The sequence below is a fragment of the Mesorhizobium sp. M8A.F.Ca.ET.207.01.1.1 genome (genome assembly GCF_004794715.1).
Taxonomy (GTDB): domain Bacteria; phylum Pseudomonadota; class Alphaproteobacteria; order Rhizobiales; family Rhizobiaceae; genus Mesorhizobium.
Genome location: NZ_SRUS01000011.1, coordinates 110,366 through 217,853, shown reverse-complemented (window position 1 = coordinate 217,853; position 107,488 = coordinate 110,366). Strand labels below are relative to the sequence as shown.

The following is a 107,488-nucleotide window of genomic DNA, read 5'->3' as shown; positions in this document are numbered from 1 at the left end:
ATTGACGGTTGTAGCCGGAGGGGCAGCGGGCGACTTCGCCAAGCCTCGGGCCGGATGGCCATCCGGCCCGAGGCTCAGTCGCTTCCATCGCACAAAAATCATCTCGTGCAGATACAAGGGGCGGCGCCGGCGTTTCGGAGATGCTCACATCCCCGTCAAATCGCTCATCAGTCCCGACGCGACCGACAGCCGCGACACGGTGATGTCGCCGCCTTCGGTCAGCGCCTGCAGCCGCTCGCGGATGCGCGCCACCCGCTCGCCGCCCGCTTCCAGCCAGGCCGCCACCGGATCCGCGGCCTTGGCATGGCCGGTGAGCGCGGCCACCGCGATGCCGCGCCGCGCCGCGCCGATCGTGTCGGTGGCGCGGGACAGAGCGAGTTGATCATAATAGTCCGATGGCGTGATCGAGCGCGCCGCATCCTCGACGCGTGGGATGCGGAAGGCATCGCTGACGGCGAAGAACGCCTTGGCGGCCGCGACGATATCGGCACCGGCGGTGCGCGCCGTCAGCGCGATGTCGGGAATGAGCTCCGCCGCCTCGCTCATCGCCAGCTGCTCGGCGAGCTTTTCCGGAGCGCCCGCCTTGAACAGCCCGTGCCGCTTCTCCTCGATCCGCTCGCGCGAAAAAGCCGGCAGCAGCGATACCAGTTTGGGCTCCAGCGCCTTGCGTGCATCCTGCAGTTCGGCGATGCGTTGGCCAAGCGATGCCGTGCCGGCATCGTTCTTCAGATACCAGCCGCTGCTCATATAGATAAGCCGGCTCACCATCTGGTAGAGATCGAGCTGCACCTGGCCGTCGATCTGGTTATCCAGCGCGTCGATCTCGCGATAGAGCGCCGGCAGCGCAAAGCCGTCGCGCACCAAGGCGAAGGTGCGCACCACGTCGGCGGCGGTGCGCCCCGTCGCTTCCTGCAGCCGGTTGACGAAGGATGGGCCGCCGCGATTGACCAGATCGTTGGCGAGTACTCGGGCGATGATCTCGCGGCGCAGCCGGTGGCCATGAATCTCGGAAGCGTATTTCTTCGCCATCCGGTCCGGGAAATAGCCCATCAGGTCGCGGTCGAAATGGGCATCATCCGGCACGTCGCTGGCGACGATGTCGGAAAACAGCACGATCTTGGCATAGGCGAGCAGCACGCCGAGTTCGGCCCGGGTCAGCGGCTCGCCGCGCGCCTCGCGCTCGGCAAGGGCCGCCGGCGACGGCAGCGTCTCGACCACGCGATCGAGCAGGCCACGCGCCTCGAGCGCGGTCATGAAGCGGCTTTGATGCGCGATGTCGGCGAGGCCGCGCTTGCGGGCGATCGAAAGCGCCAGCGTCTGCTGGTAGTTGTTGGACAGCACCAGGCCGCCGACCTCGTCGGTCATCTCGGCCAGCAGCTTGTTGCGCGCCGGGCGCGTCAGCGATCCCTTGCGCATGGCCGACGCCAGCGCGATCTTGATGTTGACCTCGACGTCGGAGCAGTTGACGCCGCCCGAATTGTCGATGGCGTCGGAATTGCAGCGGCCGCCATTCATGCCGAACTCGATGCGTGCCCGCTGGGTGACGCCGAGATTGGCACCCTCGCCGATCACCTTGGCGCGGACGTCGAGCGCCGTGATGCGGATGGCATCGTTGGCGCGGTCGCCGACCTCGGCATTGGTTTCGGTCGATGCCCTGAGATAGGTGCCGATGCCGCCGAACCACAAGAGATCGACGGGCGCCTTGAGGATGGCGGTCATGATCTCGACCGGCGTGGCGGTCGTCTTGGCGAGGCCGATCGCGGCCGCCGCGGCAGCCGGCAAGGTGATCGACTTCTGGCTGCGCGAGACGATGACGCCGCCTTCCGACAGCTTGGTCTTGTCATAGTCCTGCCAGCTCGAACGCGGCAACGCGAACATCCGCTCGCGCTCGGCCATCGAGGCAGCCATGTCAGGATCGGGATCGATGAAGATGTCGCGATGGTCGAAGGCTGCGATCAGCCCCGTCTTCGGCGACAACAGCATGCCGTTGCCGAACACGTCGCCCGACATGTCGCCGACACCGACGACGGTGAAGGGCGAGGTCTGGATGTCGCGGTTCATCTCGCGGAAATGCCGCTTGACCGCTTCCCAGGCGCCCTTGGCGGTGATGCCCATCTTCTTGTGGTCGTAGCCGGCCGAACCGCCGCTGGCGAAGGCATCATCGAGCCAGAAGCCATGCTTTTCCGAGATGGCGTTGGCGGTGTCGGAGAAGGTTGCCGTGCCCTTGTCGGCGGCGACGACGAAATAGGGATCGTCCTGGTCGCGGCGCACGACACCGGCCGGCGGAATGACACCGTCCAGCCCGATATTGTCGGTGATCGACAAAAGGCTGGAGACGAAGTTCTTGTAGGCGGAGGTGCCGGCCTCGAAGATGGCGTCGCGTCCGGCGCTCATCGGCAGTTTCTTGGGATAGAAGCCGCCCTTGGCACCGACCGGCACGATGACGGCGTTCTTGACCTGCTGCGCCTTGACCAGGCCGAGCACTTCGGTGCGGTAGTCCTGGGCGCGGTCCGACCAGCGCAGGCCGCCGCGTGCGACCGGGCCGAAGCGCAGATGCAGGCCTTCGACCTCGGAACCGTAGACGAAGATTTCCCGCCATGGCCGCGGCGCCGGCAATCCCTCGACCGCTTGCGACTCGAGCTTGATCGCCAGCGACTGGCCTTTCTCTTTCGTATCGGCAACGAAATGATTGGTGCGCAGCGAGGCTTCGATCAGGTTCAGGTAGCGCCGTATGATCGTGTCGTCGTCGATGTTGGGGACATCTTCGAGCGCATCCTTGATCTTGGCCTTGAGGTGCTTGGCCGCCACCACGCCTTCCGTTTCCGCCGTCGGGCCGAGGCGGGCGATGAACAGGTCATGCAGGCCGCGCGCGATTTCGGGATAGCGGTTGAGGGCGGCGGCGATGAAATCCTGGCTCTGCGGAATGCCGACCTGCTGCAAATAGCGGCCATAGGCCCGCAGGATGGTAATCTCGCCCGACCACAGGCCGGCGGTTTGCGCAAGGCCGTTATAGCCGTCATTGTCGACGTCGCCGCGCCACACCGACAGGAACGCGTCCTCGAACAGCGCGCCGCCGTCGGCGAGGTCTATTCGCGCGCCGTAGCTGTTCTCCAGCTCCATGTCGTGGATGAAGACCATCCCGGAGGCTTGGTCGCCGACTGCGAAAGTCCGCTCGCTGATGACGCGGAAGCCGATGTTCTCCAGCACCGGAACGCGCCGCGACAACGCCACCGGACTGCCATGGTGATAGATTTTCAGCGCCGCCTGCTGCGGTTTCTGCCCGGTATGGCGGTAATAGTCGATGGCGATCGGATTGCTGGCGCTGATCTTGGCGATGCGCCCGGCATCGGCCAGCGCCACCGCCGCGCTGAACGAATCCCGGTAGCTTTCCGGCAGCCGCGCGGCGATGGCTTTCAACGCCGGGTCGCTGCCGTCGGCTTCGGCCGCATCGGCAAGCGCATCTTCCCAGGTGCGCACGATGTCGCGGATCGCCGCCTCGATCGTAGCCTGCTCGACCTTCGGCGTCTTGCCGCCGGACCGGCCGATGATGAAGTGCACACGCGCCAGCCCGCCTTCGGGGAAGGCCGGATAATAGGCCGACAGCCGGCCCTCGAATACGGTTTTCAGATAGGCGCCGATCTTCTCGCGCACGACGCTGTCGTAGCGGTCGCGCGGCACGAAGACGAGGATCGACACGAAACGATCGAACTGGTCGGCACGCACCAGCGCCCGCACGCGCGGCCGCTCGATCAGCCCGAGAATGGCAGCGGCATGCTTGCGCAGGATCGGCACCGGCACCTGGAACAGCTCGTCACGCGGATAGCTTTCCAGCACGTTGATCAGCGCCTTGCCGGAGTGATCGTGGCGGTCGAAACCCGACTTGGCGATGATGGTTTCGGCCTTGGACCTGAGATACGGGATCTTCATCACCGAGCGCGTGTAGGCGGTCGAGGTGAACAGGCCGACGATGCGCAGTTCGCCCGCCAACGTGCCCTTGGCGGTGTAGGTTTTGACGCCGATATAGTCGAGATAGATGCGCCGGTGCACCAAGGACTTGGCATTGGCCTTGGTGACGATCAGCGGCTCCGGTCCGTGCAGGAAAGCGCGGATTTCCGGTGTCGTCGTCACTGCCTCGGTGCCGCGCCTCAGCACCAGCACGTCCGGGTCGGTCAGGATGCCGAGGCCGGGTTTTTCGGAGCGCTCCAGATTGCCGCTTTCCTCGCCGCCGATGTACTTGAATTCACGCATGCCGAGGAAGGTGAAATTGTCGTCGCGCAGCCACTCCAGGAAGGCGATGGCCTCGGCGACGCTCTTCTTGTCGAGCGGCACCGCAGAATAGCGGAATTCGGAGATGGCCTGATCGAGCCGGGCGAGCATCGGCCGCCAGTCGTTGACCGCGGCGTGGACCTGGCCAAGCATCTTGCGCAACCGCTCGGCCAAGCCATTTGCCTGTGCTGACGTCAACCGGGGAATGTGCACATGGATCACGCTCAGCCGGTCGTGGCTGCCGTCGTCCTTGGCGAAATTGCCGTCGCCGAGGATTTCGTCGACTCCCGTTTTGCCATGGCGAACCGTGATCACCGGATGGGTGACCAGGGTCGGTCCCCCTGATGTCTCCGTGACTTCGCCGAGGATGGAATCGAACAGGAACGGCATGTTGTCGTTGACGACCGTGATGACCGTCACCGGGCGGCCTTCGCGAACGACGCCCGAATCGGCTTCGACGGCGACGACGCACTCACCCTTTTTGTGGCCGGCGACCGCCTTGCCGGCGAGATCGGCGGCGCGTTCGAGGTCGGCCACGTCGTAGGCGGCGATATCCTCAGCCGGCGCGCGGGCGAGCAGATAGTCGGCAAGCCTGGCCGGTCTGTCCTCCGTCTTCGCCGCCATTGCGTTCTTCTTCGACTTAGCTGCGGACTTCACGCTGGCCATGACGCTTCTTCCCTCCCGTCGCATGCTTTTGCGACTATGGTAGCAGATGACCGCTGTTTGGCGACAAAGGTTTGACGGCTTGCCAAGAATTATCGGAATTCGGCGGCAGGCCATCGCGTGACGAGGAGAAATGATCCATGACCGGCAAAATCACCGCGCTTGACCTGGCCCCGGCAGAGCCGAGCGAACCGACAAAAGCCTATTTCGCCAAATGCGAGGAGAAGCTCGGCCTCGTCCCCAACGTCCTCAGGGCCTATGCCTTCGACGACAAGAAGCTGCGCGCCTTCACCGATATGTACAATGATTTGATGCTGGGCGAATCCGGCCTGTCGAAGCTGGAACGCGAGATGATCGCGGTCGCCGTCTCCTCCATCAACCACTGCTACTATTGCCTGACCGCGCATGGCGCGGCGGTGCGCCAGCTCTCGGGCGACCCCTTGCTTGGCGAGATGATGGTGATGAATTTCCGCGCCGCCGACCTTTCGCCGAAGCAAACGGCGATGCTCGAATTCGCCGTCAAGCTGACCGAAGAACCGGCCAGGATCGTCGAGGGCGACCGTGCGGCGCTGCGCCAGGTCGGATTCAGCGACCGCGACATCTGGGACATCGCCTCGACCGCGGCCTTCTTCAACATGTCGAACCGCGTCGCGGCGGCAATCGACATGCGGCCCAACGACGAATACCACGCTATGGCGCGATAGGGCCACGCGCGCTGCACCGTCAGTCCTGCTCTCATCAAGCGTTGACAGGCGAATGCAGCCAGTTAGTTTTCCGGGAAACAAAATTTCCGAGGGGTGAAACTTCGTGCCCGAGGCTAACGCTTCGAGAATAGGAGCCCTTATGCTTGAGCGAATTGCCCAACCCCGGATTTTTCTCTGCGCCCTGACCATGACACTGGCGCTCGCCACCCCACCCGCTCATGCCTTCGAGGCAGCGACCACCTATCAGCCCATTTTCGAGACCGCGGCAGCCAAGACAGTAACGTTGACCGGGCATGACCTGACTATCGATCAGGTCATCGACATCGCCCGCAACGGCGCCAAGGTCGAGCTTAGCCCGGAAGCGCTGCAGCGCTCGGCGGATGCCTATGGCCTGCTGCTCGAGGGTGCGGCCGAAGGTATCACGATCTACTGGTTCAACCGTGGCGCCGGCGATCAGCGCGAAACGGTGATCTTCTCCGGCGATCCGACGACGCCGGAAAACAGCAAGCTCCTCAAGGAGCAGCAGCTCGCCCGCTTCAAGGGCGGGGTCAACAGAGGCTACGGGCCGGAACTGCAGGAAGAAGCGCTGGTGCGCGCGATCATGGCGATCCGCGCCAACACCATGTCCTACGAAGCCGCCAGCCCGCAGCTGACGCATATGCTTGTCGACATGCTGAACAAGCGGGTGACGCCGGTGGTGCAATCGCGCGGCACGCTCGGCGAAGGCGACCTCGCGACACTCGGCAATATCGGCGCGACGATGGTCGGCGAGGGCGAGGCCTATTTCAACGGCACACGCATGCCCGCCTCCCAGGCCCTCTCCCAGGCCGGCCTGAAGCCGCTCGAACCCTTCGCCGCCGACCAGGCCGCGCTGATCAGCACCAATGCCTATGCCCAGGCGCAAGCCGTGCTCTTGCTCGAGGACGCGCGAAAACTGCTGGAATGGACCGACCTCAGCTACGCCATGGGGCTCAACGGCATGAACTCCAGCGTGACGCCGATATCGGTGCCGGTGCAATCCATGCGGCCTTACCCGTGGCTGACATGGGACGCGGCGAGATCATGGACATGATCAAGGGCAGCTATCTCTTCGACGAGGATCCGGCCCGCATCATCCAGGACCCGGAAAGCATGCGCGCCTCCAGCCAGCGCCAGGGCTCGGCCTGGCATGCCTGGGCGGATCTGCGCCAATCCGTGCTGCTTTCGATCAATTCGTCGGATCACAATCCGGCCATCCTGCCGGGCCTGACGCCGCAGAGCTCGCCGGAGCTGAGCACGCCGCAATTCATGAAATATTACATCAAGGGCGGGCCGCTGAGTAACGGCAAGTCCGGCTATATCTTCTCCAACGCCAACTGGGATCCCTATCCCATGGCCAATCAGGTCGAGGCTTTTACCATCTCGCTGACCAATCTTGGCGTCGCGGTGGCGCAGCGCGTCGAGCGCTTCCGCAACCCCTTCTTCACCGTGGTCAAGCCGGCCGATGTGCTGAAGCCCGAAGAGCGCAAGGACATCCCGACCTTCGACGGCTATCTGCCGACCGATCTCTGGCAGGAGCTGGCCGACCTCGGCACCCCGGTGACGCCGAATGGCCAAGCGATCGTCGCCACCGTCGAGGACCTGGAAGCGCAAACCCGCATCAAGACGCAACGCGCGCGTGAGGCGGTCGACGTGTCGTTCCACCTGCTGGCGCAGGACCTGTTGACGGCAAGCTATTGGATGGAAATCCGCAAGGCGCAGAACCCGCAGCGGAAATTCGGCGCGGCGCCAACCGCGGCACTCGAGGCGCTGCGCCAGGTAATCCCCTGGCATCAGGCGGCATCGGAACGGCAAAAGCGGCCGCTCGGCATGGTCGCCTACGATTTCATGCAGGAGAACCCGGCTTCGAAATTCTATTCCGGCGGGCCGCTGGCCCCGAAGAGTGCTTCACTTCCGACGGCCGGCGTTCTGCCCAACTGATGAAGCTTGCCGCAAGGCGGTATTCCAGGAGCCGGCGCGCCACCCTTCAGAATGGCAGGAGGGCGCAAGGCGATCACCTCGCGGCAGCACGAATATCAGCGATTGGGTATTTTCGTTGCCCACTCGTCATTTTGGTCCGATGATCGGCATGCGGCATGACCGCGTGCCGGTTCGATGCCGCTCATCAAGGGAGGAGAACATGGCGAAGTTTCTCTACGTCTATCACGGCTCCGGCAAGATGCCGACGAGCGACTCCGAGCGAAAGGCGATGACCGACGCCTGGACAGACTGGTTCGGAAAACTCGGCTCGGCCGTGGTCGAGCGCGGCAATCCTGTCGGCATGTCGAAGACGGTGCTGCCCGGCGGCAAGGTCGAAAACAATGGCGGCAGCAACCCGACCGGCGGCTACTCGATCATCGAGGCCAGGGATATCGACGAAGCCGCCGAGAAGGCCAAGGGCTGCCCGATGCTGGCCATGCCAAACTGCAACGTCGAGATCGCCCCCATCATCAACATGATGGGCTGACGGGTCGCCTCAAGAGCGCGCCGCGATGGCCGCCGCGGCACCGGCCATCGTCGTGGCGCTGACGCGGTTGGCGATCTTCATGGCGCGCTTGCTCCTGAGCAGTTTGCGCGCCTGCGAGGCGGCGAGCACCCAGGCGAGATCGATGGCGATCAGCACCACCGCCATGGTCGCCGTCAGTTCGACCCAGCCGACGAGACTGACCGAAGCGAGGTCGATGATGGTCGGCAACAGCGCCAGGTAGAACATCATGATCTTGGGATTGCCGAGCGTGACAGCCATGCCGGCGAAGAAAAGCTTCGCCGGCGAGTCTTCACGCGGCATCTCGCCCTCCTTGGCATCGACGGGCGCCGTCCACATCTTCCAGGCGAGGTAGGCGAGATAGGCGACGCCAGCCCATTTCACCGCGACGAAAGCGAGATGGAAGGTCTGCGCCACCACGGCAAGCCCGAACACCGCCAGCGAAAGCCAGATGCCTTCGCCGATCCACATGGCAAGCAGGAACGGGAACACGTCGCGAAAGCCCTTCGAAATGACGCGTGCGACGAGCGCCGCGATCGATGGACCGGGCGAACCGGCGGCCACGAACAAGGCGGCGGCGAAGATCAGGAGCGAGGTGAGGTGCATGGCGAGGGTCTCTGTCTGGCAACCTTTGAAGCCTGACACTAGCGCAAGCGATCGAGCTGCGGTAGCGCCGACAAAATGACGCTTGTCCGCGCGGCGTCACGCCGCTAGAAGGGCCGCCGCGAAACAATTTCGAGCTTCACTTTGCCTCAGTAACCGCCGGTCTCGTCAACTCCCCCGACACACCTGCATGGCGCCGCATCAGCAGTGCCTGTTTATTTTTCATGTGTTCCTCTGGGCGGCGGTTCGAGACCGGTTTGGCACTGCTGAACCGCTGTCGCGCGCTTTTCGCCCAGCGACACCTGACTTCACGATCTCCGCAGCCACCCGCCACGCCGCGCCCGCACGGGCATCTCGACATCGCCGACCGGATGAACTTCCCGACGGGAAGGACTTACCGGCATGTCTTCTATCCTGCGCATCCACTGGACGATCGCGCCTGAAATCGCACCGCGCCCATTGATCAACTGCAATCGCTGCGGCGGCGTGAAAGCCTATCGCTGCAGCGGGAAATTCCGCGTCAACGCCAATGGCAAGCGCATCGACGTCTGGCTGATCTATCGTTGCGCCGACTGCGACAATTCCTGGAATTTCGGCATTTTCGAACGCTGCAACCGCCGTGACATCGAGCCGGCGCTGCTCGCGGCGCTCGAGAGCAACGATCCGGAGCTGGCACGTCGCCATGCCTTCGACATCGTCGCCCTGCGCGACCAGGTTGGGCGCGTCGAGGAATTCCCTGATGCCGCCGTGCGCAAACAGGTGATCGGCGGGATGAAGCAGGGCGCGACGGCGCTGGAACTCCGGCTGGGTTTGGAAGTGCCGATATCGCTGAGGCTCGACCGCTTGCTGGCCAGCGAATTCGGCATCTCGCGATCGCGGCTCCAGGCGCTGGAGGAGCGACGGCTGCTGGTCGTTGATCCCGAGGGGAGCAAAGCCCTTCGCAAGCCAGCCCGCGAGGGGACGACGATCCGCGTCAATCTTGCCAGCGAACCAGATCGGCAGGCCATCATCCTGGCCGCTGGGGGATGAAAAAGGGGTGAGGCACCGATGTGCCTCACCCCTTCCGTCAGTTCCGTAAAATGGAAAATTACGCCGCGCCGACCGCCTTCGACGACTTCTCGAAGCGCTTGCGCTCGTTCGGGTCGAGATAGAGCTTGCGCAGGCGAATAGTCTTCGGCGTCACCTCGACCAGCTCGTCGTCCTGGATCCAGGCCAGCGCGCGCTCCAGCGTCATGCGGATCGGCGGGGTGAGCTTGACCGCTTCATCCTTGCCGGCGGCGCGGATGTTGGTCAGCTTCTTGCCCTTCAGCACGTTCACTTCGAGGTCGTTGTCCCTACTGTGGATGCCGATGATCATGCCCTGATAGACCTTGACGCCCGGATCGATGACCATCGGGCCACGGTCTTCCAGGTTCCACATGGCGTAGGCGACCGACTCGCCCTGCTCGTTGGAGATCAGCACGCCGTTGGTGCGGCCGGGCAATTCGCCCTTGTAGGGCTCGTAGGCATGGAACAGCCGGTTCATCACGGCGGTGCCGCGCGTGTCGGTCAACAATTCCGACTGGTAACCGATCAGGCCGCGCGTCGGCGCGTGGAAGACGATGCGCTGGCGGTTGCCGCCCGAGGGCCGCAGCTCGACCATTTCGGCCTTGCGCTCCGACATCTTCTGCACGACGACGCCGGCATGCTCCTCGTCGACGTCGATGACGACTTCCTCGACCGGCTCCAGCAATTCGCCGTTCTCGCCCTTCTGCATGACGACGCGTGGACGCGAGACGGCGATTTCGAAGCCTTCGCGGCGCATGGTCTCGATCAGCACGGCGAGCTGCAATTCGCCACGTCCGGAGACGAAGAACGAATCCTTGTCGGGCGATTCCTCGATCTTCAGCGCGACATTGCCTTCGGCCTCGCGCAGCAGCCGGTCGCGGATGACGCGGCTGGTCACCTTGTCGCCTTCGGTACCGGCGAGCGGGCTGTCGTTGACGAGGAAGGACATGGTCACGGTCGGCGGGTCGATCGGCTGCGCATGCAGCGCCTCGGTCACCGCCAGGTCGCAGAACGTGTCGGCGACGGTCCCCTTGGACAGGCCGGCAATGGCAACGATGTCACCTGCCTGCGCCTCTTCGATCGGCTGGCGCTCGAGGCCCCGGAAAGCAAGGATCTTCGAAATGCGGCCGGTTTCGATCTGGGTGCCATCATTGTGCAGCACCTTGACCGCCTGGTTCGACTTCAGCGTGCCGCTCTCGATGCGGCCGGTGATGATGCGGCCGAGGTACGGGTTGGCTTCCAGGATGGTGCCGATCATGCGGAACGGGCCGGGATGAACGGTCGGCGCCGGGACATGCTTGATGACGAGGTCGAACAGCGGCGCAAGCTGCTGGTCCTTCGGGCCTTCGGGATTTTCCGACACCCAGCCGTCGCGGCCCGAACCATAGAGGATCGGGAAGTCGAGCTGCTCGTCGGTGGCATCGAGCGCGGCGAACAGGTCGAACACCTCGTTGACCACCTCGACATGGCGGGCGTCGGGACGGTCGATCTTGTTGATGACGACGATCGGCTTCAAACCGACCTTCAGCGCCTTGCCGACGACGAACTTGGTCTGCGGCATCGGCCCTTCGGCGGCGTCGACCAGCACGATGGCCGAATCCACCATCGAGAGGATGCGCTCGACCTCACCGCCGAAATCGGCGTGGCCGGGGGTGTCGACGATGTTGATGCGGGTGTCCTTCCAGTCGACCGAGGTCGCCTTGGCCAGGATGGTGATGCCGCGTTCCTTTTCGAGGTCGTTGGAATCCATGGCGCGCTCGGCGACGCGCTGGTTGTCTCGGAAAGACCCGGATTGCTTCAAAAGCTGGTCGACCAGGGTGGTCTTTCCATGGTCGACGTGCGCGATGATCGCGATATTACGGAGGTTCATGATTCTGGTCTCGGAAGCGTTGCAGGCAGCAGGCCAAAGGCGCTGCCTCTTTCGGTTGCGCGGCTCATACAGGGTTTTTCGCAGTTGCGAAAGGGGAAGCGCGACACCAAATACTCATCAAATCTTAAGCATCTGCGTGTGAAATGATTTTGTTAACCAAGGCGGGAACCTTTGAGGGCCCGGACAGTTCGAACGTCATGACCGATAAACTCAACCGATTTTGGCCGCTGATCGCGTCCGTCGCCTTTGCCGTCCTGCTGGCGGCCAATGCCGCGCAATCAGCCGCGACGCTGAAGGAAGCGCGTGCCGTCCTGCCGGCTGACGCGCCTTCCGCGCAACAGGCCTTTGCCGACGCACCCGATGGCGTCGACCCGGTGGTGACCGGCCCGGTCAGCGCCGCCTTCAAGCAGAGACAGGCCAGCGCCAATTGTGATGCGGCGGTTTGGCCCAACATTCCGATGGTCTGCTATCCCGACTGAAAGTTCGCGCCGTTCCGCGAAGCTGCCGATCTCCCCCTCGTGGGAAGATCGGCCATTCTGCCTGCCGCCTCAAGCCGGCTGCGGTTCCGGATCGAAAGCCGGCCGGCTGGTGTTGATCAGGAGCGAAATACAGGCGGCGGCGATCGCCGTCATGCCGGCAATCAGGAACGCCAGTTCGTAATTGCCCTGCAGTTCGCGCATCGTACCGCCGAAGGCGGCGGCGGTGGCGGCACCCACCTGGTGACCGGCGACGATCCAGCCGAACACGATCGGCCCGCTACGGTCGCCGAAGGCTTCGTTGGCGAGCCGCAGTGTCGGCGGCACGGTGGCGATCCAGTCGAGACCATAGAGCACCGCGAAGATGATCAGGCTGGTCGCCGAGAAGCCGGAATAGGGCAGGTAGATGAGCGAGAGACCACGCACCGCGTAGTAGACGCCAAGCAGCTTGCGCGGGTCGTAACGGTCGGTGAGCCATCCTGACAGCGTCGTGCCGATCAGGTCGAAAATGCCCATCATCGACAACAGGCCGGCCGCTTGCACCTCGCCGATGCCCATGTCGCCGCAGAACGGGATCAGATGTGTGCCGACGAGACCGTTGGTGGTGAAGCCACAGACGAAGAAGGTGGCGAACAGGTACCAGAACACCCGCGTGCCGGCGGCCCGGCGCAACGTGTTGAGCGTATGCGCCAGGAAGTTGCCTTGTGACGCGGGCGAAGTCGGCGGCACATCATCCGGCTCTGCGCCATAACGCACCATGCCGATCGAGGCCGGGCGCTCCGGCACCAGCAGCCAGACCAGAGGGATCAACGCCGCGGTCGCGATCGCGACGGCGATGACGACAGGCTGCCAGCCGCCTGCCTGCGCAAGCGAGGCGATCAGCGGCAGGAAAATCAGCATGCCGGTGGCACTGGAGGCCGACATCAGCCCCATGACAAGGCCGCGATTGGTCTTGAACCAGCGGTTGACGATGGTGGCACCCAGCACGCTGGCGACGGCGCCGGATCCGATGCCGGAAAAAACGCCCCAGGTGATGAACAGATGCCAGGGCTTGGTCATCAGCAGGCTGAGCCCGGTCGAAGCCGACATCACCACCAGCGACGCAAGCAGCGTGCGGCGCAGCCCGATGCGTTCCATAAGCGCTGCGGCGAACGGACCGGTCAGCCCATAGAGCAGGATGCCTACGCCTGCGGCCAATGAAATGACGTCGCGCCGCCAGCCGAAGCTGTTTTCCAGCGGCAGCATCATGACGGACGGCGCGGAGCGCAGGCCGGCCGCGATCAGCAGGCAGAGGAAGATGACGCCAACCACGACAAAAGCGTAGCGCTGGCCAAAGGGACGGGATTGAGCTATCATGTTACTGACCGGTACGTTGCAAGGTGGGAGTATGTATACGTACCGATCGGTAACATTGTCAATCGAGTCCCATGATGCCAAGCGACAAAAATATTGAACTGACCATCAGCGACGGTCATGCGTCGGCGCCACCCAAGGCCGCCAAGAAGATCCTCGACGTGGCCTATGACCTGTTCTACCGGCGAGGTATCAGGGCGATCGGTGTCGACGAGATCGTCAAGCGCGCCGGCGTCACCAAGCCGAGCCTCTATCGCAGCTTTCCCTCCAAGGACGAACTGGCCGCCTCCTACCTCAGGCAATACGATCTTGAATACTGGGAGCGTTTCGATGAGGCGGTTGCCGCCAATCCCGGGGACCCTCGTGCGCAGATCAAGGCTTTCCTGACCCGCATCGGCAAGCGAACGCAGGTGGCGGACTATCGCGGCTGCGGCATGACCAATGCGGCGGTCGAATATCCCGACCACAGCCATCCGGCCCGCGTCGTCAGCGAGGCCAACAAGCAGGAATTGCGCCGCCGCCTGCGCGCCATGGCGGCTGCGATGGGCGCGCATGATCCTGACACGCTGGGCGACGGGCTGCTGCTGCTCATCGAAGGCGCCTATATCAGCGGCCAGCTGTTCGGCCTCGGCGGACCGGCACAGTCGGTCGCCCGCAACGCCGACCTGCTGATCGAGGCGAGCTTGAAGAAATAGCGATTGGCGATACGCTGGGACGACCGCCAACGGAGATCCCCGCGATGCGCAGCCTGTTGATCCCGCTCATCCTCGCCGGCCTCTGCCAGGCGGCACAAGCCGGCGAGATATCCAGCGCCTACACCGACCTCGACTGGAAGAAGGACTGCGTGACCTATGCGCAGGCCGAGCAGGGCGACGGCGATTGGGCCGACCTCGCCTGCTCCGGCTATCGAGGCTATTCCGTGCTGATCGGATATGACGACGCCCGCGAATCGCTGTTCTACGGTTTTCCGCCCGGCGGCGACATGACGTCCGCCTGGGAAAGTTTTTCGGCCTTCAATTCGTCCGGGGCCAAGGTCGAGTGGCGCATCGAAACCAATGGCGACAAGGCGGTGCCATTCGCGGTCATCCACCGCCGCTCGATCAGCAATCCCGAGGACGAGACCAGGAAGACCGAGGTGCTGCTCGTCGCCAAGGTCGCCCAGATGGACGCCCGTGACGGCTGCACCGTCGGCCTGGTGCTGGCCACCGGCAACCCTACCGCCAACGACCAGGCGCGCAAGATCGCCGACGAGAAGGCGAAAGGCTTCGCCTGCGGCAAGGACAAGCGCGTGGTGATCGGCGACGTGCCGGCTTTCGGCCGGGTTGATAACTGACCGCTCGAGCTAGTTGCTCGCCTTTGCCCGTGCAACCGCGTCGATGATCATCCTCTTGGCGTATTTGGAATCGTGCCAGCCTTCGATCTTGACCCATTTGCCGGGCTCGAGATCCTTGTAGTGCTCGAAGAAGTGTTGCACCTGCTGGCGCGTGATGTCGGGCAGCTGCGTGTATTCGGTGATGTTCTCGTAGCGCAGTGTGAGCTTCGGTGACGGCACCGCGATGATCTTCTCGTCCTGGCCGGCATTGTCTTCCATGATCAGCACGCCGATCGGCCGCACATTGATGACGCAGCCCGGCACCAGCGCACGCGTGTTGCAAACCAGCACGTCGATCGGGTCGCCGTCGCCCGACAGCGTGTGCGGCACGAAGCCGTAATTGCCGGGGTAGCGCATCGAGGTGTGCAGGAAGCGGTCGACGAACAGCGTGCCGGCCTCCTTGTCCATCTCGTACTTGATCGGCTCGCCGCCGATCGGCACCTCGATGATGACGTTGACGTCCTCAGGCGGATTCTTTCCAGTGGCTATGGCTTCGATGCGCATGGCTTTTGTCCCTCTCTCGATTGGCAGGAGATAGCGGGCGGCGCAAAATGGTGCAATGCGGCGAATGGTGCTTACATGCATCCGGCGGGACGCGATGGCGTTCGGCGCGTTCAATCATCGGCACAAGATGTTTCAGCGTCGTGATTTACGTGAGCCCGGGACTTCGCCTTCCGCGATCGTGCCCGGCAGTCACTCCCAGACGAAGGCGACCTTCTTCAGCGCCTTCTGCTCGAAAATCTCGACCCCTTCGGCGATGTCGCGTCCGCCGGCACCTGCGTAGAAGGCGAGTGCGTTCTGGTTGTCTTCCAGCGCCCACACCACCATGCCCTTCAGCCCATGGTCGGCAAGCCGCGCCCTGGCCGCTGAAAACAGCCGCCTGCCCAGCCCGATGCCCTGATATTCCGGGCGCAGGTACAATTCGTAGATCTCGCCTTGCTGCTTGAGCTCCTTGGCGCGGTTCTTGCCGATCGTCGCATAGCCGGCAATCGTGCCGCCGATCTCGACGACCAGCACGGTCGCCGCGCGGCGTATGGCATTCGCCCACCAGTCGGTTCCCCGGCGGTTGATCATCGACGTCAGCGTGCGGTGCGGGATGATGCCGCTATAGGCGCCGCGCCAGGCTTCCAGGTGCACCTCGGCAATGGCGCCGGCATCGCGCGGGTCTGCCTTCCGAATATCGATCGTCAGCGTATTCATGATTTGTTAACCATAAACCCGCATCGGCCGATTGCAAGAGTCCGGGGCGGCCCGCCAACCGCTTTCTACATCCGATCCTGACATTGCCGAAATTGGATAAGCCCCGTCCCGAAATGGGCCGGATCGGCAGGGTGGGCGTCTGCCGGCAGACTCAGATTTCGACCAGATGGTCGTCCAGTTCGTTGGTATCGCCCGGCGTAACAGGGAAATGCTCGGCCAGCACCGCCCCCACCTGCTCGATCGCCTTGACGAAGCCGTCGGCGAGCCGGTCGTCCCCGGCATGGGCGGTCAGGTCACGCACCACTCCGTCCCAGACTTGTTGGCCGACCTTGGCGTCGACGCCTGAATCGGCCACCACCTCGGCGTAGCGCTCGGCGATCGAGACGAAGATCAGCACGCCGGTGCGCGCCGTGGTGCGGTGAACGTTGCGGGCGAGAAACTGTTTGACCGCATTGGCGTGCGCTGCCTGATAGCGCAGCCGGCGTGGCACCATGTGGATGCGCAGGCCGGGCAGCGTCCACAGCAGGGCCAGCACGCAGGCCAGCGCCAGCAACTCGGCAATGACGAAATGCGGCAGGCGGATGGTGAGCCACCAGGCTTCCAGCCCATAGGCGACGGCAAGGCTGACGATCAGCATCCCGAGGGTCGCCATCAGCGCGGCGGGGGCGAAATAACCGTCGCTGGCATGCGCCACGACGCAATAGATCTCGCCATCGGTTTGCGCTTCGGCGGCACGGATCGCAGCGGCGATGCGCTCATGATCCTGCGGGCTGATCGGTCGTGTTGCCATGATCTTGTCTCACCAGCTTCCTGAAGAACCGCCACCGCCGGACGAGCCGCCGCCGCCCGAAAACCCGCCGCCGCCGCTGCTTGACCCCGAGGACCACCCGCCGCCGGAACTGCCCGAGGACCAGCCGCCGCCCGACGACCCCGTCGTCCAGCCGCTGCTGCCCGTGGATCCGCCCGCTCCCTGGCCATAGCGAAACGTCATCCCCAGCCATCTATACACGCCCGGCGACAGCTTCGTGCCGAACATCGGCGGCAGGAATGCCATTGCCAGGCCACCGAAGAACATCGTCGCCCACAGGATCAGGAACACGGCGACGATCGGGTCCATGGAAGTGCTGCTGTCGGCGGGATTGCGGCGGCCGCGCGCCTCCAGTTCCTCGGGATTGCCTTCCAGCACCATGACCATGTCGTCGACGGCCTTGGAGATGCCGCCGGAGAAATCGCCGGCACGGAACGCCGGCACCATGTCGTTCTCGATGATCAGCTTGGTATGCAGATCGGTCAGCGTGCCTTCCAGCCCATAGCCGACCTCGATGCGCATCTTGCGGTCGTTTGGCGCGACCAGGAGCAGGACGCCGTTGTTCTCCTTGGCCTGGCCGAGCTTCCAGAAGCGGAACAGCCGGTTGGCGTAGGGTTCGATCTCCTCGCCGTCGAGACTGGGGATGGTGGCGACGACGATCTGATCCGAGCCCTTGGTTTCGAAGTCCGCCAGCTTCTGCGTCAGCGCGGCCTTGGTCGCGGCATCGATAATGCCGGCATTGTCGACCACACGGCCGGTGAGAGCCGGAAGATCGGCGGCCACGGCGGCGATCGAGGCAAGCAGCAGGGACGCCAGTGTGATTAAGGCCAGGCGCAATCCCGTGGCGCATCGGCCGGGCATCGATGGGACGGCGGCTCTTACCATGGCCTACCAGCTTCCCGAGGAGCCGCCGCCGCCGGACGAACCGCCGCCGCCCGAAAAGCCGCCACCCCCGCCACCCGAAGACCAGCCGCCGCCGGAGCTTCCGGACGACCAGCCGCCCCCGGATGAGGACCGCCGGTGCGGCTCGAAGGTCATGCCCAGCCAGCGATAGCGTCCGGGCCCGAGCTTCTGGCCGAAGATCGGCGGCAGGACCGAGGCCGCGATGCTGCCGAAGAAAATGATCGCCCAGATGCTGATGAAGACGGCGAAGAACAGGTCGTCGGCATTGAACGGCGCCTGCTCGTTGCGCTTGCCACGCGCCTCCAACTCCTCCGGATTGCCCTCCAGCACCATGATCATGTCATCGACGGCCTTGGAGATACCGCCCGGGAAATCGCCAGCACGGAACGCCGGCACCATGTCGTTTTCGATGATCAGCTTGGTGTGCAGGTCGGTCAGCGTGCCTTCGAGCCCATAGCCGACCTCGATGCGCATCTTGCGATCGTTCGGCGCGACCAGGAGCAGGACGCCGTTGTTCTCCTTGGCCTGGCCGAGCTTCCAGAAGCGGAACAGCCGGTTGGCGTAGGGCTCGATCTCCTCGCCGTCGAGGCTGGGGATGGTGGCGACGACGATCTGGTCCGAGCCCTTGGTTTCGAAGTCGGCGAGTTTTTGGGTCAGCGCCGCACGTGTGCCGGCATCGATGATGCCGGCATTGTCGACGACGCGACCCGTGAGGGCTGGCAGATCGGCGGCGAAGGCGCTTAGGGGGAGGAGAAGGAAACCGAGAAGAAACCCAAGAAGAGTGAGGTACGCGCGAGGCGCCCCTCTCTGTCCTGCCGGACATCTCCCCCACGAGGGGGGTGATTGGCGGCTTGACCGCCGGCTCTCCCTTTTAGGCGTTGGAGATTGGCGAAAGCCAACGCGACATGTGATCTCCCCACTCGTGGGGGAGATGTCCGGCAGGACAGAGGGGGGCGCCACGGAACGCAATGCTTTCAGGCCCCGCGAAACAATGGCCCGTTCACCCGCCCTGCTTCGTGCCGAAATCGACCTTCGGCGGCTGCATCTTGTCTTCGTCGACGGTGAAGTTGGCGAAGGGCTCGTTGCCGCGGAACCAGAAGGTCGCCCACAGCACCGACGGGAAGGTCTTCAGCGTCAGATTGTAGTCCCTGACGGCCTGGATGTAGTCGCGCCGCGCCACCGCGATGCGGTTCTCGGTGCCTTCGAGCTGTGCCTGCAGCGCCAGGAAATTCTGGTTGGCCTTGAGGTCGGGATAGGCCTCCGACACCGCGATCAGCCGCGACAGCGCGCTGGTCAGCCCTGCCTGGGCATCCTGGAACTTCTTGAGCGCTTCCGGATCCTTCAGCGTTTCCGGCGTCACCGTGATCTGCGTCGCCTTGGCGCGCGCCTCGACCACCGCGTCAAGCGTGTCCTTTTCATGCGAAGCATAGCCTTTGACCGTCTCGACCAGATTGGGGATGAGATCGGCGCGGCGTTGATACTGATTCAACACCTCGCTCCATGCCGCCCTGGCGTTTTCTTCCGCCGTCGGGATGGTGTTGTAGCCACAGCCGGCAAGCAGCGGCAGCACGATCGCCATCATCAGGAAGGCGGGCAGCGTGCGGAATGTCGATGGTCGAGCAAGGCGCTGGGCAAGCATGATGGGGTCCCTCGATAGAAGTTGCAGGCGAAGCATTACCACAATCGGCGCGCAAGAAAACGGCCTCGACCTCTGGAGCAGGCTCTGCGTGAATCGGGCCCGCGCAAGGCCCTGTGATTGGGTCCGCGAACGCGATAAGGTCCGATCAGAACGGGACATCATCATGGCGCAACGCCAGAACAGCGACAGCGAATCGCGCCGTATCCTCCAGCGCGTCGCGCAGGAGACCGATCCGGCCGGCAACTCTTTCGTGGCACGGACGACAAAAGGCATGCGCGACCACGTCTCCGCGGCCGATGCCGATCGCTCGGATCCGATCGAAGTCTGGGGCACGCGCGTTGGCCGGATACTCGGACTGCTTCTGGCGCTGGGCCTGATGGTCTGGCTCGTGCTTTTCCTCACCCGGGGCAGCTAGGAATCAAGAAACAATGAGCGCCGAAAAAGCCGACGCGCCGCGCGCGGTCATCGTCATTTCCAGCCATGTCGCCCGTGGCTCCGTCGGCAACCGCGCCGCCGTCTTCGCGCTGGAGACCTTGGGCTTTCCGGTGTGGGCGGTGCCGACAATCATCCTGCCCTGGCATCCTGGACATGGCCGCGCCACCCGCATCGTGCCGCCGCTCGACCAGTTCAAGGCGCTGATGGCCGATCTGGAGCGCGCGCCGTGGCTCGGTGAAGTCGGTGCCGTGCTCTCCGGTTACCTCGGCGAGGCCGGCCAAGCCGAGGCGGTCGCCTCGCTGGTCGCCGCGGTCAAGGCCAGGACGCCTGACGCCGTCTATATCTGCGATCCGGTGATGGGTGATTCCGGCGGCCTCTATGTGCCCGAGCCCACTGCCGCCGCCATGCGCGACCGCCTGATGCCGATCGCCGACATCGCCACCCCCAACCGCTATGAGCTGGAATGGATGGCCGGCGCGCCGCTGCCCGACCTGAAATCGGTGATCTCGGCGGCGCTCCATGCCGGACCGTCGACCATGCTGGTCACCTCGGCACCGTCGATGATTTCAGGCGGCACCGGCAATTTGCTGCTCGACGGCACCCAGGCGCTGCTCGCCGAACACCGCCTGATCGACAAGCCGCCGAACGGCCTGGGCGATCTGACGGCGGCGGTCTACCTGGCGCGCATCCTTTCCGGCCAGCCGGCGATCAAGGCGCTGCAATCGACCACGGCGGCGGTCTACGAGATCCTGGCGCGCACGGCCAAGCGCGGCGGCGACGAATTGCAGCTCGAAACCGATGCGCAGAGCCTGTCGCACCCGATGGCCATGGTCCAGCTTCGCCACCTGACGCATCCGGGGCGGGACCGCCGGGCGTGACCCCCGCCGAAATCGTGCTCGTCGGCGCCGATGGCTGCAAGGCCGGCTGGATCGCCGTGCTGCACGAACCCGGTTCGACACCTCGTGACGCCAGCCCCGCGCCTTCGGTCGATGTCTTCCCCACATTCGCTGCCCTGCTGGCGGCGATCCCCGATGACGCGATCGTCGCCGTCGACATGCCGATCGGCTTGCCGGAATTTTCGCAAGAGGGCGGGCGCGGACCGGAAGCGCTGGTGCGGCCGCTGCTCGGCGCGCGCCAGTCCAGCGTCTTTTCGATCCCGTCCCGCGCCGCGCTCTATGCCGACACCTGCGGCTTCACCACGATCGAAGCCTGGTACGCCGCGCATCGCAGCGCAAGCGAGGTGGCCAGGACCACATCCGATCCACCGCGCGGCGTTTCCATCCAGGCCTTCGGCATCTTCTCCAAGATCCGTGAAATAGACGCGTTGCTGATCGCGCAGCCCGAACTGCGCGGCCGCGTCTTCGAATCGCATCCGGAAGTCGCCTTCTGCCGCCTGAATGGCGACCAGGCCATGCTGTTGCCGAAGAAGATCAAGGGCAGTGTCAACCCGGCCGGCATGGCGGAGCGCAAGGCACTGCTTTGCCGGCATGGCTATGAAATGGATTTCCTCGACCAGCCGCCGCCACGTGGTGCGGCCGCCGACGATTTCGTCGATGCGGCGGCGATGGCGCTGATCGCCGGCCGCATCGCCAGCGGCAAAGCAAAACCGTTTCCCGACCCGCCGCTCGCTGACGGTTTTGGCATACCGGTCGCCATCTGGGCATGACAATGTCGGCGGGCGTCACGCTTTTGGCGCATGGCATTTATGGCCAGCCCCTACAATTCTGCATTGCTCGCAGCGGGCTTTTGCCGTTAGAGCCTTTCCTCGACCGCAGCGTATCGGCCCGAAAGCCGGAATCGGCTTTCGGAAAGCACGATGCGTAAACAAAATAGCAGAGCTGCCGCCTCCAACCCGGAAAGGCCTTAGCCGCCCATGCCTCATCTTCCCGAACACCTCCTCGCCGGCTACCGCAATTTCATGAACGGCCGCTACCTCACCGAGAGCGGCCGCTATCGCGAGCTCGCCCGCGAAGGCCAGGCGCCCGAGACCATGATCGTCGCCTGTTGCGACTCGAGATCCGCGCCCGAGGCGATCTTCGACGCCGGGCCCGGCGAACTCTTCGTGCTGCGCAATGTCGGCAATCTGGTGCCGCCTTACGAGCCGGACGGGGAATTCCATTCGACCTCGGCCGCGCTCGAATTCGCCGTGCAGAGCCTCAAGGTCAAGAACATCGTCGTCATGGGCCACGGTCGCTGCGGCGGCATCCGCGCCGCGCTCGACACCAATTCCGCGCCGCTGTCTCCCGGCGACTTCATCGGCAAGTGGATGAGCCTGATCGCGCCGGCCGCGGAAACCGTGGCCGCAAGCACGATGATGACGGCGACCGAGCGCCAGACGGCGCTCGAACGCATCTCGATCCGCTATTCCATCGCCAACCTCAGGACTTTCCCGTGCGTCTCGATCCTCGAGGGCAAGGGGCGGCTGTCACTGCACGGGGCCTGGTTCGACATTTCGACCGGCGAGCTCTGGGCGATGAACAAGGAGACCGGCGATTTCGAGCGGCCGGTGCTGGAATGAACGGGGCCCGCGCCAGGCGATGAGCGTCCGGCCGGTCGTTTTCGCGGCGGTCGCGCTGCTGACAGCGATGGTTGCCGCTCGCGCCGATGACCGCGCCCTCATCAGCCGCTGGTATTCGGCGCTGCTGGTCGCCGATCGCACTGAGCTGGCGGACCTGCTCGACGACGACGTCCGCATCAAGCTCGACGACCTCGGCGTCGTCCAGAGCAAGCAGGAATTCATCGCTTCGCTCGTCGAATGGAAAGGCGCGGTTGCCGGTGCTGCTATCCGGCACCGCATCGAGAAGAGCGAGGGCGGGGTCACCACCGTGATCGCCTGCTACGATTTCCCCGACAATGACATGCTGATGCAGGAAACCTTCGCGGTGAACAACAACCGCATCACCGCCAGCTCGCAAGCCGCGATCGCCGAAAACTGCGAGGGCTACTGAGGCGGATCGGCCAACTGGCATATTGCGGGCCCGCGGGCCACGCCCTACATCGGTGACACCCTCCTTCTGATGCCAGCGAAAGACCCTCCATGCCCTCTCCGAAAGCCGTCGATCTCGCCGCCCATCCGTTGACCGCGTGGCGAGGACCGCTCGGCCTGCCCGATTTTGCCCATATTGGCGACGGTGATTTCTCCCCCGTCTTCGACGCCGCGCTGAAGGCGCATGAGGCCGAGATAGACGCGATCGCCACCAGCAAGGATGCGCCGACCATCGACAACACGCTTGCCGCGCTGGAACTGGGCGGCGAGGCGCTCGATCACGTCTCGTCGATCTTCTGGTGCCGCGCCGGCGCCTTCACCAACGAGACGATCCAGGCGCTGGAGCGCGACATTTCGCCGAAAATGTCGAGGCACTTCTCGGCGATCTCGATGAACGAAAAACTGTTTGCCCGCATCGACGACCTCTATCAGCGCCGCGAGAGCCTGAAGCTCGATCCCGAGACGCTGCGTGTCCTGGAGAAGACCTGGAAAGGCTTCGTCCGTTCCGGCGCCAAGCTCGACGCCGACGGCAAGAAGCGGTTGGCGACAATCAGCGAGGAGCTGTCGTCGCTCGGCACGACTTTCGGTCAGAACGTGCTGGCCGACGAGCGCGACTGGGCGCTCTTCCTCGACGAGGCCGACCTCGCCGGCCTGCCGGATTTCGTGAAAAGCTCGATGGCCGAGGCCGCCGAGATACGTGGCCAGAAGGGCCGCTACGCCGTCACCCTGTCGCGCTCGATCTACGAGCCGTTCACCACCTTCTCCGAGCGCCGCGACCTGCGCGAGATCGCCTTTCGCGCCTTCACCATGCGCGGCCAGAACGGTGGTGCGTCCGACAACACGACCGTGGTGCGCGACATGCTGAAACTGCGGGCCGAGAAGGCGAAGCTGCTCGGCTATGCCTCCTTCGCCGCGCTCAAGCTCGACGACACCATGGCCAAGACACCGAAGGCGGTGCATGCGCTGCTCGACCCGGTCTGGGAAAAGGCGCTGGAAAAAGCCGCCGCCGACCAGAAGGAACTGGAGCGGCTGGCGGCCGAAGCCGGCAGCAACGAAAAATTCGCCGCCTGGGACTGGCGCTTCTACCAGGAGAAGCTGCGCGCGGAAAAGTTCGCCTTCGATGAGGCCGAACTCAAACCCTACCTGCAGCTCGACCGCGTCATCGACGCCTGCTTCGACGTGGCGACGCGGCTGTTCGGCATCACTTTCGAGGAGAAGAAGGGTATTGCCGCCTGGCACCCGGACGCGCGTGTCTTCGTGGTGAAAAACGCCGACGGGAGCGAGTGCGGCCTGTTCCTGGCCGACTATTTCGCGCGGCCCTCGAAACGCTCCGGCGCCTGGATGAGCGCGCTGAAGTCCGGATATAAGCTCGGTCACGGCGCGAAGCCGGTGATCTACAACGTCATGAACTTCGCCAAGCCGCCCGCGGGCGAGCCGGCCCTGCTGTCGGTCGACGAGGCGAAGACCTTGTTCCACGAATTCGGCCATGCGCTGCATGGCATGCTGACCGACGTCACCTGGCCATCGGTTTCCGGAACTTCGGTCAGCCGCGACTTCGTCGAACTGCCCTCGCAGCTCTACGAGCACTGGTTGACGGTGCCGGCGGTGCTGGAAAAGCACGCGCTTCATGTCAAGACCGGCAAGCCGATGCCCAAGGCGCTGCTCGACAAGATGCTGGCCGCGCGCACTTTCGGCGCCGGCTTCGCCACTGTCGAGTTCACCGCCTCCGCCTTGATTGACATGGCCTACCATGCACGGCCCGACGCGCCGGAACAGCCGCTTCGTTTCGAGGGCGAAACATTGGAAAAGCTCGACATGCCCGACACGATCGCGATGCGCCATCGCACCCCGCATTTCGGCCATGTCTTCTCGGGCGACGGTTACTCGGCCGGCTATTATTCCTACATGTGGTCGGAGGTGCTCGACGCCGATGCCTTCGCCGCCTTCGAGGAGACGGGCGACCCCTTCAACCCGGTACTGGCCGAGCGGCTGAGGAAGAACATCTACGCCGCCGGCGGCTCGAAGGATCCGGAAGAGCTGTACACGGCGTTTCGCGGCAAGATGCCATCGGCAGACGCGATGATGGTGAAGCGGGGCTTGGCGTAGCGCCAGCAAATCTCCCCCCTCGAGGGGGAGATGGCCGCGAAGCGGCCAGAGGGGGTCGGTCCGACCGGACTCGACTTCCTGCGGCGGATCAAGGTTGGCGCTTCAAGTGAGGCGACCCCCTCTGTCGCCTTCGGCGACATCTCCCCCTCAAGGGGGGAGATCGGCAGCGTCACGCCTTCCACGGATCCTTCACCCTTGGCCACATCGGCCGCGTCAGCTTCGTGTAGTTCGTCGCCGCCGGGTTGCTGGGATACGAACTCGGCGCCGCGACATAGATGATCTCGGCGCCGATCGGTTCGAAGCCGGCATAAAAGTGGTTGGTCGACTTGATCAGCAGCATGTCCTTGGCCAGCGGATCGACGCCGATGTTGGAGAAGACATCCGGCTCGAAGGTCTGTGTGCGATTGGTGTTCAGGATCACGTCGACCTCGGTGCCTTCGATGCGCACCACCGCTGACGGTCCCAATGTCACGCGGCTCGGCCCGAAACTCTGCCAGCTTTCGCTGACAGCCTTCAGCACCTTGACGCGCGCGTCGATCGGCTCACCCGCTTGAGGCCCGGCCTTGCCGCCGAAACGCAGGTCTATGACAGCGCCCTCGCCGGCCGCCAGGCAGAAGGTCACCGCTATCGGATCCCAGATCGTCGCCACGCCAAGCTTGTCCAGGCCGCGCGCCAGCATCTGGCGCAGCACGAAGGTGCCGTCGCCGGGAACGCCGCCGCCGGGATTGTCCCAGACGTCGGCGATGACCACGGGCTTGCCGGGATTCCCGGCACGTACGGCCAGCGCCCGGTCGATGCCGTCGGCGGCATCAAGCATCGTCATCGCTGTCTTTTCGCGCATGGAATAGAGCTCGCGTCCGAGTTGTTCCGCCAGCGCGTCGCCCCTGGCCTTGTCATTGTCGGTGACGACGAGGATGCGCGTGCCCATTTCCGGCACGTCGGCGGCCATGAAGCCGTGGATGACCGACACCGACAGCACGCCGTCCTTGCCGTGCAGCGCCTTGATACGGTCGACGAAGGAGCGCATCGGCTCGCGGCTGGTCGGCAGCACCTGAATCATGCGGCAGTCGAAGGTCGAGATGACAGGCTTGATCTCGCCACGCGCCGCGGCAAGCCCGAGTTCGACGACGTGTTCGCCGCGCTCGTAGAAATCGGTGTGCGGGAATTCGAGGAAATAGGCCATGATGTCGGACGCCGCCACGCGCTTGGGCGTCAGATGGCTGTGCGGATCGAACTCGCAGGCGATCACCACGCCAGGCCCGACGATGCCGCGCACGCGCTCCAGCAGATCGCCCTCGCAGTCGTCATAGCCTTGCGCCACCATGGCGCCATGCAGGCCCAGCATGACGGCATCGACCGGCAAGGCGGCCTTGAGCTGGCCAAGTATTTCGTCGCGCAGCGCCTCATAGGTCTGCCGCTGCACGAGACCGCCGGGCTCGGCCCAGGTCGCGGTGCCTTCGATCACGGTGAGACCTTCCGCGGCCGCGCGGCGGCGCAGCGCCACGATCGGCGAAGAGCACAGCGTCGGCGTTTCCGGATGCTTGCCCGGACCGGCATAGAAAGCCATCTCGAACGAGGCCCGGTCTGTCGGCACCGGTGAGAAGGTGTTGGTTTCCGTCGCCAGCGAGGCGGTGAAGATACGCATGAAAGCTCCGTGGACTTCTTGTTTTTTCGCAATTCCGCGCGGAAAACCGCTGGGAACTTTTCCTGAATTGCTGGAATGCTATTTGACCGCCCCGAGCGCCAGCCCCCGGACGAGATAACGCTGCAGCCAGATGAACAGGACCGCCACCGGCAAGGTGGCCAGCAACGTCGCCGCCATGACGTGATGCCATTCGATCGTGTAGCGGCCCGCGACCAGCGAGAACACCTGGATCGGCAGCGTGTAGCTCTCCTGGCTGCGCAGCATGGTCAGCGCCACGACGAACTCGTTCCAGGCGTTGATGAAGGTGAAGATCGCCGTCACCGCGATCGCCGGCAGGCAAAGCGGCAGGAACACTTTTCGCAAGGTCAGCCAGCGCCCGGCGCCTTCCATCCAGGCCGCCTCCTCGAGATCACGCGGAATGGTGTCGAAATAGCTCTGCAGCATCCAAACGGTGAAGGCGACGTTGAAGGCCATGTAGATGAAGCCGAGCGCCGTGGTGCTCTCGACCAGCCCCCAGGCGGCCATCAGCCGGAACAGGCCGAGCACCAGCACGATCGGTGAGATCATCTGCGAGATCAGCAGGAACTGGCGGAAGGCGCCGTAGCCGGCGAAGCGGAAGCGCGACATCGCGTAAGCCGCGGGCACCGAGATCAAGATGGCGCCGACGGTAGCGATCACCGAGACGTAGAGCGAATTGGCCAGCGCCTGGCCGAAGCCGGTCGCCACCCACATGTCGGAAAAATTCGACCAGCGGAACTCGCTCGGCCACCAGGTGGGTGTCAGCACTTCGGTCCGAGGCTTCACCGCTGTCAGGAACATCACCGCGAAGGGAAAGATCGTCACCACGATCAAAGGCGCCAGCAACAGCCACGCGATGGCGGTACGCTTCAGTTTGCTGCTCATGCGCGCTGCTCCCGCATGGCGAGGCGCACATAGATCATGGTGAAGAGCAGCAATATGGCGAACATCACCAGCGACACCGCCGACGCCTCGCCCAGCTTGCCGATGCGGAAGGCGAGCTTGTAGAGGTGGGTCACCAGGATGTCGGTCGAATTGGCCGGCCCACCCTGCGTCATCACCCAGATGATTGGGAACGAATTGAAGACGTAGATCGTGTTGAGCACGATGGCGATGTTGATGAACGGTTTCAGCAGCGGAAAGGTGATTTCGCGGAACTGCTGCAGCGGCGTTGCCCCCTCCAAGGCGGCCGCCTCGTAGAGATCGTCCGGGATCGACGACAGGCCGCCGAGGAAGATCGTCGTGGTGAACGGCACCGTCACCAATATGCCGATCAGCACCTGCATCGGAAAGGCGGTTCCGGCCTGTGCCAGCCATTGGATGTTGTGGTCGATCAGGCCGAGCCCGATCAGCGCCGAATTCAGCATGCCACTTTCGCCGCTCAGCGCCCAGCGCCAGACCACCGCCGTCATGGTCAACGACACCGCCCAAGGCAGCATGATGATGACGCGCGCAAGGCCACGGCCATAGAAATCGGTGTTGAGGATCATCGCCACCGGGATCGAGACCAGCAGCGCGCCGCCGACCACCAGCACCGTCCACAGCCCGGTACGCCAGAGGGCCGCGATGAAATCGGGATCGGCGGTGAGCGCGGCGAAATTGGTCAGGCCGCTGAACTCCCGCAACTGGCCAAACCGATTGACGTCGTGCGTCGCGATCTGGATCAGGTCCCAGACCGGCCAGAAAATGACCACCGCAGCCAGGAACAGGCTGGGCAGGGTCAGGAGATAGGGCAGGAAGCGATTTTGCATCGGCTGGTTTGTACCGCTTTGCGAGGCATCAGTAGCGCTGGTTGGCCAACAGACCTGTTCTTCCCAGGCGCCCGGTTTCGAACTCTTTCCCGCCGTCGGCGCCGCCCCTCACCTGCCTGCCGGCATCCCCTCCCCGTATAGTGACGGGGAGAGGGGGTGCTTTCGTCACCGCTTTCGCCAGTCACCAGCGTCCAAGAAGGGCGCCGAGATTGCGACCAGCCCTTTCTCCCCGTCACTATGCGGGGAGAAATGCCCGGCAGGGCAATGAGGGGCGGCGCTGACATTGGAGAGCAGCCGAACACTTCTAGAAGTGTGGCGCGCCCCGCCTGAGTCGGGGGCGCGCCACGGGCGCAGGGAGATACGCCCTATTTCTTGAACACGGCCCTATTTCTTCAGCACCGCATTGGCCTTGACTGCCGCCTCCTTCAAGCCTGCCTCGGGGTCGCCGCCGAGATAGATCTTCTGCATGGCGTCCGAGGTGATCTGGGCGACTTCTTCCCAGCCCGGGATGATCGGCGCGAAACGGGCATCCGGCAGCAGCGCGGTAAAGGCGGCGAGATCGGCGTTGTTGACGTAATAGTCCATCTTGGCCTCTTCCTTGTTCACCGGGAGGAAGCCTTCGCCTTGCGTGAACTTGGCGCGCTGCTCCGTGGTGAACAGGAAGTCCATCAGCTTCCAGGCCTCATCCTTGTTCTTGGAGTTCTTGAACATGATCATGGAATCGGTGACGCCATAGGTGCCGCGCGCGCCGGTCGGCCCGGCCGGAATGGCGGCCACGCCGTATTTGAGGCTCGGCGCCTCATCCTTGATCTGGTTGGACAGGAAGGGCGCGGTGATCATCATGCCGACCTTGCCCTGCTTGAACAGGTTCTGCACGTCCTCACGGTTGTTGGAGGTGACGCCGGGCTCCGTCAGCCCCTCGTCGATCATCGACTTGTAGAGCTTGGCGGCTTCGAGCGCGCCCGGCGTGCCGAGGCCCGACGTGCCGTCCTTGTTGAGGATCTCGGTGCCCTGCGACCACATGGCGTAGTAGTAGTAGACGTCGGTCTCGATCTCCTTGCCCTGCAGGCCGAAACCGAAGGCACCCTGCGCCTTGATCTTGCGGGCATCCTCCTGCAGTTCGGTCCAGGTTGCCGGCGGCTTGGCGATGCCGGCCTTCTCGAACAGCTCCTTGTTGTAATACATGGCGCGCGCCGAAGCGGCGATCGGCAACCCATAGGTCTTGCCGCCCATGATCGAGGGCGACAGGAAGGTGTCGATGAAGCGGCCCTTGAATTCGGGCGTGATATAGCTGTCGAGCGGCTCGGCGACATCCTGCTGGACGAAGTCGATCAGCCAGCGCGTGCCGATGATGGAGAGATCAGCATTGGTGCCGGCGGTGATGTCGGTGGTCAGCTTCTGCAGGAGCACATCCCACGGCACCACCTCGAACTTGACGGTGATCCCGGGATTCTTCGCCTCGAACTCTTTCTTGACCTCTTCGAAGTAGGGGCCGGTCTTGGCGCTGTATTCGGCGACGGTAACCCGCACTTCGCCAGCTTCTGCCTGCGCCGCGAAGGCCAGAATGCCCATTCCGGCCATCAGGCCGGCAGTCCATTTCGCAAGGTTCATCTGATCTCTCCCATTTGGTCCACGCTTTTGCGCTCCCTGTGCCGGTGCTGACACAAGATTTATGTGACTTTCCTACATTATCGATGAATTTGCCGCATGCAAGCGGATTATGATGTTGCTTAATTACATTCCATTCTTTAGCCTGCCGGCATCTGCCTGACCTGCCGGAGGAGCAAGCGCCGTGGTTTCGAGAGCCGAATTCGAAGGCAGGACGGTCGTCATCACCGGCGCCGGTGGCGGCCTTGGCTCCGCGATCGCCGCACTGCTGGCCGGCAGGGGCGCACGGGTGGTCGGCTGCGACCAGTCCGAGGAGGCGCTGGCGAGCCCGCACCTTGCCTCGCGTCATGTCTTCGATCTTCTCGACCGGGCCTCGGTCGAAGCCGCGGTCGCCGCAGTGCTCGAAAAGGACGGCGTCCCCGACATTGTGATCAACAATGCCGGCTGGACGCGCGCCGAGACGCTCGATGCGCTGACGGCGGACAGGATCGAGCATGAACTCGACCTCAACCTGACCGGCGTGATGATTTTCGCCGATCCCATTGCCAAGGCGATGGCCGCGCGCGGTTCGGGCAGCGTCGTCTTCATTTCGTCCGTCAACGCCATCGCGCATTTCGGCAACCCCGCCTATGCCGCTGCCAAGGCCGGCATCAACGCCTATGCCAAATCGATCGCCGTCGAGCTCGGCCGCAGCGGCGTGCGCGCCAATGTGGTCTGCCCCGGATCGATCCGCACCGCCGCCTGGGACCATCGCCTCGCCAAGAACCCCGACATAATCGGCAAGCTGCAGCGGCTCTATCCGCTCGGCCGCATCGTCAACGCCTCGGAAGTGGCCGAAGCGGTGGCTTTCCTTGCCTCCGACCGGGCCTCGGGCGTAACAGGCGTGGTGATGCCCGTGGACGCGGGATTGACCGCCGGCTGCCTGCCGTTCATCGACGACATATTGGGAGCGTGACCATGACCGACGTCGAGTTTCGCAACCTGTCGAAATCCTTCGGCCAGCACAAGATACTCGAGAACATCAGCCTCGACATCACGAGCGGCGAATTCGTGGTGCTGGTCGGCCCGTCCGGCTGCGGCAAGTCGACCTTGCTGCGCATGCTGGCGGGCCTGGAGACCATCAGTTCCGGCGATCTCCTGATCGGCGGCACACGCGCCAACGACCTGCCGCCACAGCAGCGCAACATCGCCATGGTGTTCCAGTCCTATGCGCTGTTTCCTCACCTCAAGGCCTCGGACAATATCGGCTTCGGTCCGAAGATCCGGGGCGAGGACCGCACCGCCATCGACCAGAAGGTCAAGAAGGCGTCCGGCGTCCTCAACCTGTTCTCCTACCTCGACCGTTATCCCCGCCAGCTCTCCGGCGGCCAACGCCAGCGCGTCGCCATGGGCCGCGCCATCGTGCGCGAACCCTCCGTCTTCCTGTTCGATGAGCCGCTCAGCAATCTCGACGCGCAGCTGCGCGTGCAGATGCGCACCGAGATCAAGGCACTGCACCAGCGGCTGAAATCGACCATCGTCTACGTCACCCACGACCAGATCGAGGCCATGACCATGGCCGACCGCATCGTGGTGATGGATCGCGGCAGGATCCAGCAGGTCGGAGCGCCGCTGGAGCTCTATGACAGGCCGGCCAACAAATTCGTCGCCGGCTTCCTCGGCTCGCCGTCGATGAGCTTTGTTTCCGGGGCGCTCAAGACGACGCCCGAGAGAACCTGGTTCGAGTCGACCGGCGGCGGACGGCTTGCGCTCGCCGGCAAACCGGTGCCGGCAGGCAGTGCCGTGGAGGCCGGCATCCGGCCCGAACATTTCATCGTCGGCGAGGCCACTGATGCCATGGCGCTCAAGGTTGATGTCGTCGAGCCGACCGGTTCCGAAACCCATGTCTACGGCACCATTGGCGCCGACACTGTGCGCGCCGTGTTCCGCGACCGGGTGCCGGTCCGGCCTGGCGACCTGCTGCCGGTCTCGGTCGCCCCCGGCAACATCCATCTGTTCGACACGGCGACGGGCCTGCCGCTGAGATGACGACGGAAACTCGAATATGAAGACGCCGGCCGACATCATCACGCGGCTGCAACTGATGTCGCAGGACGGCACCAAGTCGGATCGCCGGCTGGCAAGCCTCGTTCTGTCCGATCTCGACTTCGCCTCCAAGGCAGCAATCTCGGAAATTGCCGCGCGCGTCGGCGTCAGTGAGCCGACAGTCACCCGTTTCTGCCGCAACCTCGGCTGCGAGGGCCTGCGCGACTTCAAGTTCTATCTGGCGCAGGCCATTGCCATCGGCGGCCAGTATCTGTCGCCGGAGCCGCTGAGCCGCGATGCCCGCGAACAGCGCATCGCATCGGCCATCACCGAAGCCGCGATCGCCTCCATCCAGCGCGTCAGCGAAAACCTCGACATGACGACACTGGTCGACGTCGCCGCGCGCCTCGCGGCGTCAGGCAATGTTCTGTGCATCGGTTCGGGTGGCATTTCCTCGATGATGGCGACCGAGATGCAGAACCGGCTGTTCAGGCTGGGCCTGCCGGTCCTGGCGCAGATCGACGGCCAGTTGCAGCGCATGTACGCCGCCGTTGCCACGCCGGACACCACCGTCGTCGCCTTCTCGGTCTCCGGCTATGCGCGCTCGGTCATCGAGGCGGTGCAGGTCGCCCAGCAATATGGCGCCGCCACGGTGGCCGTCACTGCGCCCGACTCCGCGCTGGCCAAGGTCGCCGACACGGTCATCCACCTGCAGCCGCTCGAGGACGGCAACATCTACAAGCCGACATCGTCGCGCTACGCGCTGCTGGCGATCGTCGACATGATCGTCACATCGGTCGCCGAGACCCGCGGCCCGAAGGTGCTGGAGAACCTGCGCCGCATCAAGCAGAGCGTGAACACGCTGAAGGTCGACGATCCGCGTTTGCCGCTGGGGGATTGAACTTCAGGTAGAGGATAGACGGCAGAGCGCATCGACACTTCTTGCCAGCGCCGCCGGTTCGCCTGAAATGCGCAGCGTCTTGAGACGGGCCGTGCCGCCGGCAACGACCGAAACCGAAGATGCCGGCACGCCCAGCGCCTTGGCGACCAGCCTCTCCAGCGCTTGATTGGCGGCGCCATTTTCCGGCACGGCGCGGACCCGCGCCTTCAAATGGCTTCGTCCGTCCGCCGATGTTTCGACGCCTTCCAGCCGGTCCACGGAAGACTTCGGCGTCAGCCGGACGAACAGATCAACGCCGTTCTCGCGAATGCGGTACGGCGCGCTCATGCGATCGTCAGGCCAGCAACAGCGGCGCCACCGTGGTGAGAATGAACTGCCTGAGGAAGAACAGGATCAAAAGCAGGATGATCGGCGAGATGTCGATGCCGCCAAGGTCGGGCATGAAGCGGCGGATCGGCCGCAGCGCCGGCTCGGTCAACCTGTAGAGCATGTTGCCGATGCTGCCGACGAACTGATTGCGCGAGTTGACGACGTTGAAGGCATAGAGCCAGGAAAAGATCGCCGAAGCGATGATGACCCACCAATAGAGGTCGAGCGCCATGACGATGGTTTGAATGAGGGCGAGCATGCCGGTCTCCAATTGTTGCCGACATGTAGCCACTACGCGCCGAACCGGCAAGGGCAGGGTTCAGCCACGCGACCGGCGGGCGGGTTTTTGGTGAAGCGCCGCCTTGACAGGAAACCGCGTCGCCCGATAAATGCGCCATCCGCTGGACGGGGCTGTAGCTCAGCTGGGAGAGCGCGTCGTTCGCAATGACGAGGTCAGGAGTTCGATCCTCCTCAGCTCCACCAGCGGAATAATCGATTGTCCGCCTTTCCCGCGCGGTAACGCCCAAGCATCATCCGATACATCGCGATGCATCACCCGGCGAGAATGCCCCCAAAAATGGCCAGAAGCGACTTCGCCTTTCCAAGGCGAAATGGTTGTCAATTGGACTTATGGCGATGGCCGCAGTCCGGTCGGCGCTATTTTTTTTGGAAGCCGCCCCATTAGACTGGCGTTCTCAAATCAGTTTTTCTGTGTGTTGTGACAAGGCGTTTCGGCGGGGGCGACCGAAGGCGCTATACGGATTCCGAGTCGAAATGAAGAAGCCGCCCGCGGAAGCAAAAAAGTGTCCATTCGCGACAATCTCGCTGCAAATCTCAGGCGGCTCTGCAAGGACCATGCTTCCGTCAGCGCGGTGTGCCGCGAACTGGGCATCAACCGCACGCAGTTCGAGCGTTACCTGCAGGGGCAGACCGTCCCCAACAAGGCCACCGCCAAGCTGATCTGCGACTACTTCCGAATCGACGAGGCCGAACTGTACCGGGACCCCGGCACCCCCGAGCCCACGGCTCCCGGCCTGCCGCCGATCTCCGAAAGCCTGTTCACCCAGATGATCCGCCCGCCCGCCCCGTCGATCGCGGGCGGCACCTATTTCACCTATTTTTCGATCCCGACCCGCGCCGACCTCCTGATGCGGTCGGTGACCTTCGTGCGTCGCGAGGCCGAACTGGTCACATTCCGCTGGGTCACCGGATGGTCGGAGCGCCGCGGCTCGACATGGGCGCGGGCGCGCGGCAACCATTATGGCGTGGCGATCTCGCGCCTCAACTGGATCTATTTCAGCGGCGTCAACCGCCGCCAGACAGGCGAGCCATCGCTGATCTCGGTGCAATGGGCGCCTATCTCCGAACCGGTGCTGAGAGGCAAGGCCATGCTTCTGACCGAAACCGGGCCGGCATTCGTGTCGGTCATCATGCGGCAGGACATGACCAATATCCCGCCCAGGCATGCGATCCGCATGGCGCATGTCGTCAGGCTCGATGATCCCGGCGTCGATCAGCTCGTCGTCAGCCTTGCCCGGGACGGGCTGGATTAGCAACTTGCTTACGCTAAATAAGAACAAGAATATCCCGAAAAAGCGTATGCTAGCGATTGCCTACTCCATATCTGAGTAAAATCGATTTTTTTAGACTTTACAGCCAGCAAAGATATTTTAGATCATATCTGATTTACTACAATTTTAACAAATCATTAACTCTCCGGACCTTACCTTTCTACTCGCGGGTACGAACTTGGCCCGCATTCGGCGGGCTCGACCATCAATTGGCCGACTCGACATGTCCAGTGTAGCCCATACGCATTCCTAGAGTTCCATCCGATGACAGGAGCAGCAGGTGTCAAATCAGTCACTACGTCAGTCAGAGCTCGATAGTCTGCAATATATCGCGACGATGACCAACGAACTGGTGCAGATGGCCGAAGCAAGCCGTTTTCCCATGATCTCCTATCTGCTCGGCATGGCCTATGCCGAGGCCTTCGATGTCTTGCGCGGCGCACGCCCGGCCAGACATGCGCAGCTCAGCGGCAACCCGATGCATCCCAAGGCACACGCGAAAGACAACCACGCTCAACCAAGAACAGCGTAGCGCGACGGGGCGGCGCTAGTCCTGTAGGCTGAACACGAATGGCGCCGTACGGATGACGCGCGAGCCGAGTTCCGGCGGCGGCGCCGGCACGGTGGCGCCCTGCAGCACCGCGAGCGCTGCGCGGTCGAGCTCGGCATCGCCGGACGAACGCACGACCCGCGCCGACAGCACCCGGCCGGACGGGTCCATGGTGAAAGTCACATTCACATTGCCTTGCGCCCGACGGGATTTCGCGGCGCTCGGATAGCGCTTGTGGCGATTGATCCATGCCGTCAGCCGCGATTCCCATTTGGCGGTGCTGACACCCGAAAACCCGGCCGCCGATCTCGGCGCCGCTGCCTTGGCGGCGGGCTTGGCTTCGGTACTCGCGGCACTTGCCGTCTTCGGTGGTTCGGCCTTTTCCTTCTTCGGCCTTGGCTTGGGCTTGTCGGCAGGCTTTTTGACCTTGGCTTCGGCAGGTTTCTTGTCCTTGTGTCTTTCGGCCGGCTTTGACCGCGGCAGCGGAACGACGACCTCCGGCGCGATAGTCTCGACAATATCGGGGACGACATCCTCCAAGGGCGGCTGGACGACCGGTTCGACCTCCGTCATCTCCGTGGGTTCGTCCGGCGGCACCGTCTCCAGCTCGGCAGCAGGTTCGGCTTGCTCGACTACCTTGTCGGGCTCGGCGGTCTTCTCCGTCTCCTCGACCGGCTCGGTCTGGTCGGGAATCGCTACATCGAGCATCGCCGCCTGTTCGGGTGCCGCCGGCGTCATCATCATCGGCGCCATTTCGATCACCGGCGCCGGCGGCGGCCCGCTATCCGACGGTTCGACTGGACTGAAATTCTGCACAGCATAAGCGACGGCGACATGCGCCCCAAGCATCAGCACGGCCGCACATGCCCATAGGGCAAGGTCGCGCCAGCCGAAGCGCGACAGCCCCATCGTGGGCGAGGCGGCCGATCGTGTCATGGGGAAGCCGTTCCGCCTGGCACCGGTGCGGCGGCATCACCGGCGGGCGCCGCCTCCAGGCCGACCAGGGCGACCTTCAGATAGCCGGCGGCACGCAGCAGGTTCATCGTCTCCATCAGGTCGCCATAGGCCACCGCCTTGTCGGCGCGCAGGAAGATCCGCGTCTGCTTGTCGCCCTTGGCGCGGCTGTCGAGCGTGGCGGCAAAAGCCGGGCGCGGCACGGTGTCGTTGCCGATCGCGAGCGTGAGATCATCCTTCAATGTCAGGAAAATCGGCGTTTCTGGCCGCGGCGCCGGCATCGCGGTCGAGCCGGGCAGGTCGACATTGACATCCACCGTCGCCAGCGGCGCTGCGACCATGAAGATGATCAACAGCACCAGGATGACATCGATGAACGGCGTGACATTGATCTCGTGGCTCTCCTCGAGATCGTCGTCCATGGTCTGTCGAAGCCTGCTTCCCACGGCACCGCCCCCTCTACTCTGCCGCCAGCACCGCCGCGGGTGCTATCGCGCGGAAATCGAGGTCGCGGCTGACCAGCCGTTCGACGCCCGCCGAGGCGTCGGCCAGTGTCTGCCGGTAGCCGGCTATCGAGCGGGCAAAGACGTTGTAAATCACCACCGCCGGAATTGCCGCGACCAGCCCCATCGCGGTGGCCAGCAACGCCTCGGCGATGCCCGGCGCCACCACGGCGAGATTGGTGGTCTGCGCCTGCGAAATGCCGATGAAGGCGTTCATGATGCCCCAGACTGTGCCGAACAGGCCGACGAAAGGCGCCGTGGACCCGATCGTCGCCAGCAGGCCGGCGCCGCGCGACATGCGCCGCGACGCTGCCGCCTCGATGCGCGACAGGCGCGAGGCGACCCGTTCCTTCAGTCCCTCCCCGCCGACATGGTCGAGCGCGCCGGCCGAAAGCGCGGTCTCTTCCTCGGCGGCCCGCACCAGGAGCGCGCCGGGGCCGCCACTGCGGTCGAGCGCCCGGCTCGCCTGCTTCAACGTCGCGGCATCGCCGATCGCGCGGACGGCATGGCGGACACGCAGCTTGCCGGCGAAAATTTCCAGCGACTTGGCCAGCCATATCGTCCAGGTGACGAGCGACGCGAACGCCAATCCGATCATCACCGCCTTCACGATGATGTCGGCGGCCATGAACATGCCCCATGGCGACAGGTCGTGCGGCAGGTTCAGCTCCATCGTCCCCGCAAGGCCCGTCCCCGCCGGCTGCGGCTGCGCAGGCATCGCTGGTACTTCAGCCGCCGGTGGGGCGGGTGCCGGTACAGCTGGAGCAGCTTGTGCCGCTTCTGCCGGCGCGGCAGGGGCCCCGACTACTGCTGCAGCGACGGCCGGTTGCTCCTGGGCCACCGCGCCGGTCGCCGCCAGGATCACCGATGCGACCAACGCCGCCAACAAACCATGTCTCGACACGAGCTTCTTCCTTGCTCTCACGGCGGCCAGAATGCGGTCTGGGTATCGGCTTCGGCCCCGGCCATGGCATTTCTCCAGCGCGGCCGCCGTTTTCCAATCCTGGTTACGGCAGGCAGGTGCCCGGGTTGACTATAAAACATGAACTTACTAGTCAACATTGAAGATGACAACGGCACTCAACAACTCTTGGGAATGTGCCGGTCAAAACCCTGAAGCGCCGTGACGGCTTGTTACCGATTATGGGCGATCCGCGCCGGCGATATCCACCGCACGATACCGGACTTCCGGTGTCGCGGCATCGATGCGAAGTCGCTAGAATGATCCGGCGGCAAGGAGCTCCGGATGATCAAGGCAATACCCTTCGACTACCCTTATGATGGCAGGCTGGTGGCCCAAAACACTGCGTTGATCGTCATCGACCTGCAACAGGATTTCCTGTCGACAACGGGCTATTTCGCCAGGAAGGGATATGACCCCTCGCCGCTGCGGGCGATCCTGCCCACGGTGAACCGCCTGATCGCGGCCGCGCGCAGGGCCGGGCTCACCATCGTCCACACCAGGCAGGGTTACCGCGCCGACATGGCCGACATGACGCCCTATGAGAAATGGCGCCGCAAGCGCGCCGGTCTCGACGGCACCGACGTCCTGCTGCGCTCGGGCGCGGGGTTCCAGATCGTTCCGGAGATCGATGTCGCACCGCACGACATCATCGTAGACAAGACCTGCAACAGCGCCTTCACCTATACGGATTTCGAGCTCGTGCTGCGCTCGCGAGGCATCACGCATCTGATGTTTTCCGGATGCACGACGGATGTCTGCGTTCACACCACGCTGCGCGAGGCCTGTGACCGCAATTTCCAGTGCCTGACCATTTCGGACGCCTGCGCCAGCGGTGATCAAAAGGCGCATGAAGCGGCGTTGCACATGGTGACGGTCGAGGACGGCGTCTTCGGCGTGCTGGCCGATTCGGACGCCGTCATCGATGGCCTGTCGCGGCTTGCCGGCAGACATCATGCAACAGAAGATTGACGGGCCTCAGCCCACTGCTCGCGTCTCCAGCCCAGCGCCAGGCGCATAAGCTCCGTGGTGGAATTCGTTAGCCTCCCGGCGCGCCAGGGAGTTGCGCAGCAACGCAATGGTTTCCCGGCCAGCCGTCGCGATCTCGTGTGGCGTGTCGACGCCGATGACCATGAACTCATCGATGCCGAGAGCCGCATAGGCAAGCAGCGACAGCGCGACCTGGGCCGGAGGCCCGGAGAGGTCGACCGTCTTTTGGCCGGCGACGGAAACACCTTGGTGGATCCTGACCGGAAGCGCGAAGCGCAGTTTGCCGGCGCGGCCATGTTCGGCCGCGGCGCGACGCGCCCGCTCCATCAATTGCCTGATATCGTCGATCGGACCCGGCGCCAGTTCGAAGACATCGGCATGCCGGCCTGCCACCTTCAGCGCAGTTCCGGATTGCCCGCCCATACGGATCACGAGGTCGGCGCCATGCGGACCCTTGCGCTCGATATAACCACCCTTGATGCTGTAGAATGCACCTTCGTGGTCGAAGGGCCGGTCGTTCGACCACAGCCGCTTCAACAGCACCAGATATTCGTCGATCCGCTGCCAGACGACGCCATGTCCGACCGGCCGTGTCTCGGCATCGTCGTCGTTCAACGGCTCGCTGATCATCCTGAGGGCCAGCCGTCCGCCGCTCCCCCTGTCGATGGACGCCAACTGGCGGGCAGCCACCGTCGGTTCGATCACGCCGGCCCAATGGGTGAGCACCACTTCCAGCGAAGCAGTGCGGTTGAGCACCTGGGCGGCAAGATCCATGTTGGTCAGCAGCCCGGCCGAATCGTCGACGACGATCTTCTGGAAACCGCCGTCCTCGATCAGCCCGAGTTTGGTCGCGGTCTCTGCGAAGTCATAGAAAAAGGGAACCGTCGCGTCGGCGGTCTTGCCGGGAACATGCGTGAATTCGATCGGCATTGTCATCTCCTCCATCACTGGAATCACTGATGCTGTGAAATGCGAATCCACAGGCGCGAAAGCGCTCCGGGATCCGGTTCATTCAACTCCGATTGCCTGACAACTGTGGGCAGCTACCCCTGCCGATCTGGTGCCTTAGGGAATAAGGCCCAGCACGACTGCCCCGGTGAACACGAACGCAAGGGCAAAGACGAGATAGGCGAAAGCGCCGGCATAGGCCGGGCGAAAGCCCTGGGCATTGGCCAGCCTCTGGCCGCTGCTGTCGGTCTGGGCGTTCTGGATATAGGACATATCGACCTCCGTCTCGCCGGTTAATCTATAAAACTTGTAGACTTTGTCGATTGCTATTTTCCGGTCATTGGCAGAATTATTTTCTCAGTGATCGCCAAAAATTGGTGTGAAATTGCTGTGGGGATCGATCTGAGCGATCGACTGACGCAGCATGGCGGCATCCCTAGCGATGCAGGAAGGTTCTTGCCTACCGCTCCTCTCGTCGAAACGGCTTCAGCAGCGCCGAGGGTGCCACCGCGTTGCGCGACATCACCGCCATGGCGACAATCGTAAAGATGAAGGGCAGCATCAGGAACGCCTCGTAAGGGATGTGCCCGAGCCCGCTCGCTTGCATGCGCAGCTGGAGCGCGTCGACGAAGGCAAACAGCAGCGCCGCACCCGCCGAGCGCCACGGATCCCAGCGGCCGAACACGACCAGCGCGATTGCCACCCAGCCGCGTCCGGACACCACGCCGAAGGTGAAGGCGTTGAACTGCGCCATCGACAGGAAGGCGCCGGCGAGCCCCATCAGTGCACCGCCAAGGATGACGGCCTGGAAGCGCGTGGCAATGACGCTGACGCCGGCGGAATCGGCGGCACGCGGGTTCTCGCCGACCATGCGCACCGACAGGCCCCATGGCGTGCGGTAGAGCACGAAGGCAGCGAGCGGGATGGCCAGGATCGCCATGTAGACCAGCGCGAACTGGTTGAACACCGCCGGCCCGAGAACCGGAATGTCCGACAGAACCGGTATCGGCAGCGTCTGAAAACCCTTGATGCTCGGCGGCACCGATTGCTGGCCGAAGATCAGCCGGTAGAGGAAATAGGCAAGCCCCGAGGAGAACAGTGTCACGCCGATGCCGCAGACATGCTGGCTGAGGCCCAGCACCACCGTGAACAGCGCGTGCAGCGCCCCCATCAGCATGCCGGTCAGCACCGCCACCAGCACGCCCAGCCACAGGCTGCCGCTGAGGCTGGCGGCGGTGAAGCCGGTCATGGCGCAGAGCAGCATGATGCCTTCGATGCCGAGATTGAGCACGCCGGCGCGCTCGGAGAACATTTCGCCGAGCGTCGCGAAGGCCAGCGGCGTGGCGATGCGGATGATGGCGGCCAGAAAGCCGACCCGGAAAATCTGCTCGAACACCGCGCTCATGAGGACGCTCCGACGCGGCGGATGCGATAGGCGGTGAACAGCAGCGCCACCAGCATGGCAAGCAGCGCCGTGCCCTGGATGACATCGCTGAGGAAGGCCGGGACGCCGGTCGCCCGCGACATCGCCTCGGCCCCGGTCATCACCGCGGCCAGGAAGATCGCCGCCGGCACCACGCCGAGCGGATTGAGCCGCGCCAGCATGGCGACGACGATGCCGGAGTAGCCATAGCCCGGCGAGATGTCGCTCATCACCTGGAAATGCACGCCGCCGACCTCGCCGACGCCGGCGAGTCCCGCCAGCGCGCCGGAAAGCAGCGCCGTCGAGAGCAGCACGCGCTGCACGTTGATGCCGCCATATCGGGCCGCTTCCGGATTCTCGCCGGTGACCCTGATGCGGAAGCCGAGCGTGGTGCGCACGATGAGGAACCAGATCAAGGGCGCCGCGATCAGCGCCACGATGACGCCGAGATGCAGCCGCGTGCCTTCGATCAGCACCGGGAAATTGGCCGAATCCTCGATCGGCGGCGAGATGGGATAGCCGCTGAACGAATCCTTCCACGGCCCCTCGATCAGCGCCATCAGCGCGTAATAGATGACCGAATTGAGCAGCAGCGAACTGACGACGTCATCGACCTTGAATTTGACCCGCAGCGTCGCCGGGACAAGGGCTACGGCAGCACCTGCCGCGGCGCCGGCGATCGCCATCAAGAACATGGCGAGCGGCCCCGGCATCGGTATGGCGCCGACGAAGCAGCTGGCCACCGCGCCGGCCAGCAACTGCCCTTCGGCGCCGATGTTCCAGAATTTGGCGCGGAAGGCGACGGCCACCGCCAGCCCGGTGAAGATCATCGGGCTCGCGCGCACCAGGGTCTCGGTGATGGCATAGCTGTCGCCGAGCGAGGCCGTGAACATGACGCCGTAGGATTCCAGCACGCCGGCGCCGGCGAGCGCGATCAGTCCGCTGCACAGGATGAGCGTGGCCGCGATGGCGAGCATCGGCAAAGCGAGGTTGAACCAGGCGGGTGTCGAGGTGCGGACTTCGAGGCGGAACATTAGTGGCCCCCCGCTCTTGAGCTGACCGCCGAAAGTCGGCGCCGCCCCTCATCCGCCTGCCGGCACCTTCTCCCCGTATAGTGACGGGGAGAAGAAGGCTTGCCGCAACGTCGGCGACTGTTTTTGCGACGTTGGTGATTGGCGAAACCGTCGACGAGAGCGCTCCTCTCCCCGTCACTATACGGGGAGAGGATGCCGGCAGGCAGGTGAGGGGCGGCGCCGAACTCCCAGGCGAAACGTCGAAGCAAACCCATGCTACGCCTTTCCCTCCGCGCCGGTCATCAGCAGGCCAAGCCGCGCGATAGTCGCATCGGCGCTGTCGAGCGTGCCGGCGATGCGGCCCTCATACATCACCGCGACGCGGTCGCAGAGCACCAGCAGCTCTTCCAGATCCTCGCCGATGACGATGATGCCACAGCCCTTGGCGCGCATGGCGAGGAACTTTTCGTGGATGAAGCGGGCCGCGCCGATGTCGAGGCCGCGTGTCGGCTGCGAGACGATCAGGACCTTGGGATCGAAGGCCAGCTCGCGTGCCAGCAGCGCCTTCTGCAGATTGCCGCCGGACAGCGCCCCGGCGCGAGTCATCGGCCCGGGGCATCTGATATCATAGGCCTTGATCTGTTCCTCCGCGAAGGCGCGGATCGCATCGGGCTTGAGCAGCCCCCTGGCGGAGAAGGCTGATGTGCCGATGCGCGGCAGCACCATCGAATCGGCGAGTGGCAGATTGGTGACCAGCCCCGTCGTCATGCGATCTTCCGGGATGCGGCCAAGGCCCAGCGCCTGCACCTCGCGCGGCGAGAAGTGCACGACCTGTTTGCCGGCTATCGTCATTTGGCCGTTGTCGGGCGCGCGCACGCCCGAGATCACCTCCGCCAGCGCTCGCTGGCCATTGCCCGAGACTCCGGCAATGCCGAGAATCTCGCCAGCACGCACCACAAGCGACACATCGCGCAACGCGGTGCCCGAATGCCGTGAGGTCGAAATGCGGTCGAGGATCAGCACATCGGCGCCCGGTGTCGATGGCCCACGCGCCGGCGGCACGATTTCATGGCCGCACATCAATTGCGCCATTGCAGCCGACGTCGTGTTTGCCGGATCATCGACACGGCCGGCGACGCGGCCATGCCGCAGCACGGTGCAGCGATGCGTCAGCGCCCGCACCTCGTTGAGCTTGTGCGAGATGAAGATGATGCCGAGCCCCTGCGCCGCCATCGACCGCAACGCCGAAAACAGCCCGCCGACCTCGATCGGCGCCAGCACCGCGGTCGGCTCGTCGAGGATCAGGAGCCTGGCGCCGCGAAACAGCGCCTTGACGGTTTCGAGCCGCTGCTGCTCGCCCACCGACAGCGCGGAGACCGGCAGGTTGGGGTCGAGTGTCAGCCCATGCTGGCTGCTGATTTCGGCGAGCCGCACCAGCCCGCCGGCGCGATCGATCCGCCCCGCCTTACCCGGAATGCCGATGAGCAGGTTTTCCAGCACGGTCAACCGTGGCGCCAGATGAAAATGTTGATGCACCATGCCGATGCCGGCGGCCAGCGCATCCGCCGAACTGGTGATCCGCGCCGGCCGGCCCTGGATCAGGATCTCGCCGGCATCCGGCGCATAAGCACCGAACAGCACGTTCATCAATGTGGTCTTGCCGGCGCCGTTCTCGCCGAGCAAACCGAGGATTTCTCCTGGCGCCACGCTGAGATCGACAGCCTCGTTCGCCTTGACGGCGCCGAAGCTCTTGGTGATGCCGCGCATTTCGATGAGTGGGGCGGGCAAGGGTGCTCCTGACTTGCGATCCGGTGACTAACCGCAGAGGGCAACGCTGCACCCCCTCTGGCCTGCCGGCCATCTCCCCCTCAAGGGGGAGATCAGATGTCATCGGCGCTTTCGCCAATCTTCCACGTGGGAGGAAAGGCGCAAAGACCGAAGCTGCCAATCTCCCCCCTTGAGGGGGAGATGTCCGGCAGGACAGAGGGGCGCCTAGCACCAACCCCTAAAGATCTGAACTCAATCCGAAACCGGCGTATTCTCGTCGACATCCACCCGGAAATTGCCTTCCAGGATCTCGGCCTTCTTCTTCTCGACCAGATCCTTGACCTCGGCGGGCAAGGTCTTGTCGAACTTGTGGAAGGGCGCGAGATAGGAGCCGCCCTTGGCCATGCGCGAGAAATCGCCGTAGTCCTGCGCCGTGTAGACGCCGGCCTTGACCAGCTTGATCGCTTGCTCGACCGTCGGGTACATGTCCCAGACCGGGCCGGTGATGACCGTATCGGGGCCGAGGCTCGACTGGTCGGACATGTTGGAGATGGCGAGGATCTTCTTCTCGACCGCCGCCTCGATGACGCCGAAGCGTTCCGCATAGATGACGTCGACGCCGGCGTCGATCTGCGCCACCGCCGCTTCCTTGGCCTTGGGCGGATCGAAGAAGGAACCGATGAAGGCGACCTTCTTCTTGACGTTCGGATTAACCTCCTTGGCGCCAGCGAAGAAGGCATTGACCAGCCGGTTCACTTCCGGAATGCCCATCGCCGCCACCGCGCCGACCGTACCCGACTTCGACATCTTGCCGGCGATCATGCCGGAGAGATAAGCAGGCTCGTGGATCCAGTTGTCGAAGACGCCGAAATTGGGTTCGGCCGGCCCCGCGCCTGAGCCGAACAGAAATGCGGTCTTGGGGAACTGCTTGGCCGTGCGGCGCGATTCACGCTCGGCGGCGAAGGCGTCGCCCAGCACCAGCTGGTACCCGCCCTGCGCATATTCGCGCATGACGCGGCTGAAGTCGGCGGTCTGCACCTTCTCGGACCATTTGTATTCGATGCCGAGTTCCTTTTCGGCCTTCTGCAGTGCGACGTGGATCTGGTTGTCCCAGGGTTCCTCGATCGGCGTGGCGAAGATAGCGGCCACCTTCAGTTTCTTGCCCGCCGCGAAGGCCGCGCCAGGCAGCATCGCCGCGGCCAGGCCAAGCGCGCCCAGCTCCAGCACGTTGCGTCGCGACAGCCCTTCGCGCATCAAATGAGATTTGTTCTTCCGGTTTTCCATTGAAGTGCCCCTCTGTTCGACAGCCGTGTCGAGCCGGCTGTTCCCTAAGAATGTCAGACGAGGAACTATGGAACGGGTCTAGACTTTTGTCCACATGGTCAAATTTGAGAGCGGCCAATCGCTTCAGGTTGGCGCCGCCCCTCACCTGCTGCCGGCATCCTCTCCCCGTATAGTGACGGGGAGAGGGGCCTGTCATTGCCGGTTTCGCCAATCACCGGCGTTCAAAGGAGGGCGCCGGCATTGCCGCCAGCTTCCTTCTCCCCGTCACTATACGGGGAGAAGTGCCCGGCAGGGCGATGAGGGGCGGCGCCAACCCTGGCAATTTGCAGTCTCCGATCAGGCCCGTTCGAGCGCGATGGCGATGCCCTGGCCGACGCCGATGCACATGGTGGCCAGCGCGTAGCGGCCGCCGCGTTCGCGAAGCTCCAGCGCCGCCGTGCCGGAGATGCGCGCGCCCGACATGCCCAGGGGATGGCCGAGCGCGATGGCGCCGCCATTCGGATTGACGTGTTCGGCATCTTCCGCGATGCCGAGCTGGCGCAGCACGGCGATGCCTTGCGAGGCAAAGGCTTCGTTGAGTTCGATGACATCGAATTGTTTTGGCGTCAGGCCAAGCCGCGCGCAAAGCTTCTGCGTCGCCGGCGCCGGACCGATGCCCATGATGCGCGGCGCGACCCCGGCGGCGGCGCCGCCAAGGATGCGCGCGATCGGCGTCAGCCCGTATTTCGTCACCGCTGCCTCGGAAGCAACGACCAGCGCCGCCGCGCCGTCATTGACGCCGGAGGCATTGCCGGCCGTCACCGTGCCGCCTTGGCGGAACGGCGTCGGCAGCTTGGCCAGCGCCTCGACCGTGGTGCCCGCGCGGGGATGCTCGTCCTTCGACACGACGACCGCATCGCCCTTGCGCTGCGGGATCGCCACCGGAGTGATCTCCTTCGCCAGCCGGCCATTGGCTTGTGCCGCGACCGCCTTGTCCTGGCTGCGTGCCGCGAAAGCGTCCTGGTCGGTGCGTGACACGGCGAAATCCTCGGCGACGTTCTCGCCGGTCTCCGGCATGGAATCGACGCCATACTGCTTCTTCATCAGCGGGTTGACGAAGCGCCAGCCGATGGTGGTGTCGTAGATCTCGGCATTGCGCGAAAAAGCAGCGTCGGCTTTCGGCATGACGAAGGGCGCCCGGCTCATCGATTCCACGCCGCCTGCAATCAGCAGTTCCGCCTCGCCGGCCTTGATGGCGCGCGCGGCGATGGTCAGCGCGTCCATGCCCGAGCCGCACAGCCGGTTGACGGTGGAGCCCGGAATCTCCTGCGGCAGGCCGGCCAGCAGCAGCGCCATGCGCGCCACGTTGCGGTTGTCCTCGCCGGCCTGGTTGGCGCAGCCATAGACGACGTCGTCCACCGCCTGCCAGTCGATCCCGGGATTGCGCTCAAGCAAAGCCTTCACCGGGATGGCGCCAAGGTCATCGGTACGTACCGAGGACAGCGAACCGCCGAAGCGGCCGATCGGCGTGCGGATATAGTCGCAAATATAGGCCTCGGCCATGTCAGGCAGCTTTCCCTTTTCCGGTCCCCTCATGCGCCGCCTTGGTGCGGGCCTGCAGGTCGCGCAATGTCTTGAGTTCGAGTTCGCTTGGCGCCGGCGTTTCGTCAAGCGCCTCGGCGAACTTAACCACCCAGCCACAGCTCTCCTGCACCTGCAGGCGGGTAACGCCGGGATGTAGGGACACGACCGTGAATTCCTTGCTCACCGGGTCCGGCTTCCAGATGGCCAGGTCGGTGATCAGCAAGGTCGGGCCAGCGGTATCGATGCCCAGCCGCCTGCGATGATCGCCGCCCTCGCCATGGCCGAACGAGGTGAAGAAGTCGATCTTTTCAACCATGCCGCGCTTGGTCTGCGCCATGGTGATGTAGATTTCCTTCGACGACGTCGCGATCTCCGGCGCGCCGCCGCCACCCGGCAGCCTAGTCTTGGGATGAAAATAGTCGCCGATGACCGTGGTGTTGATGTTGCCGAACTTGTCGAGTTGCGCCGCGCCGAGAAAGCCGATCGAAATGCGGCCGCCCTGCAGCCAGTAGCGGAACATCTCCGGCACCGCGACGGTGGTGACTGCTGTCTCGCACAATTCGCCGTCGCCGATCGACAGCGGCAGCACGTCGGGCGCCGTACCGATCGTGCCGCTCTCATAGATCAGCGTGATGTCGGGTGCATGCGTCAGCCGCGCCACATTGCAGGCAGCCGACGGCGCGCCGATGCCGACGAAGCAGACGTCGTCGTTCCCCAGGGCCCGGCTGGCCGCGATCGTCATCATCTCGTTTGATGTAAAGCCCAAGGGGTTCTGGTTGTCGCTCATCCCGCTTTCCTCAGATGTTCGACGCGGCCCGCGAAATCGTCGGCGGCTCTTTCGATAACGTTGGCCTGCATCCACTTTTGGAATTTCTCACGGTCGGCGGCAATCTCGTCCCATTCGAGATAGGCGGCATTGTCGCGCGCATAATAGCCGTGCGCATAGGACGGATGCGAACCGCCGGGCACGATCGAAATCGCCGCGATCGTCCAGCGCGGCAGGACGGTCAGGTTCGGATGCAAATCGTCGAAATTGTCGACCACCTCCTCGACCGTCACCACGGCGCGCCTGGCCGCCAGCACCGCCTCCTTCTGGATGCCGATAATGCCTTCGACCAGCACATTGCCCTTCTTGTCGGCCTTCTGCGCATGGATGAAAGTGACATCGGGCCGGATCGACGGCACCGCCGCCAGCACCTCGCCGGTAAACGGACAGGTGACCGATTTGATGTTCGGATTGACCGCGGCAAGGCCGGCGCCGCGATAGCCGCGGAACACCGCGCAAGGCAGGCCGGCCGCGCCCGCCTCATAGGCGTTGGCCATGCCGGCATGGCTGTGCTCCTCGACCTCGATCGATCGGGGAAAACCGTTCTCGATCGCATCGCGGGCGCGCCGCAGCAGGCCGACACCGGGATTGCCGACATAGGAGAAGACGATTTTCTTCGCCATGCCCATGCCGATCATCTGGTCGTAGATCAGATCGGGTGTCATGCGGATCAGGGTCAGGTCGCGAAACCCCTGGCGGATCGCCTCATGCGCGGCAGCTGTCGGGATCAGATGGGTGAAGCCTTCGAAGGCGACCGTGTCCCCATTTTTCAGGTTTTCCGCGACGGCCTGTTTAAGCGGCAGGAACTTCACCATCGCGGCGCCCTCACAATTAGAAAAGTTCGCACTGCGAACAAAAGTATTATATGGGATACTTTCTAGCGCCTGCTCCGAGGCGGAGTCAATGCTGGCTAAATCGCTTTTGTCAGAGGATGAGATGGACAAAGAGGCCGTTTCCCGTGATCAAGTCGGCTCGCTCGGGCGCGGTCTTGCCGTGATGGAAATCCTGGCCCGGCATCCTGCGGGCATGACCCTGACCGAAATGGCCGAGGAAGCCGGCCTGACCCGCGCCGGCGCCCGTCGCTTCCTGCTGACCTTGGTCGCCACCGGCTACGCGACTCAATCCGGCCGTGTGTTCTCCCTGTCGCCGCGCCTGCTGACCGTCGCTCGCACCTGGCTCGGAGGCGCCTCGCTGTGGAGCTTCGCCGCGCCGATCATGCGTGCGGTGGCGGCGCAGTTGAACGAAGCTTGCTCGGCGGCGATCTTGTCGGGCGAGGATGTCGTCTATGTCGCCCGTATTCCTGGCCGCCGTATCCTGAGCGTCTCGCTCGATGTCGGCACCAGGCTGCCCGCCTATTGCACCTCGATGGGCCGGATGCTGCTCGCCGGGCTGACGCCAGAGGAACTCGACGCATTTCTTAGCCACGCAACCATCGAACGCCGGACGCCGAAGACGATTGTTGAAAGGCCGTTGCTGGCGAAGGCCATCGGCAAGGCTGGAACGGATGGCTTCGCCATCGTCGACGAGGAGCTGGAACTCGGCCTGCGCTCCATCGCCGTGCCGATCCGCGACAGGTCCGGACGCACGGTCTCGGCGATCAATGTCTCTACACAGTCGGCACGGTTTTCGGTCGCGGAGATGGAACGGGAGATCCTGCCGGCGCTGCTGGATGCCAGGCAGCGTATCGAGGATTTTTTTGTGGTGTAAGAGGCCTTGCTAGCCTTCCGACGTCGGCGGGCCAGCGCCCCCCTCTGCCCTGCCGGGCATCTCCCCCACTTGGGGGGAGATCGGATGCTACGCCGGCTTTCGCCAAATTTAACATTTGCAAGGAAAAGGCGGGGCGCCAAAGCTGCCAATCTCCCCCCTCGTGGGGGAGATGTCCGGCAGGACAGAGGGGGGCGCGGTCCCGCCAGCCTCTGATCGTTAGCCCCTCAATGCTTCATCCGATCCCGCATCGCGTACCACAACATCCCCAGCACATAGAGTGGCCCGCGCAGCGCCGTGCCGCCCGGGAACGGCATCGGGGTCAGCGTCGAGAACAGGTCGAGCCGCGACGCATCGCCGGTGATCGCTTCGGCGAGCAGCTTGCCCGACAGTGTCGACAGGATGACGCCCTTGCCGGAATAGCCATGCGCGAAATAGACCTCGCCATAGTGCCCGACATGCGGCAGCCGCGACGTCGTCACCGACACCAGCCCGCCCCAGGCATGATCGATGCGGCATCCCTTGAGCTGCGGGAAGGTGCCTTCCATGTGCGGCCGCACGAAGCCGGCTATATCGGCCGGCGGTGACGGCGTGTAGCGCTCGCCGCCGCCGAACAACAGCCGCCCGTCCGCGGACATCCTGTAATAGTTGACGACGAAGCGCGTGTCGGACACCGCGACATTGGCGGGGATGACGTTGCGTTTGCCCTCCAGCGGCTCGGTGGCGACGATGTAGTTGCCGACCGGCATGATGCGGCTGTTGACGCGTGGCTCCAGCCCGTTGAGCAGCGCGTCTCCCGCCAGCACGACGTGTCTGGCCCGCACCGATCCCTTTGCCGTCGAAACCCGGATCGACGGCTTCCGCTCCAGTTTCACCGCCACCGAATTCTCGTGGATGGTGACGCCGGCCGCGACAGCCGCGCGGGCAAGCCCGAGCGTATAGTTGAGTGGATGCATGTGGCCGCCGAGCGGCTCATACATCGCGCCCTGATAAGGCGTGTCGACCTTGGCCCGCGCGTCCGCCGCCGACAGGATCTCGACGTCGCGGAATTTCATCACGCTCTTGAGGCATTTGGCCTCTTCCTCGAGATCCCTGAGGTCGGAGCCGTTGACCGCGCCGACCAGATGGCCGGTCAGCCTGAGGTCGCAGTCGATGGCATGGCGCTCGATGATGCCGAGCACCAGGCCGCGTGCCTCGAAGGCGAGGTCGAACAGCACCTTCGCCCGCTCGGGTCCGTAGAGCTTGACCAGACCCTTGGCGCCCTTGCGCAGGCCGGGGATCATCTGGCCGCCATTGCGGCCCGACGCGCCCCAGCCGATCCTGCCGCCTTCGAGCAGCACCACTTTGAGGCCGCGCTCGGCCGCGTGAAGGGCGGCCGACAGGCCGGTGCAGCCGCCGCCGACGACGACCAGATCCGCCTCGACATCGCCCGCAAGGGCCGCGTGTTCCGGCGCCGGATTGGCGGTCGCGACATAATAGGATTTGCCGATATCGAGACCGGAATTGAAACCCGTCGAAGATGCCATGATCACACCTTCAGCAAGAGGTGGTCGCGTTCCCAACTCGTCACCACGCTCTGGAACAGGTCGAGCTCGACGCTCTTGACGCGCAGATAGGTCTGGAAGAAGTCCTCGCCCAGCAATGCCCGCACCGGGTCGCACGCGGTGAAGCGGTCGAGCGCCTCCTCCATGGTCTTCGGCAGCGTGCTCTTGATCTTGTAGGCATTGCCCGACGCCTCGGCCGAGCGCGCCTGCTTCTGCTCGACACCGAGATAGCCGGCAAGCAGCGAACCGGCGATCGCCAGATAGGGATTGGAATCGGCACCCGGCAGCCGGTTCTCCACCCGCCGCGCCATGCGCCCGCCGGCCGGCACGCGCAGGCCGCAGGAGCGGTTGTCATGCGACCACTCGATGTTGGCCGGCGCGCTGTGGTTCGGCCTGATGCGGCGGAACGAGTTCACGTTCGGCGCGAACAGCGGCATGATTTCGGGAATGTACTTCTGCAGGCCGCCGATGAAATGGCCGAACATCCCGGTGTCGGCATCGTCGCTGCCGGCGAAAAGCGCGTTGCCGGCCTCGTCGACAACGGACATGTGCAGATGCATCGAGCTGCCCGCCTGGGCCGCGATCGGCTTGGCCATGAAGGTCGCATGCATGCCGCATTGCTGCGCGGCCTGCCGCGTAAACCGCTTGAACAAAAGCACCTGGTCGGCGAGCGGCAGGGCGTCGCCATGCAGCAGATTGATTTCGAGCTGCGCCGTGCCCGATTCATGGATCAGCGTGTCGAGGGGCAGTCCGGCTGCCGCTGAATAGTCATAGATACGCCGGATCACCGGCTCGAATTCTTCCAGCGCCGCCATGTCATAGGGATGCTGCACGCCCTCGGCGCGGCCATTGGCACCGACCGGCGCGGTCAGCGGCTTGTCCGGATCGGGATTGGGCGCGGTAAGGTAGAATTCGAGCTCGGGTGCGACCACCGCGCGCCAGCCGCGCTGGCGATAGAGATCGAGCACGGCGCGCAGCACATGACGCGGCGAAGCCATCCACGGCCTGCCATCCATATGAAAGGCATCGGCGAAAACATAGGCCTTCCCCGCCCCGGCGCCCGGCGCCAGGCACAGCGTCGAGACATCGGGCACCATGCGCATGTCGGGGTCCGAATAGGCAAAACCCTCGTCGATCGAGCCGGAATAACGGCCGTCGATGCTGACCAGGAAGGCGCTGCTCGGCAGGTAGAGCGCGCGGTCTTCCAGCGCCTTGAGGAATTTGGCGGACGGCAGCGCCTTGCCGCGCAGCACGCCGTTCATGTCGGGCACCAGGCACTCGATCTCGGTGATGCCATGCTGCGTAAGCCAGGCCTTGGGGTCGTTGCCATTGAAGAGGTTTGCGGTATTCGTATTCTTATCGAGCATTTCGTTCATGTCCGTATCAGGGAGAGAATGGCTTGCGCGGCCACGTCCGTTCCGGGTTTCAGCGCCATCTCGGCTGCATTGTCCCTGAGGCGGGCGCGCATGGCGTCATCGGCCAGCAGGCCGAGAATGGCTCTCTCCAATCCCCCTTCGGTCCAGCCGTCACGGCCGATATGGTCGCCGACGCCGGTTTCGCCGGCGCGTTGCGCATTGTCGTGCCCGTCCCAGCAATAGGGCATGATCAGCGAAGGCACGCCGAAGCGCAGCGCTTCGCAAAAGCTGTTGTTGCCGCCGTGGTGGATGAACAAGTCCGACTTCGCCACCACGGAGGGCTGCGGAAACCAGGCGTCGAGGTAGACATTGTCGGGCACCGCGCGGTAGGCATCGCGCAGGCCACCGACATTGACGATGAAGCGGGCCGGCAGCCGGTCGAATACGGCAAGCATGCGCTCGATCAGGCCGACATCCATTGCGCCGAGACTGCCGAAGCTGACATAGACCAGCGGCCCGCCATTGCGCGGGAAAACCGGCACCTCGAATGGCCCTTCCGACCGCACGCAGCCTTCGAGATAGACGAAGCGCTCGGGGTCGAGCGGCTCGGCGCGTTCGCGGCGCACGATCGCCGGCGTCAAGAGCAGATTGAGATCGGGTGAGGTTTCAAGAAACAGGCCCTTCGGCAGCGGCGCTAGGCCGCAATCGGCGCGAAAGCGGTTGAAGCGGTCATGCGCCGGCGCCGAGGCTGCGAGATATCGCGCCTCGAACGCCGCGCGTTGCGGATCGCCAGCGCCGAGGCCCGACAGATAGGGCGGCACGGCGTTGTCCGGAAGTTCCGTCTCGGCGCAGGAAACGACGCGCACCCACGGGCAGCCGGCTGCCGCTATCGCCGGGAACATGATGACATTGTCGAGCACCACCGCGTCGGGCTTCAGCCGCGCCAGCAATTGGCGCAGCGGCGCCTCGGCATTGACCGCCGTGTCGACGATCGCCTGCCAGGTCGGCGCGACATAGGTTTCGAGCTGGTCGATCGGGCTCAGCCTGAAATGCGGCAGATGCCGGCGCACGAACGCCTGCCAGTAGCTCTGGCGCTCGCTGTCGCTCAGCGGCTCCTCGGTCGGCAGCTGGTATTCCTGGAAACCATAGTCGGCAAAGACGCCGGAGAAGCCGGCATGGCAGATGAACACCGGCCGCGCGCCCTTCGCGCGCAGCGCCTGCGCGATGCCGACGCAATTCAACGCCGCCCCGAAACTGGCCTCGGGAAACAGCGCGATGGTCGGGCTCGCTCTACGCGTCAATTAAATCCTCTTCATTCCGGCCGGCTGATCATGCCGAACAGCGCGGGAGCGCCGCGACTGGCCGCCTGCGGCCGCTGGCTGCGCGACAGCCGCAGGTGGATGCGCAGCAGATCGGCAGCAACCTCATACTGCCGGCTCTCAAGATGGTCGAGTATGTTCAGGTGTTCGCGCAACGATTGCTTCAGCCGGAAGACGTTGACGCCGGCATAGATGCCCGGAAGCCGCCGCAGCCTGAGGTGATCGGCCAGCGCGTCGGCGACGAAGCGGTTGGCGCTGCCTTCGGCGATCATGCCGTGGAAATCGATGTCGAGCCGCTGGAACTCGCGTGTATCGAACGCGGCGTCGGGCAGCGCCGATAGCGCCTCCATGCCCTGGCGCAACATCGCGGCGCGCGCGCCGTCGAGCCGGAAGCCGGGCGTCAGGATGGCGGCGGGCTCCAAAAGCAGCCGGAACTCGTAGCTCTCGCCTTGCGCCTCCGGGTCATCAGGGGCGCGCCGGAACAACCAGGACTGACCTGGTGCGCGATCGAGAAGATTCTCCTCCGTCAGTCTGTTCAGAGATTTTAGTACCGTTTTCCGTTCGGCACTGTACCGCCGCATCAGCCCTGCGACGGTCACTGTCTGGTCGAGGCGCCGCGCCGAACGGTCGCGCAGGATGGCCTCGGCAAGCTCGTCTTCCTCGGCGGCGGGCAATTCGGCTGATATCGCCGGCTGCGCGGCGAGGTCGATCGCCAAGTGATATCCGGTGTCCGCCTCCCAGCGCACGACACCCTGCTCCGCGAGCAGGCTGAGCGCCGCCCGGACCGGAGTGCGCGAGACATTGCACAGCGAGGCGATCTGTTGCTCGGGCAGGCGTGCGCCGGGCGCGAAGCCACGCTGCCGCGCCACATCCAGGATGCGCTGGGCCAGATCGAGATGGTTGGTGCGAGGTCGTCGGGTTGCGGCTTGCATGACATTCTCGTGGAACGGACGTGACCTCGTTGATTTGACCCATCACCGGCGTGGACGCAATCGGCCAGATTCCGAGGCCGGTTGTCAAATTATGGATTGACGTACTTTTTTCTGCAATAGTACTGTCAGTGCAATCGGCGACAAAAGACCGCGGGAACAGGATCGATGCAGCGGCGCATGTCGCGCGGGTCCAGCACGAATTCGACGAACCAACCGGAATGGGAGCCTGCCATGACTGCTACCAGCCTGCGGCGCCGTGCGCTGAGAATGCCTTCGATCGCCCTCGGGCTTGTCGTGGCGCTGTCCGCGCCGGCGATGGCCGCCGACCTCGTCATTTCCAATTGGGACGGCTACATGGCGCCCGATGCCATGGCGTCTTTCAAGACCGCGACGGGCGTTTCCGGCGAAGTCGTGGTGCACGCCACCAATGAAGAGATCATGGGCAAGCTGATTGCCGCCGGCGGCAAGGGCTATGACGTGGTTTTCGTCTCCTCGCCCTTCGCCGAGGTTCTGAACAAGCTCGGCCTGACCGAGCCGATGGACCACGCCAAGATCCCCAATCTCGCCAACCTCTATCCCGAAGCGACCAAGCTGCCGCACGATGTCGGCAACACTTTCTCCGTGCCCTACACCTGGGGCACGACCGGCCTCTGCTACCGCTCGGACCTGGTCAAGACGGCGCCCACGAGCTGGAGCGACCTGCTGGCGCCGTCGGATGAGCTGAAGGGCAAGACCACCATGCTGGCGACTGATCGCTGGCTGCTCGCCGCCGGGCAGCTCGACAAGGGTTTCTCCGTCAACGAGACAGATCCGGCCAAGATGGCCGAGGTCAAGAACCTCTTGATCTCGGCCAAGAAAACCCTGCTCGCCTATGACGACACCACCTTCTATTCGAAACTGGTCTCCGGAGAAGCGCTGATGGTCCAGGCCTGGGACGGCTGGTGCAATTACGGCATCGCCGACAAGCCGGAGATCAAATACATCATTCCCAAGGAAGGTTCGGATCTCTGGGTCGACACGATGGTGGTGATGAAGGCCTCCGAGCACAAGGATGCCGCGTTCCAGTTCATCAACTTCATGCTCGATGCCAAGAACCACGCCTGGGCGGCCCAGAATATCGACTACAAGGTTCCGAACAAGCCGGCGATGGAAAGCCTGCCGGCCGATTTCCTGGCAAAATTTCCCAACATGGCGATGCCGGTGGCCGACCTCGTCAAGTTCGAGCAGTTGCGTGACGTCGGCGAAGCCCAGCGCGACTATTCCAAGATCGTCAGCGAGATCAAGGCCGCGCAGTAAGATCGATTGCTGGAATCACGCTTGCGTTCCTTCACGCCCCCCTTTGACCTGCCGGCCATCTCCCCCTCAAGCGGGGAGATCGGCTGGCTCGCGGGCCTTCGCCAATCTCCAGCGCAGCGCCCCCTCATCCGGCCGCTTCGCGGCCACCTTCTCCCCGGCGGGGAGAAGAGGCTGGAGCCAGCTCTGGCGCGCTCCTCTCCCCTCGGGGAGAGGTCGGATTGTCCCGAATTGCCCTTCGCAATTCGGTTGGCAATCCGGGTGAGGGGGAACTCGCCTGCTGCCAGCGAGGGCGCGGCGTGATGCGATCATCCCGCTCCTCCTTGCTGATGGCCCCGGCGCTGGTCTGGTTGACCGCGCTGATGGTGGTGCCATGCGCGCTGGTGCTGGCGCTCGCCTTCTTCCGGCGCGGCATCTATGGCGGCATCGACTACACCTTCACGCTGGAGAATTTCGGGCAGGTCTTCGACCCGCTCTATGCCGGCATTTTCCTGAACTCGGCGCGCATTGCCGGCATCGCCACGCTGATCGCGGTGGTGATCGGCTACGCCGCCGCCTATGCCATCGCGGCCGCCCCGCGCCGCTGGCAGCCGGTGTTCCTGTTCTTCGCCGTGCTGCCGTTCTGGTCCAACTACCTGATCCGCACCTATGCCTGGATCGTGCTGCTCAACCGCGAAGGGCTTATCACCCAGCTCCTGCGCTGGGTGGGCTACACCGGTGAACCGCCCTCGATGCTCTACACCGAAGGCGCGGTCATCGCCGGCCTGGTCTACAACTATCTGCCCTTCGTCATCCTCGCCTGCTACGCGCCTTTGTCGCGGCTCAACCCGGAACTGGCCGAAGCCTCGCGCGATCTCGGCGCTTCGGCGATGACGACGTTTCGCCGTGTCATCCTGCCGCTGACCGTGCCCGGCATCGTCGCCGGCGCCGTCTTCGTCTTCGTGCTGTCGATCGGCAATTTCGTCACCCCGGCGCTGCTCGGCGGCGGCCGCTTCCAGATGATCGGCAACCTTGTCTACGACCAGTTCCTGACCGCCAATGACTGGCCGTTCGGCGCGGCCCTGGCAATGGCGCTGATCGCCATCATGCTGCTGGTGCTGATGGCGCAAGCGATCGCCGCCAATCGCGCCTCCGGACGGGCGGCTGAAGTGAAAGCCGATGGCTGAGCGCAGCGCGACCCTTCCCTTCTCCCCGTTTACGGGGAGAAGGTGCCCCGAAGGGGCGGATGAGGGGCGGCGCCAACGCCTGCAAGGTTGGGCGCTGCCCCTCATCTGCCTGCCGGCATCTTCTCCCCGTGAACGGGGAGAAGGACGCTGTTTTGGGGGCCGGCGATGAACCACTCCCTGACCCGCGCTTTCAGCATGCGGACGATTCTCGTGCTCGTCTATGCCTTCCTCTATATCCCGATCGCCGTGCTGGTCGCGCTCTCCTTCAACGAAGGCGGGCTGCCTACGGCATGGTCGGGCTTTTCGCTGAAATGGTACGTCTCGCTGGCCGGCAATTCCGCGATCCTCTCCGCCGCCCTCAACACGCTGATCGTGGCGCTGGTCTCGACAGCGATCGCCACCTTGCTCGGCACGCTGCTGGCGATCGGCGTCGAGATGCGCCGGCAATATGGCAAGGGGCTCGAGGCGCTGATCTTCGCGCCGATGATCATTCCCGACATCGTGCTGGCAATCGCGCTCCTGTCGTTCTTTTCGATGCTCAACCTCACCATGGGCCTGCACACCATCATCCTCGCCCATGTCGTATTCAACCTCGCCTTCGTCTGCTCGGTGGTGCGTGCCCGGCTGAAGAGTTTCGACTGGTCGATCGTCGAGGCTTCCACCGATCTCGGCGCCTCCGCCATCGCCACCTTCCGGCGGATCACCTTGCCGGTCATCGCGCCGGCCGTGATTGCCGGCGCACTGCTCGCCTTCACGCTCTCGGTCGACGAGTTCATCATCGCCTTCTTCACCGCAGGCGCGGGCCGCGCCTCGACCACGCTGCCGATGCAGATCTACGCCATGATCCGCTTCGGCATCACACCCGAGATCAACGCCCTGGCCACCATCGTCATGGCGGTCTCGGTCACCGCGCTGACCCTGTCGCAGCGGCTCAACCGGGGAATGATCGGCCAATGAGCGAACCGCGCACGCTGCTGGCCATCGATCGTGTGTCGAAGAATTTCGGCCGCGTCACCGCCGTCGACGGCATCTCGCTGGATATCAGGGAGAACGAGTTCTTCGCGCTCCTCGGTCCATCGGGCTGCGGCAAGACCACGCTCTTGCGCATGCTGGCCGGCTTCGAGACGCCGAGCGATGGGCGCATCCTGCTCGACGGCAAGGACATCGCCAGGATGCCGCCCAACAAGCGGCCGGTCAATCTGATGTTTCAGTCCTACGCGCTGTTCCCGCATATGAGCGTGCGGGCCAATGTCTCCTATGGGCTGGAGATGGAGCGCTTGCCGGCTAAAGAAATCCGCGCGCGCGTCGACGCCATCCTGGCGACCACCGAACTCGTGCCCTTCGCCGACCGCAAGCCGGAGCAACTATCGGGCGGTCAGAAGCAGCGCGTGGCGCTCGCCCGCGCCCTGGTCAAGCGCCCGCGCTTGCTGCTGCTCGACGAGCCGTTCGGCGCGCTCGACAAGAAGCTGCGCGGCGCCATGCAGCTGGAATTGAAGCGCCTGCAGCACGAGGTCGGCATCACCTTTGTCATCGTCACCCATGATCAGGAGGAATCGCTGGTCATGGCCGACCGCATGGCGGTGCTGAAAGACGGCAAGCTGCTGCAATGCGACACGCCGCATGCGGTCTATGAGCATCCGGCTGAGCGTTTCGTCGCCGACTTCATCGGCGTGATGAATTTTATCCCGGGCAAGGTGTCAGCCGATGGCGTCGTGGCCGCGAATGGCGCGCGCATCGCCGGCAAGGTCCCCGCAGCGCTTTCGTCCGGGGCGGCTGCCGTCGCGTCGGTGCGGCCCGAACGCGTCCGGCTGTTCCCGTCAGCGGATACCGCGAACCGGACGACCGGAACGGTCGAGGTGCTGGCCTATCAGGGGCTCGACCTGCAGCTGCATGTCCGCACGCCGCTGTCGCCGAAGCCGTTCCTCGTGCGTGTAACCGCCGACGCAGCCGACCGGCGGCCGGTCGCATTGGGCGACCAGGTCGAACTCGGCTGGGATGCCGCCGACGTCAGAATTTTCGCAGAGTGAAGGAGAAGCCTGATGGCGCAGAAGACGATCGCGTTTTTTCCCGAAGCCGCCTACGGCCCGGCGCTCAATTCCGTCGGCATCGCTCAAGCCGTGGAGGCGCGCGGACACAAAGCGGTGTTCCTGTCCGATCCGGGATTCGTCGATGTCTACAAGGGCTATGGCTTCGAGGCGCATCCGGTGAACCTTTCCGAACCGATGCCGCCCGAGCAGATGGCCAAGTTCTGGGAGGACTTCATCAACGGCCATATCCCCAACTTCCGCAAGTCGCCCTACGACCAGGTCGACAATTACGTCAAGGATTGCTGGACGGCGATCGTCGACAGCGCCAAGTGGGCGCAGAAGGACCTGCCGCGCGTGCTTTCCGCCATCAAGCCTGATGTGATCTGCGTCGACAACGTCATCCTGTTCCCGGCGATCAAGCAGTTCGGCAAGCCGTGGGTGCGCGTCATCTCCTGTTCCGAAAACGAGATCGAGGACGAGGGCATCCCACCGCATCTCTCCGGCTGCGGCGAAAACGACCATGCCGGACACCAGCGCTACCGCGATCACTTCAATGCCGTGATCAAGCCGATCCATGATGACTTCAACGCGTTCCTCGGCGCCAATGATGAGGCGCCCTATCCGATCGGCCAGTTCTTCGAGGCTTCGCCCTATTTGAACCTGCTGCTTTATCCCGAAGCCGCGAAATTCAAGCGCCGCCATCCGCTCGATCCGGCAAAATTCCAGTATTTGGAAGGCTGCGTGCGGCAGGAAAAGCCCTATCCCGTCCCGGCCTTCGCCAAAAACAACGACGGGCCGCTGCTCTACGTCTCCTTCGGCAGCCTGGGGGCCGGCGATGTCGACTTGCTGAAGCGGATCATCGCGACGCTGGGCAAGACCCGCTACCGCGCGCTGGTCAATGTCGGCGGCTACAGGGATCAGTACACCGACGTGCCCGGCAACGTCATCGTCGACAGCTGGTTCCCGCAGCCTTCGGTGATCCCGCAGGTCGATGCCGTGATCCACCATGGCGGCAACAACTCCTTCACCGAGTGCCTCTATTTCGGCAAGCCCGCGATCATCATGCCCTATGTCTGGGACGGCCACGACAACGCCACCCGGGTCCAGGAAACCGGCCATGGCTTCGGCATGCCGCGCTACGATTGGACGGACGCGGAGTTGATCGCGAAGATCGAAGCCTGCCTGACCGATCCGAAAATGAAGGCGAAGCTGGCGCAGACATCGGCACAGATGCACGTGCAGAATGGACCTGAGAAGGCTGCGGGTTTGCTGGAGGCGTTGCTGTGATTGCGATGTTTGACACGCCGAGCCAAGGCGCCCCCCTCTGGCCTGCCGGACATCTCCCCCACGAGGGGGGAGATTGGATGTCGCGACTGCCTTCGCCAATTTTCGACGTCGATGACGAAACGCCGAGGCCGAAGTTGCCGATCTCCCCCCTCGTGGGGGAGATGTCCGGCAGGACAGAGGGGGGCGCCGTAGAGCACGAGCTTCTCAGGCGGCGCGCAGGAGCATCAGCATGACTTCCTCCGCCCCGCACCTCCACCAGGCCTCGACCCGCACCGACCTCGTCGACTGGGGCGTCCAGCCCGACGCCCTGTCGGGCGTCTCCCACTCCACCGGCAAGCTCGTGCACAAAGGGCCGAACAACCAGCCGGAATCCGGAATATGGGTCTGCACACCGGGCCGCTGGCGGCTCTCGATTCCGCGCGACGAACTGTGCCACTTCGTCGCCGGCCGCGCGACCTACCGGTCGGATGTCGGCGAGGTGATAGAAATCTCCAGGGGAAGCGTGGTCATGTTTCCCGCCGGCTGGACGGGCGAATGCACCGTGCATGAGACCATGCGCAACGTCTACATGCTGGCCTGAGCAAGAATAAGCCGCAGAGGAGCAAGACATGCCGACACCGCATTGGCCTGAGGCCTCGACCGTGGAGCTGGAAGATTGGGGCGCGGGCGCCAACACGCTCGCCGGCGCGCCGCGGGCCTCAGGCAAGATCCTCTCCAGGAATCCGGACGGGTCGAACGAATGCGGCCTGTGGTCGTGCACGCCGGGCACCCGCAAGGTCAGCTTCGCCGCCGACGAGTTCTGCCATTTCCTGTCGGGGCGCGGCAGCTATGTCAGGGACGATGGCGAGGACATCCCGGTCGGAGCCGGCACGCTCGTCTTCTTTCCCGCCGGCTGGACCGGCATCTCCATCATCACGCAAACGCTGACCAAGGCCTTCATGTGCCGGTGAGCACTTACCAGGAAAATCCTATGACCACGCCGATCATGCAATCGCCGCTTGCCATCACGGACCTCGTCGACTGGGGCGTCATCCCGACAATGATCGAGGGGCAATCCCATACGTCGGGCAAGCTGCTCCACAAGGGGCCGGAAGGCCGTTCGGAATGCGGCCTCTGGGTCTGCACGCCAGGCAAGTGGCACTGCCACGTCACCCGCGACGAGTTCTGCCACTTCCTGGAGGGGCGCTGCACCTACGTGCATGAGTCCGGCGAGGTCATCGAGATCGAGCCGGACACGGCGGCCTTCTTCCCGCAGGACTGGAAAGGCGTCTGCACCGTCCATGAGACGATCAAGAAGGTCTACATGATCCGTTGAGCGGATCCGAGAGGATGTCCATGCATTTCTCCCCCGGCCGGCCGATTTTCTTCGTCAATCCGGACTACCGGCCAATGACCGGCGCGAACAGGCCGGTAATCGATCCGGCGACGCTGGAAACCGTCGGCACGATCGCGGCGGCCAGCGACGGCGAGGTCGACACCGTGCTCACCGCCGCGACCAAGGCGCAGCTTGCCTGGAAAAAGCTCGACGCCAAGAGCCGGGCAAAGCATCTGCACGCCGTCGCCAACGCCATCGAGGCGGCGGACTTCACGCGCTGCGCCGAACTGATGGTGCGCGAGATGGGCAAGCCCTATCCCGAAGCCATCGGCGAGATCGCCAATTGCGCGCCGATCTTCCGCTACTATGCCGAGATGGCGCGCGACGATGCCGGCAAGATCGCAGGCACGACGCAGGCCGGCTCGTTCCAGTATGCGCGCTACGAGCCCTATGGTGTCTCCGTCCACATCATGCCCTACAACTTTCCGATCCTGCTGATGTGCTGGACCGTCGCGGCCTCGCTCGCCGCCGGCAACGCCTGCGTCATCAAGCCGGCGGAAGCGACGACGCTCTCGACGCTGGACTACATGACCGTATTCCGGTCGCTGCCCGAGGGCCTCGTCTCCTGCTTGCCTGGTGGCGCGGCCACCGCGCAGGCACTGATCACTGCCGATCGCACCCATGCGGTCGCTTTCACCGGCTCGGTCGCGGCCGGCAAGGCGGTGGCCGTGGCCTGCGCGGAACGCATGAAGCCTTGCGTCATCGAGGCCGGCGGCAGCGATCCGCTGATCATCAGCCAGCACGCGCCGCTCGACGTGGCGGCGGCTGGCTCCGTCACAGCCGCCTTCCACCTCACAGGCCAGGTCTGCACGTCGGCCGAGCGATTCTTCGTCGTCGATTCGGTCCACGATCGCTTTGTCGAACTGTTTGCCGAGAAGACACGGGCGCTGCGCATCGGCAACGGCATGGACAGAACCGAGATCGGCCCGCTGGTCAGCGAGGCAGCACGGGCCAAGGTCATGCGGCTGGTCGACGATGCCATCTGCAACGGCGCCACGGCCATTACCGGCGGCCGCATCCCGCCGGAGCACAACACCGGCTGGTTCTACGAGCCGACCATCCTGACTGGCGTCACCCCAGACATGGCGATCGTGCGCGAGGAGTGTTTCGGCCCAGTCGCCGCCATCTGCCGGGTTAGGGATTTCGACGAGGCGATCCGGCTCGCAAACGACAGCCCGTTCGGGCTCGGCGCTTCGGTCTTCACGACGGATCTGGCGGAAGCGCATGAGGCGGCCGAACGGCTCGAGGCCGGCATGGTCTGGGTCAACAATCCGCTGATCGACAATGACGCCCTGCCCTTCGGCGGCTGGAAGGCTTCCGGCCTCGGCCGCGAACTCGGGCGCCAGGGGCTCGACGCCTTCCGCCGCTCCAAGATGGTGATCATCGACCACAGGCCGGCCATCCAGGACTGGTGGTACCCCTATCCCGACAGCTGGTTTCGCGAGACCGGTGGCCGCAAACACGTATGAAGAATGGCGCGCGGCAACACCGCGCACCCATATTCCTAAGCCTCGATCGCTACGACCAGGACGTGCGAGCAGGAAAAGCAATGTCGCCGGGCAAAGCCCAGCGGCATCTTCTTCGACTGGCTACCGCCTTTTTCAGGGACGATCCGCTACGGCGTCGTACCCGCCTGAAGCTTGGCCGCCATCTGATCGATCTTGTCGGCAAGGACGCCTTGGGCCCAGGCCGTGACATCGGCGTCGACGGGCTTGTTGGCCATATCCGCCAGTGCCGCGTCGAGCGCCGCCGGATCCGTGCCGACCGCTGCCGCGGCAGCGTCGGCCTCGGCCTGGTCGGCCGCCGCATTGTCGGCGGCCACCACGGCCTCCTGTGCGGTGACATCTGCCTGCAGGGCCGCTATCTGGCCAGGCAAGGCCGCCTGTTCTTCGGGCGTCATGGCGGCGATCTGATCCGGCGTCAGCGACGTCAGCGCGCTCAGCTGCGAATTCAGGTCATCTAGCTGGGCTTGGGCGGCGGCGGCCGTGGCGGCGGCGGCAGCGGCCGCTGCTTGCGCATTCTTGGCCGTCGCCGATTGCGTCACGAAGGCCTGAATGCCGGCGAACTTCTTGCTCTTGGAATTCATGTAGGCGTTGATGTTGCGCTGCAGCGAGTTCAGCCGGCCGAGTTTGGCGTGAATGTTCTTGTCCTTCGGTACGGACGAGACTGTTGTGGTCGTATCGACCGTGGTGTCGGTGGTTGTGTCGGTTTCCGTCTTGGCTGCATGTCCCGGTGCCGACGACGACTTGCCATGCGAAGCACCGCTGTTGCCGTTGCTATTACCGTGGGTGCCGCCGTTGCCATTGCCACCGCCATTCCCGTTGCCGCCGCCGTTACCTCCGCCATTGCCATTGCCGCCATTGCCACCATTGCCGGCGAGCGCCGGAGACGCCAGAAGCGCCAATGCGGCCAGCGCCGCGAACAGAGTTTTCCGGTTTGTCATGTTAATCTCCTTGGGAATCGCCTACTCGCCCACCGCTGAACCATCTGGGTATGAGAAATCGCTAATTATACCCGGTAAACTTTAGACAAACTCGGTCGCAATCCGAGAGCGGACGCCGTTACCAAGCTGTAACGAGTTGAAAAGTCACAGAAATTGCCGCTCTGGTCCTGCCATGGCACTGAAGTCCCATGACAACCAGACCATAGTCCTGTGCCGTCCGACGCCACGCAAACCGCAGCAAAAAGGGGGCTGAAATGGGAAGGTCGATAGATGAAAGCGTCGGTGTCAGCCGATACTTTCGCCGCCATCGATCACCAGCGCCTGCCCGGTCATGAAGGACGAGCGGTCCGAGACGAGGAACAGGATCGCCTCGGCGATCTCTTCGGCCACGGCCCAGCGCCCCATCGGGATCTTGGTGCGGACATAGGTTTCGATCGCCTCGCGTCCGCCCATCTGGGCGATGAACGGTTCGTTGAAGGGCGTGTCGACCCAGCCCGGGCAGAGCGCGTTGACACGCACATTGTGCCGGGCATAGTCGAGCGACATCTGCCTGGTCATCGCCACCACGGCATGTTTCGATGTCGCGTAGGCGATCATCTCGCGGTCATAGAAGACACCCGAATTCGAAGCCGTGTTGAGGATGACGCCGCCGCCTTGCGCAATCATCGACGGCATGACGATCCTTGCCGCGAGAAACTGCGCCCGCACATTGACCCGCCACGAGGCGTCCATGCCGGCGGTCTCGACCTCGGTCAGCGTGCCGCCGACCTGGATGCCGGCATGATTGTGCAGGATGTCGATGCGCCCATGCTTCTCGAGCGTGCCGGTTATCAGCTGCTCGACAGCCACGTCCTCCCCGACATCGGTGGCGATGGCCTCGGCCCGGCCGCCCACTGCGCGGATGCCTGAGGCTGTTGCCTCGCCGGCGGCCGCATCCCGGTCGGCGATGACGACCACCGCACCTTCCCTGCCCATGATCATGGCGCCGGCACGCCCGATGCCGGATCCGGCGCCTGTCACCACGGCGATGCGGTCTTTGAGGATCATGGAGCAGCAGCTTTCAGTTGGATGGCTTGCGCTGGCGCAGCTGCCATTGGGCAAGCACCACGAGCAGGACGGAAGCGACGAGCACGATCGTCGCGATGGCGTTGATCTCCGGCGTCACCCCGCGCCGGATCGACGCGAACACATAGATCGGCAGCGTCGTCTGCGCGCCGGCGACGAAGAACGCGACGATGAAATCGTCGAAGGAGAAGGTGAAGGCCAGCAGGAAGCCGGCGACCACCGCCGGCATGATCTGCGGCAGGACGATCGAGCGGAACGTCGTCAGCGGCGTCGCGTAGAGATCGCTTGAAGCCTCGACCAGATTGCGGTCGAGGCTGCCCAGACGCGTGCCGACGATCATCGTCACCAGCGCCATCGAGAACAGGCCATGCGCGGCGATGATCGAGCCGTAGCCGAGCGACAGGCGCGGTGGCTGGTCACCGGGCCAGACCGAGGCGAGGAACGGGTTGACGACGGCGAACAGCTGGACGAGCGCGACCAGCGTCGAGATGCCGATGACGACGCCGGGAACGACGATCGCCGCGCCAAGCAGCCCATCGAAGACGGCGCGGGTTCTGACGCCGACACGCGCCAGGCCAAGGGCTGCCGCGGTGCCGAACACCGCCGCCAGCAGGGCGCTGGTGGTGGCAATGAACAGGCTGTTCTTCAGCGCCTCGACCAGGAACGGGTTGGACAGCGCCTTGCCGTACCATTGCACCGAGAAGCCGGTGAACTCGCTGGCATGGTGGCCGGCGTTGAAGGAAAACAGCACGACCAGCACGATAGGCAGATAGAGGAACGCGAAGACGGCAATGACGAAGGCGCGCATCAGATGAGGTCCACCCGGCGGGCGCCCGCAACCCGGTTCGAAATGCGGTTGGCGACAATCAGCACCACCACCGAGACCAGCACCAGCGTGATTGCGATGGCCGATCCGAACGGCCAGTTGCGCGACTGCAGGAACAGGTCGACCAGCGCGTTGCCGATGAAGAACACCTTGCCGCCGCCGAGCAGCGTCGGGATCAGGTACTCGCCAAGCAGCAGGATCATGACCAGCGAAAAGCCGGTCATCACGCCCGGCAGCGACAGCTTCAGGGTCACACCAAGGAAGGTGGAGAGCGGGGTCGCGCCGAGATCGGCCGAAGCTTCCAGCAGCCTTCGGTCGAGCCGCTCGAGGCTGACATAGATCGGCAGGATCATCAGCGGCAGATAGCCGTAGACGATGCCGAGCAGGACGGCACCCGGCGTGTTGATCAGCCTGACATCCTCGATGCCTACGAAGGCGAGCAGCGCGGGGATGCCGCGTCCGCCCAGAATGTACATCCAGGCATAGGTGCGCATCAGCAGGCTCGTCCAGAACGGAATGACGACCAGCGCAAGCAGGATCAGCCGCCAGCGCTGCGGCGCCTGCAAGGCAAGATAATAGGCGACCGGATAGGCAACGAGCAGGCAGGCAAGCGCGCCCACCGGCGCCAGCACCATGGTGTTCCAGAACGCGGTCGCCCGCGCCGGAAGATTGGCGTATTGCGCCAGCGTGAAGGCCGCCTGGTATCCGCCCTCGGGGGCCCGCTCGCCGACGCTGAACACGGCTATGGCGATGAACGGCAGCACCAGGAACACCACCAGCCATACTGTCGCCGGCGCGAGCAGCAAGGCGGTCAGGAAATTATGCCGAAATCTGTTGCCGTGCATCGAAACCGTCCCGGTACCGGCGGACATGGGCCCGCCGGTCGTTTGTCTTTGTCCAGGCCAGTCTCAAGCCGATTTGAAGCGCGCCATCAGTTCGGCACGGCCCGGATCGGTCAGCGTTGCCGCCGCGCCGAATTCGAGCGGCGTCAGCAAGTCCGCCGCCGGATAGAGGATCGGATTGTCGAGCACTTCCTTGGGCAGCAGCTTGTTAACGCGCGCATCGGTGGAAGGAGCGCCGTTGGCGAGGTGCTCCTTCACCGCGACCTGCGGGTTCATCAGATAGTTGAGCAGCGCGTAGCCGGCGGGCTTGTTCGGCGCGTCCTTCGGGATGGCATAAAAATCGGTCCAGATCTCGCCGCCTTCCTTGCCAAGCACATAGGCGATCTCGGGAATGTCGCGATGCAGCTGCGCGCCGTCATTGGTCCAGCACATCGTCATCCACGCGTCGCCCGCGCGCATGCCCGGCTGGTAGTCGGACGAGACGGCGAACAGATGCGGCTTGACCTTGAGCAGCAGTTCCTCCGCCTTGGCGAGCTCGTCCTGCTTCAGCGAATTGAACGAATAGCCGTAATATTTCAGCGCGTTGCCGATGGTGGTGAGCTGGTAGTCATGCACCATGGTGCGGCCATCGCCCTCGGCCATGGCGGTGTCCCAGAACTCCTTCCAGCTCGTCATCGGCTTGGCGAGCTTCTTGGTGTTGACGGCAAAACCCGTCGTGCCCCAGTTCTTCGGCACGGCGTAAATAGTGCCATCGATGGTACCCTCGGAGGTGAAACGCGCATCTTCCTGCGTGCCATCGAAGTTCGGCAGCTTCGCCATCTCCAGCGGCTCGATGATGCCGAGCTTCTTGTAGGTCGAGATCGTATAATTGGTCGGCACGAACAGGCTCCAGCCCGAGGCGCCGGCCTGCAGCTTGGCCAGCATCTCCTCATTCGAGCCGAACACGTTGACCTCGACGGCGACGCCCGTGTCCTTCTTGAAGTTCTCGAAGGTCTGCGGGTCATGATAGTTCGGCCAGGTGGCGATCGACATGCGGTCGCCAAGGCTTTCGGCGGCGAAGGCCGGCGTCGGCATGATGCCGATCTCGCGCGCCATCACCGCCGTTGCGATGCCGAGGCCGGTGAGGCCAAGGAAGTCGCGGCGGCCGATCGAGCCGCGCTTCAAGCGCATCAGCTGGTCGACGAAATTCTCGGGGCTTATCGGCAGTCCGTCACGATATGATTTCGACATGTTTGTTTACCCTCTGGTTGGTCCCGTTGTTCTTGGTCTCCGGAAACGCGAGCGGCGTCCCGGTGGCAAAGCCGATGGCGACGGGTTCACCCGGCTTGAAGAGATTGCCTTGGCCGATCAAATGGTCGGCCTTGGCGAGTAATGTTCCGATGCCCTGGACCTCGATCGCGTATTCCGCCGTCGATCCCAGGAAAATCCGGTTGCGGACGACACCCTTGAGCGGGCCGCTTGCCGGAGCGCCGAGGCTGAGTGATTCAGGACGCAGGCTGACCGAGACGGTCTCGCCCTGTTGCAAGGCGGTGCGTTTGCGCGCCGCGATGATGGTGCCGTCCGCCAGCGCAACGTCCACCAGTTCGCCCGTATGCCCCGCGACCTTGCCGGCAAGCAGATTGGTCTTGCCGACGAAATCGGCCACGAACAGATCGGCCGGCTCGTCGTAGATCTCATTGGGCTGTCCAAGCTGGACGATGCGGCCGCCATTCATGACGCAGACGAAATCGCTCATCGACAGCGCTTCCTCCTGGTCGTGCGTCACCAGCACGAAGGTGATGCCGATCTCGCGCTGCAGGTTCTGCAGCTCGATCTGCATGTCGGTGCGCAGCTTCTTGTCGAGCGCCGCCAGTGGCTCGTCGAGCAACAGCACCGCCGGCTTGTTGACCAGCGCGCGCGCCAGCGCGACACGCTGCTGCTGGCCGCCGGACAGTTCGTGGATCTTGCGGCCGCCATAGCCGGCGAGCCGCACCATTTCGAGCGCTTCGCCGGCCCGCTGGCCGATCTCGCGCGACGACAGCCGTGGCCTTGCCTGGCGCAGGCCATAGGAAACATTGGCTTCGACGTCGAGATGCGGGAACAGCGCGTATTGCTGGAACACCATGTTGACCGGCCGCCGGTAGGGTGGCGTGCCGGCCATGTCCTGGCCGCGGATGAACACCTGGCCTTCGCTCGGCTGTTCGAAGCCGCCGATCATGCGCAGGCAGGTCGTCTTGCCGCAGCCAGACGGTCCAAGCAGCGCAACGAAGGCGGAGGGCGGCACGGCAAGGTCGATACCGCTGACCGCAGTCACCGCGCCATAGCGCTTGGCCACGCCGCGAAATTCGATGTCGGGCACTGCGGTCAAGGCTGCGGGCTCCAGGACGATGCGATTTCAAGACGCTACCAGAGCCAATGGCAGCTAGTATATACCTCGCGGGTGGTATATCTGATCTATTTTCTCGTTTAAGGGGGTATTGATTGAGCACTTCCCGCAGCGACGAATACAGCCGGCTCGCCGCCCTTGTCGCGGCGACGCGGGAGACGAGCGGCGACCTGTTCGGCCACGCGATGGTCGATTGGCTGCGCCAGCATGTCGGCTTCGACCACTGCGTGATCTTCGGCTATCGTGGCGCCTCACGACCGCCATTGCTGTTCGAGACGTTCACACCGGCCGAAAGCCACGTCTTCGTCGCGCTCTACCAGGAGGGGCCTTACCTGCTCGACCCGTTCCATCACGCGGCGGTCGAGCGCAAGGAAGGGTTCTGGCGCATGCGGGAACTCGCGCCCGATCGTTTCTACGCCAGCGAATATTTTCGCTCCTACTACAGCCAGACCCGGTTGGCCGAGGAAGTCGGCTTCTTCGTGCCGCTGCCGGGCAAGGACGCGCTGGTGCTGTCGTTGATGCGGCTCAGTGCTTCCGGCCCGTTCGGCACCGCCGATGCCAGGCTGCTGCGCGACATGGCGCCCGCGGTGATCAGCTTCATCAGATCGCGCTGGCCTGCCCTCCCCGCCGACGAACCGGCCGTGACGAAGCAGGACGAGGAAATAGCCGCGGTCAACGAATTCGACCGCGCCCATATCTGGAAAAGCCTGTCACTGACGCCGCGCGAAAAGCACGTCGTCGACCTGGTGCTGCAGGGGCATTCGACGGAATCGATCGCCAGGGCCATGCGCATCGTGCCGGGAACCGTGAAGGTCCATCGCCGCAACATCTACCGCAAGCTCAAGATCAAGTCGCAGGCCGGCCTTTTCGCCCGCTTCGTCGAGATCATCGACGCGCGGATCCGATGATTCCGCTACCCGGATCAGGCTGTTGAGCCGGCTTCCCAAGAGCCGCTCTCAGCCATCCGCTTGAGCAAGGACGCCGGCTTGAAAACATCCTTGCCGGTCAGCTCCAGCCAATATTCGAGCCGCTCGATGATCTTGCCCGCGCCTACGAGACCGGCCCAGAACATCGGGCCGCCCTTGCCGATGGGAAAGCCGTAGCCATTGACCCAGACGACATCGATGTCGGAGGCGCGGGCTGCAATCCCTTCCTCCAGAATTTTCGCCCCCTCGTTGATCAGGGGATAGAGCGTGCGTTCGATGATCTCGTCGGCGGCTATCGTGCGTGGCGCGATGCCCTTCTCGGCGGCCTTGTCGCGGATCAGCGCCTCGACCTCGGGATCGGGTACCGGCGTGCGCGAACCGTTCTCGTAGAGATAGAAGCCACGGCCGGTCTTCTGGCCGAAACGGCCCTGCTCGCACAGCGTGTCGGCGATGACGGCCGTCAGCCCACGCGCCTTGCGGTTGCGCCAGCCGATGTCGAGGCCGGCCAGGTCGCCCATCTGGAACGGCCCCATCGGCCAGCCGAAATCGGTGAACGCCTTGTCGATCTGGCCGGGTGTCGCGCCCTCCAGCAGCAGCGCTTCCGATTCCGAGCCACGCGCGGCCAGCATGCGGTTGCCGACGAAGCCGTGGCAGACGCCGACGACGACGGCCACCTTGCCGATCCTGCGTGCCAGGTCGACCACGGTCGCCAGCGCATCCGACGCCGTCTTTTCGGCGCGCACGATCTCCAGCAGCTTCATGACGTTGGCCGGCGAGAAGAAATGCAGGCCGAGCACGTCCTGTGGTCGCGAGATCGAGGCGGCGATCTCGTCGATGTCGAGATAGGACGTGTTGGTGGCAAGGATGGCGCCTGGTTTCGCCACCGCGTCGAGCTTGCCGAAGATTTCCTTCTTGACCGCCATGTCCTCGAACGCCGCCTCGATGATCAGATCGCAATCGCCGAGATCGGCATGGTCGATCGAGCCTTTGAATTGACCGAGCCGCTGCTGCCTGGCGTCTTCGCTCAAGGACCCCCGCGAAACGGAGACGGCATAATTCTTCTCGATCGTCGCCAGCCCTCGCTGCAGCGCTTCCTGACTGGTTTCCAGCAAGGTGACGGGATAGCCGCCATTGGCGAAAGCCATGGCGATGCCGCCGCCCATCGTGCCGGCGCCGATGACGCCGACGCGGCTGATCCTGCGCTTGGGCGTATCCTTTCCGGGAAGCTTGGTCGCCTCGCGCTCGGCGAAGAACAGATGCCGTTGCGCGCGCGACTGGTCGCTGGCGACGAGTTTCACGAACAGCGCCCGCTCGGCCGCCAGCGCCTCGTCGAAGGGCAGCGTGACGGCATTGCGCACCGCCTGCGCACAGGCAACAGGCGCTTCGAGTCCCCGCGCTTTGCGGGCAAGATCCGCGGCCTCGGCATCGAAGGCGGCAAGGTCGGTTTCCCCCAGCCTCTCATCGCGTTCGCGCACCGGCGTGAACGGACCGCCCTTGCGGGCGATCTCGCGGGCGAAATTCACGGCATGCGTGGTCAGATCACCCTCGAAAACGGCATCGACCAGTCCGGCGCCATGCGCCTCTTGCGCGCCAATCGGGGTGCCGGAAACGATCATCCTCATCGCCTTTAAAGCGCCCACGAGACGAGGTAGCCGCACCGTGCCGCCGCCGCCGGGCAACAAGCCGAGCTTCACCTCGGGAAGGCCGAGCTTCGCGCCTTGATCGGCAACACGGAAATGGCAGCCGAGCGCCAGTTCCAGCCCGCCGCCGAGCGCGGTGCCGTGGATGGCGGCGACCGTCGGCTTGGCGATGGCTTCAAGCGTCGCCACGATGGCACGCAGGTCCGGCTGCTGCACCGGCTTGCCGAACTCGGTGATGTCGGCGCCGGCGACGAAGGTCCGACCGGCGCAGGCGATGACGATTGCCGAGACCGATGCGTCATCGCGCAGGGCGACCAGCGCCTGCAGCAGCGGCTCGCGGACGTGAAAACTCAGTGCGTTGACCGGCGGATTGTCGATGGTGACGATGGCGACCCCACCCTCGTTCGCGACACTGACAGAATTGGACAAGCGGAGGCCTCCCGAGACCGACTGAGATCGCGGACCGGTTTACTAGGCCGCGCCGCGAATGGGAACCGGATGTTGAACTGGTCCAATGGATGGCCCCACAGGCTGCGGTCGCGCCGTCGACGTTGCCGTCAGCGCACCGCCTTCTCGCCGCCCGCCGCCGTGATCACCCCTACGATGATCAGCCCGGTAAGCAGAAGCCGCACGCCGGCGCTGACGCCGAATGTGTTGAGCATGGTGAGCAGCAGCACCAGGAACAGCGCCGCGCCCCAGACGCCGGGCACATTGGCTTTGCCGCCGGCCACCGACGTGCCGCCGATGACGACGACCGCGATCGAAGCCAGCAGATATTCATTGCCGATATCGACATTGGCGCCGCGGAAATAGCCGGCGAGCAGCGCGCCGTCGATGCCGCCGAGCGCCCCCGACAGCGTGTAGGTGAGGAAGCGGATGCGGCCGACATTGACGCCGGCGAGCCAGGCGGCGCGGATGTTCTGGCCGATCGCCAGCACCGAGCGGCCATAGATCATGCGCTGCAAGGCGATGGCCGCGCCGATGGTGAACAGCACGGTGAGCATCGCCAGCACCGGAATGCCCAGCACCTGCCAGTTGGTGAAATCGGCGAAGCCCGGCGGCGGCTTGATCTGCAGCCCGCGCCCATAGCTGATGTCGACCGACTGGATGATGAAGCTCGCCGACAACGTGGCGATGATCGGCGGAATGCGCAGCGCCCAGATCAGCAGGTAGTTGATGGCGCCGATGGCGGCACCACAGGCGAGCGCCGCCAGCAATCCAACCACGATCATGGCATCGCTGCCGCCCATCACCTTCATGGCAACCGCGCTTGCCAGGCCGATATTGGCCGGCAGCGACAGGTCGACATTGCCGGGCCCGAGCGTGATGACGAACATCTGGCCGACGCCGACGATGACCGTGAACACGGCAAGCGAGAGCGCCGCCGTGACCATGCCGCCGGCGCCATAGCCACCGGTGAAGGCGATCGTCGCCAGCCACACCAGCAGCGCACCGGCAAACGACCAGATCCAGGGTTTTGTGAGCAGCGTTTTCAGCGAAGCCATCGCTCACCTTTCCCTGCGGCTGATCAGCACCCGCGCCGCCAGCACGATGATCAGGATGGCGCCGTTGGCGGCCACCTGCCAGTCGGGCGGAATGTGCATGAAGGTGAGCAACGGCGAGGCGGCCAGCGCCAGCGTCAGCGCGCCGATGACGGCGCCGATCGGCGAGACCCGGCCGCCGACGAACTCGCCGCCGCCGAGGATGACGCCGGCGATGGCCAGCAGCGTGTAGCCATTGCCGATATTGGCATCCGCCGAGGTGGTGATGCCGATCAGCGCCATGCCCGACAGCACGCCGAACAGGCCGGCCAGCGCAAACAGCACGATCTTGGTCTTGAGCAGCGACCAGCCGGCGCGCCGCAGTGCTGCCGGATTGCCGCCGGAGCCGCGCAGGATCACGCCGTAGGAAGTGCGCATCAGGCCGAAATGCACCACCGCCGCGATCAGCAGCGCGGCGATGATCGGGAACGGAATGAAGAGCGGCTTGAACGACATGATCGCCAGCAGCCAGTCCGGCGCCTTACCGCCGGGCTTTGGCAGGACGAGGATGGCCAGGCCCTGCCAGACGAAACTCATGCCCAGCGTCACCACGATGGAAGGCAGGTTGCGCAGATGGATCAGCGCGCCGAGCAGCGCATAGATGCCGATCGACCCGGCGAGGATGAGGACGCCGATGAGCGGCGCGTCCTTCAGCCATGTCGCCGTGACGCAGCCGACAAAACCGACAAAGGTGCCGATCGAGAGATCAAGCTCGTTGCCGGCTATCACGAACATCTGCGCGATCGTCGCCAGCGCGATCGGGATAGCCAGGTTCAGCATCAGGCTGAAGCCGAAATAGCTGATGGCGCGCGGGTTGAGCCAAGCGATCGCAAGCAACACCAACGCCAGCGACAGCGCCGGCAGCAGGCCGCGCAACAGCCGCGCCCGCGCCGCCGCGTTGCGCGCCGCCGATCCCTTGAAGCCATTGTCGATTGGCGTCGCCGTCATCTCAGGCCGCGTCGCCGAAGGAGGACTGGATGATCTTCTCTTCGGTCAGCTCGTCGCGCGTCAAATTGGCGACGATGCGGCCGTTCTTGAAGACATAGATGTGATCGCAATTGTCGAGCTCTTCGGTTTCGGTCGTGTACCAGAGGAAGGTGCGTCCGCGGCCAGCCTCCTCGCGCACGAGGTCGTAGACCTCCAGCTTGGTGCCGATGTCGACGCCGCGCATCGGATCGTCCATCAGCACGATTTCGGCATCGGAGCCCAGTGCGCGGGCAAACAGGGCCTTCTGCTGGTTGCCGCCCGACAGTGAAAAGATGTTGTTGTCCATGTCGGGCGTGCGGATGCCGATCTTCTTCTTCCAGGCATCGGCGAGTTCCGCCTCGCGTCGCGGCGAGATCAGCAAGCCGTTGCGCAGACGCGCCAGCGAGCGGATGCCGATATTCTGCGCAATCGACCATTGCGGGAAAATGCCGTCCGACTGGCGGTCGCCCGCCACCAGCGCCACCGGCGCCGTGACCTCGATGCCGGCTTTGGCGCGTGCGGTGGCACCAAAGATCCGCAGCAGCAAGTCGGTCTGTCCGTGACCGGCCAGCCCGGCAAGGCCGATGATCTCGCCGGCACGGGCGACAAGCTCCTTGCCGTCAGTCTGCCCGGCGGGCCGCGCCCGGACGCGCAGCGGGCTGGCGCCTGGCTTTGCGGCAGCGGCCTGCGCGGCGGTCTTCTGGCGCGCCTCAGCCCCGCCCATCACCGTCACCAGCCGGTCGCGGTCGAAGGCGCCAGCCGCGTCCGACGCCACCATCTTGCCGTCGCGCATCACCACGATCCGGTCGGCGTTGCGCAACACCTCGCCCAGCACGTGCGAGATCAGGATGCAGCTTTTCCCGCCGGCGACGAAGCGGCGCACGAAAGCCAGCAGCTGGCCTGCAGTGTGCGCGTCGAGCGAGGAGGTCGGCTCGTCGAGGATGACCAGGTCCAGCCGGTCCTGCGTCACCGTGAAGGCGCGCGCCACCTCGACCATCTGCCGCCGGCCGATCGACAGATCGCCGACAATGTCCCAGGCCGAGATGCCATGGTCCGGGAATATCTCATCTAGCTTGGCGGCGATCAGCTCGGCCGCCTTGCGCCGCCAGCCGAAGCCGGACAGCGAGGCATGGTTGATGCGGGTGTTTTCGGCGACGCTGAGATTGGGACACAGCGACAGCTCCTGGAACACGCAGCGTATGCCGAGCTGCTGCGCCCGCGAAACCGAGTAGTTCTCCTCGATGCCGCCATGCACGCCGATGGTGCCGCTGTCGGGCGTCAAGGTGCCGGCCACCATGTGCATCAGCGTCGATTTGCCGGCGCCATTATGGCCGACGAGGCCGACGCATTCGCCGGGTCCGACATGGAAATCCACCCCGCCCAGCGCTCTGACGGCGCCGAAATGCTTTTCGGCACCGTCAAGTCTGACGACGTCAACAGTGGCGGCGCCGAACTGTTTTTCGGCGCCGCCCAGCCTGATGATGCCCGTGTTGCCTGCAGCCATGCTCAACGATATCCGTTCAGTGATGCGCTAGGCAACGCGGATGCGGCTTTCACTTGATGTTGGCTTTGATGGCCGCGATGGCATCTTCCTGGGTGTATTCGTGAGTGGCGACGCCACCCTCCTTGATCTTCGGCAGGGCCGCCTCGAAATCGTCCTGGGTGAAGGCGAGATACGGCACCAGCAAATCGTGCGGAATGTCCTTGCGGCCATCGAGCACCTGCTGCGCCACCCAGAAGGCGAGCGTCGACACGCCGGGCGCGATCGACGCCGACCAGGTCTTGTAGCCGTCCTTCTCCTTCTGTTCCTTCCACCACTTCAGCTCGTCCTGCCGGTTGCCCATGATGATGGTCGGGCGCGGCTTGTTGGCGGCGGCGAAGGCTTGCGCGGCGCCATAACCGTCGCCGCCCTGGTCGACGATGCCGACGATGTCGGGCAGCGACGGCAGGATGGTCGCGACCGCCTTCTGCGCCGTGGTCTGGTCCCAGTCGCCGGTCACCGAACCGACGATCTTGAATTCGGGATGGGCAGCGACCCCTTCCAGGATACCGGCATGGATGGCGTCGTCGATCGAGGTGCCGGCCAGCCCGCGGATTTCAAGCAGATTGCCGCCCTTGGGCTGGAACTTCGCCATCTGCTCGACTTCCTGCTTGCCCATGTCCTTGAAGTCGACGACGACGCGGTAGGCACATGGCTCGGTCACCGTGCCGTCGAAGGAAACGACGGTGATGCCGGCGTCGCAGGCCTGCTTGATGGCGCCGTTGAGCGCGTCCGGCGAAGCGGCGTTGATGACGATGGCGTCATAGCCCTGCAGGATCAGGTTCTGCACCTGGGCGGCCTGCGTCGGCACCTCCTTGTCGGCGGTGGTGAAGACATCGGCCGCGCCGACGATCTTGTCGTCGACCGCCTTCTTGGTGACGATGCCATAGCTGTCGAGCATGGCCTGGCGCCACGAATTGCCGGCGTAATTGTTGGAGAACGCGATCTTCTTGCCGCTGGTGTCGGCGAAAGCCGTACCGGCTGCGAGCACCGCCGCAAGCGTGCCGAGAACCAATAATTTCTTCATAGGATACTCCTCCCGAGAGTTGTTGATCAGTTGGCTGTCGATGAATTTTCGCGATTGCGATCCTGTTTTTTATCTATTGTCAGACAAAAGTGCAGAAGGCCGCCGAGCTGTCAACTGCAATCCGATGCGCGCCGGCGATCAACTTGCAGTGCGCTGATTGAAATGGTTTCGGTTGATGGCTAGGCAGGCGGGCCAGGAGACCGAACAAGCATGGCAGTGACGCCGATTGTGCCGACGGGCGCACCGGGAATTCCCGCGCGCTGGACCTCTAGCGCCAAGAGCGGCGTCGGCTCGGCGCTTTCGCCGTCCAGTCGCGTCTGGTTCACCATCAGCCACGGCATCCTGAACGAAGTGTATTATCCGCGCGTCGACAGCGCCTGCACGCGCGACCTCGGCCTGATCGTCACCGGCAAGGATGGATATTTCTCCGAGGAGAAGCGCGATGCCGCGCACGGCATCGAGCCGTTCGGAGATGGCGTGCCCGCCTACAGGCTGGTCAACACGGCTGATGACGGCACCTACCGGATCGAGAAGCGCATCGTGGCCGATCCGGCTCGTCCGACGTTGCTGCAGGAGATCACCTTCAGCCCGCTCAAGGGCTCCGCGGCCGACTACCGCGTCTACGCGCTTCTGGCGCCGCATCTGGTCAATGCCGGCATGGGCAACACCGCCTGGGTCGGAGAGCACCGGGGAAAGCCTGTCCTGTTTGCCTCGGGGCGCGGCACCTGCCTGGCGCTGGCCTCGTCGCTGCCCTGGCGGGACTGTTCGACCGGCTATGTCGGCTTCTCCGACGGCTGGCAGCAATTGAACCACACCGGCAAGCTTGATCCGGCTTGCCGGGGCGCCGAGGACGGCAATGTCGCGCTGACCGGCGAGATCGGCTTCACCGCCACGAAGACAAAAGCCGTGCTGGCGCTGGGTTTTGGCGCGACACCGGACGAGGCCGCCGAAAACGCCTTCGCCAGCCTGAAGCGTGGTTTTGAGCCGGCAGCGAGATCCTATGTCGAAAGATGGCACGAATGGCAGGCGGGGCTGCTGCCGCTGGACCGGACGCCCGGAGTGCCCGGGGTGAACAGCTACCGCGTCTCCACCGCGGTGCTGGCAACCCACCGGTCATTGGCCAAGCCGGGCGCGGCGGTGGCCAGCCTATCGATCCCGTGGGGATTCAACAAAGGCGATGATGATCTCGGCGGCTACCATCTGGTCTGGCCGCGCGACCTGGTCGAAACGGCGGGCGGCTTCCTCGCCGCCGGCGATGCCGCCTCGGCCCTTCGGATCCTGGAATACCTCCGCTCCATCCAGCAGCCTGACGGCCATTGGCCGCAGAATGCCTGGCTCGACGGATCGGCCTATTGGCCGGGCATCCAGATGGACGAATGCGCCTTTCCCTTGCTGCTGGCAGACGCCCTGCATCGCGCCGGCCATTTGCCGCAGGCGCGACTGAAGGCCTTCCTGCCCATGATCGAGCGCGCCGCTTCCTATGTCGTGCGCAACGGCCCTGTCACCGGCGAGGACCGCTGGGAAGAAGACGCCGGCTATAGCCCGTTCACCCTGGCCGTCGAGATCGCTGCACTGCTCGCCGGCGCGGACCTGCTCGACGCCTGCGGCCGGACGGCGGAGGCGGCCTATCTGCGCGAGACCGCGGACTGCTGGAACGATCAGGTCGAGCGCTGGACCTATGTCACCGGTACCGCCACCTGCAAGGTGGCCGGCGTCGCCGGCTACTACGTCCGCATCGCGCCGCCCGACAGCGCCGATGCCGGCTCGCCGAAGGACGGCTATGTGCCCATCAAGAACCGCCCGCCCGGCGACACGGAACGACCGGCCGAAGAAATCGTCAGCCCCGACGCCCTGGCGCTGGTGCGCTTTGGCCTGAGAGCCGCCGACGATCCGCGCATCGTCGATACAGTGAAGGTGATCGATGCGCAGTTGCGCTGCGAGCTGCCGCAAGGGCCGCTCTGGTACCGCTATAACAGTGACGGCTATGGCGAACACGAGGATGGCGCGCCCTTCGACGGCACCGGCCAGGGCCGGCCGTGGCCGTTGCTCGCCGGCGAACGGGCGCATTATGAGCTGGCGGCCGGCCGCAAGGAAGAGGCGGCCAGCCTGCTCGATGCGCTGGAACGGTCGGCCGGACCCGGCGGCCTGCTGCCGGAACAGGTCTGGGATGGCGCCGATATTCCGGAGCGCGAGCTGCTGCATGGCAAACCATCGGGCAGCGCCATGCCGCTGGTCTGGGCGCACTCCGAGCATATCAAGCTGCTGCGTTCGCTGCGCGACGGCGCTGTCTTCGACATGCCTCCGCAAGGCGTGAAGCGCTACATCGAGAACAAGACCATATCGCCGTTCAGGCCATGGCGCTTCAACAACAAGATCCGCACGCTGCCGGCCGGCAAGGCGCTGCGTATTGAATTGATGGCAGCAGCCACTGTCCACTGGAGCACCGACGATTGGGCAACCGCGCATGACAGCCAGACGGTGGAAAACGCGTTCGGCATCCACCTTGTCGATCTGCCCACGGCCGGCCTCCCCGAGGGAAACACGCTCGTCTTCACTTTTTTCTGGCCCGGCACCGGCGATTGGGAGAATGTCGACTTCTCTGTCATATCTGGCGGGCAGGATAGCCAGTAGACCCTTCTCCAGGGATACCCGAGACTCTTCAGCAAACAGGGACGAAACCATGCAGATCGGAATGATGGGACTGGGCCGGATGGGCGCCAACATGGTGCGGCGTCTGATGCGCGACGACCACGAATGCGTCGTCTACGACATCAACCCGGCCAGCGTCGCGGCGCTGGTGAGCGACGGCGCGTCTGGAGCGGCCTCGATGGCGGAATTCGTCGGCAAGCTCGCCAAGCCGCGCTGCGTGTGGCTGATGCTGCCGGCGGCGATCACCGGCAAGATCATCGACCAGGTCTCGGCGCTGATGGAGCCTGGCGACATCGTCATCGACGGCGGCAATTCCTATTATCACGACGCCGTCGACCAGGCCGCGAAACTCGCCACCAAGGGCATCCACCTTGTCGATGTCGGCACCAGCGGCGGTGTCTGGGGGCTGGAGCGTGGCTACTGCCTGATGATCGGCGGCCCCGACGTGGCGGTGCAGCATCTCGATTCGGTCTTTGCCACGCTGGCGCCTGGCGCCGATGCCGGCGCACCCACCCCGGACAAGACCGTCGGCACCGCACCCTTCGGTTACTTGCATTGCGGACCGAGTGGCGCCGGCCACTTCGTCAAGATGGTGCACAACGGCATCGAATATGGCGTCATGGCCGCCTATGCCGAAGGCATGAACATCCTGAAGTCGGCCAATGCGGGCAAGCGGCAACGAACGGCGGACGCCGAGACCAGCCCGTTGGAAAACCCGCAATACTACCAGTTCGACATCGATCTTCCGCAGGTGGCCGAGGTGTGGCGGCATGGCAGCGTCATCGGCTCCTGGCTGCTCGATCTCACCGCCGGCGCGTTGAAGAGCGATCCGGGCCTGGCGCAATTCGGCGGCCGGGTTTCGGATTCCGGCGAGGGCCGCTGGACGCTGAAGGCGGCGATCGACACCGGCGTGCCGGCGCCGGTCCTGTCCTCGGCCCTGTTCGACCGCTTCTCCTCGCAAGGCGAATCCGAATTCGCCGACAAGCTGTTGTCCGCCATGCGCTACGCCTTCGGCGGCCACATCGAAAAGCCGAAGGGCGGCAAGTGACGGCGACAGGGGAGACGCAGGCATGAGCCAGGAACGGTCCGACACGCTGGTGCTCTTCGGAGCGACCGGCGACCTCGCCCACAAGAAGATATTTCCAGCCCTCTACCAGATGGTCGCCAAGGGCACGCTCACCGAACCGGTGATCGGCGTCGCCTTCGACGCCTGGGATTTGAAGCAATTGCAGGACCGTGCCCGCGACGGCATCGTCAACGCGCTCGGCACGATCGACGAGAAGGTGTTCGCCAAGCTGGCGTCGCTGCTGCGCTATGTCAGCGGCGACTACCGCGATCCGGCCACTTTCGAGAAGCTGAAGACCGCACTCGGCAGCGCCCAGCGGCCGCTGCACTACATGGCGGTGCCGCCGACCATGTTCGAGACTGTCGTGCAAGGCCTGGAGCAATCCGGCACCGCGCACGGCGCCCGGCTGATGGTCGAAAAGCCCTTCGGCCACGATCTGCAGTCGGCCCGCTGGCTGAACCGTGTGCTGCATTTGGTGTTCGACGAACAGTCGATCTTCCGCATCGACCACTATCTCGGCAAGGAAGCGATCCAGAACCTGCTCTATTTCCGCTTCGCCAACGCTTTGCTCGAGCCGATCTGGAACCGCAATTACGTCGAGAGCGTCCAGATCACCATGGCCGAGGATTTCGGCGTCGAAGGGCGGGGGCGGTTCTACGACGATGTCGGCGCTATCCGCGACGTCATCGAGAACCATCTGCTCAACATCCTGCTGCTCTTGGCCATGGAGCCGCCGGTCGGCCGCTCGGCAGACGATTTGATCGACGAGAAGGTGCAGGTGCTGCGCGCCATCCGCACCCTGACCAAGAGCGATGTCGTGCGCGGCCAGTTCACCGGCTATCTCGCCGAGCCCGGCGTGGCGCCGAACTCGCCGGTCGAGACCTTCGCGGCAGTGCGTTTTTTCGTCGACACCTGGCGCTGGCAGGACGTGCCGTTCTTCATCCGCGCCGGCAAGAACATGCCCGTGCATGTCACCGAGGTGGTGGTGCGGCTGAAGCGGCCGCCGCTCGACGTCTTCGACCCGATCAAGCCCGCCGACCAGAATTATGTCCGTTTCCGCATCGACCCGCAGGTGATGATCGCCATCGGCGCCCAGCGCAAGGCGCCCGGCGACGACATGATCGGCGAGCAGGTGGAACTGACCGCGCTCGACGACTCGAAGGGCGACATGCCGCCCTATGAACGGCTGATCGGCGACGCCATGAACGGCAATGGCCAGCTCTTCACCCGTCAGGACGCGGCGGAACTGGCCTGGCGCATCGTCGGCCCGGTGCTCGGCGACACCACGCCGCCACATCTTTACGAGCCGAAGACATGGGGACCGGCGGACGCCATGGCCGGCTTCGGGCCGCCCAATGGCTGGATCGATCCGGTGGCATGAACGGAGGGGACAAGATGGCCAAGGCGGTGAAGCAGGCTGCGTCGGACACCGGGCAGGTTGTCCTTTCGGTCGACATTGGCGGCTCGCGCGTCAAGATCCTGACCAGCGACGGCGGCACCGAGCGCCGGACGGATTCCGGACCGGACCTGACGCCGCGGCAAATGATCGACAAGGTGAAAAAGCTCGCCGAGGGCCTGTCCTATGACGTTATCTCCATGGGCTATCCAGGCCCGGTGCGCCACAACAAGCCGGTGCTTGACCCCATGAATCTCGGCAAGGGCTGGGCCGGCTTCGATTTCGCCGCGGAGTTCGGCAAGCCGGTCAAGGTGGTCAATGATGCGCTGATGCAGGCCATCGGCAGCTATGAGGGCGGGCGCATGCTGTTCCTCGGTCTCGGAACCGGCCTCGGCGCGGCGATGGTCTTCGACAATGTCGGTCAGCCGATGGAACTCGCCCATCTTCCCTACCGAAAAGGCCGGAGTTTCGAGGATTATGTCGGCGAACGCGGCCTGGAAAAGCGCGGCAAGAAGAAGTGGCGCGGCTATGTCTTCGACGTCGTCAACCGGCTACGAGCCGCCCTGCAGCCAGACTATGTCGTCATCGGCGGCGGCAATGTCGACAAGCTCGACGAATTGCCCGCCCACTCCAGACGCGGTGACAACACACGCGCCTTCGAAGGCGGATTTCGTCTATGGCGCGACAAGGCGCTGATCGTCTGATATTATTACAGTTTAGTATAGTCGTTCAAAATGACGTGTGATGCCGCGCCGATAGATTGCATTGCGCAGATTTGCCGACTAGGAGTTCGGCCCCACTACATCGCGTCGCGCGGGACGCACAAAGACGACTCACTTTAATTTTGCGCATCATCCTTTTTGAAAACGGCCCCATTTTCGAGGTCATGCGCCATGGATGGAGGAAATAGATTGACCGACGAAGACAGCCACGCCAGCAAGACCCTCGACCTTCTCGAACTGACCGCCCATATCGTATCGGCTTATGTCGAGAAGAATCGCCTGCCTGCGTCCGGCCTTCCCGAGCTGATCGCCAGCGTCAGCGCCTCGATCAGCGGGCTCGGTCAGCCGGTCGCTCCGGTGGCGGCACCGCTGGTCCCGGCCGTCAACCCGAAGAAGTCGGTGACGCCGGATTTCATCATCTGCCTCGAGGACGGCAAGAAATTCAAATCGCTGAAGCGTCACCTCGGCGTGCATTTCGGCCTGACGCCGGATGCCTACCGCGCCAAATGGGGCTTGCCGTCTGACTATCCGATGGTTGCTCCCAACTATGCGGCTTCGCGCTCCGAACTGGCGAAGTCGATCGGCCTCGGCCGCAAGGCCGTCGCCCCGGCGCCCGTCAAGGGCAAAGGCCGGAAGGCCAAGGTTTCGGCCTGAGCAATTCAGTCCTGAGCCAATATTTAGGACGACTGGAACGGAAGCCTGCCGGCGAAATCGCCTTGGCAGGCTTCATGTTTTTGTGGCTTGGATGAACCGGACAGGTGCTTTGAGGGGGAACTGCCATGAACTACACCAGGATGGTGATCGAGAAAGAAGCACCGGAGGAATACGGCTACGATCGTATCCGCCACAATCTTTCCGAAAGTTCGATCGCCGACCAGAAGCTCTCCGACATCGGCCTGTCGCTGCCCGACCTGACGCTTTTCTATGGCGAGCATCGTGGCGACAAGGACTTGCGCGCCCTGGTCGCGGCGCAGGATGCCGGCATCTCGCCCGATGATGTGCTGGTCACCGCCGGCGCCGCCGGCGCGCTGTTCATCATCTCGACATCGCTTCTGTCGGCCAGCGATCATCTCGTCGTCATCAGGCCCAACTACGCCACCAACATCGAAACGCCGCGGGCGATCGGCTGCGCCATCAGCTTCGTCGACCTCGCCTTCGACGAAGGCTTCGCCATTGATGTCGAGCGCGTCAGGGCGGCGATGCGGCCGAACACCAGGCTGATCAGCGTCACTTGCCCGCACAACCCGACCGGCACCATGATGAGCCGCGCCGAATTGGACGCACTGGTCGCGCTCGCCGAAGCCAGCGACTGCCATCTGCTGGTCGATGAGACCTATCGCGACCTCTCCTATGGACGGCGCCTGCCCTTGGCGGCCTCGCTGAGCAACAAGGCGATCAGCGTCTCGTCACTGTCGAAAGCCTTCGGCATTCCCGGCATCCGCATCGGCTGGCTGGTCACCAGGGATGCTGCCCTCCAGGAAAAATTCCTCGCCGCCAAGGAGCAGATCGGCATCTGCGGCAGCGTCATCGACGAAGGGATCGCGCGCGGCATGCTGGCGCGCCGGGACGCGTTTCTGGGAAAGCTGCTGCCCGAAATGGCCAGGCGCCGCGATATCGTCCAGGCATGGATCGACCGCGAACCTTTAGTCGACTGGGTGCGCCCCGAGGGCGGAGTGGTCGGCTTCCCGCGCCTCAATGTCGAGCCCGGCTTCGACCTCGACCGGTTCTATGTCAGGCTGCTGGAAGACCACGGCACCTATGTCGGACCCGGCCATTGGTTCGAGATGGAAAAGCGCTTCTTCCGCGTCGGCTTCGGCTGGCCGACGGAGGCCGAGTTGAAAGGCGGATTGGACGCGATTTCGGCCGCGCTGCGGCAGTAACTTCCGCGTGGGCTGGACGGTGCGGACCGAAAGTCCCTTGATCCAGGTCTGAATTTGAAGCATATCCGCCCCGAACTTTTATCCAGTTCCATTGGTCGAACAGCGCCCATCCGGGAAGTGCCCCGCGAGCCGATGCCCACCGCAACGGGGCCTCTTTCCATGATACCAGAACAAACTTTGCCGGAGCAGCGTTACGCCGCGTTCCGGCACAAAGCCTTCCTCAGCTATTGGACGGCGCGCTTTCTCACCACCTTCGCGACCATGATCGTTTCCGTCGCCGTCGGCTGGCAGGTCTATGACCTGACGCGCGATCCGTTCGACCTCGGCATTGTCGGCATCGTCCAGTTCCTGCCATCGCTGCTTCTGGTGCTGGTGACAGGTGTCGTCGCCGACCGCTTCGGCCGCCGGCTGATCATGACCCTGGCGACATTGGTCGAAGGCGCCTGCGCGCTGGCTCTGCTGTTTCTGACCCTGCGCGGCCTTACGACCCCGCTGCCGATCTTCGCCGTACTGGTCATGTTCGGCATTGCCCGAGCCTTCTATGGGCCGGCTTCGTCCTCGCTGTTCGCCAATCTCGTGCCGCAGCGGGATTTCGCCAACGCCATCGCCTGGAACTCCTCCGCCTGGCAGACGGCGACGATTGTCGGCCCTGTCGCAGGCGGCTTGCTCTATGGCGTGTCGGCGGAGGTGGCCTATGCCACGGCGGCAGTCCTGATGCTCGCTGCCGCGTTGCTCATCTTCACCATCCCCAAGCCCGCGCAACAGACGGCCACGGACAAGCCGACAATGGAGACGCTGTTTGCCGGCTTCCGCTACATCTGGAGCGAGAAGATCGTGCTCGGCGCCATCTCGCTCGACCTCTTTGCCGTGCTTCTGTCCGGCGCCTCGGCACTGCTGCCGGTCTATGCCCGCGATATTCTGCAACTCGGCCCCTGGGGCCTCGGCCTGCTGCGCTCGGCGCCGGGCATCGGTGCCATTTGCGTCGCCATCTGGCTTGCCGGCCATCCGATCCGCGATCACGCCGGCAAGATCATGCTGAGCTTCGTCGCGGCGTTCGGCGCCTGCACAGTGCTGTTCGGCCTGTCGACCCTTACCTGGCTGTCGATAGCGGCACTTGCCCTGCTCGGCGCCACCGACATGTTCAGCGTTTACATCAGGGAAACGCTGATCCAGCTGTGGACGCCCGACGCGGTGCGCGGCCGCGTCAACGCCGTCAACCAGGTCTTCGTCGGCGCCTCCAACGAGGTCGGCGAATTCCGCGCCGGCACCATGGCGGCACTGATCGGCACGGTTCCGGCGGTGGTCATCGGCGGCGTCGGCGCCGTCGCGGTTGCCGGCCTGTGGGCCTATCTGTTCCCGGCGCTGCGCAAGGTGAGGCACCTCAAGGGACGAAACTGAAGGCTTCATCGGTATCGGCGGGGCCGCGAATCTGTGCTAAGCCGCCGCCCAATCAACGAAAGGACGACACCTGTGAGCGAACCGACCGTGGCCGAGGCGACCGAAAATATCTATGCGTCGCTCCGGGCGGACAATGCCGACATCGACGCGCATATCGCGACGCTTAAGGCGGCGCTGACACGCGAGGGGATGAAACAGGCGGTCTTCGATCCTGCCAAATTGGCGCAGAACAACCGCTCGGGCCGCAAGTTGATGCAGGCTTACTTTCGGCAGCGCGGCGTGAGCGTGAGGTTTTCGGAGTAGTTTCCACACTCCGAAAACCGATGGTCGGCCACATTGGCGGCCACTGGTCTGCCCTAACGCGCCGCCGGCCCGCCAAAAATCATCCGCAAGAACTCGTCGAGCCAGCGCTTTAGGTGCATGTCCCAGATCAGCCGGCCGCCGAGATGGTCGCGGCCGGGCTGGGCGCCGGGTAGCTCGAAACGATGGGCGCCGCGCACCACCCAGCGCTGCATCATCACCCTGGTGAGTTCGCCATGGAACTGGATGCCCCAGGCATTGTCGCGATAGCGGAAGGCCTGGTTGGGATAGGTCTCGTTCGTGGCCAGCAGCGTCGCGTCGCTCGGCAGCGAAAAGCCCTCGCGGTGGAACTGGTAGACCATTTCGGGCCAGTGCATCAGCTTCCTGCCGGCCTCGGTCCCCTTCAGCGGATACCAGCCGATCTCCACCAGCCCTTCGCCGTGGCCCTCGACCTTGCCGCCGAGATGATTGGCCAGCATCTGCGCGCCCAGGCAGATGCCGAGCAACGGCCGGTTTTCCCTGAGCGGGACTTCCAGCCAGTTGGTTTCGCGGCGGACGAACTCGTCCTCGTCATTGGCGCTCATTGGCCCGCCGAACACCACCGCGCCGGCATGGCCATCCAGCGTTTCCGGCAAGGCGTCACCGAGCGGCGGGCGGCGAATGTCGAGATCGAAGCCTTCTTCCAGGAGCATGTGGCCGACGCGTCCGGGGCTCGAATTCTCCTGATGCAGCACGATCAGGATCTTTGGCTTCGGGCTCGTTGCGCGCTGCATCGTTGGGCGAAATCCCGTCTATTCGTCGCTTGACGTCCCGCGCGCGCCTGGCGCATGCGCCGCGGCCTGGCGGCGCGCCTCGACCCGGTCGTGGCGCTCGACGCCGATCAGCTCGGCAACGCGCCACACCGTATTGTCCTCGAGCTCATGCAGCTCGCCATCGGCATAGACGATCTCCCACATCAGGCCGATGAAGGCCTTGCGCCCCTCCGCGTCGAGATGGCGCTTGAGCACGCTGGTGAAGGCATAGAGGTCGATCGCTTCATTGTCGGCGCGCTCGCCGGCGGCGACGAGCGCTTCGAGTTCGGCACCACTGATCGAATAGCTCTGCGCCAGCACCGCCTTGAAGCGCTCCCACTCGACATCCTGGCGCACGCCATCGGCATTCATCACATGGTAGAGCAGCGCCGAAGCCGCGACGCGCGGATCGTCCGCGCTGGTGTGGCTGGCCGAGCCGGCCGGTAAATCCCTGAGAAACGACAGAACGCGCTCGAACATCAATTCATTCCCAAACGGCCCGATGGCCAGGTCAAATCACCCGATGGCCAAAATCAAAACAGCCGGAACCGGCGTGGCGACTTTTCCGCCTCGTCGTCCGGATCGACGCCTGGATCGTCCGGCAGGCGCGCCAGTTCTTCCGCCGGCTCGACGGCCTCGGCATCGGCCGGCACCGCGGCAAAGGCGGCGGCCGTGACCGGGGTGACATGATCCTCGCGGCTTTCGGCGTCCTTGCCCGTTGCCTCGTTGCCCGGGGCGGCATGATCGATCACCTCGACCGGCTTTTCAGGCCTGCCCGTCGCCTCGATGGCTACCACCGGGGCATCCGGTTCAACATCGCGACTGTCGATCAGTTGGCCAAGGCGTTCCATCGGCGCGCGCCATTCGAAGGCGTCGAGCCGCCCGGTGACCGGCGAGACCGGCGCCCAGCGCTCGGAGACGATGCCGTCGGCGACCCAGGCCGGATCGCGCGGCGCCCGAACCGCCTTGGAGAGCAGCTGCCGTACTTTGCCCTGGTCGCCGGTCTCGGCCTCCTCAATGTCGGCCAGGAGCAGATAGGCGCCCTCGCGGCGGTCCATGCGGATCGCGGCTTCGGCCTCGCGGCGGGCGGTCGACAAATCCTGCGCGTCGAGCGCCGCACGCGCCACCGTCATCGACGATTCGGTGTGGTTCTTCTTCATCTCCTGCAGCTTCTTTGCCCGGTTGAGCCGATCAAGCACGGCGTCGCCAGGCCTAGCATGGGTGTAAAGCTCGGCAATTTCGGGATGCGGCTCGGCCTTCCATGCAGTCTCGAGGATCTTCGAGCCCTTGCGCACGTCGTTCTGTTTGAACAGCGCGGCGGCGGCGGCAACGGCGGCAGGCGCGAAGTCGGGGGCGAGTCTGTTGGCCTCGATCGCCGCTGTCCTGGCAGCCGCGGGATCGCTGTCGGCGAGCGATTGCGCCTTGGCGGTCAACAGCACGGCGCGGCGGCGGTTGGCAGCATCGCGCTCGATCTGCCGCGTCGACTTCTGCGCCTCGACCAGTTTCAGCGCACCGTCCCAATCGCCGCGCGCGGTCAGCTCCTCCAGCGTCGATTCGGCCGCCCATGCCAGTTGCGGCGCCACCGCGGCGGCGCGGCCGGCATAGTGCCGGGCGGCGTTGCGGTCGCCCAGGCGCTCGGCTTCCAGATAAAGCCCGCGCAGGCCAAGCAGCCGCATTTCCGGATCGTCGAGCATGCTCTCGAATTTTTGCCGCGCACCTTCATGGTCGCCTTCGAGCAGCGATGCCTGCGCTTCGAGCAGATGGATCAACGGCTCCTGGTCGGAGCGGATCAGCTTGGCGGCTTCCTTGGTCTTCTTGCGGGCCAGCGCCCCATCGCCGGCGCCGGCGGCGATCATGCCGGTCGACAGCGCCTGATAGCCACGGTCGCGGCGGCGCACGCGAAAATAGCGCGAAATTGTGTAGGGGCTGTTCCACAGCGACTTGATCAGCCACCAGACGATCATCACCGCCGCGACGACGGCGACGACGGCCACCGCCGCCACCATCAGGCTGACCTGGTACTGATAGCCGTTGAAGGTGACGACCATGTCGCCCGGCCGGTCGGCCAGCCAGGCAAAGCCCAGCCCGAGCGCGAAGACGACGATGAGGAAGGCGAGCAGGCGGATCATCGTGTTGCCCTCATGCCTTCATCGCGCCGGAGATCAGCGCGTCGACCTGGGTTTCGACCTCGATGCGCGCCTTCAGTTTGCCGGCAAAGTCGGCGCCCGCGGCCTTCGCGGCTTCCGGCAGCGTGTCATATTCGCTGAGCGCCTTGGCGTAGTCACCCTGAGTGACCGCAACCTCCATGCGCGCCACGGTTTCCGGCGCACCTTTACCTTCGACGGCCCCGATCGGCCGGACCTTGACCAGTGACTCGGCGCTCGACATCAAATTCTGCAGGAAGCCGGCATTCTGGTCGACCGGCGTGGCGGCGGCGACCATGGCATTGGCGGCGACGTCCATCTGCGAGGCGATCTCGGTGCGGGTCGGCACGCCCTTTTCGGCATAGGCACGCAAGGTCGCAAGCTGCGGCGCATCAGGCGAGATCGCGGCCAGCGTATCGAGTTCGGCCGAAAACGGCGCGCCACGGTCGAGCGCGGCCTTGAGCGCGGAAGCCGCGATGGCGATCGCGATCTTCGGCTGCGACGCCTGTGCGTCGACCTTCCCGGAAAGCTGCGACACCGATTGCTCGAGCGCGGCAAGCCGGCCTTCCTGCGCCTTCGCCGCCTCGCCCGTCGACTTCACCAGCGCATCGAGACCGGCCATTTTTTCGTTGAGTGGGCCGAGATCGACGGGCGCCGCGCTGCCGGCCTTGCCGAGAGCGGCGACGGCCGTTTCGATCTGCTTGACCTTGTCGCCAAGTGCGGCGAGCCCGGCATTGTCGCCGGCGCCGCCCTTTTCGACCGCCGATTTCAGCGCCGCGACATCGCTCTTGACCTGGTCGAGCGCCGACGACAGGCCGTCGACCTTGGCCGATGCACCATTGTTGTTGCCGGCTTCCCTCATGTCTGCGATTTCGCTCTTCAACGAGGCGATCTCGCCATTGACGCCGTCGAGCGAGGCACCGGGAGCGGAACCCGGCGCGCCGAGCAGGCCGGCAAATTGCAGGCCACCGGCGCCGACCAGCGCGATGACACCGCCGATGATGCCGGCGGCGATGCCGTTGAGGCCGCCCCGCTTCGGCTGCGCTGCCATCGGCTCGCTCCTTGAGTCGGTTTTTCCGGCAGCCGCTTTGGCCTCGCCGGTCTTTGTGCTTGCGTCCTCGAAGCTGTAGTCGAACGCCCTGGCCTGGTTGGGAGGTGTATCCGAACCGGGATAAGGCATTTCCGGCTCGGCGGCTTCGGCCTCGGCATGCGGCGGCGCCTCTGTGCCGGACCGCCCGGCGGCGGCGTCGCCATGCTCCCAGGGTTCGAGATCCGCCTGATCGGCATGCACCGGCTCTTCCGGGAGCTCTGGTCGCGAGGCGTTCGCGGATTCCTCGGCCCTCGCCTCGTCGGTCTGGACGGTAACCTTGGCGGCATCCTCGTCGACGATGCGTGAGACGGCGCCCGGATCGAGGTCGATGGTCACCGGCTCGCGGCGGCTTTTCGAGTGTCGCATCTTCGGCGTCTTGACCATGCATGGGCTCCGCAAAATTCGCTTCGTCTCAACGCGCGGCGGCGCGTGATGGTTCTAAAAAGGGTCTAGCACATCACCAAGCGGTGAAAAGGGGCGGTGTGATGACGCGGGTCAGGGCCGTGCCCGCAAAAGTGCCAGCAGCGCCTCCTCGTCGGGCCGTGCGGCGACACGGATTGCTTTGCCGGCGCTGTCGCCGAAGGCGGCGGCGATGCGCGCGGAAAGGACAAAAAAACGCGTCTTTTCAAAGGCTTTTTGCAGAGCGGGTCGTCTGGCCAGGACCTGCATCGCGGCAGCGGCGTTGGCCGAATAGAGCAGCACCACATCGACGGCTTGGCCTGATAGCAGCGGAAGGATCGCTTCGTCCGAATAGCTCACCGCAAGCGTGTCATAAGTCTCTACGGCATGGACCTGGACATACGCTGCTTCCAGCTTCTGTTCGAAGGCAGCAAACCGCACGCGCCCACAGAGATAGACGATCGTTTTGCCGGAAAAGGCGGTCGCCATGCCGTCGGCCAGCGCCTCGGCATCGCCAGGCCCCTCGCTGACCGACAGAAAACCGACTTTGCGCGCGGCCTCGGCGGTCCTCTTACCGACAGCATGACAAGGCAGCCTGGAAAGCGCCGCTACCAGATCTCCAGAGGCATGGCGCACGGCATTGGCGCTGGTGATGGCGACGGCTGCGACATCGTCCGGAACCGCCTTGGCATCGACCGGCAGTGCCGTCGTCTCCGTCAATGGCAGGAGAAGAGGCTCAAAACCCATTTCTTTCAGCTTTCGCGCCGTGCGCGATGCACCGGGCTCCGGTCTGGTGACCAGGACGCGAAGCATTTTCAGAGCCAGCCGTCGAAGAACTTTTCGCCGGCCCTGGCGCGAACCGCCCGCGCGGCGTCAGCCCCCATTTCCGCCGCGTCCGTGGCCTCGCCTTCCAACCGGACGTCATGCCACTCCGTGCCGTCGGGCGAGATGATCAGCCCGGCAAAGGACAGTTTCCCGCCCGACACCGTCGCATGGCCGGCGATCGGTGTGCGGCACGAGCCGTCGAGCGTGGCGAGAAACGCGCGTTCGCAGGCCAAGGCCTGGCCCGTCGGCACGTGATGGATCGCCGCAAGCATTGTCTCGATATCACGGTCGCCGACGCGCGTTTCGATGCCGATCGCGCCTTGTCCCGGCGCCGGCGGAAAATCCTCCAGCGGCATCAGGTCGGTAATCACGCCTTCGAGCCCGAGCCGCTTCAGCCCGGCATAGGCGAGAATGGTGCCCTCGGCGATGCCTTCATCCAGCTTGCGCAGCCGCGTCTGCACATTGCCGCGGAACATCACCACCTCGAAATCCGGCCGCATCCGGCGGATCAGCGCCTGGCGACGGAGCGATGACGATCCGACCTTGGCGCCATGCGGCAGATCGGCGATCCGCCCGACCGCCTTGCCTATGAAAGCGTCGCGCGCGTCCTCGCGCGGCAGGAAAGTGGAAAGCTCTAATCCGCCCGGAAGCACCGTCGGCATGTCCTTCGACGAATGCACGGCGATGTCGATACGCCCGTCGAGCAGCGCTTCCTCGATTTCCTTGGTGAACAGGCCTTTGCCGCCGGCCTCCGACAGTGGCCGGTCCTGAATACGGTCGCCGCTGGTCGAGATGGGTACCACTTCAAACGCCTGCTCGGGAAGGTCATGCGCTTTCATCAGCCGCACACGCGTCTCATGCGCCTGGGCAAGCGCCAGCGGGCTGCCGCGCGTTCCGATTTTGCAGGTTCCGATTTTCAAAGTTTGCATGGCGCGCGGTCCGTGATAACCCCCGAGCGAAATCGAGGTCTTGCCGGCCTTTTCCTAATGGGGAATAGCCTCATAAACAATCTCTTGGGATAGCGACGAATTGATCCGCGTTCTGGGCATTGAGACGAGTTGCGACGAGACCGCCGCCAGCGTCGTGGCGCTGGAGGGCGATGCCGCGCCGAAAATCCTGTCCAATGTCGTGCTCTCTCAGATCGAGGAACATGCCGCCTTCGGCGGTGTCGTGCCCGAGATCGCCGCGCGCGCCCATGTCGAGGCGCTGGACGGCATCGTCGAGGCGGCGCTCGCCGATTCGGGCGTGGCGCTGGCCGATATCGACGCGATCGCCGCAACCGCCGGTCCAGGCCTCGTCGGCGGGCTGATCGTCGGCCTGATGACGGCCAAGGCGATCGCCGCCGCGGCGAACAAGCCGCTGATCGCCGTCAACCACCTCGAAGGCCACGCCTTGACGGCGCGGCTGACCGACGGGCTCGAATTCCCCTACCTGCTGCTGCTGGTCTCCGGCGGCCACACGCAGATCCTCGCCGTGCGCGGCGTCGGCGAGTATCAGCGCTGGGCCACCACCATCGACGACGCGCTCGGCGAAGCCTTCGACAAGACCGCCAAGATGCTCGGCCTGCCCTATCCCGGCGGTCCGAATGTCGAGAAGGCGGCGCTATCGGGCAACCCGTCGCGCTTTGCCTTCCCGCGGCCGATGAAGGGCTCGGCGCAGCCCGATTTTTCCTTTTCCGGCTTAAAGACCGCCGTGCGCCAGGCGGCAACCGCGATCGAGCCCCTGAGCGACCAGGATGTCGCCGACATCTGCGCGTCGTTCCAGGCGGCGGTCGCCGATGCATTGGCCGACCGCGTTTCTCGCGCCCTGGCACGCTTTCGCGAGACATTCCCTGGCACGAAAAGCCCGTCGCTGGTCGTCGCCGGCGGCGTCGCCGCCAACCGCGCCATCAAGGCGACGCTGGAACGGCTCTGCGCCGAGGCCGGCTTCACCTTCGTCGCGCCGCCGCTGAAATTGTGCACCGACAATGCCGCGATGATTGCCTGGGCCGGCATCGAGCGGCTGCGCGCAGGCATGGCGCAGGAGAACGGCTTCGATTTCGTGCCGCGCTCGCGCTGGCCCCTGGACAGCGTCTCGACGCCAATGGTCGGCTCCGGTCGGCGCGGAGCCAAGGCATGACAGATCGGGCCACGAAGAGCGCGGGCCGGGGCAAAAGTGGCTGGCGTGTCGCCGTGCTCGGCGGCGGCGCCTGGGGCACGGCGCTGGCGCTGGCCATGCTGCGCGCCGGCCATGCCGTGCGGCTGTTCGCGCGTGACCCTGAAACCGTGGCCTCGATCGGTCGAGGCGAGAACCCACGCTACCTGCCCGGCATCGCCATCGCGCCAGGCATCGAGGCGACGAGCGACATCGAGGCGGCGCTCACTGGCGCCGATTGCGTGCTGGCGGTGACGCCGGCGCAGGCGTTGCGCGCGACTCTGGCGGCCGCGAAGGATCATATGCCGGCCGGCATTCCGCTCGTGCTCTGCGCCAAGGGCATCGAGCGCGACACCGGCGCCTTGCTGTCGGCAATCGCTCTGGAAATCCTGCCGCGAAACCCGGTCGCCGCCTTGTCCGGGCCGAGCTTCGCCAGCGATGTCGCCCGCGGCCTGCCGACGGCGGTGGTGGTGGCCGCCGGCGACGAGGCGCTTGCCGCCGACCTTGCCGCCCGTTTCTCGGCGGAAAACCTGCGCTGCTATTCGAGCGACGACCTGATCGGCGTCGAGATCGGCGGCGCCTTGAAGAACGTCTTCGCCATCGCCGCCGGCGCCGTCACCGGGGCCGGGCTCGGCGCCAGCGCCCAGGCCGCCATGGTCACGCGCGGCTTCGTCGAGCTGCGCCGCATCGGTGCCGCCTTCGGCGCAAGGCCCGAGACCCTGATGGGGCTTTCCGGCCTCGGCGACCTGCTGCTCACCTGCTCGTCCACCCAATCGCGCAATTTCGCTTATGGGCTGGCGCTCGGGCAAGGCAAGGCGCTTTCCGGGCTGCCGCTGGCCGAGGGCGTGCCGACGGCGGCCATCGCCGCCCGCATCGCCGCCGAGCGCAACATCGATGCGCCGATCATCGCCGCCGTGGCCGCCATCCTGGACGGCACCATCACCATCGGCGAGGCCGTGACAGCCTTGATGACCCGGCCGCTGAAGACCGAGACCAACGATTGACGACCATCAGGAGAAAGACATGCTGTTTGCACTGATTTGCAAGGACAAGCCCGGAAGCCTGCAGGTGCGCGTTGATACGCGGCCCGCGCATGTCGCCTTTCTCGAGGCGCTGAATGGCGAGAAGAAGCTGGCCTTCGCCGGCCCGTTCCTCGATGCTGATGGCAAGCCGAACGGCACGCTCGCCGTGATCGAAGCGCCCGATATGGCCGGAGCGCAGGCGCTGTCGGCCGCCGACCCCTATGCCAAGGCGGGGCTGTTCGAGAGCGTCGAAATCCGCCCGTGGAACTGGGTCTTCAACAAGCCGGCGGCCGGCTAACCGGCAGGAGAACGAAAATGAACTACTGGCTGTTCAAATCCGAACCCTCGGTTTTCTCCTTCGAGGCGTTGAAGGCCAAGGGCAAGGCCGGCACCCAATGGGACGGCGTGCGCAACTACGCCGCCCGCAACAACATGAAGGCCATGCAGATCGGCGATCTCGGCTTCTTCTACCATTCCAACGAGGGGCTGAACGTGGTCGGCATCGCCGAGGTCTGCGCGCTGGCCCATCCCGACACCACATCGGATAATCCGCGCTGGGAGTGTGTCGACATCCGCGCCGTCAGGGACGTGCCGAACCCGCCGACGCTGGAAGACGTCAAGGCCAATCCAAAACTGGCCGAGATGGCGCTGGTGCGGCTCGGACGGCTTTCCGTGCAGCCGGTGACGCCGGCCGAATGGAAGGAAGTCTGCCGCATGGGCGGCCTGACGCCTGCGCCGTGACGGCGCTCACCTCCGACAGCGCCAGGCAGTTCATTCTCGACAACACGGCGCTGATGGCGCCGCCGCATGTGCCTGAGATTCTTTTACACCTCGCCGACGAAGCGCATGACCTTTGGCAGCGGACCGAGGAGGAACTGGTCGAGATCGGCCTGCCGCCACCCTTCTGGGCTTTTGCCTGGGCCGGCGGCCAGGGCCTCGCCCGCTATGTCATCGACCATCCCGATATGGTGCGAGGCAAGCGCGTGCTCGACTTCGCCTCGGGTTCCGGCATTGTTGCCATCGCCGCCGCCAGGGCCGGTGCGGCGGACGTGACCGCCGCCGACATCGACCCGTTCTGCGCCACCGCGGTTCGTCTCAACAGCGAGGCCAATGGTGTTCCGATCGAATTCCTCGGCGCGGACTGTATCGGCACCGATGCGGGCTGGGACGTGGTCCTGGCTGGCGACGTCTTCTATGACAAACCCTTCGCCGACCGGCTGATGCCGTGGTTTTCGGCGCTCAAACGGCGTGGCGCCGACATACTGGTCGGCGATCCCGGCCGGTCCTACCTGCCGCGATCGGGGCTGGCGCCGCTTGGCGTCTATCAGGTGCCGGTGACACGGGCGCTCGAGGATGCCGAGGTCAAACGTACGACCGTGTGGCGACTGCTTGACGCCATCGCCGAACAGGCGTTTCCATAAACCGCATCTGGAGGGGGAAGCTCATGGATTTTTCAGCAGTGAACTGGATGGCGGTGGTCGCCGCCGCCGTCGTCGCATGGCTGTTCGGCGCCGCCTGGTACATGGCGTTGAGCAAGCCCTGGCTGAAGGCCGCCAAGCTCGATCCGGCGACGATGAAGAAATCGCCGCTGCCCTTCGTCATCTCCTTCATCGCGGAACTGATTATGGCGCTGGTCATGGCCCTGGTCGTCGGCGCGATGACGGGTGGTGAGCCGACCTGGCTGGCGGGGCTGATCTTCGGCTTCGTGCTTTGGCTGGGTTTCGTCGCCACGACGCTGTCGGTCAACCATCGCTACGAGAATTTCGGCTGGGACCTGACCCTCATCGATGGTGGCCATTGGCTCGGCGTGCTGCTGATCATCGGTGTGGTGATCGGCTGATTCGGCGCCGTCGCGGCCTGAATGGAGCGCTAGTTTTGATGGCGGACGAAACCGGCTTTCCGCGCGACCTGGTGTTCAGCCGGATCTGTCATGTCAAGAATGGCTATGACGACCGGCGCCGGCATATCGTGCGCGAGTTCGAGCGGCGCGGCGTGCCGGTCACCTTCTACACCGACTGGGACCAGCCTGACATCACGCCCGATATCCGGGCCGAACTGGTCGCTCCAGACTTTACACACCCGGCGGCTGTCTCGCTGGCGCTGAAGCATGTCGGCATCTGGCGTGATTTCCTCGAAACCGACCAGCCCTATTGCCTGGTGTTCGAGGATGACGTCTTCCTCGCCCGCGACTTTGTCGCCAAGTTCCGGCAGGGGCTCGCCGAACTCGGCGATCCCAACCGCAAGGCCGTCATCTATCTCGGCAATGGAAGCAACTACTACACGCCGAGCTGGAAATTGCGCAAAGGCCAGAAGCTTTACCCGGCGCTCCATGCCCGCTGCGCCGATTCCTACCTGATCACCCGGCCGGTCGCCGAAGCCCGTTGCAACTGGATTGCGCAAAACAAGATATCCACGGCCATCGACCACCAGATCGAACAGATGGACGAGAAGCTCGGTGTTGAAATGCTGTGGTTCGAGCGGCCGATCGTCGAGCAGGGCAGCGAGAACGGCGCTTTCCAAACGTCCGTCGCCGGCAAGAGACAGCCGCTTCTCTACAAGAAGCTGAAATGGAACGTGAAAAAGTACCGGCGCATGATCTTCGGCCACAACGCCCGGTCCTAAGGAAGGCCGAACCTCGCGAAGCCGCCTACAGCTTGTCCGCGCTGCGCGTCCTCGCCACCTCCTCCAGAATCCATTCGCGGAAGGCGACGATACGGGGATCCTCGGCTGTCGCCTGCGGATAGACAAGGAAATAGGCGAATTCCGGCGCAACCCTGATGCTGAGCTCGAAGGGCCGCACCAGCCGGCCCTCGGACAAGTCGTTTGCCACCATGGCGAAATCGGCGAGCGCGACGGCATTGCCGTCGAGCGCTGCCTGGACAGCATCCGTGGACGTGCCGAAGACGACGGTGCGGCTGTCGTCGAAATCGTTGATGCCGGCAGCCGCCATCCACATGCGCCAGTTCGGCCATGTCACGCCCTGGCGAGCCCATTCGATATGGGCAAGCGTGTGGTTGAACAGGTCGCGCGGCTCGCGCAGGGGCGGCCCGGATGCCAGGAGGCCCGGACTGCACACGGGAATGATGATGTTGTCGAACAGGCGATGCGCGTAGAGCCCCGGATATTTGCCGGCGCCGAAGCGGATGCCGACATCGACGTCGTCGAGATCAAAATCGCGCAAGCCATAGGCGATGTCGAACCTGAGTTCGATGCCCGGCCGCAGTTTGCGGAAATTTTCGACGCGCCGCATCAGCCATTTCGCCGCGAACTGGGCATCCAGCGTCACTTTCAGGAATTCGGTGCCGCGCGCCATCTTGCGCGCGCGCATCACCGCCCGGCCAAGCAGGTCGAGCGTGTCGGTCGCTGCCTCGTACAGCACCGCGCCCGCTTCCGTCAGTCGGATGGTGCGGCTGGTGCGGGTGAACAGCACGATGCCGAGCTGATCCTCGATTTCCTTGATCTGATGGCTGACGGCGGCGGGCGTCAGGCCGAGCTCGTCGGCGGCGCGGGTGAAATTGAGGTGCCGGGCCGCAGCCTCCAGCGTTCTCAGCGCCCGCGTTCCCGGCAACAGGGCCGCCATCAGCGCCCGGCCCGATCGAAGCGATCCATGAAGCCTCAATCCTCAAATAAAACTTGATGATGAGAAAAGAACTACTCGTTTCTCGTTTGTTTTTCAATCCGGCATGATTGCAGCATCAAAACACCATCAAACCGGATTTGATGTCCGGAGTATAGGAATCCCATCATGTCTCACATCGTTCTTCACCCTGCATACATCGCCCGGCCAAGCTGGCTGTCGGCTGCCCGTGATTGGCTGCGGCAGGCCAGGGTCGCGATCAATCTTGCCCACCAGGACGTCGAGGACCTGTCCGACCGCCAGTTGCGCGATATCGGCGCCGCCCGCAAGGACATCGCGAAGGCCATGGACCGTGAGACCGGCCGGCTGGGCCTTCTCGACATCGGCTGGCAGCGGAATAGGAAGAGGTAGGGAGTAGGGAGTAGGGAGTAGGGAGTAGGGCAGATGATGCGGCCTGGGCGTGCCTGCTCCTACTGAAGACTTTCCCTATTCCCTATTCCCTATTCCCTATTCCTCACCTCACCACCCTCACCACCGTCCGGTCCGACAGCAGCGGCAAAAGCCGCGCCATCGTGCGCGCGGTCACGGCCACGCAACCTTCCGTCGGCGTAAAGCCGGGGCGCGCCAGGTGGAAGAAGATGGCGCTGCCGCGCCCGCGGCGGCGCGGCGCGATATTCCAGTCGAGCACCAGGCAGGCGTCATAGAGCCGGTCGTCGCGCCGCATGCGTTCGTGGCTGGCGCCATAGGGAATCCTGACCGGCCTGTTATAGTTGCGGTCGTCTGGCACCTCGCACCAGCCGAGATCCGGCCCGATCGGCGCCATAGCCAGCCGCGTCTTGCGGCCGGCGGCAAACTGATCCCCCCGAAAATAGCCCGCCAGGATGCGCATCGAAGCGAGCGGCGTGGCGCCGTCGCCTTCCCGCTTGCCGGACGAGATGCCGCCGCGCCCGAGCGCGCACGCAAACACCGTTTTGCCGGCCTGCAGCAGGCCTTGGCTTGGGTGGCCGGGCCTCGCCCGCACGGTCAGTACGGGCAGCCCTTTTGCCAAAATTGCGCCGGCTGCATTGCGATCGCGTTTTTTCTTGTATGATCGTGCCACGGAACAAATCACTGTGATCGGCTATTGTGCCGGCCAGCTTCCGCATAAATACGCAGCGGTCAACTGAATTCACTTTTCAAAACAACGGATTGATCCATGACCTCACGTACCATCCTGATCGTCGACGACGATGACGACCTGCGCGGCACATTGGTCGAGCAACTGTCCCTCTACGAGGAATTCGACGTGCTGCAGGAATCCACTGCGGCAAAAGGCGTCACCGCTGCGCGCGGCGGGCTCATCGATCTGCTCATCATGGATGTCGGCTTGCCCGACATGGATGGCAGGGAAGCGGTGAAGATCCTGCGCAAGGGCGGCTACAAGGCGCCCATCATCATGCTGACCGGCCACGACACCGATTCGGACACGATTCTGGGCCTCGAGGCCGGCGCCAACGACTATGTGACCAAGCCGTTCCGCTTCGCGGTGCTGCTTGCCCGTATCCGGGCGCAGTTGCGCCAGCACGAGCAGAGCGAGGACGCGACCTTCTCGGTCGGCCCCTACACCTTCAAGCCCAGCCAGAAACTGCTCATTGACCCGCGCGGCGGCAAGGTGCGGCTGACGGAAAAGGAGGCCTCGATCATCAAATATCTCTATCGCGCCGACCAGAAGGTGGTAACGCGTGACGTGCTGCTGGAGGAAGTGTGGGGATACAATTCCGGCGTCACCACGCACACGCTGGAAACCCATGTCTACCGTCTGCGCCAGAAGATCGAGCGTGATCCTTCCAATGCCGAAATTCTTGTGACAGAAAGCGGCGGCTACAAGCTGGTTCCTTAAACATTTCACTATCCAATGAGCGGTCTGGACGGGGCCGTTTTCGGGTACGATCCTGTTGGAGGGGGATTCAGGAAGCGTACCGCAGAGGAGGGATTGGACTGACCGTTCGGGGACACAGCTAGATGGCGCTGGATGACGACATCCGCATCCTGTCCGCCGTGAGGCTTTTCGAGGGCTTCACGCAGGAACAGCTGCGCCTGCTCGCCTTCGGTGCCGAGACCACTTTGGTGCAGGCGGACCACAAGCTTTATCGCGAGGACGACGTGGCCGACTCGGCCTATGTCGTGGTCAGCGGGCTTATCGTGCTCTATCGCGAGCAAGATGGCGAGCGCATCCCGATTGGAAAAGCCGGCCCCGGCACGATGCTCAGCGAACTGGCGCTGATCGCCGACACCAACCGGCTGACCAGCGCCTCGGCCGAAATCGACTCGGAAGTGATAAGGCTGAGCCGCAAGATGTTCCGGCGCATCCTCGAGGAGTATCCGGAATTGGCGGTGAAACTGCACCAGCGCATCTCCGAGGAATTCCACGACATGATCCGCCGCATCGAGGAACTGGCCCCGCGCTTTTCGGGCTGAGGCACAACCAGCGGAACCACACTACATTCGTCGCGAAACCTACGTGGCACTAATCCAGATCAAACCTGGCGATGACCGGCACATGGTCCGAAGGCCGGTCCCAGCCACGTGCCTGCCGGAGGATCTCATAGCCGGCAAAATCAGGCACCAGGTTTGGCGACGACCAGACATGGTCGAGCCGTCGGCCGCGATTGGACGCCTCCCAATCCTGCGCACGATAGCTCCACCAAGTGTAGAGCTTCTGTTCCGATGGCACGTTGAGCCGCATCAGGTCGACCCAGCCGCCGGCCAGCCGCATCGCCTCGAAGTTTTGGGTCTCGACCGGCGTGTGGCTGACCACGTTGAGCAATTGCTTGTGCGACCAGACATCATGCTCCAGCGGCGCGATATTGAGGTCTCCGACCAGCACCGAGGCCGACACCTCGTCATGCTCGGCCCGGATGGCATTCATCTCGGCGACGAAATCGAGCTTGTGCCTGAACTTCCTGTTGATCTCGGGATCCGGTTCGTCGCCGCCCGCGGGAACGTAGAAATTGTGCAGCAGGATTGTCTTGCCGCCGGCCCGCACCGTCACCGACAGATGCCGGCTGTCCTCGATATCGCAGAAGCGGCGCCTTTCGACGACCTCGATCGGCCGCCGCGCCACCGTCGCCACGCCGTGATAGCCCTTCTGGCCATGGAAGGCGATGTAGGGATAGCCGACCTTGCGAAAGGCTTTTTCGGGAAAGAGCTCGTCCGGGACCTTGGTTTCCTGCAGGCAAAGCACATCGGGCGCATACTCATCGAGCAGGCGTTCGATGATCGGCATGCGCAGGCGCACGGAGTTGATGTTCCAGGTCGCGATCGAAAAGGGCATGCGGCAAGGTCCGGCGAGAGATCGCCGAACTACTGCCAGCCGCACGCCGGAAAGACAAGCGAGGCGACGAAACCTACCTGGTTTTCGTGTTCAGCTCGCGATTGGCCGTATAGTCGATGGCGAAGGTGTCCGGCGCGAAACTGACGCCTTCCTTGGTGTTGAAGATCATCACCGTCGTGTCCTTGCCCTGCGCGTCGGTAATCGTCCACTGCCGCAGGTCGTAGGTTTTCGGGTCGAACATCATGGTGATTCGCGCATTGCCGAAAACCGACTTGTCGGAGAGCTGGATGGTGGTGAGGTCGTCTTCTTCCTTGACGCTCTTGACGCGGTCGCCGGAGAGGTCGATGCGGTCGTCGAGCAGCAGCTTCAGCGGCGTCTTTGATAGCGGATAAAGGTCCGACGTGTTCAGTTTCTTGTTGAGGATGGCAACTGATCTGCCGTCGGAAATCACCCGGAAATTCGAAGCTCCGTCATAATTGAAGCGGATCTTGCCCGGCCGTTCCAGGAAGAATTTGCCGCCGGTCTGCTCGCCTTTGGGGCCGAACTGGACGAATTCGCCGCTCATCGATTTAACCGCTGAGAAATGGTCGGCGATCTTTTGCGCCGCCGGAGGCGCGGCCGCCTGCGCCGAGGCCAGCAGCTCGAATCCGGGCACCACGTTGAGGGCGGCGGCACCGGCGAACACAAGACCGAGGCCAAGCAACTGGCGGCGTGTCGGGGCAAGATCGCTGAGCGCTGAAAGATCGTTTTTCATATCGGTCACTCTCGTTTGATTCCTGATTTGGTCGCTGTCGTGAACCCCCAGTTGGGCTGAAGTTTGGCGAGGCGATCGCTGCTCAATCGCTTGAACGCGCCAGCAGGTTCAAAGTTGCCGCGAACTCCCACCAGCTAGAATTTGTCGTCTTCGGTCGGCACCAGGATTTCGCGTTTTCCGGCATGGTTGGCCGGGCCGACAATGCCTTCCTTTTCCATCTTCTCGATGATCGAGGCGGCCCTGTTATAGCCGATGCCCAGACGCCGCTGGATGTAGCTGGTCGAGGCCTTGCCGTCGCGCAGCACCACCGAGACCGCTTGATCGTAGGGATCGTCGGAATCCTCGAAATTGCCGCCGCTTCCGCCACCGGAACCGCCCTTTCCGGACGGCTCGTCGTCGTCCTCGCCGTCATCCTCGGTGATGGCGTCGAGATATTCCGGCACGCCCTGCAGCTTCAGGTGCCCGACGATCTTCTCGACCTCGTCATCGGAGACGAACGGCCCGTGCACGCGCTGGATGCGGCCGCCGCCGGCCATGTAGAGCATGTCGCCCATGCCGAGCAGCTGCTCGGCGCCCTGCTCGCCCAAAATGGTGCGGCTGTCGATCTTCGACGTCACCTGGAAGGAGATGCGGGTCGGGAAATTGGCCTTGATGGTACCGGTGATGACGTCGACCGAGGGGCGTTGCGTCGCCATGATGACATGGATGCCGGCGGCGCGCGCCATCTGCGCCAGACGCTGGACGGCGCCTTCGATGTCCTTGCCGGCGACCATCATCAGGTCGGCCATTTCGTCGATGATGACAACGATATAGGGCATCGGCTCGAGATCGAGATTCTCGGTCTCGTAGATCGCCTCGCCGGTCTGGCGGTCGAAGCCGGTCTGCACGGTGCGCGAGATCTTTTCGCCCTTCTTCTCGGCCTGTTGGACGCGTGCGTTGAAACCATCGATGTTGCGCACGCCGACCTTGGACATCTTGCGGTAGCGGTCCTCCATCTCGCGCACGGTCCATTTCAGCGCCACCACCGCCTTCTTCGGATCGGTCACGACCGGCGTCAAAAGATGCGGAATGCCGTCATAGACGGAGAGTTCGAGCATCTTCGGATCGATCATGATCAGCCGGCATTCCTGCGGTGTGAGCCGGTAGAGCAGCGACAGGATCATGGTGTTGATGGCGACCGACTTGCCCGAACCGGTGGTGCCGGCGACCAGCACGTGCGGCATCTTGGCGATGTCGACGATGACGGCCTCGCCATTGATGGTCTTTCCCAGCGCCAGCGCCAGCTTGGCCTTGGTCGTCTCGAAGTCGCGGCTGGCCATGATCTCCCTGAGATAAACCGTCTCGCGCTTGGCGTTTGGCAGTTCGATGCCGATGGCGTTGCGGCCGGGTACGACGGCGACGCGGCAGGCAATCGCGCTCATCGAGCGAGCGATATCGTCGGAAAGGCCGATGACGCGCGACGACTTGATGCCCGGCGCGGGTTCGAGCTCATAAAGGGTGACGACCGGACCCGGGCGGACGGCGATGATCTCGCCCTTGACGCCGAAATCCTCCAGCACGCCTTCGAGCAGGCGCGCGTTCTGTTCCAGCGCATCCTTGGAAAGACTTGGGTCTCGCGCGACGTTCTTGGGTTCGGACAGGAAATGCAGCGACGGCATTTCGAACGTGTCCGAGCCGATCAGCGAGGTCTGCGCCTCGCGCTGGACGCGGGCGCCAGGCACGGGTCGCGCCGCCGGCGCCTCGACCCGGGTGGCGGCGTCGGACCGGAACTGCTGGACCTTGGGGGCACGCCGCTGGGCGACGGGCTCGTCGTCGAAATCCATGTCCTCGTCGTCGCGGCCGAAGACATCGTCGTCGGCCGGATCGACGGAAACGCCGCGGTCGTTGACCATGGCGGCGAAGAATTCCGGTTCGACACGGGCGCGGCCGTCCTGGCTCATGCGGGATTCGGCGAACTCGGCCGACTCGACCCGTTCGGCGGCACGTCGCCAAGCGCTTGCGCGTGGCTCCATCTCCGGTTCGAACTCGTCGCGCTCCTGCCTGCGGCGCACCGCGCGGCGATGCATCCACGCGCGCAACGACAGCCACCAATGGGTGATGGCGCCGAGCGCCAATATGCCCTCGTCGCCCTCGTCCTCGTCATTGTCGAAGAGAAGCTCGTCCTCGCGCGGGTCCGCCGCGGCCGGTTCTTCCATCACGGCGAAGCCGTTCTTGCGCCCGATCAGCGCCGCGCCATAGGCGAACAGCCAGAGCGCCGGTGCAGCCAGCAATATGGCGAGCACGCTGGCGACCAGTCCGGTCGGATAGCCGCCGATGAGGACGCCGGGAATCTTGAGCACCATGTCGCCGAAGACGCCGCCGAGGCCGGTAGGCAGCGGCCAGGTCTTGGGCGGAACCACGCAGCCCGCGATCGCGGCGGCGAGCAGCGCAAAACCGAACCAGAACAGCCCGCGCTTGGGCAGCCGGTCGACGCCGCGCGCCGAAAACAGCAGATAGCCCCAGACGACGGCCGGAACCAGCGCGGCAACCGCGGCAAGGCCGAAGAACTGCATCGCAAGGTCGGAGAAGACCGCGCCGGCATAGCCCATGGCGTTGGTGACGGTGTTGGCGGTGGCGTGCGAGAAGCTCGGGTCGGCGACGTTCCAGGTCGCGAGGCTTGCGACGGCGAAGGCGGTGAACGCGAACAGGCCGGCGCCGACCAGCCGGCCGACCTGGCGCCGCGCGAATGCCTGGATGCCGCCCCCGGTATCGGTCAGCGCGAGCGGTGCTGAAGCCCCTGAACGCATGCTCTTCCCCGTCTTGATTGCCTGGCCCGAGCGCATGACGCACTCCGGCAGATTCGGATGCCAGACTAGGCGTGGGAAGGTTAAGGGCGCATTAACTATAAGGCTGCGGCGATCGTCCTTTCGACATCGACACCTCCAGCGCTCGCGTCACATGAAAATGGCGGGCGCTTCGGCCCGCCATCCATTGGTCGGGTCGGCGGTGCGTTTACTTGTTGGCGCCGCCGAGCATCTTCACATTGGCGCAGAACTCGGCGTGCGGCTTGCTCATTGCCGCGTCCTGGCATTCCTTCATCATGGCGTCCTGCTTCTCCTTCGGCATGGCCATGAAAGCTGCCTTGAATTCCTCCATCGGCTTCATGGTTTTCATGCTGGAATCGGTGAAGAACGGCGCCATGTTGTCCGGCTCGTCCAGTGCGCCGGCAAATGCAAAGCCGCTGACCATGGAAAGCGCGAGTGCCCCGAGGCAGATATCCTTGAGGTTCATGAGCAAATTCCTTCCCTATGTTTCGAAACACGAGCGTCAGAACGACGGGCGCCTCCACAGTTCGGAGACAGGGCGGTCGATGTTTCCTCGAAAATCTCCTTCACGCGAACGTGATTGCGCGAAGTTGATCTCCACCAGAAAGAAGAATTGCCAAAAAAGAGGCCCGGAGCGATCCGGGCCTCAAGGCGTGAGTCCCTTTCGAGGACGTCACGACGGGATGCTTTTCAAAGCAATTCCAGGAAAAGTGCTTTTGCGGTTTTCCGTCCGGAATTGCGTAAAAACAAAGAACTCGAGCAATTCCAGGAAAAGTGCTTTCGCGGTTTTCCGTCCGGAATTGCGTAAAAACAAAGAACTCCAGCAATTCCAGGAAAAGTGCCTTTGCGATTTTCCGGAAGTGCCTGGAGGTACGGGGCCGGCGGGAGGAGGGTTCCGCCGGCCCCGTGGCAAGGATGCCTTACGGCACCACTTCGCCATGCTGGGAAATGTCGAGGCCTTCGACCTCTTCCTGGGTCGTGGGACGCAGGCCGACCAGCGCCTTGACGACGTAGAGGATGACGAAGGTGGCAACCGCCGTCCAAATAATGGTGACGGCGACACCGTAGATCTGCTTGCCGAGCGAAGCGCCCGACGAGAGGCTGTTGATCGCCGGGTCGGCGAGCACGCCGGTCAGCAAGGCGCCGATCACGCCGCCGACGCCATGCACGCCGAAGGCATCGAGCGAGTCGTCATAGCCGAACATGTGCTTCACCTTGACCGCCGAGAGGTAGCAGACGACGCCGGCGACGATGCCGACGATGAAGGCGCCGGTCGGATTGACGAAACCGGAAGCCGGCGTCACCGCGACGAGGCCGGCCACGGCGCCCGAGATGATGCCGAGCACGGAAGGCTTCTTGGCGATGATCCATTCGGCGAACATCCAGGCCAGAGCCGCGGCGGCTGTGGCGACCTGGGTGTTGAGCATGGCGGCACCGGCAAGGCCGTCGGCCGCCAGTTCCGAACCGGCGTTGAAGCCGAACCAGCCGACCCACAGCAGCGATGCGCCGATGACCGAATAGACAAGGTTGTGCGGTGCCATGTTGGTGGTGCCATAGCCTTCGCGCTTGCCGAGCACCAGCGCGCAGACGAGGCCCGCCACACCGGCATTGATGTGGACGACCGTGCCGCCGGCGAAGTCGAGAACGCCAGCCGTACCGAGGAAACCGCCACCCCAGACCCAATGCGCGATCGGCACGTAGACGACCAGCAGCCACAGCGCCATGAAGATCAGCAGCGCCGAGAACTTGAAGCGTTCGGCGAAGGCGCCGGCAATCAGCGCCGGCGTGATGATGGCGAAGGTCATCTGGAACATCGAGAAGACGAATTCAGGGATGTTGGCCACACCCGGCAGCCACAGGCTCGCGGTGGTGATGCCGTGGTGGAAGAATTTCGAGGTGCCGCCGAGATAGGCATTCATGCCGCCGCCGTCGGAGAAGGCCAGCGAATAGCCGAACATGAACCACAGCACCGTCACCAGGCAGGTGATGGCGAAGCTCTGCATGATGGTGGCAAGCACGTTCTTCTTGCGCACCATGCCGCCGTAGAACAGCGCCAGGCCCGGGATGGTCATCATCAGCACCAGCGCCGTCGAGGTCAGCATCCAGGCGGTGTTGCCGGTATCGAGCACCGGGGTCGGAGCGGCAGCCGGCGCGGCAGCCGCCGCAGCGGGTGCGGCTTCCTGCGCGAAGGCGGCGACGCTGCCCAACGCTGCGAGAGCGAGCGAGCCCAGCAGGGCCGCCCGTCCCGTCGTCTTCAAGGTGGAAGGAATATTCATTGAACTCTCCATTGGAATACGTGTTCGCCGCTCAGAGTGCGTCGGTGTCTGTTTCGCCGGTGCGGATGCGCACCGCCTGGTCGATGCCGAAAACGAAGATCTTGCCGTCGCCGATCTGACCGGTCTTGGCTGCGGCGGTGATGGCTTCGACGGCTTTGTCGA

General features: G+C 64.4%; 104 protein-coding genes, 1 tRNA gene and 1 pseudogene (1 of these 106 only partly in view). 49 read left to right on the top strand and 57 right to left on the bottom strand.

All coding sequences use genetic code 11. The features are described from left to right. Positions 1 to 144: 144 nt before the first annotated feature. Positions 145 to 4,932: an NAD-glutamate dehydrogenase gene (locus tag EN850_RS28005; RefSeq protein WP_136092729.1), complete on the bottom strand. Its 4,788-nt coding sequence runs from the start codon at positions 4,930 to 4,932 to the stop codon at positions 145 to 147. A gap of 137 nt (positions 4,933 to 5,069) precedes the next feature. Between EN850_RS28005 and EN850_RS28000 the strand changes: the two genes are divergently transcribed. The 3 genes and pseudogenes from EN850_RS28000 to EN850_RS27990 all read left to right on the top strand — a co-directional run bounded on the left by EN850_RS28000 (position 5,070) and on the right by EN850_RS27990 (position 8,118). Then, a complete protein-coding gene (locus tag EN850_RS28000) occupies positions 5,070 to 5,633 on the top strand; it encodes a peroxidase-related enzyme (RefSeq protein WP_136092728.1) in 564 nt (187 codons plus the stop codon). Positions 5,634 to 5,772: 139 nt separating this feature from the next. After that, positions 5,773 to 7,592 (top strand): annotated as a pseudogene (locus EN850_RS37880) (aromatic amino acid ammonia-lyase). A gap of 199 nt (positions 7,593 to 7,791) precedes the next feature. Then, on the top strand, positions 7,792 to 8,118 hold the full coding sequence (locus EN850_RS27990) for a YciI family protein (protein ID WP_127278718.1): 327 nt from the start codon (positions 7,792 to 7,794) through the stop codon (positions 8,116 to 8,118). Positions 8,119 to 8,127: 9 nt separating this feature from the next. Here the strand turns inward: EN850_RS27990 and EN850_RS27985 are convergent, their stop codons facing one another. Further along, a complete protein-coding gene (locus EN850_RS27985) occupies positions 8,128 to 8,742 on the bottom strand; it encodes a LysE family translocator (RefSeq protein WP_127278719.1) in 615 nt (204 codons plus the stop codon). Positions 8,743 to 9,141: 399 nt separating this feature from the next. On the opposite strand from EN850_RS27985, the gene EN850_RS27980 reads away from it, so the two are divergent. Beyond that, positions 9,142 to 9,768 (top strand): DUF1062 domain-containing protein, encoded by a 627-nt coding sequence (locus EN850_RS27980; RefSeq protein ID WP_136092727.1) that lies wholly within the window; start codon positions 9,142 to 9,144, stop codon positions 9,766 to 9,768. 58 nt (positions 9,769 to 9,826) lie between these two features. On the opposite strand, the gene typA is transcribed toward EN850_RS27980, so the two are convergent. Then, positions 9,827 to 11,656, bottom strand: a complete 1,830-nt coding sequence (gene typA / locus EN850_RS27975) for a translational GTPase TypA (RefSeq protein WP_136092726.1) — start codon at positions 11,654 to 11,656, stop codon at positions 9,827 to 9,829. 197 nt (positions 11,657 to 11,853) lie between these two features. On the opposite strand from typA, the gene EN850_RS27970 reads away from it, so the two are divergent. Further along, positions 11,854 to 12,135, top strand: coding sequence for a hypothetical protein (locus EN850_RS27970; RefSeq protein WP_246689288.1), 282 nt, complete (start codon positions 11,854 to 11,856; stop codon positions 12,133 to 12,135). A 69-nt stretch (positions 12,136 to 12,204) separates the two neighbouring features. Here the strand turns inward: EN850_RS27970 and EN850_RS27965 are convergent, their stop codons facing one another. Further along, entirely contained in the window at positions 12,205 to 13,488 is a 1,284-nt protein-coding gene (locus EN850_RS27965; protein ID WP_189591234.1) for an MFS transporter, read from the bottom strand. A 74-nt stretch (positions 13,489 to 13,562) separates the two neighbouring features. Between EN850_RS27965 and EN850_RS27960 the strand changes: the two genes are divergently transcribed. Beyond that, positions 13,563 to 14,180, top strand: coding sequence for a TetR/AcrR family transcriptional regulator (locus tag EN850_RS27960; protein WP_127278722.1), 618 nt, complete (start codon positions 13,563 to 13,565; stop codon positions 14,178 to 14,180). A 44-nt stretch (positions 14,181 to 14,224) separates the two neighbouring features. Further along, positions 14,225 to 14,818: a hypothetical protein gene (locus EN850_RS27955; protein WP_127278723.1), complete on the top strand. Its 594-nt coding sequence runs from the start codon at positions 14,225 to 14,227 to the stop codon at positions 14,816 to 14,818. A gap of 9 nt (positions 14,819 to 14,827) precedes the next feature. Here EN850_RS27955 and ppa read toward each other — a convergent pair whose 3' ends face one another. The 6 genes from ppa to EN850_RS27920 all read right to left on the bottom strand — a co-directional run bounded on the left by ppa (position 14,828) and on the right by EN850_RS27920 (position 19,407). Next, positions 14,828 to 15,361, bottom strand: a complete 534-nt coding sequence (ppa, locus tag EN850_RS27950) for an inorganic diphosphatase (RefSeq protein ID WP_136092724.1) — start codon at positions 15,359 to 15,361, stop codon at positions 14,828 to 14,830. 189 nt (positions 15,362 to 15,550) lie between these two features. Beyond that, complete coding sequence (locus EN850_RS27945; protein WP_127278725.1) at positions 15,551 to 16,057, bottom strand: GNAT family N-acetyltransferase; 507 nt, start codon at positions 16,055 to 16,057, stop codon at positions 15,551 to 15,553. Positions 16,058 to 16,208: 151 nt separating this feature from the next. Further along, entirely contained in the window at positions 16,209 to 16,847 is a 639-nt protein-coding gene (locus EN850_RS27940; protein WP_136092723.1) for a TPM domain-containing protein, read from the bottom strand. A 9-nt stretch (positions 16,848 to 16,856) separates the two neighbouring features. Continuing rightward, positions 16,857 to 17,750: a YgcG family protein gene (locus EN850_RS27935; protein ID WP_135916613.1), complete on the bottom strand. Its 894-nt coding sequence runs from the start codon at positions 17,748 to 17,750 to the stop codon at positions 16,857 to 16,859. A gap of 3 nt (positions 17,751 to 17,753) precedes the next feature. After that, complete coding sequence (locus EN850_RS27930) at positions 17,754 to 18,728, bottom strand: YgcG family protein (protein ID WP_246689287.1); 975 nt, start codon at positions 18,726 to 18,728, stop codon at positions 17,754 to 17,756. A 40-nt stretch (positions 18,729 to 18,768) separates the two neighbouring features. Further along, a complete protein-coding gene (locus EN850_RS27920; protein ID WP_127280912.1) occupies positions 18,769 to 19,407 on the bottom strand; it encodes a LemA family protein in 639 nt (212 codons plus the stop codon). Positions 19,408 to 19,570: 163 nt separating this feature from the next. On the opposite strand from EN850_RS27920, the gene EN850_RS27915 reads away from it, so the two are divergent. The 6 genes from EN850_RS27915 to EN850_RS27890 all read left to right on the top strand — a co-directional run bounded on the left by EN850_RS27915 (position 19,571) and on the right by EN850_RS27890 (position 24,934). Continuing rightward, complete coding sequence (locus tag EN850_RS27915) at positions 19,571 to 19,822, top strand: hypothetical protein (RefSeq protein WP_136092722.1); 252 nt, start codon at positions 19,571 to 19,573, stop codon at positions 19,820 to 19,822. A 13-nt stretch (positions 19,823 to 19,835) separates the two neighbouring features. Beyond that, entirely contained in the window at positions 19,836 to 20,720 is an 885-nt protein-coding gene (gene pdxY, locus EN850_RS27910) for a pyridoxal kinase PdxY (protein ID WP_136092721.1), read from the top strand. Continuing rightward, on the top strand, positions 20,717 to 21,508 hold the full coding sequence (locus tag EN850_RS27905) for a DUF429 domain-containing protein (protein WP_136092720.1): 792 nt from the start codon (positions 20,717 to 20,719) through the stop codon (positions 21,506 to 21,508). The genes pdxY and EN850_RS27905 overlap by 4 nt, the downstream gene beginning before the upstream one ends. 207 nt (positions 21,509 to 21,715) lie before the next feature. After that, positions 21,716 to 22,360 (top strand): carbonic anhydrase, encoded by a 645-nt coding sequence (locus tag EN850_RS27900; RefSeq protein WP_136092719.1) that lies wholly within the window; start codon positions 21,716 to 21,718, stop codon positions 22,358 to 22,360. A gap of 19 nt (positions 22,361 to 22,379) precedes the next feature. Then, positions 22,380 to 22,790: a nuclear transport factor 2 family protein gene (locus EN850_RS27895; RefSeq protein ID WP_136092718.1), complete on the top strand. Its 411-nt coding sequence runs from the start codon at positions 22,380 to 22,382 to the stop codon at positions 22,788 to 22,790. Between the two features lie 89 nt (positions 22,791 to 22,879). Continuing rightward, entirely contained in the window at positions 22,880 to 24,934 is a 2,055-nt protein-coding gene (locus tag EN850_RS27890; protein WP_136092717.1) for a M3 family metallopeptidase, read from the top strand. Positions 24,935 to 25,103: 169 nt separating this feature from the next. On the opposite strand, the gene EN850_RS27885 is transcribed toward EN850_RS27890, so the two are convergent. From EN850_RS27885 to EN850_RS27865, 4 genes are all read right to left on the bottom strand, one after another. Further along, positions 25,104 to 26,579, bottom strand: coding sequence for a M81 family metallopeptidase (locus EN850_RS27885; RefSeq protein ID WP_136092716.1), 1,476 nt, complete (start codon positions 26,577 to 26,579; stop codon positions 25,104 to 25,106). A 78-nt stretch (positions 26,580 to 26,657) separates the two neighbouring features. After that, positions 26,658 to 27,482, bottom strand: a complete 825-nt coding sequence (locus tag EN850_RS27880) for a carbohydrate ABC transporter permease (RefSeq protein ID WP_135916608.1) — start codon at positions 27,480 to 27,482, stop codon at positions 26,658 to 26,660. Next, positions 27,479 to 28,348 carry a sugar ABC transporter permease gene (locus tag EN850_RS27875; protein WP_136092715.1) on the bottom strand — a complete coding sequence of 290 codons (870 nt, stop codon included), beginning with the start codon at positions 28,346 to 28,348 and terminating at the stop codon, positions 27,479 to 27,481. Before EN850_RS27875 ends, EN850_RS27880 begins: the two co-directional genes overlap by 4 nt. A gap of 384 nt (positions 28,349 to 28,732) precedes the next feature. Further along, positions 28,733 to 29,959, bottom strand: a complete 1,227-nt coding sequence (locus tag EN850_RS27865) for a sugar ABC transporter substrate-binding protein (protein WP_127277076.1) — start codon at positions 29,957 to 29,959, stop codon at positions 28,733 to 28,735. A gap of 181 nt (positions 29,960 to 30,140) precedes the next feature. Between EN850_RS27865 and EN850_RS27860 the strand changes: the two genes are divergently transcribed. From EN850_RS27860 to EN850_RS27850, 3 genes are read left to right on the top strand one after another with little or no spacing between them, the layout of a single operon-like run. Continuing rightward, on the top strand, positions 30,141 to 30,911 hold the full coding sequence (locus tag EN850_RS27860; protein ID WP_135883248.1) for an SDR family oxidoreductase: 771 nt from the start codon (positions 30,141 to 30,143) through the stop codon (positions 30,909 to 30,911). A gap of 2 nt (positions 30,912 to 30,913) precedes the next feature. Further along, on the top strand, positions 30,914 to 31,984 hold the full coding sequence (locus tag EN850_RS27855; RefSeq protein ID WP_127872888.1) for an ABC transporter ATP-binding protein: 1,071 nt from the start codon (positions 30,914 to 30,916) through the stop codon (positions 31,982 to 31,984). A 16-nt stretch (positions 31,985 to 32,000) separates the two neighbouring features. Then, positions 32,001 to 32,882 (top strand): MurR/RpiR family transcriptional regulator, encoded by an 882-nt coding sequence (locus EN850_RS27850; RefSeq protein WP_127277082.1) that lies wholly within the window; start codon positions 32,001 to 32,003, stop codon positions 32,880 to 32,882. Positions 32,883 to 32,885: 3 nt separating this feature from the next. Here EN850_RS27850 and EN850_RS27845 read toward each other — a convergent pair whose 3' ends face one another. Both EN850_RS27845 and EN850_RS27840 read right to left on the bottom strand, forming a co-directional pair. Beyond that, complete coding sequence (locus EN850_RS27845) at positions 32,886 to 33,209, bottom strand: DUF167 domain-containing protein (RefSeq protein ID WP_127872887.1); 324 nt, start codon at positions 33,207 to 33,209, stop codon at positions 32,886 to 32,888. Positions 33,210 to 33,216: 7 nt separating this feature from the next. After that, positions 33,217 to 33,510, bottom strand: coding sequence for a YggT family protein (locus EN850_RS27840; protein ID WP_015315112.1), 294 nt, complete (start codon positions 33,508 to 33,510; stop codon positions 33,217 to 33,219). 148 nt (positions 33,511 to 33,658) lie between these two features. Between EN850_RS27840 and EN850_RS27835 the strand changes: the two genes are divergently transcribed. From EN850_RS27835 to EN850_RS27825, 3 genes are all read left to right on the top strand, one after another. Then, a tRNA-Ala gene (locus tag EN850_RS27835) sits at positions 33,659 to 33,734 on the top strand. Between the two features lie 320 nt (positions 33,735 to 34,054). Continuing rightward, positions 34,055 to 34,804 carry a helix-turn-helix transcriptional regulator gene (locus EN850_RS27830; RefSeq protein ID WP_136092714.1) on the top strand — a complete coding sequence of 250 codons (750 nt, stop codon included), beginning with the start codon at positions 34,055 to 34,057 and terminating at the stop codon, positions 34,802 to 34,804. Positions 34,805 to 35,102: 298 nt separating this feature from the next. Beyond that, positions 35,103 to 35,354, top strand: coding sequence for a hypothetical protein (locus tag EN850_RS27825; protein WP_127277088.1), 252 nt, complete (start codon positions 35,103 to 35,105; stop codon positions 35,352 to 35,354). Positions 35,355 to 35,369: 15 nt separating this feature from the next. On the opposite strand, the gene EN850_RS27820 is transcribed toward EN850_RS27825, so the two are convergent. Genes EN850_RS27820 through exbB form a run of 3 tightly spaced genes read right to left on the bottom strand, consistent with a single transcriptional unit; the run spans position 35,370 to position 37,733 of the window. Further along, complete coding sequence (locus EN850_RS27820) at positions 35,370 to 36,308, bottom strand: energy transducer TonB (protein ID WP_136092713.1); 939 nt, start codon at positions 36,306 to 36,308, stop codon at positions 35,370 to 35,372. Then, entirely contained in the window at positions 36,305 to 36,772 is a 468-nt protein-coding gene (gene exbD / locus EN850_RS27815) for a TonB system transport protein ExbD (RefSeq protein WP_136092712.1), read from the bottom strand. Before exbD ends, EN850_RS27820 begins: the two co-directional genes overlap by 4 nt. Positions 36,773 to 36,785: 13 nt before the next feature. After that, the gene (gene exbB / locus EN850_RS27810) at positions 36,786 to 37,733 is read right to left on the bottom strand and encodes a tonB-system energizer ExbB (protein ID WP_135916603.1); all 948 of its coding nucleotides are present in this window, start codon (positions 37,731 to 37,733) and stop codon (positions 36,786 to 36,788) included. Positions 37,734 to 38,075: 342 nt separating this feature from the next. Here exbB and EN850_RS27805 point away from each other — a divergent pair, with 342 nt between their 5' ends. Next, positions 38,076 to 38,762 (top strand): isochorismatase family cysteine hydrolase, encoded by a 687-nt coding sequence (locus EN850_RS27805; RefSeq protein WP_136092711.1) that lies wholly within the window; start codon positions 38,076 to 38,078, stop codon positions 38,760 to 38,762. A gap of 6 nt (positions 38,763 to 38,768) precedes the next feature. Here EN850_RS27805 and EN850_RS27800 read toward each other — a convergent pair whose 3' ends face one another. The 9 genes from EN850_RS27800 to EN850_RS27750 all read right to left on the bottom strand — a co-directional run bounded on the left by EN850_RS27800 (position 38,769) and on the right by EN850_RS27750 (position 48,419). Next, positions 38,769 to 39,710 carry an LLM class flavin-dependent oxidoreductase gene (locus EN850_RS27800; RefSeq protein ID WP_127279724.1) on the bottom strand — a complete coding sequence of 314 codons (942 nt, stop codon included), beginning with the start codon at positions 39,708 to 39,710 and terminating at the stop codon, positions 38,769 to 38,771. A 135-nt stretch (positions 39,711 to 39,845) separates the two neighbouring features. Further along, positions 39,846 to 40,001, bottom strand: a complete 156-nt coding sequence (locus EN850_RS27795; protein WP_127279725.1) for a hypothetical protein — start codon at positions 39,999 to 40,001, stop codon at positions 39,846 to 39,848. Between the two features lie 187 nt (positions 40,002 to 40,188). After that, a complete protein-coding gene (locus EN850_RS27790) occupies positions 40,189 to 41,133 on the bottom strand; it encodes an ABC transporter permease (protein WP_136092710.1) in 945 nt (314 codons plus the stop codon). Continuing rightward, positions 41,130 to 42,185 (bottom strand): ABC transporter permease, encoded by a 1,056-nt coding sequence (locus EN850_RS27785; protein WP_136092709.1) that lies wholly within the window; start codon positions 42,183 to 42,185, stop codon positions 41,130 to 41,132. The genes EN850_RS27790 and EN850_RS27785 overlap by 4 nt, the downstream gene beginning before the upstream one ends. 255 nt (positions 42,186 to 42,440) lie before the next feature. Next, positions 42,441 to 43,952 (bottom strand): ABC transporter ATP-binding protein, encoded by a 1,512-nt coding sequence (locus EN850_RS27775; protein ID WP_136092708.1) that lies wholly within the window; start codon positions 43,950 to 43,952, stop codon positions 42,441 to 42,443. A gap of 231 nt (positions 43,953 to 44,183) precedes the next feature. Continuing rightward, positions 44,184 to 45,215, bottom strand: a complete 1,032-nt coding sequence (locus tag EN850_RS27770; RefSeq protein ID WP_136092707.1) for a BMP family protein — start codon at positions 45,213 to 45,215, stop codon at positions 44,184 to 44,186. 336 nt (positions 45,216 to 45,551) lie between these two features. Beyond that, on the bottom strand, positions 45,552 to 46,757 hold the full coding sequence (gene pcaF, locus EN850_RS27760; protein ID WP_136092706.1) for a 3-oxoadipyl-CoA thiolase: 1,206 nt from the start codon (positions 46,755 to 46,757) through the stop codon (positions 45,552 to 45,554). A 1-nt stretch (position 46,758) separates the two neighbouring features. Beyond that, the gene (locus EN850_RS27755; RefSeq protein WP_135922003.1) at positions 46,759 to 47,565 is read right to left on the bottom strand and encodes a CoA-transferase subunit beta; all 807 of its coding nucleotides are present in this window, start codon (positions 47,563 to 47,565) and stop codon (positions 46,759 to 46,761) included. Continuing rightward, positions 47,562 to 48,419 (bottom strand): CoA transferase subunit A, encoded by an 858-nt coding sequence (locus EN850_RS27750; RefSeq protein ID WP_136092705.1) that lies wholly within the window; start codon positions 48,417 to 48,419, stop codon positions 47,562 to 47,564. The genes EN850_RS27755 and EN850_RS27750 overlap by 4 nt, the downstream gene beginning before the upstream one ends. A gap of 121 nt (positions 48,420 to 48,540) precedes the next feature. On the opposite strand from EN850_RS27750, the gene EN850_RS27745 reads away from it, so the two are divergent. Beyond that, complete coding sequence (locus EN850_RS27745) at positions 48,541 to 49,311, top strand: IclR family transcriptional regulator C-terminal domain-containing protein (RefSeq protein ID WP_136092704.1); 771 nt, start codon at positions 48,541 to 48,543, stop codon at positions 49,309 to 49,311. A gap of 224 nt (positions 49,312 to 49,535) precedes the next feature. On the opposite strand, the gene EN850_RS27740 is transcribed toward EN850_RS27745, so the two are convergent. From EN850_RS27740 to EN850_RS27725, 4 genes are read right to left on the bottom strand one after another with little or no spacing between them, the layout of a single operon-like run. Then, a complete protein-coding gene (locus EN850_RS27740) occupies positions 49,536 to 50,834 on the bottom strand; it encodes an FAD-binding oxidoreductase (protein WP_189521903.1) in 1,299 nt (432 codons plus the stop codon). 2 nt (positions 50,835 to 50,836) lie between these two features. Further along, on the bottom strand, positions 50,837 to 52,219 hold the full coding sequence (locus EN850_RS27735) for a glutamine synthetase family protein (RefSeq protein WP_135930047.1): 1,383 nt from the start codon (positions 52,217 to 52,219) through the stop codon (positions 50,837 to 50,839). Positions 52,220 to 52,224: 5 nt separating this feature from the next. After that, complete coding sequence (locus EN850_RS27730; protein WP_135916592.1) at positions 52,225 to 53,508, bottom strand: glycosyltransferase; 1,284 nt, start codon at positions 53,506 to 53,508, stop codon at positions 52,225 to 52,227. Between the two features lie 11 nt (positions 53,509 to 53,519). After that, the gene (locus tag EN850_RS27725; protein WP_135883236.1) at positions 53,520 to 54,458 is read right to left on the bottom strand and encodes a GntR family transcriptional regulator; all 939 of its coding nucleotides are present in this window, start codon (positions 54,456 to 54,458) and stop codon (positions 53,520 to 53,522) included. 231 nt (positions 54,459 to 54,689) lie between these two features. Here EN850_RS27725 and EN850_RS27720 point away from each other — a divergent pair, with 231 nt between their 5' ends. The 9 genes from EN850_RS27720 to EN850_RS27670 all read left to right on the top strand — a co-directional run bounded on the left by EN850_RS27720 (position 54,690) and on the right by EN850_RS27670 (position 63,075). Then, positions 54,690 to 55,754, top strand: coding sequence for a spermidine/putrescine ABC transporter substrate-binding protein (locus EN850_RS27720; RefSeq protein ID WP_127278191.1), 1,065 nt, complete (start codon positions 54,690 to 54,692; stop codon positions 55,752 to 55,754). 326 nt (positions 55,755 to 56,080) lie between these two features. Next, on the top strand, positions 56,081 to 56,917 hold the full coding sequence (locus EN850_RS27710) for an ABC transporter permease (protein WP_136092733.1): 837 nt from the start codon (positions 56,081 to 56,083) through the stop codon (positions 56,915 to 56,917). Between the two features lie 165 nt (positions 56,918 to 57,082). Continuing rightward, positions 57,083 to 57,874, top strand: a complete 792-nt coding sequence (locus tag EN850_RS27705; protein ID WP_136092702.1) for an ABC transporter permease — start codon at positions 57,083 to 57,085, stop codon at positions 57,872 to 57,874. Next, a complete protein-coding gene (locus tag EN850_RS27700) occupies positions 57,871 to 58,944 on the top strand; it encodes an ABC transporter ATP-binding protein (protein WP_136092701.1) in 1,074 nt (357 codons plus the stop codon). Before EN850_RS27705 ends, EN850_RS27700 begins: the two co-directional genes overlap by 4 nt. Before the next feature lie 12 nt (positions 58,945 to 58,956). Further along, a complete protein-coding gene (locus tag EN850_RS27695) occupies positions 58,957 to 60,231 on the top strand; it encodes a glycosyltransferase (protein WP_135916589.1) in 1,275 nt (424 codons plus the stop codon). A gap of 229 nt (positions 60,232 to 60,460) precedes the next feature. Next, a complete protein-coding gene (locus tag EN850_RS27685) occupies positions 60,461 to 60,811 on the top strand; it encodes a cupin domain-containing protein (protein WP_127872867.1) in 351 nt (116 codons plus the stop codon). A 28-nt stretch (positions 60,812 to 60,839) separates the two neighbouring features. After that, positions 60,840 to 61,181: a cupin domain-containing protein gene (locus tag EN850_RS27680; RefSeq protein ID WP_135914233.1), complete on the top strand. Its 342-nt coding sequence runs from the start codon at positions 60,840 to 60,842 to the stop codon at positions 61,179 to 61,181. Between the two features lie 20 nt (positions 61,182 to 61,201). After that, positions 61,202 to 61,546, top strand: a complete 345-nt coding sequence (locus EN850_RS27675) for a cupin domain-containing protein (protein WP_095202811.1) — start codon at positions 61,202 to 61,204, stop codon at positions 61,544 to 61,546. 20 nt (positions 61,547 to 61,566) lie between these two features. Beyond that, positions 61,567 to 63,075 carry an aldehyde dehydrogenase family protein gene (locus tag EN850_RS27670; RefSeq protein ID WP_136092732.1) on the top strand — a complete coding sequence of 503 codons (1,509 nt, stop codon included), beginning with the start codon at positions 61,567 to 61,569 and terminating at the stop codon, positions 63,073 to 63,075. A 146-nt stretch (positions 63,076 to 63,221) separates the two neighbouring features. Here the strand turns inward: EN850_RS27670 and EN850_RS27665 are convergent, their stop codons facing one another. The 6 genes from EN850_RS27665 to EN850_RS27640 form a co-directional block, all read right to left on the bottom strand. Continuing rightward, positions 63,222 to 64,049 carry a hypothetical protein gene (locus EN850_RS27665; protein WP_127872865.1) on the bottom strand — a complete coding sequence of 276 codons (828 nt, stop codon included), beginning with the start codon at positions 64,047 to 64,049 and terminating at the stop codon, positions 63,222 to 63,224. A 285-nt stretch (positions 64,050 to 64,334) separates the two neighbouring features. Further along, positions 64,335 to 65,096: a glucose 1-dehydrogenase gene (locus EN850_RS27660; RefSeq protein ID WP_127872864.1), complete on the bottom strand. Its 762-nt coding sequence runs from the start codon at positions 65,094 to 65,096 to the stop codon at positions 64,335 to 64,337. A gap of 13 nt (positions 65,097 to 65,109) precedes the next feature. After that, complete coding sequence (locus tag EN850_RS27655; protein ID WP_135863378.1) at positions 65,110 to 65,922, bottom strand: ABC transporter permease; 813 nt, start codon at positions 65,920 to 65,922, stop codon at positions 65,110 to 65,112. After that, the gene (locus EN850_RS27650) at positions 65,922 to 66,785 is read right to left on the bottom strand and encodes an ABC transporter permease (RefSeq protein ID WP_135863380.1); all 864 of its coding nucleotides are present in this window, start codon (positions 66,783 to 66,785) and stop codon (positions 65,922 to 65,924) included. The genes EN850_RS27655 and EN850_RS27650 overlap by 1 nt, the downstream gene beginning before the upstream one ends. Before the next feature lie 63 nt (positions 66,786 to 66,848). Next, positions 66,849 to 68,012: a spermidine/putrescine ABC transporter substrate-binding protein gene (locus EN850_RS27645; RefSeq protein WP_127280014.1), complete on the bottom strand. Its 1,164-nt coding sequence runs from the start codon at positions 68,010 to 68,012 to the stop codon at positions 66,849 to 66,851. Beyond that, a complete protein-coding gene (locus EN850_RS27640; RefSeq protein ID WP_127280015.1) occupies positions 67,993 to 69,129 on the bottom strand; it encodes an ABC transporter ATP-binding protein in 1,137 nt (378 codons plus the stop codon). The genes EN850_RS27645 and EN850_RS27640 overlap by 20 nt, the downstream gene beginning before the upstream one ends. A gap of 113 nt (positions 69,130 to 69,242) precedes the next feature. Here EN850_RS27640 and EN850_RS27635 point away from each other — a divergent pair, with 113 nt between their 5' ends. Continuing rightward, a complete protein-coding gene (locus tag EN850_RS27635; RefSeq protein ID WP_127280016.1) occupies positions 69,243 to 70,055 on the top strand; it encodes a LuxR C-terminal-related transcriptional regulator in 813 nt (270 codons plus the stop codon). Positions 70,056 to 70,069: 14 nt separating this feature from the next. On the opposite strand, the gene EN850_RS27630 is transcribed toward EN850_RS27635, so the two are convergent. The 5 genes from EN850_RS27630 to EN850_RS27610 all read right to left on the bottom strand — a co-directional run bounded on the left by EN850_RS27630 (position 70,070) and on the right by EN850_RS27610 (position 76,787). Next, positions 70,070 to 72,142 (bottom strand): 3-hydroxyacyl-CoA dehydrogenase NAD-binding domain-containing protein, encoded by a 2,073-nt coding sequence (locus tag EN850_RS27630; protein WP_136092700.1) that lies wholly within the window; start codon positions 72,140 to 72,142, stop codon positions 70,070 to 70,072. A 128-nt stretch (positions 72,143 to 72,270) separates the two neighbouring features. Further along, positions 72,271 to 73,218 (bottom strand): ABC transporter permease, encoded by a 948-nt coding sequence (locus EN850_RS27625; protein ID WP_135863386.1) that lies wholly within the window; start codon positions 73,216 to 73,218, stop codon positions 72,271 to 72,273. Between the two features lie 3 nt (positions 73,219 to 73,221). Then, entirely contained in the window at positions 73,222 to 74,202 is a 981-nt protein-coding gene (locus tag EN850_RS27620) for an ABC transporter permease (RefSeq protein ID WP_127280401.1), read from the bottom strand. Between the two features lies 1 nt (position 74,203). Further along, the gene (locus EN850_RS27615; protein WP_246689286.1) at positions 74,204 to 75,724 is read right to left on the bottom strand and encodes a sugar ABC transporter ATP-binding protein; all 1,521 of its coding nucleotides are present in this window, start codon (positions 75,722 to 75,724) and stop codon (positions 74,204 to 74,206) included. Positions 75,725 to 75,773: 49 nt separating this feature from the next. Beyond that, positions 75,774 to 76,787: an ABC transporter substrate-binding protein gene (locus tag EN850_RS27610; RefSeq protein WP_127280402.1), complete on the bottom strand. Its 1,014-nt coding sequence runs from the start codon at positions 76,785 to 76,787 to the stop codon at positions 75,774 to 75,776. 210 nt (positions 76,788 to 76,997) lie between these two features. Between EN850_RS27610 and EN850_RS27605 the strand changes: the two genes are divergently transcribed. The 8 genes from EN850_RS27605 (at position 76,998) to EN850_RS27570 (ending at position 86,201) form a co-directional block, all read left to right on the top strand. Further along, a complete protein-coding gene (locus EN850_RS27605; RefSeq protein WP_136092699.1) occupies positions 76,998 to 79,418 on the top strand; it encodes a glucan 1,4-alpha-glucosidase in 2,421 nt (806 codons plus the stop codon). Positions 79,419 to 79,467: 49 nt separating this feature from the next. Next, positions 79,468 to 80,484, top strand: coding sequence for a phosphogluconate dehydrogenase (NAD(+)-dependent, decarboxylating) (gene gnd / locus EN850_RS27600; protein WP_136092698.1), 1,017 nt, complete (start codon positions 79,468 to 79,470; stop codon positions 80,482 to 80,484). Positions 80,485 to 80,506: 22 nt separating this feature from the next. Next, positions 80,507 to 81,883: a glucose-6-phosphate dehydrogenase gene (gene zwf, locus EN850_RS27595; protein ID WP_127277934.1), complete on the top strand. Its 1,377-nt coding sequence runs from the start codon at positions 80,507 to 80,509 to the stop codon at positions 81,881 to 81,883. A 14-nt stretch (positions 81,884 to 81,897) separates the two neighbouring features. After that, a complete protein-coding gene (locus EN850_RS27590) occupies positions 81,898 to 82,602 on the top strand; it encodes an ROK family protein (protein ID WP_127872908.1) in 705 nt (234 codons plus the stop codon). 207 nt (positions 82,603 to 82,809) lie between these two features. Beyond that, positions 82,810 to 83,274: a MucR family transcriptional regulator gene (locus EN850_RS27585; protein ID WP_127277932.1), complete on the top strand. Its 465-nt coding sequence runs from the start codon at positions 82,810 to 82,812 to the stop codon at positions 83,272 to 83,274. Between the two features lie 125 nt (positions 83,275 to 83,399). Next, positions 83,400 to 84,500, top strand: coding sequence for an aminotransferase class I/II-fold pyridoxal phosphate-dependent enzyme (locus EN850_RS27580; RefSeq protein WP_136092697.1), 1,101 nt, complete (start codon positions 83,400 to 83,402; stop codon positions 84,498 to 84,500). Between the two features lie 159 nt (positions 84,501 to 84,659). Next, positions 84,660 to 85,898, top strand: a complete 1,239-nt coding sequence (locus EN850_RS27575; protein ID WP_127872852.1) for an MFS transporter — start codon at positions 84,660 to 84,662, stop codon at positions 85,896 to 85,898. A 72-nt stretch (positions 85,899 to 85,970) separates the two neighbouring features. After that, on the top strand, positions 85,971 to 86,201 hold the full coding sequence (locus EN850_RS27570; RefSeq protein WP_136092696.1) for a hypothetical protein: 231 nt from the start codon (positions 85,971 to 85,973) through the stop codon (positions 86,199 to 86,201). Between the two features lie 53 nt (positions 86,202 to 86,254). Here the strand turns inward: EN850_RS27570 and EN850_RS27565 are convergent, their stop codons facing one another. The 6 genes from EN850_RS27565 to hemC all read right to left on the bottom strand — a co-directional run bounded on the left by EN850_RS27565 (position 86,255) and on the right by hemC (position 92,376). Continuing rightward, positions 86,255 to 86,971: a glutamine amidotransferase gene (locus EN850_RS27565; protein WP_127277928.1), complete on the bottom strand. Its 717-nt coding sequence runs from the start codon at positions 86,969 to 86,971 to the stop codon at positions 86,255 to 86,257. 18 nt (positions 86,972 to 86,989) lie between these two features. After that, positions 86,990 to 87,469, bottom strand: coding sequence for a TerB family tellurite resistance protein (locus tag EN850_RS27560; RefSeq protein WP_127277927.1), 480 nt, complete (start codon positions 87,467 to 87,469; stop codon positions 86,990 to 86,992). 53 nt (positions 87,470 to 87,522) lie between these two features. Next, positions 87,523 to 89,118: a heme biosynthesis protein HemY gene (locus EN850_RS27555; RefSeq protein WP_127277926.1), complete on the bottom strand. Its 1,596-nt coding sequence runs from the start codon at positions 89,116 to 89,118 to the stop codon at positions 87,523 to 87,525. 10 nt (positions 89,119 to 89,128) lie between these two features. Further along, positions 89,129 to 90,607: a COG4223 family protein gene (locus EN850_RS27550; RefSeq protein WP_136092695.1), complete on the bottom strand. Its 1,479-nt coding sequence runs from the start codon at positions 90,605 to 90,607 to the stop codon at positions 89,129 to 89,131. Between the two features lie 111 nt (positions 90,608 to 90,718). Continuing rightward, on the bottom strand, positions 90,719 to 91,435 hold the full coding sequence (locus EN850_RS27545) for a uroporphyrinogen-III synthase (protein WP_136092694.1): 717 nt from the start codon (positions 91,433 to 91,435) through the stop codon (positions 90,719 to 90,721). A gap of 2 nt (positions 91,436 to 91,437) precedes the next feature. Next, positions 91,438 to 92,376 (bottom strand): hydroxymethylbilane synthase, encoded by a 939-nt coding sequence (gene hemC, locus EN850_RS27540; RefSeq protein WP_136092693.1) that lies wholly within the window; start codon positions 92,374 to 92,376, stop codon positions 91,438 to 91,440. Between the two features lie 103 nt (positions 92,377 to 92,479). On the opposite strand from hemC, the gene tsaD reads away from it, so the two are divergent. The 7 genes from tsaD to EN850_RS27505 are packed head-to-tail and all read left to right on the top strand — an operon-like array spanning position 92,480 to position 97,224. Then, the gene (gene tsaD / locus EN850_RS27535) at positions 92,480 to 93,565 is read left to right on the top strand and encodes a tRNA (adenosine(37)-N6)-threonylcarbamoyltransferase complex transferase subunit TsaD (protein ID WP_189343598.1); all 1,086 of its coding nucleotides are present in this window, start codon (positions 92,480 to 92,482) and stop codon (positions 93,563 to 93,565) included. Further along, the gene (locus tag EN850_RS27530; RefSeq protein ID WP_127872846.1) at positions 93,562 to 94,584 is read left to right on the top strand and encodes an NAD(P)H-dependent glycerol-3-phosphate dehydrogenase; all 1,023 of its coding nucleotides are present in this window, start codon (positions 93,562 to 93,564) and stop codon (positions 94,582 to 94,584) included. Before tsaD ends, EN850_RS27530 begins: the two co-directional genes overlap by 4 nt. Positions 94,585 to 94,603: 19 nt before the next feature. Beyond that, positions 94,604 to 94,900 (top strand): YciI-like protein, encoded by a 297-nt coding sequence (locus EN850_RS27525; RefSeq protein ID WP_127278253.1) that lies wholly within the window; start codon positions 94,604 to 94,606, stop codon positions 94,898 to 94,900. Between the two features lie 17 nt (positions 94,901 to 94,917). Beyond that, entirely contained in the window at positions 94,918 to 95,343 is a 426-nt protein-coding gene (locus EN850_RS27520) for an EVE domain-containing protein (RefSeq protein ID WP_136092692.1), read from the top strand. Beyond that, a complete protein-coding gene (locus EN850_RS27515; protein WP_136092691.1) occupies positions 95,340 to 96,023 on the top strand; it encodes a methyltransferase in 684 nt (227 codons plus the stop codon). Before EN850_RS27520 ends, EN850_RS27515 begins: the two co-directional genes overlap by 4 nt. 23 nt (positions 96,024 to 96,046) lie before the next feature. Continuing rightward, positions 96,047 to 96,442: a DUF1761 domain-containing protein gene (locus tag EN850_RS27510; protein WP_136092690.1), complete on the top strand. Its 396-nt coding sequence runs from the start codon at positions 96,047 to 96,049 to the stop codon at positions 96,440 to 96,442. Positions 96,443 to 96,480: 38 nt separating this feature from the next. Then, a complete protein-coding gene (locus tag EN850_RS27505) occupies positions 96,481 to 97,224 on the top strand; it encodes a glycosyltransferase family 25 protein (protein WP_136092689.1) in 744 nt (247 codons plus the stop codon). Positions 97,225 to 97,249: 25 nt separating this feature from the next. Here the strand turns inward: EN850_RS27505 and gcvA are convergent, their stop codons facing one another. Then, positions 97,250 to 98,182: a transcriptional regulator GcvA gene (gene gcvA, locus EN850_RS27500; RefSeq protein ID WP_136092688.1), complete on the bottom strand. Its 933-nt coding sequence runs from the start codon at positions 98,180 to 98,182 to the stop codon at positions 97,250 to 97,252. A 165-nt stretch (positions 98,183 to 98,347) separates the two neighbouring features. On the opposite strand from gcvA, the gene EN850_RS27495 reads away from it, so the two are divergent. After that, on the top strand, positions 98,348 to 98,590 hold the full coding sequence (locus EN850_RS27495) for a hypothetical protein (protein ID WP_127278259.1): 243 nt from the start codon (positions 98,348 to 98,350) through the stop codon (positions 98,588 to 98,590). Between the two features lie 103 nt (positions 98,591 to 98,693). On the opposite strand, the gene EN850_RS27490 is transcribed toward EN850_RS27495, so the two are convergent. After that, on the bottom strand, positions 98,694 to 99,230 hold the full coding sequence (locus EN850_RS27490; protein ID WP_167531445.1) for a L,D-transpeptidase: 537 nt from the start codon (positions 99,228 to 99,230) through the stop codon (positions 98,694 to 98,696). Between the two features lie 144 nt (positions 99,231 to 99,374). On the opposite strand from EN850_RS27490, the gene EN850_RS27485 reads away from it, so the two are divergent. Both EN850_RS27485 and EN850_RS27480 read left to right on the top strand, forming a co-directional pair. Beyond that, complete coding sequence (locus tag EN850_RS27485; protein ID WP_027145512.1) at positions 99,375 to 100,058, top strand: response regulator transcription factor; 684 nt, start codon at positions 99,375 to 99,377, stop codon at positions 100,056 to 100,058. 122 nt (positions 100,059 to 100,180) lie between these two features. Then, positions 100,181 to 100,636, top strand: coding sequence for a cyclic nucleotide-binding domain-containing protein (locus EN850_RS27480; protein WP_127872841.1), 456 nt, complete (start codon positions 100,181 to 100,183; stop codon positions 100,634 to 100,636). Positions 100,637 to 100,685: 49 nt separating this feature from the next. On the opposite strand, the gene EN850_RS27475 is transcribed toward EN850_RS27480, so the two are convergent. From EN850_RS27475 to EN850_RS27450, 6 genes are all read right to left on the bottom strand, one after another. Continuing rightward, positions 100,686 to 101,492, bottom strand: a complete 807-nt coding sequence (locus tag EN850_RS27475; protein WP_135883213.1) for an exodeoxyribonuclease III — start codon at positions 101,490 to 101,492, stop codon at positions 100,686 to 100,688. 73 nt (positions 101,493 to 101,565) lie between these two features. Continuing rightward, positions 101,566 to 102,246 carry an outer membrane lipoprotein carrier protein LolA gene (locus EN850_RS27470; protein ID WP_135922014.1) on the bottom strand — a complete coding sequence of 227 codons (681 nt, stop codon included), beginning with the start codon at positions 102,244 to 102,246 and terminating at the stop codon, positions 101,566 to 101,568. A gap of 134 nt (positions 102,247 to 102,380) precedes the next feature. Then, a complete protein-coding gene (locus EN850_RS27465; RefSeq protein WP_136092687.1) occupies positions 102,381 to 105,032 on the bottom strand; it encodes a DNA translocase FtsK in 2,652 nt (883 codons plus the stop codon). Between the two features lie 205 nt (positions 105,033 to 105,237). Then, positions 105,238 to 105,516 carry a hypothetical protein gene (locus EN850_RS27460; protein WP_127280025.1) on the bottom strand — a complete coding sequence of 93 codons (279 nt, stop codon included), beginning with the start codon at positions 105,514 to 105,516 and terminating at the stop codon, positions 105,238 to 105,240. 454 nt (positions 105,517 to 105,970) lie between these two features. After that, positions 105,971 to 107,326 (bottom strand): ammonium transporter, encoded by a 1,356-nt coding sequence (locus tag EN850_RS27455; protein WP_127280024.1) that lies wholly within the window; start codon positions 107,324 to 107,326, stop codon positions 105,971 to 105,973. A 31-nt stretch (positions 107,327 to 107,357) separates the two neighbouring features. Next, a protein-coding gene (locus EN850_RS27450; RefSeq protein WP_127280023.1) for a P-II family nitrogen regulator crosses the window boundary here: on the bottom strand, positions 107,358 to 107,488 show its final stretch. It continues 208 nt past the right edge of the window; 131 of the gene's 339 nt are visible here — the last part of the coding sequence; its start codon lies off the right edge, out of view; it ends in the stop codon at positions 107,358 to 107,360.

Bases quoted from the DNA above. Each gene is read 5' to 3' on its own strand.
- EN850_RS28005 (WP_136092729.1), bottom strand. From the start codon at position 4,932: ATGGCCAGCGTGAAGTCCGCAGCTAAGTCGAAGAAGAACGCAATGGCG.
- EN850_RS28000 (WP_136092728.1), top strand. From the start codon at position 5,070: ATGACCGGCAAAATCACCGCGCTTGACCTGGCCCCGGCAGAGCCGAGC.
- EN850_RS27990 (WP_127278718.1), top strand. From the start codon at position 7,792: ATGGCGAAGTTTCTCTACGTCTATCACGGCTCCGGCAAGATGCCGACG.
- EN850_RS27985 (WP_127278719.1), bottom strand. From the start codon at position 8,742: ATGCACCTCACCTCGCTCCTGATCTTCGCCGCCGCCTTGTTCGTGGCC.
- EN850_RS27980 (WP_136092727.1), top strand. From the start codon at position 9,142: ATGTCTTCTATCCTGCGCATCCACTGGACGATCGCGCCTGAAATCGCA.
- typA (WP_136092726.1), bottom strand. From the start codon at position 11,656: ATGAACCTCCGTAATATCGCGATCATCGCGCACGTCGACCATGGAAAG.
- EN850_RS27970 (WP_246689288.1), top strand. From the start codon at position 11,854: ATGACCGATAAACTCAACCGATTTTGGCCGCTGATCGCGTCCGTCGCC.
- EN850_RS27965 (WP_189591234.1), bottom strand. From the start codon at position 13,488: ATGATAGCTCAATCCCGTCCCTTTGGCCAGCGCTACGCTTTTGTCGTG.
- EN850_RS27960 (WP_127278722.1), top strand. From the start codon at position 13,563: ATGCCAAGCGACAAAAATATTGAACTGACCATCAGCGACGGTCATGCG.
- EN850_RS27955 (WP_127278723.1), top strand. From the start codon at position 14,225: ATGCGCAGCCTGTTGATCCCGCTCATCCTCGCCGGCCTCTGCCAGGCG.
- ppa (WP_136092724.1), bottom strand. From the start codon at position 15,361: ATGCGCATCGAAGCCATAGCCACTGGAAAGAATCCGCCTGAGGACGTC.
- EN850_RS27945 (WP_127278725.1), bottom strand. From the start codon at position 16,057: ATGAATACGCTGACGATCGATATTCGGAAGGCAGACCCGCGCGATGCC.
- EN850_RS27940 (WP_136092723.1), bottom strand. From the start codon at position 16,847: ATGGCAACACGACCGATCAGCCCGCAGGATCATGAGCGCATCGCCGCT.
- EN850_RS27935 (WP_135916613.1), bottom strand. From the start codon at position 17,750: ATGGTAAGAGCCGCCGTCCCATCGATGCCCGGCCGATGCGCCACGGGA.
- EN850_RS27920 (WP_127280912.1), bottom strand. From the start codon at position 19,407: ATGCTTGCCCAGCGCCTTGCTCGACCATCGACATTCCGCACGCTGCCC.
- EN850_RS27915 (WP_136092722.1), top strand. From the start codon at position 19,571: ATGGCGCAACGCCAGAACAGCGACAGCGAATCGCGCCGTATCCTCCAG.
- pdxY (WP_136092721.1), top strand. From the start codon at position 19,836: ATGAGCGCCGAAAAAGCCGACGCGCCGCGCGCGGTCATCGTCATTTCC.
- EN850_RS27900 (WP_136092719.1), top strand. From the start codon at position 21,716: ATGCCTCATCTTCCCGAACACCTCCTCGCCGGCTACCGCAATTTCATG.
- EN850_RS27895 (WP_136092718.1), top strand. From the start codon at position 22,380: ATGAGCGTCCGGCCGGTCGTTTTCGCGGCGGTCGCGCTGCTGACAGCG.
- EN850_RS27890 (WP_136092717.1), top strand. From the start codon at position 22,880: ATGCCCTCTCCGAAAGCCGTCGATCTCGCCGCCCATCCGTTGACCGCG.
- EN850_RS27885 (WP_136092716.1), bottom strand. From the start codon at position 26,579: ATGCGTATCTTCACCGCCTCGCTGGCGACGGAAACCAACACCTTCTCA.
- EN850_RS27880 (WP_135916608.1), bottom strand. From the start codon at position 27,482: ATGAGCAGCAAACTGAAGCGTACCGCCATCGCGTGGCTGTTGCTGGCG.
- EN850_RS27875 (WP_136092715.1), bottom strand. From the start codon at position 28,348: ATGCAAAATCGCTTCCTGCCCTATCTCCTGACCCTGCCCAGCCTGTTC.
- EN850_RS27865 (WP_127277076.1), bottom strand. From the start codon at position 29,959: ATGAACCTTGCGAAATGGACTGCCGGCCTGATGGCCGGAATGGGCATT.
- EN850_RS27855 (WP_127872888.1), top strand. From the start codon at position 30,914: ATGACCGACGTCGAGTTTCGCAACCTGTCGAAATCCTTCGGCCAGCAC.
- EN850_RS27850 (WP_127277082.1), top strand. From the start codon at position 32,001: ATGAAGACGCCGGCCGACATCATCACGCGGCTGCAACTGATGTCGCAG.
- EN850_RS27845 (WP_127872887.1), bottom strand. From the start codon at position 33,209: ATGAGCGCGCCGTACCGCATTCGCGAGAACGGCGTTGATCTGTTCGTC.
- EN850_RS27840 (WP_015315112.1), bottom strand. From the start codon at position 33,510: ATGCTCGCCCTCATTCAAACCATCGTCATGGCGCTCGACCTCTATTGG.
- EN850_RS27820 (WP_136092713.1), bottom strand. From the start codon at position 36,308: ATGACACGATCGGCCGCCTCGCCCACGATGGGGCTGTCGCGCTTCGGC.
- EN850_RS27805 (WP_136092711.1), top strand. From the start codon at position 38,076: ATGATCAAGGCAATACCCTTCGACTACCCTTATGATGGCAGGCTGGTG.
- EN850_RS27800 (WP_127279724.1), bottom strand. From the start codon at position 39,710: ATGCCGATCGAATTCACGCATGTTCCCGGCAAGACCGCCGACGCGACG.
- EN850_RS27795 (WP_127279725.1), bottom strand. From the start codon at position 40,001: ATGTCCTATATCCAGAACGCCCAGACCGACAGCAGCGGCCAGAGGCTG.
- EN850_RS27790 (WP_136092710.1), bottom strand. From the start codon at position 41,133: ATGAGCGCGGTGTTCGAGCAGATTTTCCGGGTCGGCTTTCTGGCCGCC.
- EN850_RS27785 (WP_136092709.1), bottom strand. From the start codon at position 42,185: ATGTTCCGCCTCGAAGTCCGCACCTCGACACCCGCCTGGTTCAACCTC.
- EN850_RS27770 (WP_136092707.1), bottom strand. From the start codon at position 45,215: ATGGAAAACCGGAAGAACAAATCTCATTTGATGCGCGAAGGGCTGTCG.
- pcaF (WP_136092706.1), bottom strand. From the start codon at position 46,757: ATGGCCGAGGCCTATATTTGCGACTATATCCGCACGCCGATCGGCCGC.
- EN850_RS27755 (WP_135922003.1), bottom strand. From the start codon at position 47,565: ATGAGCGACAACCAGAACCCCTTGGGCTTTACATCAAACGAGATGATG.
- EN850_RS27750 (WP_136092705.1), bottom strand. From the start codon at position 48,419: ATGGTGAAGTTCCTGCCGCTTAAACAGGCCGTCGCGGAAAACCTGAAA.
- EN850_RS27745 (WP_136092704.1), top strand. From the start codon at position 48,541: ATGGACAAAGAGGCCGTTTCCCGTGATCAAGTCGGCTCGCTCGGGCGC.
- EN850_RS27740 (WP_189521903.1), bottom strand. From the start codon at position 50,834: ATGGCATCTTCGACGGGTTTCAATTCCGGTCTCGATATCGGCAAATCC.
- EN850_RS27735 (WP_135930047.1), bottom strand. From the start codon at position 52,219: ATGCTCGATAAGAATACGAATACCGCAAACCTCTTCAATGGCAACGAC.
- EN850_RS27725 (WP_135883236.1), bottom strand. From the start codon at position 54,458: ATGCAAGCCGCAACCCGACGACCTCGCACCAACCATCTCGATCTGGCC.
- EN850_RS27720 (WP_127278191.1), top strand. From the start codon at position 54,690: ATGACTGCTACCAGCCTGCGGCGCCGTGCGCTGAGAATGCCTTCGATC.
- EN850_RS27710 (WP_136092733.1), top strand. From the start codon at position 56,081: ATGGCCCCGGCGCTGGTCTGGTTGACCGCGCTGATGGTGGTGCCATGC.
- EN850_RS27705 (WP_136092702.1), top strand. From the start codon at position 57,083: ATGAACCACTCCCTGACCCGCGCTTTCAGCATGCGGACGATTCTCGTG.
- EN850_RS27700 (WP_136092701.1), top strand. From the start codon at position 57,871: ATGAGCGAACCGCGCACGCTGCTGGCCATCGATCGTGTGTCGAAGAAT.
- EN850_RS27695 (WP_135916589.1), top strand. From the start codon at position 58,957: ATGGCGCAGAAGACGATCGCGTTTTTTCCCGAAGCCGCCTACGGCCCG.
- EN850_RS27685 (WP_127872867.1), top strand. From the start codon at position 60,461: ATGACTTCCTCCGCCCCGCACCTCCACCAGGCCTCGACCCGCACCGAC.
- EN850_RS27680 (WP_135914233.1), top strand. From the start codon at position 60,840: ATGCCGACACCGCATTGGCCTGAGGCCTCGACCGTGGAGCTGGAAGAT.
- EN850_RS27675 (WP_095202811.1), top strand. From the start codon at position 61,202: ATGACCACGCCGATCATGCAATCGCCGCTTGCCATCACGGACCTCGTC.
- EN850_RS27670 (WP_136092732.1), top strand. From the start codon at position 61,567: ATGCATTTCTCCCCCGGCCGGCCGATTTTCTTCGTCAATCCGGACTAC.
- EN850_RS27665 (WP_127872865.1), bottom strand. From the start codon at position 64,049: ATGACAAACCGGAAAACTCTGTTCGCGGCGCTGGCCGCATTGGCGCTT.
- EN850_RS27660 (WP_127872864.1), bottom strand. From the start codon at position 65,096: ATGATCCTCAAAGACCGCATCGCCGTGGTGACAGGCGCCGGATCCGGC.
- EN850_RS27655 (WP_135863378.1), bottom strand. From the start codon at position 65,922: ATGCGCGCCTTCGTCATTGCCGTCTTCGCGTTCCTCTATCTGCCTATC.
- EN850_RS27650 (WP_135863380.1), bottom strand. From the start codon at position 66,785: ATGCACGGCAACAGATTTCGGCATAATTTCCTGACCGCCTTGCTGCTC.
- EN850_RS27645 (WP_127280014.1), bottom strand. From the start codon at position 68,012: ATGTCGAAATCATATCGTGACGGACTGCCGATAAGCCCCGAGAATTTC.
- EN850_RS27625 (WP_135863386.1), bottom strand. From the start codon at position 73,218: ATGGCTTCGCTGAAAACGCTGCTCACAAAACCCTGGATCTGGTCGTTT.
- EN850_RS27620 (WP_127280401.1), bottom strand. From the start codon at position 74,202: ATGACGGCGACGCCAATCGACAATGGCTTCAAGGGATCGGCGGCGCGC.
- EN850_RS27615 (WP_246689286.1), bottom strand. From the start codon at position 75,724: ATGGCTGCAGGCAACACGGGCATCATCAGGCTGGGCGGCGCCGAAAAA.
- EN850_RS27610 (WP_127280402.1), bottom strand. From the start codon at position 76,787: ATGAAGAAATTATTGGTTCTCGGCACGCTTGCGGCGGTGCTCGCAGCC.
- EN850_RS27605 (WP_136092699.1), top strand. From the start codon at position 76,998: ATGGCAGTGACGCCGATTGTGCCGACGGGCGCACCGGGAATTCCCGCG.
- gnd (WP_136092698.1), top strand. From the start codon at position 79,468: ATGCAGATCGGAATGATGGGACTGGGCCGGATGGGCGCCAACATGGTG.
- zwf (WP_127277934.1), top strand. From the start codon at position 80,507: ATGAGCCAGGAACGGTCCGACACGCTGGTGCTCTTCGGAGCGACCGGC.
- EN850_RS27590 (WP_127872908.1), top strand. From the start codon at position 81,898: ATGGCCAAGGCGGTGAAGCAGGCTGCGTCGGACACCGGGCAGGTTGTC.
- EN850_RS27580 (WP_136092697.1), top strand. From the start codon at position 83,400: ATGAACTACACCAGGATGGTGATCGAGAAAGAAGCACCGGAGGAATAC.
- EN850_RS27575 (WP_127872852.1), top strand. From the start codon at position 84,660: ATGATACCAGAACAAACTTTGCCGGAGCAGCGTTACGCCGCGTTCCGG.
- EN850_RS27565 (WP_127277928.1), bottom strand. From the start codon at position 86,971: ATGCAGCGCGCAACGAGCCCGAAGCCAAAGATCCTGATCGTGCTGCAT.
- EN850_RS27560 (WP_127277927.1), bottom strand. From the start codon at position 87,469: ATGTTCGAGCGCGTTCTGTCGTTTCTCAGGGATTTACCGGCCGGCTCG.
- EN850_RS27555 (WP_127277926.1), bottom strand. From the start codon at position 89,118: ATGATCCGCCTGCTCGCCTTCCTCATCGTCGTCTTCGCGCTCGGGCTG.
- EN850_RS27550 (WP_136092695.1), bottom strand. From the start codon at position 90,607: ATGGTCAAGACGCCGAAGATGCGACACTCGAAAAGCCGCCGCGAGCCG.
- EN850_RS27545 (WP_136092694.1), bottom strand. From the start codon at position 91,435: ATGCTTCGCGTCCTGGTCACCAGACCGGAGCCCGGTGCATCGCGCACG.
- hemC (WP_136092693.1), bottom strand. From the start codon at position 92,376: ATGCAAACTTTGAAAATCGGAACCTGCAAAATCGGAACGCGCGGCAGC.
- EN850_RS27530 (WP_127872846.1), top strand. From the start codon at position 93,562: ATGACAGATCGGGCCACGAAGAGCGCGGGCCGGGGCAAAAGTGGCTGG.
- EN850_RS27525 (WP_127278253.1), top strand. From the start codon at position 94,604: ATGCTGTTTGCACTGATTTGCAAGGACAAGCCCGGAAGCCTGCAGGTG.
- EN850_RS27520 (WP_136092692.1), top strand. From the start codon at position 94,918: ATGAACTACTGGCTGTTCAAATCCGAACCCTCGGTTTTCTCCTTCGAG.
- EN850_RS27510 (WP_136092690.1), top strand. From the start codon at position 96,047: ATGGATTTTTCAGCAGTGAACTGGATGGCGGTGGTCGCCGCCGCCGTC.
- EN850_RS27505 (WP_136092689.1), top strand. From the start codon at position 96,481: ATGGCGGACGAAACCGGCTTTCCGCGCGACCTGGTGTTCAGCCGGATC.
- gcvA (WP_136092688.1), bottom strand. From the start codon at position 98,182: ATGGCGGCCCTGTTGCCGGGAACGCGGGCGCTGAGAACGCTGGAGGCT.
- EN850_RS27495 (WP_127278259.1), top strand. From the start codon at position 98,348: ATGTCTCACATCGTTCTTCACCCTGCATACATCGCCCGGCCAAGCTGG.
- EN850_RS27485 (WP_027145512.1), top strand. From the start codon at position 99,375: ATGACCTCACGTACCATCCTGATCGTCGACGACGATGACGACCTGCGC.
- EN850_RS27480 (WP_127872841.1), top strand. From the start codon at position 100,181: ATGGCGCTGGATGACGACATCCGCATCCTGTCCGCCGTGAGGCTTTTC.
- EN850_RS27475 (WP_135883213.1), bottom strand. From the start codon at position 101,492: ATGCCCTTTTCGATCGCGACCTGGAACATCAACTCCGTGCGCCTGCGC.
- EN850_RS27470 (WP_135922014.1), bottom strand. From the start codon at position 102,246: ATGAAAAACGATCTTTCAGCGCTCAGCGATCTTGCCCCGACACGCCGC.
- EN850_RS27465 (WP_136092687.1), bottom strand. From the start codon at position 105,032: ATGCGTTCAGGGGCTTCAGCACCGCTCGCGCTGACCGATACCGGGGGC.
- EN850_RS27460 (WP_127280025.1), bottom strand. From the start codon at position 105,516: ATGAACCTCAAGGATATCTGCCTCGGGGCACTCGCGCTTTCCATGGTC.
- EN850_RS27455 (WP_127280024.1), bottom strand. From the start codon at position 107,326: ATGAATATTCCTTCCACCTTGAAGACGACGGGACGGGCGGCCCTGCTG.